Genomic DNA, 111,523 nt, shown 5'->3' on the forward strand with positions numbered 1-111,523 from the left:
CCATCGCCACCTTCGCCAATATCGACCCGGCCCTGCGCGATGAGACGGGATCTGGCATTCTCGATGCCGACAACCTGATCAACCGCGCCACCCGCGCCATCAAGGACGCGGTGCCGGAAATCGGCATGATCACCGACGTGGCGCTCGACCCGTTCACCAGTCATGGCCATGATGGCATTCTGCGCGACGGCATCATCGTCAATGACGAGACGGTGGCGCAGATCACCCGTGGCGCCGTGCTGCAGGCAGCGGCCGGTGCCGATATCATTGCGCCGTCCGACATGATGGATGGCCGTATCGGTGCCATCCGCGAAGCGCTGGACCAGAATGGTTTCCAGGATGTGGCGATCATGGCCTATGCCACCAAGTTCGCATCGGCCTTCTATGGCCCCTACCGCGAAGCCATCGGCACGTCGGGACGCCTTAAGGGCGACAAGAAGACCTATTACATCGATCCGGCCAACACGGACGAGGCGGTCCGCGAAGCGGAGCAGGATCTGGCGGAAGGCGCGGATTCACTGATGGTCAAGCCCGGCCTGCCCTATCTCGACATCATCCACCGGCTCAAGCAGACATTCTGCGTCCCGACATTCGCCTATCAGGTGTCCGGCGAATACACGATGATCAAGGCCGCTGGCGCCAATGGCTGGATCGACGAGGAACGGGTAATGATGGAAACGCTGCTGGCGTTCAAGCGTGCCGGTTGCGACGGCATCCTGACCTATTTCGCCCCGCTTGTCGCCGAGCGCCTGAAAGCCGGGCTTTAGACTGCATCAGCTCCGTGCGTGGTTCGACAAGCTCACCATGAGGGAAATGGATGGGCTGCACAGTCGATTGGGAACATTGAAGAATACAGTTCCCTGCAATCCTCACTCTCCCTCATGGTGAGCTTGTCGAACCACGCACAATGGCCATATGCAGCCCTATTGCGCAAAATCTCCTTGAATTTCCATTCTGGAGTTCCCACGTTCTGCAGCACGGCACTGTGTCCGTGTGTTTGAAACGGGAAACGAAATGAATACGAGCGCGCTTGACGGCGAAATAATCACCAACCGCCTGGATGACTGGCGGATGTATCAGGGCGTGCGGTCCAGCCGCATTTTCGCGTTCCTGATGGATTATGTCATCGTGTTTTTCCTGTGCATCCCGGTCGCGATCATCATCGCCATTCTGGGTGTTGCAACGCTTGGCCTTGGATGGATGCTGTACGGCATCATGTTCCCGGCCGTGGCGCTCGCCTATGTGGCGACAACACTCGGCGGACCGCGCCAGGCAACCAAGGGCATGCAGATGATGGGCCTCAGGCTCGAACGTCTTGACGGCCAGAAGGTTGATGGCCTGCTTGCCATCGTCCATACGGTCCTGTTCTGGGGATTGAATGTGGTGCTGACACCGCTTATCCTGCTCGCAACTTTCGTTGTCGACCGCAAACGCACGGTCCACGATCTTCTTCTTGGTACGGTCGTCGTACGCGCATATCATTAATCCAGAGGGCTCCCGTCGGGAGCCTTCTTCCTTTACCGGCCACATCCATGACACATCTCAGGCTTGCTGCTCTCGCCGCAATGGCATTTGCATTCTATGGTTCCGGACTTGGCGTCAGCATCGCTGCTTCGCCGGCCGGACGGTTTTGCGGCGAGGTGATTTCAAGCGGTGACTACCGGGATGTCGTCACGGCGCTCAATGTGGATCGTGATGGCCGCATATCGGGCACATACCAGATCGAAGCGCGCGATGGCCTCGTCATGGGAACCCTCGCGGAAAAAGATCCAGCCAAGGGTATCGAGCGCACGATGGTCTGGGTCGACAAATACGGCTCGGGTCTGCTGACCATTCGCTTTTCCAACGATTACCGTTCCTTCGCCGGCCGCTGGGGCCGTACGGTCGACGGCAAGGCGGACGCGCCGAGCCATTCATGGAACGGCCAGCCCTGCTACAATCTCAATGACGAGCACGGCTGACATTTTGCTTGGCACCTCGGTCCTGGCCGTAACGTTTGCAACGACGACCCGCGACATTCACATCTGAATGCAATATAATTGAATTGACGTTTTCGGGGGTCTTACGATTCTATAGGGGTTGCAGACTGTTCCAGGATAACGAATGACGCATCAACCGCAGCAATCACCGCAGTTCTTCCTGACAGCACCCTCGCCCTGTCCTTATCTGGAAGGGCAATTGGAGCGCAAGGTTTTTACACACCTCGTCGGCGGGCGCGCCGCCGAGCTGAATGATCTGCTGACCCAGGGCGGTTTCCGCCGCTCCCAGAACATTGCCTACCGTCCGGCCTGCGAGAATTGCCGGGCCTGCGTTTCCGTGCGGATTCTGGCCGGGGAGTTCAAGCAGGACAAGTCCATGCGCCGGGTCTGGAACCACAACCGGGACCTGATCGGCAATATCCACCAGGCGGAACCTTCGACCGAACAATACGCCCTCTTCCGGCGCTATCTCGATGCGCGGCACAACAAGGGCGGCATGTCGGAAATGACGGTGCTCGACTATGCGATGATGGTCGAAGACACCCATGTCCCCACCCAGATCATCGAATACCGCCGCCGCGGGCCGGATTCCTTCATCACCAAGAAGGGCGAAGGCGAACTGATCGCCGTGGCGCTGACCGATGTCATGGGCGACGGATTGTCGATGGTCTATTCCTTCTTCAATCCGGATTACGCCGACCGTTCGCTCGGCACCTTCATGATCCTCGATCATATCCAGCGCGCCGCTGCCGCCGGCCTTCCGCATGTCTATCTCGGCTACTGGGTCGAGGGCTCGCGCAAGATGCAGTACAAAATCCGCTACAAGCCCCAGGAACATCTGGGCCCGAAGGGCTGGGAACGCCGCGATTAATTCATGTGCACTTTGGTGGTGCGTGGTTCGACAAGCTCACCATGAGGGGGGGTGAGGATTGCAGGGGAGCACTGTTCTGCAACGTTTGTGACCAACCTTGCACCAAACCACATCCCTCATGGTGAGCTTGTCGAACCACGCACCACGAAACTGCCTTCTGCCATTTGAAACAGATTTATGTGCAGGCGACCTAGAATAAGCCAGCGCTTGCGGCTAATGCTCGGGCCTCAAAACAAGAAAAAGACTTGGAAAGTCAGAGGAAATGTCCCAACCGCATCTCGATCACCGCAAGGGCCTGCTCATCACGGGCATAGGCGGACTGATACTCTCCGTCGATATCCCGCTGCTGCGCCTCGGCCAGGGGGAAACCTGGTCGACGCTGCTGCTGCGCAGCGGCACGACCTTCGTCTGCGCCCTGATCATCTGGGCGGTGTGGAGCATGGTGACCGGCCGGGTCAAAACCATCCTGCCGGGACGGATCGGCTTTGCCGTGGCCGGGCTTTACGGCCTGGGCTCGATCTTCTTCATGATCGCCGTCTACAACACCTCGACGGCCAACCTTGTCTTCATCCTGGCGTTCAACACGGTGTTTGCCGCGCTGCTTTCCTGGATTTTCCTGAAGGAGCGCCCGAAAACCGCAACCTTCGTCGCCATGTTCTTCATGCTGATCGGCGTGGGGATTATCGTGCGCGAGGGCCTGTCATCGGGGCACCTGTTCGGCAATATCATCGCCCTGATGTCGACATTCTTCCTCGCCTCCGCCATCACGGTGACCCGCGCCTCGAAGAAGGATATGAGCTTTGCCGCCATTATCGGCACCGTCCTGCCGATGACCGTGGCGATTTTCATGGTTTCACAGCACGGCTTTTCCGTCGCGGCGCCCGGCTGGATCATCTTCAACGGCGCCGTGGTGACGACAATCGCCTTTGCCTGCCTGGCGACCGGCCCGCGCTTCCTGTCCGGGCCCGAAGTGGCGATGTTTTATCTCCTGGAGACGGTTCTGGCGCCGATCTGGGTCTGGCTGGTCTTTGCCGAACGTCCGAGCGACCCCACCCTGCTCGGCGGTATCATCATCATCACCACGCTGGTCAGCCATTCGATCTGGCAGATGCACAGCGCCCGCAAGCGCTCGCGGATGGCGGCGTTCCGCCACCCGATCTGAGAACCCCTATTCGGCTGCCTCGCTGGCATAGCCCGGTGCCGGATAGGCGGGCACGGTGCGCACGCCAGGGCGTGCGGCCGCTTCGGCTTCGTCCGGCTTGTTCGGACGGAAGCCCCAATGGAACGCACGCGCCATCCAGCGGCTGAGATCGTCCATGATCGTGTAGAAGGACGGCACGAACACCAGCGACAGGACAGTCGAGATCAGCAGCCCGCCGATCACCGCGATGGCCATGGGTGCCCGGAACTCGCCGCCATCGCCGAAGGCCAGCGCCGCCGGCACCATGCCCGCGGACATGGCAATCGTCGTCATGACAATGGGACGGATGCGCTTGCGGCCCGCATCGATGATGGCCTCATTGCGCGGAATGCCGTGCTTGACCTCTTCAATGGCAAAATCGACCAGCATGATGGCGTTCTTGGTGACGATGCCCATCAGCATGAGAATACCGATGACGACGGCCATGGATACGGAATTGTTGGTGAGCAGCAGGGCGGCGGCCACACCGGCAATCGACAACGGCAATGACATCAGGATGGTGAAGGCATGGAAGATACTGCCGAAGAGCAGGATCAGCACCACGAACACCAGCATCAGGCCCATGATCATCGCATTGCGGAAGCCGGCAAAAACTTCGCCCATGACTTCGGCGTCGCCGGTTTCCTGAATGCGCACGCCATCCGGCATGGATTTGACCTGCGGCAAACCCTTGACGATGGAAAGCCCCTCGCCGATCTCCTTGCCGCCGGCCATGTTGGCGCCGACGACGACGCGGCGTTCGCGGTTGAAGCGTTCGATGGACGACGGTCCCTGGCCGAAACTGACCTGCGCGATGGATGCCAGCGGCACCACGACGCCGGATGGGGCGGTCACGGTCAGCGTGTTCAAGACGGTCAGGTCGCGGCGGGCGTCCTCGGTCAGCTGAACCCGGATCGGAATCTGCCGGTCACCCACGGTGTATTTCGCCAGATTGGCATCGAGGTCGCCAAGCGTCGCCACGCGCAGCGCATCGGAAACGGCAGCCGTGGACAGGCCAAGCTCGGCCAGCTTGTCCATGCGCGGTGTCACGATGATTTCCGGACGGTCCAGCGCGGCGCTGGAGGACACCGCCTGGAAGCTGCCCGTTGCCGTCATGCCGCTCTGCATGGACCGGGCCTGCTCGCTCACCTTCTGGCCGTCCGTGCCGATGACGCCGACGGCAAATTCGCGCTCGCCGCGATCATTGACAAAGTTGGCGCGCAGATCCGGCACTTCGGAAAGCTTGGCGAAAATCTCGGCTTCGATCTGCTTCTGGCTCCGGTTGCGCTCGCTCTTGTGGCTGAGCTTGACGATCATGGTCGCGCGGCGCGTGTCCGTCTCGCCCTTGGGCGACGACCCGCCGACGACATAGGTCTGCTGCACTTCCGGGATTTCCCGGACCCGCAGCGCCGCTTCATCGGTGACGCGGCGGGTTTCATCGATGCGCGAACCCGGCGTCAGCTCAAGATTGACCGCCACCCGCGCCTCGTCCTGTGCCGGGACAAACCCGGACGGCAGGAACCCCATGGCCCAGATGGCCGTTGCGAACAGCAGGACGCCGCTGATCAGCGTGAGCCAGCGATAGCGCAGCGTCACGCCAAGGAAGCGTGTATAGGCGCCAACCCAGCCGGTGTCATTGTCCTCGTGGTGCAGGTTCTTGCCATCGCGCAGGAGATAGGCGGTCATCATCGGCGTGATCAGGCGTGCAACCAGCAGCGAGAAGAACACCGCCACGGCGACCGTCAGGCCAAACTGCTTGAAATATTGTCCGGCAATGCCGCTCATGAAACTGACCGGCGCAAACACCGCAATGATCGTCACGGAAATGGCGATAACCGCAAGCCCGATCTCGTCGGCCGCCTCCAGCGACGCGCGATAGGGCGATTTGCCCGACCGCATGTGCCGGACGATGTTCTCGATCTCCACGATGGCGTCGTCGACGAGAATACCCGTCACCAGCGTGATGCCGAGCAGGCTGATCAGGTTCAGCGAGAAGCCGAGCATATCGATGGCCCAGAATGTCGGGATGGCGGACAGAGGCAGGGCAATCGCCGCGATCAGCGTCGCGCGGATATTGCGCAGGAACAGGAAGACCACGACGATCGACAGCAGCGCGCCTTCGACCAGCGAGCTCATGGCGGCTTCATAATTGCCGTAGGTGTAGTTCACCGCATTGTCGATGATGCTGAACCGCACATCGGGGTATTTCTGCGTCAGCAGGTCCATGCGGTCCTGAACCCGCTTGAACACATCCGCATCGCTGGCACCCTTGGCGCGGAACACGCCGAGGGACACCACGGTCTGGTTGTTGACGCGGGCAAAGGATTTGGGTTCCTGGAACGAATCCGACACGGTGCCGATGGCATCCAGCCGGACAGAGCGCCCGCCGGCCAGCGGAATTTCGACGCTGCGCAGGTCGTCCAGCGTGCGGGATGCGCCAAGGGTGCGGATGGTCTGCTGGGTTGAACCCAGATCGCCGCGCCCGCCGGTCAGATCGGCATTCATCGATTTCAGCGCGCGGTTGACGTCAAATGCGGTCACGCCCAATGCCGTCAGACGGTCCGGGTCGAGCGAGACGCGGATTTCCCGCGTCACGCCGCCATAGCGTTCGACACGGCCGACACCCTTGACGCCCTGGATATCGCGCAGAATCTTGTCGTCGACGAACCAGGACAGTTCCTCGGATGTCATCGCCGGCGCGGAAATCGCATAGGTCAGGATCGACGAGCCCTCGACATCGACGGAGCTGACAATGGGTTCCTTGATCGTGGCAGGCAGATCGCTGCGGATACGGGTGACCGCATCCTTGACATCGTTGAGCGCCTTTTGCGTATCCACTTCGAGGCGGAACTCGACGAGCGTCGTCGAAATGCCTTCGGTCAGCGTGGTGGTGACGTTCTTCACGCCGGTGATGTTGGCAACCGAATCCTCCACTCGCTTGGCGATCTGGGTTTCCAGCTCGCTCGGCGCAACGCCGGGATCGGTGATCGCCACGGAAATCAGGGGAACATCGATATTAGGAAAGCGGGTGATCGGCAGCTTGGAAAAGCTCATCAGGCCGAGAACGACGAGCACGACAAACAGCAGGATCGACGGAACCGGATTGCGGATCGACCAGGCGGAAATGTTCCAGTTCATTTGACTGCCCCCGTCGTTTCCGCGGCAATGCGCATGGGCGTCACCCGGTCGCCATTGGCAACGAACGTACCGGCCCGCGCGACAACGTCTTCGCCGTCGGCAAGGCCGTCGAGCACTTCCACAGCGCGGTCATTGCGGATGCCGAGGGTGACCTTGCGCGTGTCGACCACGCCGTCCTTGACCACCTGCACAAGGGCCGTCGGGCCGCGATAGACAACGGCCGAAAGCGGGACGCTGACGCCATTGCGCCGGGTCAATTCGATGACCGCACGGGCAAAGTTGCCGGGCCGGATCGCGTCATTGTGCTCCAGTGAAATCTTCACCGCACCGAGGCGCGAGCTTGCGGTGATTTCCGGGGAGATGAGGCGCACCCGGCCGGAAACCGGCTGTTCCATGCCGGACACGCGCACGGCCACCGGCATGTCGGGCTTGAGGCGCGGCAAATCCACTTCCGGTATATTGGCCGAAAGTTCGAACTCGCCGTCGCGGGCGATGCGGAACAGCGGACCGGCATTCATCGACACAATGCCGCCGAGCAGCGCATTTCGGCTGAGGACGACGCCGGTCGTCGGTGCCTTGACGTCGGCCTTTTCGATGCGCAGCAGGACATCGCGCTTCTGCGCGGCCACCAATTGCAGCTGTGACTGGCTGGCAACCAGCGCCTGCCGGGATGTGTTGAGCCGGGCATTGGCGCTGTCATAGGCATTGGTGGCATTGTCGAAATCGGCTTTGGAGGTGATGCCCTTGGCCGACAGGGCGCGGGCGCGGTCGAGCGCTTCCTGGGCCTGCCGGACGGCGATCTGCGCATCGACGATCTGCGCCTCCGACTGGGCGATGGATGCTTCGGCCTGGGCGCGCTGCGCCTCGATCTGCGCCAGCTGGATTTCCAGGGACGATTTGTCGAGGCGGGCGATGATCTCGCCCTCCTTCACCCGGTCACCCTGATCGGCGCTGAGTTCGAGCACGATCAGCCCCGCCACATCGGTTCCCACGGCAACTTCCTGACGCGGAACGATGGTGCCGGTGACGGTGATGGACGCGACCATTTCGGCTTCGGCGGCCGGAATGACATTGATGACGGGCGGCTTGACCGCCTGTACGGCCGTTTTGTCTTCGGCCATGGCGGCCGGGACGAGCGCGGCGGTGAGGCCGAGGGCCAGAACGACGGATGCCAGAAGTTTAGTGCGACGGTTGCGCATCGGATTACCTGATCAAAAGAGGTATTTGCTGGATCGGTATGTCAGTATTTATGCTTGCACGGGGCGCAGGATGCCGACTGCAAGAGCGCGGAACATCGGCTCCAGCGCCTCGACAGGCACACCCTGTGCCGGAAAATTCCGCATGATGATCCCCTCGCCCATGGCGGCAAGGCTCGCCACGACAAGTTCAAGGTCACCGACGGGATCAATCTCGCCCCGGGCCTTGGCGGCGCCGACGGCCGACAGAAGCTTTTCGCGCATCTGCCCTTCATAAAGCTCGCACTGGGCGGCAACGGCCTCGTTGCGGATGGCTTCCGCCCGCACCTCGGCAAAAAGCCGCGCGCTGGCGTCGTCAACGCCGTTCGCCGACTTCTGGCGAACGTGATCGAGACCCACCATCACAAGCGCATCGATGATGTTGCCGTACCCGCTCATGCGGTCGAGAATTTCGGCGCTTGCCTTGCGATGGCCGGCGACGATGGCTTCGATCAGGGATTCTTTCGAGGGGAAGTAACGGTAAAGCGCACCGGGGCTCATACCGGCCTCGGAGCAGATGTCATTCATCGATGCGCCACGAAAGCCCGCACGGACAAAACAGTTGGTGGCGGCTTCAAGGATGCGCGCTTCCTGCACTTCGCGGTTCTGCGCCCGTTTGCCGAACAGCTTGGCGACAAAACAGCCGGATTCCATGTCCGATCCGTCATCGGTCAGGAGCTTCGATTGCTTTGGCAGAATACTGTCGGTCACAAGGCACCACAAAAAAGAGCGAATGTTCACTCTCATTTACAGCGAAACGCAAAACCGGTCAATACGAGAATGAACGCTCTCGTTTAATTTTTCAATCGGCCGTCACATCGATGTCAGGAAAACTTGCCCGAGCGCGGGAAACCCTTCGGCACCATGCGGCCGGCGGAAGCACGCGGCCCGATCCATTCGGCCAGTTCTTCCCGGCTGCGCGTGAACGTCCGGTCCGCCGCATCCTGCCATGTGAGGCCCCGCTCCATGGCAAAGACGCGGATGTCGGAGACGCCGCCATCCTTGTAGCGCTGCAGGCGTACGCCCTTGCCGCGCCCGAGTTCGGGGATTTCCGCCAGCGGGAACACCAGCATCTTGCGGTTCTCGCCGACGATCGCCACGCTGTCGCCGGTGACGGGAATGCAATGGCGCGCCTCATCCGGCGCCTTGACGTTCATCACCTGTCTGCCCTTGCGGGTATTGGCCATGACATCCGCCTCCGGCACGAGGAAGCCGTTGCCGTCATGGGATGACAGCAGCAGCTGGCGCCCGGGGTTGTGCACGAAGGCCGTGACGATGTCCTGATCGTTTTCCATATCCACGATGATGCGGATCGGCTCGCCATGGCCGCGCCCGCCGGGCAGGCTGTTGGCGCCGATGGTGTAGAACTTGCCGCCGGTGGTCAGGATCAGAATGCGGTCCGTGGTTTCCGCGTGGAATGCCAGCTTAAGCTTGTCGCCCTCCTTGAAGGTCAGCGACGAGAAATCGGGCAAGTGCCCCTTCATGGCGCGCAGCCAGCCCTTTTCCGAAACGACGACCGTCACCGGCTCCTTCTCGATCATGGCATGGTGAATATCGGCCTGGTCGTGCTGCGGCGCATCGGCAAAGGTGGTGCGTCGCTTGCCGAGCGGTGTGTCGGCCGCATATTTCTTCTGCATTTCGGCGATCTGCCAGGAAATGGTCTGCCACTGCTTGGCATCGGAACCCAGCAACTGCTCGATTTCGCCCTTTTCGGCGGTCAGCCCGTCGAATTCCTTGCGGATCTCGAATTCCTCGAGCTTGCGCAACGACCGCAGGCGCATGTTCAGGACCGCTTCCGCCTGAACATCGCTCAGCCCGAAACGGGTCATCATTTCCTGCTTGGGCTCATCCTCCTCGCGGATGATGCGGATCACCTCGTCCAGGTTGAGATAGGCAATCAGGAAACCGCCGAGAATTTCCAGGCGGCGCTCGATCTCGGCCAGCCGGTGGCGCGAACGGCGGATGAGGACGTCCTTGCGGTGTTCGAGCCATTGCTTGAGCACGTCGCGCAGCGACAGGACGTTGGGCACCTTGCCGTTCGAGAGAACATTCATATTCAGGGGAAAGCGTGTTTCCAGCTCGGACAGCTTGAACAGGGATTCCATCAGAATATCGGGATTGACGCTGCGGCTCTTCGGTTCGAGCACGATGCGCACATCCTCGGTGGATTCGTCGCGCACATCATCCAGCAAGGGAATTTTCTTGGCGATCAGGAGCTCGGCGATCTTTTCGATCAGCCGGGATTTCTGCACCTGATAGGGAATTTCGGTGATGACGACGATCCAGGTGCCGCGTCCCTGATCCTCCACATGCCAGCGGGCGCGCAGGCGGAAACCGCCGCGCCCGGTCTTGTAGGCATCGAGAATGGCATCGGCGCTTTCCACAAGCACGCCACCGGTCGGGAAATCCGGCCCGCGCACCTTGGTTCTGGTGTGATCCTCGGGATCATCCTCCAGCGACATCAGCTCTTCGACCGTCGCCTCGGGATGCTTGATCAGGTGCAGGGCGGCGGCGCAGAGTTCCGATACATTGTGCGGCGGGATCGATGTGGCCATGCCCACCGCAATGCCGGACGAGCCGTTGGCGAGCAGGTTCGGGAAGGCGCCGGGAAGAACGATCGGTTCTTCGTCTTCCTCGTTATAGGTCGGGCGGAAGTCGACGGCATCCTCGGTGATGCCTTCGAGAAGCAGCATGGCGACGTCGGTCATCCGCGCTTCGGTATAGCGCATGGCCGCCGGGTTATCGCCGTCGATATTGCCGAAATTGCCCTGCCCGTCGACAACCGGATAACGCACGGCGAAATCCTGCGACAGGCGCACCAGCGCATCATAGATCGACTGGTCGCCATGCGGGTGGAACTTGCCCATGACCTCGCCGACGATGCGGGCGCATTTGGCATAGGACTGGTCGGGCGAAAGCCGCAACAGCCGCATCGCATGCATGATTCTGCGGTGGACGGGTTTGAGCCCGTCGCGCACATCCGGCAGGGCACGGTTCATGATTGTCGAAAGCGCGTAGGCCAGATAGCGTTCTTCCAGCGCGGCTTTCAGATCAACCGGTTCAATATTATCGTCGCCATTGTCTGGCGGAATCAGGCTTTTTCCCATGTCAATGGGTTATCAACTCACCGATTCACGGGCAAGCAATGATTCGCTCAGATCACAGCCTGTTGCCTATCGTGATGGGCAAAAAATGGGCAGGGCTTGCGTCCATCCGTCAAATCTGACTTTCTACCGCCCAATTGGCCCGATTTCGCGGGGAAAGACTGTCATAGTTTTGCCGCGCGGCATGGGATAGATTTGTTTATTGAGCAAAACAAGGAACACACTATGCGTCCAACCTACTCTCTGAAATCCGGCTTGCACCTTATGGCTGCGACCACTGCACTTGTCGTTGTCTTTGCCGGTTCAGCCTATGCGGTGGACGGCAATGCGGTGGCTGCCCGTTTGAAGGCCGTTTACGGCGAACAGGGCGGCACCCTTGAATACGCCAATGTCGAAACCAACGGCTCGACCGTCATCCTCAAGGACACCAAGCTGTCCGCAGCGGGCGCCAAGGAAAGCTTCAATGCCGGCGACGTGACATTGAGCGATGTCAGCGACGTTTCTGGCGGCGGCTTCAAGATCGGATCGGCGACCGTACCGGATATCAAGTTCAGCCCCGCCGATGAACCGGACAGCAAGATCAGTGTCGAAGGCATCAAGCTTGAAGGCATCACGTTGCCGGCCGAAGGCGCAACCGAGCCGCTGGCGAAAATGCTCCAGTACCAGAAGGGCGGGCTGAAGCACTTCAACGTCAACAGCAAGGGCAAGGATGTCTTTTCGGCTGACAACCTGACCGTTTCCGTTTCGCCGTTCACCGCGTCGGCGCCGGTTGTCTTCACATCCAATGTCGCCAGCTTCAAGGCGGACCTGTCGGGCGTGGAAGACCCAAAGACAAAGGACACGATCAAGGCGCTTGGTTATGAAACGCTTTCGGGCAAGATCGACATGAACGGCTCGTGGAACATCCCCGATGGCCGTCTCAACGTCGACAAGTTCGCCTTTGCCGCCGACAATGCCGGCACGCTGGGCATGAAGTTCGACATTTCCGGTTACACGCTCGACTTCATCAAAGGCATTCAGGACGCTGTAAAGAGCGGCGACGGCAAGCCTGACGATGCCAAGGGCATGGCCATGCTCGGCCTGATGCAGCAGCTGAGCTTCACCGGCGCATCGATCCGCTTCGACGATGCTTCGCTCACCAACAAGGCTCTCGACTACGCTGCCAAGCAGCAGGGTGCCAAGCGCACCGACCTGGTCAACCAGGGCAAGGCCATCCTGCCGATGATGGCAGCGCAGCTCGGCAATGCCGAATTTGCCCAGGCCCTGGGAACAGCGGTCAGCGCCTATCTCGACAGCCCAAAGAACATCGAGATCAAGGCCGCCCCGGCCAAGCCCGTGCCGTTTGCCATCATTGCAGCCGGCGGCATGGCCGATCCGAAGTCGCTGATCAAGACGCTTGGCGTCACGGTCAACGCCAACCAGTAATCGATAGAGACGGCAAAGAAAAAGCCCGGCGAGATGCCGGGCTTTTTTGTTTGTCCAGAGTCGGTTGGAAAGGGTTTTTAATCCTCTTTCTTCATCGGCGCGAGGCGGATGTTGAGGTCGCGCAGCTGCGCTGGCGACACATCCGACGGCGCATTCATCAGGAGATCGTAGGCCTGCTGGTTCATCGGGAACATGGTGATCTCGCGCAGGTTCTTGGCACCCACGAGCAGCATCACGATGCGGTCGATACCGGCCGCCATGCCGCCATGCGGCGGTGCGCCATACTGGAACGCGCGGTAGAGGCCGCCAAAGCGTTCTTCCACGGTTTCCCGCGAATGGCCGACCGCCTCGAACGCCTTGACCATGGTTTCCGGCAGGTGGTTGCGGATGCCGCCCGAGGAGATCTCGAAGCCGTTGCAGACGAGATCGTACTGGAACGCCTTGATCGTCAGCGGGTCCTGGTGCTCCAGCGCGTCCATGCCGCCCTGCGGCATGGAGAACGGGTTGTGGGCGAAATCGATCTTCTTCTCGTCTTCCAGCCATTCGAAGAACGGGAAGTCGACAATCCAGGCAAGCTTGAACTGGTCGCGGTCGACGAGGTTGAGTTCTTCGCCCGCACGGGTGCGTGCGGCACCGGCAAAGGAGACGAACTTCTTGGGATCGCCCGCAACGAAGAACGCCGCATCGCCATCGTCCAGCCCCAGCTGCACGCGCAAGGCTTCGGTGCGTTCCGGTCCGATATTCTTGGCCAGCGGACCGGCGCCCTCAAGCGCCTCGCCTTCCTTGCGCCAGAAGATATAGCCGAGGCCCGGCTGGCCCTCGCCCTGCGCCCAGGAGTTCATGCGGTCGCAGAAGGCGCGCGAGCCGCCTGTCTTGGCCGGGATCGCCCAGATTTCCACCTTCGGATCGTTGGCGATCATGTTGGCGAAAACCTTGAAGCCGGAACCGGCGAAATGCTCGGTCACGGCCTGCATCTCGATCGGGTTGCGCAGGTCTGGCTTGTCCGAACCGTATTTGCGCATGGCATCGTCATAGGCGATGCGCGGGAACTGCTGCGTGACCGGCTTGCCCTCGGCAAATTCCTCGAACACACCGCGCAGGACCGGCTCCATCGTCGACAGCACGTCTTCCTGTTCGACAAAGCTCATTTCGATGTCGAGCTGGTAGAACTCGCCCGGCAGGCGGTCGGCACGCGGATCTTCGTCGCGGAAGCAGGGTGCGATCTGGAAGTAGCGGTCGAAACCGGACATCATGATCAGCTGCTTGTACTGCTGCGGCGCCTGCGGCAGCGCATAGAACTTGCCGGGATGAATGCGGCTGGGCACGAGGAAGTCGCGCGCGCCTTCCGGCGACGATGCCGTCAGGATCGGCGTCGAGAATTCGGTGAAGCCGATCTCGGTCATGCGGCGGCGCATGGTGGCGATGATCTTGGTGCGCGACATGATGTTCTTGTGCAGCGTGTCGCGGCGCAGATCGAGGAAGCGGTACTTCAGGCGGATGTCTTCCGGATAGTCCAGCTCGCCGAACACCGGCAGCGGCAGTTCCTTGGCGGCGGACAGGATTTCGATCTCGCGGGCGAACACCTCGATCTCGCCGGTCGGCATGTTGGCATTGACCGTATCGTCCGTGCGGGCCTTCACTTCACCATCCACGCGGATCACCCATTCGCCGCGCACGGTCTCGGCCAGCTTGAAGGCGGGCGAGTCGGGGCTGGCGACGATCTGGGTCAGACCGTAGTGATCGCGGATATCGATGAAGAGAATGCCGCCATGATCGCGGACGCGATGAACCCAGCCGGAAAGACGAACTGTCGAACCAACGTCGGATTTCCGCAGGGCGGCGCAGGTATGGCTGCGGTAACGATGCATGATATGTGCCTCTGAGATGCTTGATGCTTGCTGCCGGGAGGTGTGAAGAAAGCCCCGGCCATGATCTTGGAATTTGCGCGGACAAGCGCATTTTGACGGCGATTTGTCAAGATTGCGAATGACTGGAAGCCCGTTTTGTCGGCCTATCAACCATATAGACGCGACAAGCAGCGAAGAAACTCGGACAGGCGAGACAAATGCATTTCCATTCGCTATAGAAATTTCATGACCATGATTACAACCACAGATCAGCTTGACCAGGCTGTAGCCGCCCTTTCGCAATCCGATTTCGTAACAGTCGACACGGAGTTCATCCGGGAGACCACGTTCTGGCCGGAGCTTTGCGTTATCCAGCTCGCATCCCCTGATCATACTGCCATTGTCGATGCCCTCGCCCCGGGTCTCGATCTTGCGCCGTTTTTCCGGCTGATGGCGGATGAGACCATCGTCAAGGTGTTCCACGCGGCGCGGCAGGATATCGAGATCGTTTTCCATCTCGGCAATCTGATCCCCCATCCGGTCTTCGACACGCAGGTGGCGGCAATGGTCTGCGGCTTCGGCGATGCCATTGCCTATGACCAGCTGGTGCAGCGGGTGAATGGCGCGCAGATCGACAAGTCCTCGCGCTTCACCGACTGGCGCCGCCGCCCGCTCTCCGACAAGCAGCTCGACTATGCGCTGGCCGACGTCACCCATCTGCGCGACATCTATCTGCACCTCAAGGCAAAGCTCGAGGAAGAAGGCCGCACCGACTGGGTGCTCGACGAGATGAAGGTGCTGACGGCGCGCGAGACCTATGACATGCATCCCGACGATGCGTGGAAGCGCCTGAAGATGCGCCTGCGCAAACCGCAGGAGCTTGCCGTGCTGCGCAGCGTTGCCGCCTGGCGCGAACGCGAAGCGCGCGAGCGCAACGTGCCGCGCGGCCGCGTGCTCAAGGACGACGCCATCTACGAGATCGCCCAGCAGCAGCCGCGTGACGTGGAAGCGATGGGCCGGCTGCGCACCATCCCCAAGGGCTGGGAGCGCTCCAGCATCGCCACGGGGCTGCTCAATGCCGTCAACATCGCGCTGGACCTGCCAAAGGAAGACATGCCGCGCCTGCCGAAATCCGTGCAGTCGCCGGAAGGTGCAGGAGCAGCGGCCGAACTGCTGAAGGTTCTGCTGCGTCTCGTGACGGAAGAACACGGCGTTGCCGCCAAGGTTGTCGCAACGTCAGACGAGATCGACCGGATTGCCGCCGAAGGCGATGCGGACGATATTCCGGCCCTGCAGGGCTGGCGCCGCGAAGTTTTTGGTGAAAAGGCGCTGCAGCTGATCAATGGCGAGTTGTGCCTGAAGTTCGAGAACAAGCGGATCCGGGCCGTGCCCTGCACGGACTGATACTTCGGCTTAAACCGAAGTACCGGCCCGCCAAAACTGGCTAGCATCGGCCCGTTGAAACCATGCTGATGTGAGGCAATGATGTCTGCTACCCCCGTGCAAACCCCGTCTCTGGCCAGAGAACTGGCGCTTCTCGCCATTCTTGCCACGTTGTGGGGCGCCTCCTATACCTTCATCCGGGTCGGGGTCGAGACGATCCCGCCAGTCACCTTCATCGCCGCCCGCACGCTGATCGCCGGCGGACTGCTGCTGACCATCATCAAGCTGCGCGGCCTTGCCCTGCCGCGCGATCCGGCGATCTGGAAGCGCTTTCTCATCCAGGCCTGCATCAACAGCGTGATCCCCTTCACGCTGATCGCCTGGGCAGAATTGACCGTCAATGCCGGTCTTGCCACCATTCTCAATTCGACAACGCCGATCTTCGCCTTTCTGCTGACGGTCCTGATCACCCGCCACGAAGCCGTGACCACGCGAAAAGTCTTCGGCGTGGCGGCCGGTGTCATCGGCATTTCCCTGATCATCGGGCTCGAGGCATTCAACGGCATCGGCAAGGAACTGGTGGCGCAGCTTGCCATCGTTGCGGCAACGATTTCCTATGCGGCCGCCGCCATCTTCGGCAAGGGTTTCAAAAATCTCGATCCGATGATGCCCGCCGCTGGCTCGATGCTCTGCGGCGCTGTCATCCTCATTCCGGTCAGCCTCGTGGTCGACCGGCCATGGACGCTGGCGCCCTCCGCCCACTCGCTGCTCGCGCTGCTTGGACTTGCCGTGTTCTCCACCGCCCTCGCCTTCGTGATTTATTTCCGGCTGATCAACACGCTGGGCACGGTCGGCACGACATCGCAGGCCTATCTGCGCGTACCGATCGGCGTCGGCATCGGCGTATTGTTTCTCGGCGAAAGCCTGGCGTCGACCGCATGGATCGGCCTGATCTGCGTGATTGCCGGTGTCGCGGCGATGACCCTGCCAGGACGCAAGAAGGCGGCTATCGCCGCCTGAGCACCGGCACTTATTTGCCGATGGCCATTTTCAGCGGCTTGCCCGTCAGTTTCGCCAATTGCTGCAAGCGGCCTTCCGGCACATCGCCGATCAGATCGGCATTCCTGGCCGCCACTTCGAGATAGATGCCGTCAGACGCCTGTTTCCACGAGAGGTTGGGAACCACCCCCGCCATCGATGCGGAAAACGGATAAACAATCCGCATGATCGCCGCCAGTATCTTCGAATATTCCAGCAGCCGCGGCGTAGCAAGCGCCGCCAGTTCCGGGTCCGCCGCGTTGTTGGCAATGCCCTCGTGACGGAAGAAATTGGCGAGCGCGATATAGGCCCGGCCCGGATGATCAATGCCGACAAAAGCGGCGTTGGAGATCATGTTCAACGCCTGTGAACCGCGATAATCGGGGTGGGCACGCCAGCTGATATCGGCGATCAGGCAGGCCGCGCGGCGATAGCGCTTCTCGTCCTCCGTCTCGTCATAGCCGAGCGCGGCAAAGGCATCGCCGCTCCAGTCCGCCAGCTCGCGCGCATAGGCAGGCGAGCGGGCGCGCAGCACGGCCAGTTCATCGGCGGCGGCAATCAGCGGGTCTTCCAGCTGCTCGGATTCCGACAGCAGCGAGAACAGAAATCCTTCCCGCACACCAAGGGCCGAAAAGACAACCTTTGACGGACGCATCTTGCGGATGGTCTCAAGCAGGGCGATGGCGCCATAGGACAAGAGCGCACGGCGGTTCTTCGAGACATCCTCGATCCCGCGCATATTGTCGAGATTGCCGTCCGCGACGCGCTTGAGAAAGCGCTGTGCTTCCTCGAAGGGAATTTCATAGTGGTGCATGACGTGCAGCGGATAGTGCTCGGCACTCATGTGCAGCTTGGCGAGGTTTCGCCACGTGCCGCCCACGGCGTAGAACGCCCGGCCCTTGCCCTTGGCCAAAAGCTTGGCCGATTCCAGCGTCTTCTTGGCGATATCGGACGCGGCGGCAAGATCGCCGTTCGACATATCCTGCAGACGCAGGCCGCCCAGCGGCAGGGTGATGCCGTCGCCGATGGTGCGGCCCTTGACGTCGACCAGTTCGAGACTGCCGCCGCCCAGATCGCCTGCGATACCATCGGGATCGTGAAAGCCGGAGATGATCCCCAGCGCGGAATAATAGGCCTCTTCCCGGCCGGACAGAACCTTGATCGGTTCTCCCAGAACGATTTCGGCCTGGGCGATGAAATCGGGTCCGTTTTCGGCTTCGCGCGCTGCCGCCGTCGCCAGCACATCCAGCGAGCGGGCGCCCGCCTGATCAGCCAGGGCGCGGAACCGGCGCAGCGCCCGCAAGGCGCTTTGCACAGCCTTTTCATTCAGCTTGCCGGTTTTTACCAGGCCTTTGCCAAGGCCGCAGAGAATCTTTTCGTTGAAAAGGACGGTCGGCGAACGGGTAACCCCCTCATAGACGACCAGACGTACAGAGTTCGAGCCGATGTCGATGACACCGGCCGGATGGCGTCCTTGCACACGCCCCTGCGCTGCGGATATCATGCAGTCTTGTTTTTCGCTGCTTTGGATCGCTTGCGGTGAGCGATCAAGCGTGGTGCTGAAGACTTCAGCGACTTGCCGCGGCCGGACAGGCTGGGATTTGTCATGAAATATTCCTGCGCGTTAAAAGCATCTTCTCCATCCGCCGGAACAATCCGGCGCGACGTACCGTCTGCTAGTAACTCGTAACTCTGCTGATTGTCGAGAAGGTTTGCCAGCATAATCTGTGAAAGAAGCTGTTGATGCACAGTTGGATTGGTGATCGGAACCAGCGTTTCGACGCGGCGGTCGAGGTTGCGGGTCATCATATCGGCTGAACCGATATAGACGAGCGCCTTTTCCGACGGCAGTCCCGCACCGTTGCCGAAGCAGAAAATACGGCTGTGCTCGAGAAAGCGGCCGACGATGGATTTCGCCCGGATCGTGTCGGACAGGCCCGGAACCTGCGGGCGCAGGCAGCAGATGCCGCGCACGATGAGGTCGATGTCGACGCCATGCGTGCTGGCATTGTAGAGCGCATCGATGATCTGCGGATCGACCAGCGAATTCATCTTCATCCAGATTGCCGCCGGACGGCCAGCCTTGGCGTGCTCGATTTCCTCGGCGATGTGCTGGAGAATGCGTGGGCGCAGGGTGGTCGGCGACACGGCAATGCCCATCTCACCCGAAGGCTGCGTATAACCGGTGATGAAATTGAAGATCTGGGCAACGTCGCGACCGATGGATGGCTCGCACGTGAAGAACGACAGATCCGTATAGATCTTGGCGGTGATCGGGTGGTAATTGCCCGTGCCGAGATGCACGTAGCTGCGCAGCTTCTGTTCCTCGCGGCGCACGACCAGCGACATTTTTGCATGGGTTTTCAGCTCGATGAAGCCGAAGACGACCTGAACGCCGGCACGTTCCAGATCGCGCGCCCAGCGGATATTGGCTTCTTCGTCGAAGCGCGCCTTGAGCTCGACCAGCGCCGTCACCGACTTGCCGGCATCGGCCGCGTCGATCAGTGCGCGCACAATGGGGCTGTCATTGGATGTGCGGTAGAGCGTCTGCTTGATGGCAACCACTTCCGGGTCCGCCGCCGCCTGGCGCAGGAACTGCACGACGACGTCGAAGGATTCGTAGGGGTGGTGCACCACGATATCCTTTTCGCGGATCGCTGCAAAGCAATCGCCGCCATGCTCGCGCACCCGCTCGGGGAAGCGCGGGTTGTAGGGTACGAATTTCAGGTCGGCGCGCGGAATGCCGACGATTTCGGAGATGGTGTTGAGCGCCAGAAGACCTTCGAGCACGCTGATGCGGTTGTCGGGAACACCGAGTTCCGTCGCCACGAAGGCGCGCAGCGATTCCGGCATTTCATCATCGAACTCGATGCGGATCACCTGGCCGCGGCGGCGGCGCTTCAGCGCGCTTTCGAACAGGCGCACAAGATCCTCGGCCTCTTCCTCCACCTCGATATCGCTGTCGCGGATAATGCGGAATGTGCCGGCGCCCTTCACCTCATAGCCGGGGAACAGCCGCCCGGTGAACAGGCTGATGGCATCCTCAAGCGTCAGGAAGCGGAAACGGCCGGCATCGTCGGGAATCTGGATGAAACGTTTCAATGCCTGCGGCAGGCGCAGGAGCGCCGTCATCGGACGGTTGTCGATGCTGCGGCTCAGCAACATGGCGATGGTGAAACCGAGATTGGGAATGAACGGGAACGGATGTGCCGGATCGATGGAAAGCGGGGTCAGGACGGGATAGATGGTTTCGAGGAAGTGATCCTCGAGCCAGAGGCGCTCGCTTTTGGTCAGCTTGTCCGGGCGGACGATTTCAATATTTTCGGCCAGCATCTCGACGCGCAGTTCATTCAGGCGCAGCTGCTGGGCGGCCTGCAGTTTGCCGACCTCATCGAGCACGAATTCCAGCTGCTCCTGCGGCGTGCGCCCGTCCGGGCTGCGATTGGCTACTCCGGCACGCACCTGTCCGGCGAGACCGGCAATGCGCACCATGAAGAATTCGTCGAGATTGGCGGCGGAGATGGACAGGAAGCGCAGGCGCTCCAGCAGCGGCTGGTGCACATTGTGGGCTTCTTCCAGCACGCGGCGGTTGAACTGCAGCCAGGAGAACTCGCGATTGACGAAACGGTCGACACTGGTGTGCAGATCCGGCAGACCGACGGCTTCGACTGCATTCGTTATGGCGGGTGACTGATCGTTCATTGTCATTCTCCGATTGGAATAGTCCCGTCAAAAGCGGAATCACAGGCCACATTAGTCAAGTCTCTTGAAGGTTTTATAGCAATCGCGGCCCAATCCCTCCTCAGCCCGATAAAAATCGGCACGCGGCAGCTTACACCGGAACCAAAGCCTTTCGCGATGAATTTCTCATGCGGCGCCTGACGGAAAACCCGCCATAATGCCGGTTGCGGCGGAACCAGCCGCCACTTGTGTCAGATTGCCTCGCTTTAGCGCCGCAGAAGCGATTTTCTTCGCCGCGGAATTGCTCTATGAGAAAGACAACACCATTGCCTATCGACTGAAAGCCCAGGAGCGACACATGGCCGGACACAGCATTCCCCACTTCCAGAACAGCGCTGGTCACGCCGCCATCAGCATTGGCGTCAAGGAATTCATGTGCGTCGGCGCCAATCCGCCTTTCGATCACCCGCACGTCTTCCTCGACCTGGGCGATGACAATGAAAAGGTCTGCCCTTACTGCTCGACGCTGTACCGCTACGATGCGTCGCTCTCCGCCGGGGAAACGGTTCCTGCCGGCTGCACCTATGTGGACGACAAGGCTGCCTGATTGCAAACGCCCGTCATCGATCTGAAGACGGCTCGCAACAGGCGAACTCCCAATCCTGATCAAATCATTATTGCGGGTGCGGGTATCGCCGGCCTGACGCTGGCGCTGGCGCTGAGCGCCAAAGGCTTTGCCGTCCAGATCTTTGAGAAGAGCGCCATTCTGGCCGAAGCGGGCGCCGGATTGCAGCTTTCGCCCAATGCCACCCGCCTGCTCGGCCGCCTCGGCGTCCTGGACAGGCTGATGCCTCATGCTGTGCAGCCGGATGCGGTCTGCCTGCAGGATGGCGTGAGCGGGGAAAAGCTGCTGCACCTGCCCATCGGCAAGGCCGCGGCACAACGCTGGCACGCGCCCTACATCGTCTGCCACCGCGCCGACCTGCAGCAGGCACTCCTTGCCGAAGTGCGCCAGCGCGGCAACATCGCCATGCAGCTGGAATCGGCCGTTACCCATCACAACAGCGACGCTCAGGGCGTGCTGGTTCGCGTGCAATACAACGACCGCATCGAAGAGCATCGCGGCGCCCTGCTGGTGGGCTCCGACGGTGTCTGGTCGAACACCCGCAATGCGCTGTCAGACCTTGATCGCGCCCGCTATACCGGCTCCATCGCCTGGCGCGTGTCCGTGCCTGCCGATCGCCTCCCGGCCTCGTTCAGCGCCCTCCTGCCTGAAGGAACCAATGTCGTTGCCTGGACAGGCAGCAATGCGCACCTCATCGCCTACCCCATCCGTTCGGGCGAGCTGATGAATTTCGTGGCGGTGGCGCGCGACCGGAAAAACCCCGGGCGCTGGGACATCGAAGTCAATCCGCAGGCCCCGAACCAGAATTTTACCCGGGATTTCTACTGGTGGCATCCGGGCATCCGCGATCTGGTGCTGTCGGCCGGACAATGGACGCCCTGGCGCCTGTTCGAAATGAAGCGGTGCAGCTTCCTGCGGGATGAGCGGCTTGTGCTGATCGGCGACGCGGCCCATGCGATGACGCCCTATGCGGCCCAAGGCGCAGCCATGGCCATCGAGGACGCCTGTGCTCTTGCCGCCGCACTCGGCCATGGCAGCGAGGACTGGCCTGCAGCCCTGGCGGCCTATGCCAGGAACCGGACAAAGCGCATCGAGTCGGTGGTGCGGCGCGGCGCGCTCAATCAGCTGGCCTATCACGCCAAGGGGCCGGTGGCGCTTGCCCGCAACCTGCTGCTGCGCAACCGGCCTGCTGAAAAGTTCGTGGCGGGTTTCGACTGGCTTTATGGATTTGATGCGGAGTCATAGCGCTTATTGCGCGGGTAGCACCCGCTCGCGCAAGCGCTTTCTCGCCAATGCGATTTGCTTTCTGGAACGCTCGGTTTCTTTTTCAAGCTGACTAAACTCATACCGGGCAGCAAAAAATCCGCACACACCAATGAGATTGATCATGAAGATTGCATAAATGAGCATGTTTTCATCAATCGTCATTGCCAGCCATCTCTCAGTTTGTTTTTTCCATAAAGATGTAGACCGCAGGATATCATCAAAGCCTGCAACAATCCACAAACGATCAGTATCTTGCCCACGCGGTTGTAGTTGCTTAAGAGAGATGGATTCAAAACTGAGCCAAAAATCGGTCCAAGAAACCCAGTGATAAAGATGGCTGTCGAGAGACGGTCATATGCGGCAACGGTATATTTCAACACTTCATTGTTGCGGTTCTTACGCAGCAACTCTGCCGCGTCTATCTGCGCGCTTGTCAGCCCTTGAAAGTTCTCGGTCATAAAAAACTCCGACTAAAAAATGTTTTAAAATCCAGAAATAAAAAGAACATGTCCCGTTATAAATCATTGTAGCATCTCATCGGCCAGGCAAGGCTCTACACCGTCAATTCCAGTCCCATCTAACAAAACAGCGGCCACGAGGGCCGCTGCGATGGATGTGACGACGATGCGCAGAATTCTCAATGCAGGATCTGGCTGAGGAACAGCTTGGTGCGCTCGTGCTGCGGATTGTCGAAGAACGCCGCCGGTTCGTTCTGCTCGACGATCTGGCCCTGATCCATGAAGATCACACGGTTTGCCACCTGGCGGGCAAAGCCCATTTCGTGGGTGACGCACACCATGGTCATACCTTCTTCGGCCAGTTGAACCATGGTGTCGAGCACTTCCTTGATCATTTCCGGATCGAGCGCCGAGGTCGGCTCGTCGAACAGCATGATGCGCGGGTTCATGCACAGCGAACGGGCAATGGCCACGCGCTGCTGCTGGCCGCCGGACAGCTGGCCGGGATATTTGTTGGCCTGTTCCGGAATCTTGACGCGCTCGAGATAATGCATGGCAATCTCGTCCGCCTTCTTCTTCGGCATCTTGCGCACCCAGATCGGCGCGAGCGTGCAATTTTCCAGGATGGTCAGATGCGGGAAGAGGTTGAAGTGCTGGAACACCATGCCGACTTCGCGCCGGACTTCATCGATCTTCTTCAGGTCGTTGGTCAGTTCGATGCCGTCGACAAGGATCTTGCCGCTCTGGTGCTCTTCGAGGCGGTTGATGCAGCGGATCATCGTCGACTTGCCCGATCCCGAAGGTCCGGCAATGACGATGCGCTCGCCGCGCATCACCTTGAGGTTGATGTCCTTGAGGACGTGGAAATCGCCATACCACTTGTTCATGTTGGTAATCTCGACGGCTACATCGGTCTTGGAGACCTGCATGAGCGAGCGGTCGACATGAATTTCGGATGGATCGACAACGTTTTGAGTGGTCATGCAGATGCTCCTTAGCGTTTATGTCCTGTGTCCAGCCTGCGTTCCATGAAGATGGAATAACGCGACATGCCGAAACAGAAAATCCAGAATACGAAACCGGCGAAAATCAGGCCGGATATGGGGGTTTGCGGGGATGCCCAATTGGCATCGTTGAAGTGCTGACGCACGGTTCCGAGCAGATCGAACATGCTGATGATGGACACCAGCGATGTATCCTTGAACAGACCGATGAAGGTGTTGACGATCCCCGGGATTACCATCTTCAGCGCCTGCGGCAGGATGATGAGGCCGGTTTTCTGCCAGTAGCTCAATCCCAGCGAGTCAGCACCTTCGTACTGCCCTTTGGGAATTGCCTGCAGGCCGCCGCGCACCACTTCCGCCATATAGGCCGATGCGAACAGCGCCACGCCGATCAGGGCGCGGAGGAACTTGTCGAAGGTCACGCCCGGCGGCAGGAACAATGGCAGCATGTAACTGGCCATGAACAGCACGGTCACCAGAGGGATGCCCCGCACCATTTCGATGAAAACGACGCACAGCATCTTGATGACGGGCATTTTCGAACGCCGCCCCAACGCCAGGACGATGCCGAGCGGCAAGGATACGGAAATGCCGACGAAAGACAGGACCAGCGTGACAAGCAGACCGCCCCACGTCGCGGTTTCGATATAGGGAAGGCCAAACCAGCCGCCAACCAGCAGGAAGAATGCAACGATCGGGAAGACAAAGAAGAACACGATCGCATTGGCGGATTTGAAGGGAATCCTCGGGATCAGCAGCGGAACCAACAGGACGACGAACATGACGCCGACAATGTTGACACGCCAGTGCTGGTCCTGCGGATAGCGGCCATACATGAACTGGTTGAAATTGGCATTCACATAGGCCCAGCAGGCACCCGACCAGCCTTCCGGCTGGGTACCGCCCTGGGATACCGTCGCGCAGACCGCCCGATCCACCCCCGACCAGGAAGCCTGGACGAACAGCCAGTTGATCATCGGCGGCACGAACCAGGCGAGAAGGAAGAGCGCAAACACCGTCAGAGCGGCATCGACGGGCGTTGCCATCAGGTTGATGCGTATCCAGCGGACGATTCCCCGCTCGCCCAGCGGCGGCGTCTGGCCCTGCAGCATTTCGGTACGAACGAAACTCAGATTGTTATCGGCCATGATCAGCGCTCCACCAATGCCATTTTGGCGTTGAACCAGTTCATGAACAGCGATGTGAGCACGCTCAGGCTGAGGTAGATCACAATGAAAATCGCCACCACTTCGATGGAACGGCCGGTCTGGTTGAGGATGGTTCCGCCGACTGCAAACAGATCGGGATAGCCGACCGCGACCGCAAGCGACGAGTTCTTCGTCAGGTTGAGATACTGGCTGGTCAGTGGCGGAATGATGATGCGCAGGGCCTGCGGCACGACGACAAGCCGCGTCGTTGTTCCTGCGCGCAGCCCGAGCGCATGCGACGCCTCACTCTGGCCTTTTCCCACACCGCGAATACCGGCGCGGACGATCTCGGCGATGAAGGATGCGGTGTAGAAGGACAGCGCGAGATAGAGCGACATGAACTCTGGTCCGACCAGAGCGCCGCCCTTGATGTTGAAGCCGCCGAGTTCCGGATAATTCATGGTGACCGGAAAGCCCTTGAGCGCGAATGCCAGGAAAGGCAGGCCGATGATCAGCGCCAGCGATGTCCACAACACCGGAAAGCGCTGGCCGGTCGCCATCTGCCGTTTATAGGCCCAGCGACGGACCAGAAAGGCACCGATGACGGCAAGCACAAAGGCAACGCCAGCCAGCCAGGCACCCTGGCCGAAAACCGGCACGGCAAAAAAGAAACCGCGATTGTTCAGGAAACTGAACGGCAGCGCGATGCTCTGTCGTGCCTGGGGCAAAACCGCCAAAACGCCGGAATACCAGAAGAAAATAACCAGCAGCGGCGGAATATTGCGGAAAACCTCGACATAGACCGTGCACAGTTTGCGGATGAGCCAATTGTGCGAAAGCCGCCCGACGCCGATGATGAAACCGATGATGGTCGCGGTGATGATACCGACGACGGCAACCAGCATCGTGTTCAAAATACCGACATAAAGCGCCTTTATATAGGTCGAGTCGCTTGAGTATTCGGTGAACGGATGCGAGCTGATATCAAATCCGGAGCGGCCATCGAGAAAACCGAAACCCGTTGCCAGATTGGCGCGCTGCAGATTGGCGATAGTGTTGTTGACAAACCAGTAACCCACAGCGACCAGTACAACCAGAACGACGAGCTGATAGATATAGCCGCGAATTCTCGGATCGTTCAGAAGTGATACTTTGGCGCTGCCTGTACCGGCAGGCGTAATATCCTGCGATGCCATTGACCCCTCATTTCTTTTAACCGTTTATTTTTATTATTTTTATTTTTGTTATTTTTTTAATTGTTCCCCCGGAAAGGAGGACGAGCCCCCTTCCCGGATTTCAGATCGATGACTTCAAAAAATCAGCGGATCGGCATTGCGTATTGCAGGCCGCCCTTGCTCCACTGAGCATTGATGCCGCGCGCAATCTTCAGCTTGCTGCCGGAACCGATATTGGATTCGAACACTTCGCCGTAATTGCCCACGGCCTTGACGATGTTGACGACCCAATCATTGGTCAGGCCGAGATCGGTGCCAAGCTTGGTGTTGGCTTCCTGGCCGAGCACGCGCTTGATTTCCGGGCTGTCGCTCTTGATCAGATCCTGGACATTGGCCTTGGTGATGCCAAGCTCTTCGGCCGTCAGCATGGCGTAATGCACCCAGCGGATGACGTGCGCCCACTGGCTGTCGCCCTGACGGACAACGGGACCGAGCGGCTCCTTCGAAATGATTTCCGGCAGAACGACGTGATCGTCCGGTGCCGAGAGCGTCAGGCGAATGGCGTACAGGCCGGACTGGTCCGTGGTGTACACGTCGCAACGTCCGGCATCATAGGCGGCGTTGACCTCTTCAAGCTTCTCGAACACGACGGGATTGTATTCCATCTTGTTGGCCTTGAAATAGTCGGCCAGATTGAGCTCCGTCGTGGTGCCGGACTGAACGCAGACCGAAGCGCCCGAAAGCTGCAATGCGGAATTGATACCCGACAGCTTCTTCGCGTTGATCATGAAGCCCTGGCCGTCGTAATAATTGACGCCGGTGAAATCAAAGCCCTGCGAGTCACGGCTCAGCGTCCATGTGGTGTTGCGAATCAGAACGTCGATTTCACCGGACTGCAGCGCTGGCAGGCGGTCCTTGGCGGAAAGCGGCGTGAATTTCACCTTGGTTGCATCGCCAAAAATGGCGGCGGCGACCGCGCGGCAATAGTCGACGTCAAAACCGGACCATTCGCCCTTGTCGTTCGGCGAAGCAAACCCGGCCAGACCGGTGTTGACGCCGCATTGCAGAAAGCCCTTTTTCTTGACGTCATCCAGCGTGCCGGCGGAGGCCGCAGAAGCCAGCAAGAGCAGCGCCGATACCCCCAGAACGCTCTTCAAAACGAGATTTTTCATAACGACTAAACCCTTTTATTTGTTGCCCGTGGTTCCCAAGAGAGAAATTTTACATGCCGGTGGGTTCCCCCACACCCTTTTAAGGCTCCAGCATGTCTCCCATTCACCCCTGTATCGAAGGCCATTCTACGTGTTTGGTCAAGGGATAATCTTTGCTCAATATTTTTGCAGAAACGGCGGAATGGCTGCTTCGGAATGGAATTTTCGATTATTTCTTGGTCAAAAACCCCGATCAGCGCCAGAAGCGCTCGCGAAAACGCAAAACCGGGAAGAATCGAGTGCCATCGAACAGAAAGGCCGCCCGGCGCCCGGCGAGGAATCTGGCAAGCGCAAGGGTGAACAGGAAGCCCACGCTGTAGCCCGCGACCACATCCGTCGGATAATGCGCCCTGGCGATGATGCGCGTAAAGGCAATGAACATGGTCGCCAGGATGATCGGCACGCGCCAGCGCGGAAACCAAAGCGCCAGAACCGCGCCGACTGCCCCCATCGTGGTTGAGTGCCCCGAGGGGAAACTGGCGAAATCATACCCTGCGTGAAACGGCGAAAAGCCGTTGGCTCCAAGGGTGTCGATGAATTTCGGCCGGGCACGGCCGATGCAGAACTTGGCGATATTGGTGAGAATTCCCGACAGCGCCACGGACCAGAAGGCAAACGTCGCCTGGGCATAGATGAGGCCAAGACGCACGCGCTTGGCATGGGGCAGCTTGCGCCAATCGATGCCGATCAGGCAAACCGCAATGAAAAAGGCCGGGATCAGATACCATTGCGACAAACCGATATCCGTCAGCAGCCGCAGGGAACTCAGCGGCCCCTGATGCGAGGACAGGTTGCGCGACAGCGGATCGTCGAAGGGATGCAGCAGCAGAATGAAGAAAAAGATCAGGACCGCCGCCATCGACATGCCCCCGGTCCAGGCCGCCGGGCTGTTCGGATAGGCCGGTGCCCGCATGCGGCGCAGGAAATTGACGATCGAGCGGCGCGCGCGCTTCAGGCCGGACAGGGATTGCGGATTGCTGGCATCAGTCATTGTTTCTCCCATCGACCCAAGCGGCCTTATTCTTCCACGCCCGCTGTGCTCGCCTGTTGCAACAGGAACGCCGTGGCTTTATCGACTTCTCCCAGCAGTTACAATTGTTGGCATCGCAGTGCAGAGGATATTCCATGGGCAGAGAGTCGGACAAAATGGCAAAATTCGGGATCAACACACGCCTGGCCCATGGAGGCTACGATCCCCGGGATTATCACGGTTTCGTCAATCCGCCCATTGTCCATGCCTCGACGGTGCTGTTCCCCGATGCGGAAACCATGGCCAGCCACAAGCAGAAATACGGCTATGGCACGCACGGAACCCCCACGACCGACGCCCTGTGCCAGGCCATCGACGAACTGGAGGGCTCGTTCGGCACGCTGCTCGTGCCGTCCGGCCTTGCCGCGGTAACCATTCCCCTTCTGGCGTTCCTGTCGCCGGGCGATCACCTGCTGATGGTCGACAGCGTCTACGGCAACACGCGCTATTTCTGCGATACGACGCTCAAGCGGCTCGGCATCGAGGTCGAGTACTACGATCCGCTGGTCGGCGCCGGCATCGAAAAGCTCATCCGTCCCAACACGGCTGTTGTCTTTACCGAATCCCCCGGCTCCAACACGTTTGAAATTCAGGATATTCCGGCAATCGTCGAGAAGGCGCACGCGGCAGGCGCCATCGTCATGATGGACAACACCTGGGCAACGCCGCTCTACCTGAAGCCGCTGGATTTCGGCGTCGATATCTCCATTCACGCGGCAACGAAATATCCGTCCGGCCATTCCGATATTCTCATGGGCACGATTTCCGCCAATGAAAAATGCTTCAGGCAGCTGGACGATACCTATACGGCCATCGGTCTGTGCGTGGGCGGCGACGATGCCTATTATGTCCTGCGCGGCTTGCGCACGATGGCACTGCGCCTCGAGCGCCATGGCGAAAACGCGCTCGAAATAGCGCGATGGCTGGAAAAGCAGCCCGGCGTCATCGAGGTCCTGCATCCGGCGCTTGAGAGCCACGCGGGGCACGCCCTGTGGAAGCGGGATTTCACCGGCGCTGCCGGCGTGTTCTCGATTGTCATTGAAGGCGAGACAAAACAGGCCCGGGCTTTCCTCAATGCCCTTGATATTTTCGCGCTCGGGTACTCATGGGGCGGCTATGAGAGCCTCGCGCTTCAGGTCAACCTGTCCGACCGGGTGCTGACGGGCAAGCATTACAAGGGTCCGCTCATCCGCCTGCAGGTTGGCCTCGAGGATACCAAAGACCTCATCGCCGATCTGGAAAAGGCGCTCGCCGCGGCAAGGGGTGCGCAATAACGCAATAAACAGAAGGTGATTTCGCCTTCCCGATTGTTCCTGTTATGAAAACGCCATGAGCAGGCTTGCCATTCTTCTGACGTTCCTCACGGCGTTTTCCGTCGGCTGGGTGCCCGTGTTTGCGGCGCCCGTCCGGTTGGCCGGCGAAATGGCGGTACAATCGGCCGGTCAGATGGCCGGCCACGCCCATGCCTGTGCCGGCGACCAGAAGCATTGCACGGACACGGCCAAGCTGCCCCATCCCGCGCTATGCTCCGCCTGTATCGCCATTCCCGCCATCGGCATTGCCGCCGTGACCACGGTCTCGACCCGGATGCTGGTGCCGCACGGCATGGAACTGCCCCTCATTGCCCAGGCCAGCGCACCGCTGTCGCCACCGCCCAAACCGCTATTGATCGCTTCCTATCCTTCATAACGCACGGGTGAACAGGTCATAGCCTGTGCTTGTCTGTCTGACCTAAGGAAAGATCAATTCGATGAAAACCTCTTATTTTTCCGCCGCAGCCCTTGTCTGCGCCCTCGCCTTCACCGCACCAGCCCTGGCGCAGGAGCACAAGATGATGAAGCATGATGCCATGGCGATGCAGCCAACCGGCGATCAGGGCCCGTCATCCAAGGCATTTGCGCAGGCAAACACCAAGATGCACAAGGACATGTCCATCAAATTTTCCGGCGATGCCGACAAGGATTTTGTCCGCGGCATGGTTGCGCACCATCAGGGCGCAATCGACATGGCCAAGGTAGAGCTGAAATACGGCAAGGATGAAGAAATCCGCAAGCTTGCGACCGATATCATCGCCGCGCAGGAAGGCGAAATCAAACAGATGAAGGCCTGGCTGGCCAAACATGGCGGCTAAACCGCCGCGCCATCCATGAGGCATGCCAAAAAAATTACCCGCCGGGTCAAAGCGGCGGGTAATTCAACAAGCGTCCAATGTGTCTCAGGAGGCGTTGTGATGCTGCATTTCGTAGGAGGCCGCGCGTTTCTGCAGGCTCAATTCCCATAGACTATGGGCAGCATCGGCATAGGTTGACGTACCGGCCTTGAACTCCGCCGAACGCAATGGCAGCAAGTCTTCCACGACATCCAGCGTTCTCGATGGAAGAATATCGGTGCAGGTCCACAGACGCCGGAACACGGCGCTGATCAGAACCTGCCGGTCGTTGACCTCGATCTGAGGTTCATCGTGCCCGAGTTCCCAATCCTCCAAAGCATCAAGGGCGTCTTGAAAGGCACTATGCAATATGATGGGCGCGTGGCCGTCATGAAGTGGGTGCAGCAAACCAGGCATTCCTGTCTCCTCACTCTTGCGTTGCAATGCCGGGTGCTCCCGGAAACAGAATCATAAGGGCGAGCGGGCGTCATCAGCAAGCCAAAACTTCAATACAAGACCAATTGGCTAGAGATTTCTGATTAAATCGATATTTCACTACAGTTTTAAACATCGACGTTGATATATTCATTCTGAAAATCAGCACAACACATTGATGAATTTGAGTTTACAGGCAAATCATACGGCAGCGGCGTTGCCGCCATCCATCGCCTTCCCCTGGCCTGGAGCAATGCTGCGCTGCCGCAAGTGCCGGCGAACTGATTCACGCTGCCATCTTGCCAAAACGGCGGCATTGGCCCATTCATGTCCCGCTATTCGTGATCGAGGAAATTGGCACATGACGACGAAACACCTTCCGCTGATTATTGTGGCTGTGCTGCTGGCCGGCTGCGGCAATATACAGGGGCAGCTTGATCGCGAGAAAATTTCATCCCTGCACTACGATACGGTCGAGTGCCCCGCTTTGATTGCGCAAAAGAACAGCGCGATGGCCGAGATCAGCAGCCTGACCAATGGCGCGGGCTACCGGGAACCGAGCGTGATCACGGGCTTCGGTCCCATTCTGCCGGATTATCGCACCGCCAACCAGAAGAAGGCCGGTGCCCTGCAAGGACAGGTTGATTCCATGACCCGCTCCATCGCACGGCGGAAATGCACGGGCTGATTGCCCGGCAGCCACCCGCCGCGCCGGTCCCGGCAAAGAAATGGCCCCTTTCGGGGCCATTCTTGTCTCATGCGCCTGTTCTCATGAGCCGCGCAGCAGCTTGCACAGGGCAACCAGCGAGCTGTCATAGCTCGTCGCGTTGGATGAAATTTCCGCACAGCGGATTTTCAGCTTCATCCTGTCCTGGGCCGTAAGCTGTGCCAGTCTGGCGGCGACCGCCTTGTTGTTCACACCGGGATTGAGGCTGCCCGGCTTGGTGCCGCCGCCAAGGATACCACCACCCGTCGTGACCCCGCCGGTACTGACACCGCCGGGACTGGTACCGCCCGGGCTGGTACCGCCCGGGCTGGTGCCGCCCGAATTGCTGCCACCACCGATGCCAACACCGACCCCGGCGCCAATGCCACCGGTTCCACCGACATTGGCTCCAACTCCTGCGCCGATCCCGCCTGATCCGATATTTGCGCCAGCTCCCGCTGTCACACCGCCGGATCCGCCGACATTGGCGCCAAGTCCGGCGCTAACGCCATTGTTGACGCTGGCGCCCGCCCCCGCATTGATTCCGTTTGAACCGCCGATCGATGCGCCCACGCCCGCGGCAACACCCTTGGAGCCGCCAACCGATGCATCAGCACCCGCCTTTACGCCGCCGAGATTGGCGCTGGCACCAACGCCCAGACCGCCATTCTGCGAACCGCCGACTGAAACGCCGCCCACCGACAAACCTCCGGCAAGCGCCGACGTCGTAAGCACTGCAAGTATGAAAGAGCCAGCTACAATGCAGCTCGTCTTCCTTTCGAACTTATTCATTACAACCTCCCGATTATTACTATTTTGCCCAAGCATTAACAAACCAAGAACACCGATATATGCATCAATTATTGAAATAAATCAATACAACACTTATTACTCAATACATATTTTCTAAATAACATCGTTAAAAAACAAAAGTTTTACGCGCAACAATGATGTGCTGCGTATTTTTAATTCTATCTGTTCATGTATTTTCTTAAAATTCTAAACTTCCATCGATCTCCACCGCAAAAATCTCCAACCTCATCTGGAATGGATATATTGCGATACGTAAGAACATAGGATTTAGTTTCATTCCTCAATATTTTTTCTTTCTTATTATAAAGTGCATCATATTTGCTTTAGGTGAGCCATGATGAAATTGGAAAAACACATGATTACTTACATTTTTAATGAAAACTTATTTTGAAGGGTCCCCTCGAACGCCACCGGACGGTTGCATCTGCTTGTCCAAGCGTTGGCATTGCCGGGGATCGGGCGATAGCGCAGCGGTTTTGAGGGGCCAGCGTCGGGGTACGCCGCACGGCACGGCGCGAGAAATGCACGCCCTGCGGTCATGACTTTCATTTTACTTAAAATATTCAGGGCGATGTAAGCGATGATTAAGCAAGAAATCCGGTGATACTTTGCTAACCAGTTTTTTTAAGTCAGCCGAAATTGTTGAAAGCCTAAGTTCACGACGGTTCAACGAAACCGCGTCAAAAGCAACGCTTCAACAGGGATACAGAACATGACAACTCTTTTCACACGTTTTCTCAAGGATGAGTCCGGCGCAACAGCCATCGAATACGGCCTGATTGCTGCCCTCATCTCCGTCGGCATCATTGCCGGTGCAAGCTCCGTTGGTACAAACCTCGGCACGCTGTTCACCAACCTCGGCACAAAGTTCAAGAATACGACTGTTAACTAACATGTCGTTGGGGTTGCCTGGCCACAGGCAACCCCAATTTCATATCCAACGCCAATGCCGTTGACGTTGGATATGAAATTATCCGGACCGACCCCTGCCCGCCATTTCCATGGCTCCGGTCGGCCCATGGACCAAAGTCAGCCCGATCACCCATATGCATGCATATGCCTGCTGATTACTTCGGGCTTTGATCTATTCCCCTAATAATATTGACTATTTTACTCATATATCGTTTCACGATGCTATATATTTACAATTTCCCGTAAACGTTGTTTCGTCTTCCCAGTTTTGATTCAGAATGCGCTTGAACAAAATCATGGAGGGGACCGCATCATGATCTTTGGCATGACTTTCTATACTTTCGTTCACGTCCTGATCAGCCTGATCGGGATCATATCAGGGCTGATCGTTCTCGCCGGACTGCTTGCGTCCGACAGAAAGGACGGATGGACACTGATCTTTCTGGTGAGCACGGCAGCGACAAGCCTGACGGGCTTCGGCTTTCCCTACCAGGGTTTTACGCCTGCCATCGGCGTCGGCATCCTCTCGATCATCATTCTCATCATCGCGATCGCCGCCCGCTACCCCTTGCATCTCGCCGGGCCGTGGCGGTGGGTCTACGTGGTCGGCGCCGTGATCTCGCTATACTTCAATGTTTTCGTGCTGGTCGCCCAGTCATTCCAGAAAATACCCGCATTGAATGCCCTGGCGCCCACCGGCTCGGAGCCGCCTTTTGCGATCGCGCAGGGGATTGTGCTGCTCCTGTTCATTGCCGCCGGCTTTGCCTGCCTGCGGCGGTTTCATCCCATCATACGGTGAAAACCCGGACCGGATAGCCGGCAGCTCCAAGTCGCCGCACCGCGCCGGCCCATCAAAGGGCCGGGCCTCTCAATCGGATGTACTAGAATATTACACCTCCCGATGCCGCCGGGTCAGTGTTATGATCGTGTCTTGAAATTGTTCTCGAATTGCCATGCTGGTCGAACGTGACTTGCTCCTCACCGCAATTGCAGGTTCAAAGTCCGTTAACCTCTGCCTGGCCAAGCCCATGCAGGAGAAAGCAATGGAGGAGGAGGACGAAGAAAACAGGGAGAAGGATGACTATGCGCCCTATATGACATCCATATGGGGCTATCTCGTCGTCTTCCTGATCATCATTCCCCTTGTGCTGATTCTCGGCCGGAAATTCGGGCGATGACCCCACTCTATCGGTCTTTGCCCCGGCCCGCCCATGGCGAAATTGCGGTTCACCGGCAGGAACACCAGGCCACGCAATGTGGCTTATCCAACGGATTTCACGTGGTTTTGTCATATTCATCCCCGCGTGGAACCGTGCAACACGACACAACTGGAGAATGAAGACAAAAGTACCAAAGCTTGTCGCTGGCGGGCCTTTTGTGGCGCATATCGTCTTGTGCTTCACCCCGTCGTCCAATTTGCTGACACCCACCTGCATTGCGTTGGCAGGGGATGTTTGGAAAGGGTCATCTGAGTGCTTACTTTGTACTTTTTGGAAGACTACCGTAATCCGGGCCATTCAAATCGCGAGACCGAAATGGCAACACATCGCCCCGAGAACCCAAAGCCAGTCAAAAAGGCCGGGAAAGTCAAATCCGTCAAAGCCGCGGCGGTGACGAACTGGGATGAACTTATCGCCCGGAACGTGAAGCTCGAAGACAGGCTTATCAAGAAGCTGAGATCGCGCCATATTGTTCGCAAGCTCAAGGTGCGGTTTCTGACCAAATAGGACTTCGGTATCCGACACGGCACCGGTGCAATGGAGCGATGACCGGTGCCATCGATGCCCGGCATTCGACCGGATCTGTTCACGGCGCTTCAGCTCGAAGCGCTGGCGTCAGCGGCCGGACACAACATTTCACCTTCCATAGTTACAGATGTTCTCATTGCATATTCGCGCAATAGTTGTATTCATTTCGATAAAATTTTAACCGCTCTGGAATCTTCAATGTCTGATGACAACAAACAACCCGGCGTATTCGCAGGTTCCTGGCGGCTTGCGATTATCATGCTTGTCATTCTGGCCGCCGTCTGGATCCTCGGCCGCGCCTTCGCATAACAACCCTAGGTTTAGTAAACTGTGATTCAACCGGATATTACCGCTCCGGCGGGATGCATTCCGGCTGCGCTTGCAATCGCCAATCCCTGCCCGCATCCGGTGACGGCCCATGAGAATCCCCGGTTTTGATGCACTGCAACACGCTTCTGTGGGTCGATTCCGCAACACTTCTCTGCCCAACAGGTCATTTTCGGTGCATTTTCTGAATTATTTTCATGCACACGCTTTGACATTTAACTTTCATGTTGATGGAATAGGCACCTGCAGACGAATTAGGGGAACATTCGAATGTATGAAGATGATGAGGACGAACAGCACTTGCACTATACCACGCCCGCGTGGTGCCATTTGCTTGTGTTTGGCTTTGCGCTGGCAATCGCCGTGCTGATTAGTCAGATTTGTTCTTCCATGGCCTGACGGGCTCCCGTCAGTTCAACCATCGACCCATCGGGATACTGTCCCATAAGACCCTCACCTGACCCTAGATCGTATTCGCGGGTTTTCCCGGCTGATCGGTCGATGCGCCGAGCGTGGTCCCCAATTGCGATCCGGTGCGCTCGCTGACATCGATACCCGCTTCCAGCGATGCGGCGACAAAGGCCGCGCGTGCATCCTCGGCGGACAATTTTTCATCAAGTGCATTGCGGCACGCGTCACAGGCAATCCTGTGCTTTTCACCCCGGCGCCGCGACCAGTACTGCGTCAGCATGGTCAGCGCGTCGCGCACGTTGCGCACAACGATGACGCGGCCGGTACGCGGCGACTTGATGGTCACATGCGTGAATGAAAGCATTTCCATAAGCTTCAAATGCATGAGAAGGCAAGTGGTTCCATCACGCTTGATTGACGAACTGTCCGGCTTGCCCGACACTGGGTTTTTCCGAATGAAAGGGCTGCCCATGGAATATGACAAGGAGACAATCAAAGGCTCGACCAATGGCTACGGGCTTGGGGTAAAGTTCGAACTCACCAATGGCCAGGTATGGGAGCAGACCAGCAGCGACGACGAATATCTGCACCAGTTCATGCCGGAAGTTCTGCTCGATACGGCCGGAAACATCGGAAAACTCAAGATCAACGACATGAATGACTGGGTGGAGATCAAGAGGATTCTCTGACGCCCACAGCGCGGGTGTGACGGGATGCAAAAAAACGCCCCGCCATCCCCTGGGGGGCAGCGGGGCGGATAAAGCTTCAACCCGGCGTTAATTGACCGAAATCACTTCTCCGGTTCGACGATCAATGGAGACGCTGATGTCGTCGCCCTGATAGTCCGTTCCTTCCACGATGATGCGCGACCGCGTCCGCCGGATATCGTCGACCTCGCGCACGCCTTCGGACCGGGCGATCCGCACCGCCGTCCGATCAGTGATGCTGACACTGCGATAGGGACGATCCATTTGCGGATCGACGAGGCGAACGCCGCCGGGACCTATTTCGATTGATTGCGCGAATGACGGCGCTGAAGCCAATAGCGTCAGAGCCGTTACACCCGCCATTGCCAGAACTTTGAACATGACACTCTCTCCTTAACACGACCCACCAAAACCATACACCACATATGCCTTTGCCGACGCCCCCGAAGCAGGGTTAATGATTAGTTTAGGGCTATAGTGTGGCTGAATTTGCCGCGCCATTGCGTTCCGGATAACTTTCAGAATACGCGTGTTACGAAGCGATCGATTTTCGACCCCTCCCGATAAAAAACGGCAACCGCCAGGGCCGCCAGCAAGGCCGTCACACCGCCGCCGATCACGTCGGAAACATAGTGCGTGCCGACATAGATGCGCGACCAGCAGACGAGAAAGGCCATCAGCCCCAGCAGAATGGTGCGGCGCGCCAGACCGTGAAGCGCAAAGGCCGCGACGATGGCAAGCGATGCCGTCGCATGGTCCGACGGAAACGACCAGTCGGCGCTGGGAGGAACGAGAAGATGCGTGATATCAGCATCATAGGGCCGGATGCGCTGCACAAACAACAGAATGATCTGGTTCAAGCCCAGTCCGATGAGAAAGGTCAGCCCGGCCGAGACGCAGGTATGCCGCACGTGCAGCCTGTCCGCCTTGCTCCACCATTGGCCAATGACGGCCACGATCATCAGCGGTACGCCGAAGCTGGTGACGGTCAACATTATTCCGTCGAGAACCGGAGTATGGCCAGCGGGCGAATTGAGCCATTGCGTGATCGTTTGATCCATTCTCTTCTCTGCTTCCTTGGCCTCGAGCGGACTGCGAAAGCCCCGGAATGGCATGTCCTGTCCATCCGGTCTTTCGAATCGGTTTTTCCTGCAACCTCACTGACCGTGAATCGCAACGATTTCATGGCGGAGAACTGGTTCCGTCGACTGGCACGCCGCGGATTACCGGTCAATGCCGGCTTGGCATGCATTGTTGCCGCCGCTTCAATTTCCGCTGTTGTCTGCTATGCAGGATCGATCCGCTGTCAGGAAATCCGGGAGCCCCATGCAAACCTACCTCACAACCGCACTGATCTACAGCGCTGCCGCCCTGGCCGAGATCGCCGGATGTTTCGCATTCTGGGCATGGCTGCGCATGGAGCGATCGGTCCTTTGGCTGGCGCCGGGCACATTGTGCCTTGTCGCCTTTGCCTATTTGCTGACACTCGCACCGTCGGGTGAAGCCGGACGCGCCTATGCCGCCTATGGCGGTGTCTATATCTTTGCGTCGCTGATGTGGCTTTGGCTGGCGGAAGGGCAGCGGCCGGACCGCTGGGACATGACCGGTGGCATTCTTGCGCTTGTCGCGGCGGGGATCATACTCTTTGCACCGAGAGGAAGCGCCGCCTGACGCCTGTGGCATGAATCGGGTGGCTGGCCATCAAGGGCAAGCGATACACTGAATCCACGCCCCAGGGAGTGTGAGTTCAATGTTGTCTCTCTTGAATGCTTTGCATGCAATGGCCGCCCGACGCGGCGAGGGTCTGCACCCCGAATTGGCCGCGCGGCTGGAACAGCACGCCCGCAACAGCACGGAGCGACCGGGCGCGGCTCTGCACCCCGATCACACCGGCCAGCAAGAGGGCGGTCAGGTCGTTCAGGTCGATCTCGGTGTGATGCTGTTCAGGCACGGCCGCGGTCGTATCGACAAAACCTGAGACGACAAGCGCGCAGGCCCTTGTACCGATCACCTCGTTTGCGTGACACGCAAGCATGAAGGCTGGTCAACCCACGCCTCCCCTGCATCCGCGCAAACTGGGCAGGGCTCACATTGCCCAGCCAAAGTCATTCACCTGTTTGACAACGAACAAAGCGCCCTCAATAATTATCGTGGCGGCAGTCCGCCTGTTCAAGAAGTCCAGGAGCAACCTCGATGATCATTAATGAGATGACGAAGGCGGAGATCAATGCCTTGCTGAGCCGCGCGAGCATTGGCCGCCTGGCCTGCTCCAGGGATGATCACCCCTATATCGTTCCGCTCAGGTTCGCCTATCACTCCGTCTTTCTCTATTCTTTTACAACGGTCGGCCGAAAGGTCGAATGGATGCGCAACAATCCGCACGTCTGTGTCGCGTTCGATGAGATCGACGCAACCAATCGCTGGCAAAGCGTGATCGTCAACGGGCTGTACGAAGAACTGTCGAACGATCCGTCCCATGTCGACGCACGCGCAACCGCACACCATCTTCTGAGTGCATCCGCCGAATGGTGGCAGCCCGGGTACACGAAGACGGTCATTCGCGATGCAGAGCGTCCGCTTGAACCCGTGTTTTTCCGGATATCGATCCTCGAAACAAGCGGGCACAAAGCCGTCAAAACCGCGAGCTAGCGGTCCGGCGCAATCCGGCACAGGAATTGGCACCCGCTTTTTCAACAGCACCGTCCTGCGGGACTTGACGCGGCGAATGATCGGATCGCCAAAAAGTGCTGCGGAACCTCTCACGCCCGCCGCCGTTTACCCCATTCAATTGGAGGTCATACGATGCTTACAGCAGCAGTTTTATGGTGGCTGGGCGTTCCGCTCATTGTTGTCATCCTGATTTTCTTCATCTTTCTGCGGCGCCGCTGAATGGGACGCCTGTTCGGTGCGGCGGGGGGCTGCCCTTATGGTTTCAGGTAGGAAAACCCCGTCTGGATCTCATGCCTGATATCGGCGATCACCTTGTGAACGGACTCGATGCGTCCGTCGCTTGCCTGATCGAAGCAGATCCCAACTTTAAGTCCGCGTTGCCGCAATGCCGGCAGAAAATCTTTCAGCACCGCGTCAAGTTCCATCTCAACGATTTCGGTTTTGATGTGCAAGCCGGTACCGCGGTCCAGCGGCCCCAGCCACAGCTCCGCAAAGATGGCATCCGGCCAGAGCGGGCAACACATCGATGTCCCGGCCGGGTCATTGAGAATGAGATAATTCGAACCAAGGTTGATGGTGTATACTTTGTAGGTCTCAACCGCTTTCTTGATGAAATATCTGTAACGCATGGCGTGTGAGAGTTTGAGAACTCTTGTTGCCTCTTCAATACTCTGTTTTGTCTCCATGTGCCCACCCTCGTTGCTGAGGATAGACCAGAATATTAAAGATTGAAGGACAATTATTCCAAAGCGAGAGTTTATTCCGGCCGTGTAAACCGAAATTGATGATCAAGGGTCGGAGAAGCGCTTATTCCCGCGCCTGGGGACGATCGGTTTTATGTGGATGGGAGCGGTGCAACCATGTTGCGCACCCCCACTGGGTCCATTTAATTCACCCTCTGCAATGTGATTTTATCTTGCTGCTCGGCATTCAAACGATGAACGCCCGCTTCTGCTGCAGTTCTTGTTGCCGCATAATATCGGCCGAGGCCAAATGACAGTGCCGCCAGGAACAGGACAACGCCGATATACTTCCAAGCACTGGCTTGATAGGGCTGCGGATCAATCGAATACATTCTAAACTCCAGGGTGACGGCATTGAGCGGGGAAAGCTGGCGCTGTAAAAACCCCACCATCCCGAAAGACGGTGGGGTAAAGTGTGTCTGGAACAGGATTTTGCAGCACTTCCTTCCATCGATAAGTCAATTGACCCAACTCCCTGCACCCGATGGGAGCTTGGATTTCGTTCTTCTCAGGGAACGTGTTGTGGCAGTGTCGTTTCCGGCATATTTGAATTATTGACGGGCAACAGAACAACGTTGCCAGTCATGGACATATCATCAAAACCGGCGTGACGTGAGCGTGACGGAAATCCCGGATCAGACCGGTATTATTGAGCAAAAAGCACCCACGGCCGTCTTTACAGGAACTGCGAGCCAACCCCTTGTCAATCAACGCATAAATGCTAGACAGGAATTCCGGTAAACTCGAAGGAAAACGATATGCCGGACTTCTCAACACTCATGCTTTTTGCCGCCGCGTCCGTGGTTCTCACGGCCACGCCAGGCCCCGATATGCTTCTCATCGCCTCCCGCAGCATCAGCCAGGGACGGGGCGCGGGGTTTCTGACCTATGCCGGCATAGCGCTCGGCACCTATTGCCATGCGATGGCCGCAGCGCTTGGGCTTTCCCAGCTTTTTCTTGCCGTTCCCGTGGCTTATGAAATCATTCGCTGGGCGGGCTGCGCCTATCTGCTTTATCTCGCATGGAAAACCATACATTCGGAAGGGACGGCATTCTCCCCGACATCCCGTCTCAAACGTTTTTCGATGAAACGGATTTTCGGCGAAGGCCTCTTCACCAATCTGCTCAATCCCAAGATGGCACTGTTCGTGCTGGCGCTGTTTCCGCAGTTCGTCAAACCTGAAGCCGGTTCTTTGGCCGTGCAGATGCTTATTCTCGCCACCGTGCTCAATGGCATCGGCTTTGTCGTCAATGGCACGGTGATTCTCCTGAGCAGCCATATCCGCAGCCGGGTCGGCAGCGTCCCCCGCTTCCGCAAACTGCCGCAATATTTGCTGGCAACTGTCTTCACCGGCCTTGCCTGCCGCCTTGCGCTTGGCAGCCGGACCTAGGCAAGTCTGACACGGTGTGGCAGCCGGATTTCAGCTGCAGCCCAGGCGAGGCACGCGGCAAAGCAAGCCTTGGACACGCCGTTCATCTCGAATTGCACCGGGAGCCTACGCTGACATCTCGCGGAATTTGACGTGCGGCGGGGCTGTGACGGCATTGTCCTGCAACGTCCATGTCCCGCCGTCCAATGCAAACCCGCATTTCTGGTACAGGTCGCGGCATAGGCCGTTGGCTTCGGTCGGCGTGTAGACGCCCTTCAGGGCAAGGTGGCTTGCGGCAAGCCCGGCGATAACCGCCTGCTCGACGCCAAGGCCGACCACCCGACAACTCATCACGAACTGGATGATGATGTGATCTCTGACAATGGCGATTCCCACCAGACCATAGTCGGTGTATTTGTCGCCGACTTCGAAAGTCTCGAAGACGGCACCCGAGAGAAAGGCCTGCTGACATTCACCGATGGTCCAGCGCTTGCCCGTGGTGTTGAACTGGTTGGATTTGTTAAGCAGTTCCAGCGCGCGTGGAAAACGTTCGTCCTCTATGGTGTTGATCGGGCGGATGCCGACGGAAACGTCGAGGGAAGCCAGGAACTCTTCCCGGGTCATAACGGCCTTCGCGGTTTCCCGCTGCACCTGAGCCTGGATCATCTCGGTGCGTCTGCTTGACTCCGGCGTGACGTACGGAACCTGCGTTTCCGGGGCCCAAAGCAATGTGCTGCGGATCGAATACAACTCGTCGCCAAGTACCCGCATGGCCGGAAATGCCGCTTGCACGCTTTCCCGCTCAACGGGATTATCGTCAATGAAGAGAGCATTCTTCGGCAAGAGATTGGTTTCGCTGAGAATATCCTGGATGTTTTCCGCTTTTGGCCGCCAGTTTATTTTCCGGACCGCGAAGTCATCGATATTCAGTCTGTGCTTCAGGAACTGAGGCCACAAGTCGAGGATTGTCGCTTCGTCATTCTTGCTGACGATCGCCAGGACGATACCGCGCTGCTTGAGAAATTTCAGGGCTTCGATCAGGCCGAGCGGCCATCCTTCCAGGAGAACGCGATTGTGTATGCCTTCTTCCGCGACAACCCCGCGCCAGAGCGTATCGTCCAGATCAAGGATGACCAGCTTCACGCTGTCTTGCTGGGTGAGCGTCCGATACATGGCATGTATCTCGCTCCAAAACCCGAAGATGAAATCTTCTATGTTGATCGGGTAAAGGCTGGTGAGTTTGGTTGGCTGGACAATGCGGGTTGTGTCGTGGATGGAATCCCAGTCATTGGCATAGCTGGCATGCGACCAGTTCCAGACGAGATCCTCTTGAATGAACTTTCGGCCGAATGTCTGCGCGATGGCATCGGCCTGGACCATATGTGCCCCATGTTCCCGCGCCAGTTCATGCAGTTTGCGGTTCAACTGCTCGACGAAATAGGTGGGGTTGCGCAGGTCATAGCGCGGCAGAAGCCGCCCCATATGGTTCTGCTGCGGTATGAAACATTCGGAAACGAAGGTCATGAGCTTGGTGTTTTCTGTAAACGCCAGCGCGCCCGTAAACGTTTGGATCAAACGCTGCTCGCACTCCCGCAGTTTTTCCTTGAACGGTTCCTCGCTGGTGTGCGGTATATCCGACAGCATGGTTTCCGGCACAATCGTCCGCAACGGCAAATGTATAAGCTGGAAAGCATATTCTTCGATTGGATGCGGCGGTTCTGTCAGGTCACCGGGATAGTTGTACAGGACATGATCGACTTCCGCGCCCTTGAAAATGACATGGGCGTAGTGGAACAGACCCGCTGCCATGCACGATCCGACAACGAGGATCCGCTTAACAGCAACGGGTGTTGCCTCCAACGTGTCGGGTGTTCTGAATTTATAGGCAACCTTTTGATTTCGCACAGAAGCCGTGGTTTCAAGCATTCAGAGCATCTCCAATCAATCGCAGATCAAGCTAAGCGGTGCCATCCAATCACCGCAAGACAGATCGCGAAGGCAAAGGACGAAAAACGCAGCATTGAGAATTGGAGTAAACGCGCATCCCGATGGCCTTGCCGCGCAGCCGGCTTCTCCGGGGAATAGCGTGGACGACAGGCCCCGCAGGCGGCTGCGCGGTATCAGGACGTGTTCACTTCACCGGAAAGATCATGTTTTGCGCAATTTTGTGGTCATTTTAACAACAATTGCATTGACACGGCGGCCATAGCAATCTCGATTTCGTGCAACTTGTCACCTGTTTGGATTGCAACGAAAATGATGAAAATACTCGTTATCGCCATATCCGCCCTTACCCTATCAAGCGTTGTGCTTGTCAGCACAGCGGACGCAGCGCGATTCGGATTGAGTTTTGGCGGGCCTCGCAAAAGCATCGCAAAGGAAAGCGGAAAGGCAAAGAGCAGCAACCCGGGCAAGGGAAGCTCCCGTGGTGGTGGGGGTCACGGTGGCGGTGGTCACGGTGCCGGTGGTAACAGTGGCGGTGGTAACGGTGGCGGACACAGACGATAGGTGTCAATGTCACCGGCCGACATGGCTTCGGCGCTGGGCGCCACACGCAGACAGGGACATCGTTGTCACCTTGATTTCCCGATTTGGACCATGTTGTTCTGTCTCCCAAAAACATGGGAGAAGAAACGTGGGCGACAACAACAGATCCGATGAGATTGACTCTCTGCCCGCTGCTCTCGAACTTATCAACACTGTTGACGATCCGGAGCACAAGGTGGCGTTTCTCAAGGACGTTGTCAGCACGCTGGTGGAGGAAGTAATGGAGCTTCGCAAGAAAGTTGCCGAACTCGGCGGCTAAGACCTTTCCTGCTTCGACCGGCCTCCATGAAAGCTTGTTGGTTTGCATCAGACCAACGGCCGGATTGCCTCGCTATCCGGTAAACAGAACTGGTTCTCTTTGGTAAGTGGCGATCCCGGCTGGATTCGAACCAGCGACCGTCGGCTTAGAAGGCCGGTGCTCTATCCAGCTGAGCTACGGGACCAGTTTTACACCGGCGATCACAGTATCGCCGGGAAATCCGAACAAACTGCAAACAAGGCCAAACGTCGAAGAATCAGTGTGTCCAGGGCTGCTTGCGGTCAAAGCGGAAGTTTTCCGAATAGGAGACAACGCGCCGTCTTGTTTCCTTGGGTTCCTGCACCGAATAGGCAATGCCGTTCTTCTGTGCGTAGGCGATTGCCTCTTCCTTCGTTTCGAAGGACAGGCGGATCTGGCTCTTCATGTCGCGCGATGACGTATAGCCCATCAGCGGCTCAACCTTGCGCGGCTGTTCCGGCTCGAATTCCAGCATCCAGCTTTCGGTCTTGGCCTTGCCGGACTGCATTGCTGTTTTTGCGGGGCGGTAAATACGTGCTGCCATTAGAAGAAATCCCTTTGTCTGAAATCCCGATATAGTACAGGCTTCGGTTCAGTACCAGCAGCATCATCGGTTGAAATGGTCGGAGCGGAGAGATTCGAACTCCCGACCCTCTGGTCCCAAACCAGATGCGCTACCAGGCTGCGCTACGCTCCGTATCATGTTCAACGTTGGCTTCCCTAGAGTTTTTGATTCCGGAACGCAATAGCGAAATCAAAGAAAAGCCCGCAAACGGAACAAAAGCTTTGCCACGGCGGGGTACGGCACCGAAAGCCCGGGAAAAGCGCCGGGAATGTTCTGCTGATGTTCCTCCCTGCCCCACAGCCCCATTTGCGAGAGACGAGCTGAAGCATATGATTCGGTGACAAATGGCTTGATTGCACCGTCGCTGTGGACGGGTGCCGGCCTACACTCAACGTCCGAGCTTTTTCACCAAGGTTGCTGCTTTGCGAAGGGGCCGAGTGATTGACCACGACGTACTCGATTGGATGGAACTCAAGCTGTCTTCAAGGTCGGCAACGGTTGCAGCCAACCGGGATATCGTCGCGGATTGCGCTTCCAGCGCGTTGCGCTCTTTTTCGACCAAAGCGGTTTGAAGGTTGTCCAGTTCGCCTTGCAGCGTTTGTTGTGCCGAGTGCGCCTGCGCCAAATCCTGCCTGGCCGCCACTTCGAGGCGTCTCAGTCTTCTGATCTCTCGTCGCAGCGCAATATTATCCAATTGCTCCAGTGACGGATATTCATCGGCTGATTGCGCCGGAACTGATACCGGAAACTGGGACACCATTTCCGACCTGACACGAACTTTTTCCGGCTCAACAATCCTCTCGCTCACCAGCTTCACTTGGTCGAAATTTACTGATGCTGGCAAACACCCTCGAAGGACTGAAAAGAGATATTCTGGATCTCGGGTAAAGCGAGGAAAAGCCAAAAGATAAATTGGAACCCCAGCATTCGTCAGCTTGTCCAAAAGCTGATGGAATCCCACGGCGAGGAGCCGGGCTTGATCCAAAGGGTTCAGTGAAAAAACCGTACCTCCAGGTGCGCTCCCCCATGCGTCCCAGGTTTTACTCTCGTCGGCCATCCATTCTTGGGTACGGTGGAGGTTCTGCAGTTCCAGAATGGTCCTGCTGCTTGCCGCTTCCACAAGATTACGAATCGGAATTATGACGCCATCAAGTTTAATGCTTTTGTTTTCAAGCACCTCATCTGCAAATTGGTACAGCCAAGGAGACTTCACAACATAAGGCAGGTTCTCACCGCCGTGGAGAATAAGATCTTCCAAGCCCGCATTGGCATCTTCAAACAATACTGTTTGACCATCCGCTTTGGTGATATGAGTTTCCAGACCTAGCGCATCAAGATATCTGACGAGAAGGCTTGTCCCAGCACGCCCGGTGCCAGCTACAAGGAGATGATTTTTCATTGTTCCCTATGATACCGTTACAACAAATCATGGGGACAAAGAGGCCTAGCATGAACCGATCAATCTCCCACAAAACCAATCGTTTCCGACGTAAGTAAAACTTACGTCAGGGAAAGAATTATCTTCATTCATGGATTCCCCCGAATCCCCATCCAGTAAAACTGATATATTAACTGCAATACAAACTGCAATCACAATTTATTGATGATCAAAGCACAGCCGAAATTCCCGATGTTTTGCGCCCCGTTGAAGAATTCAGTATTCATTACTCCGCGCTGCTCGTGCTGATGCTGCAATACAGCAATCAACGTTGCCCGTCCCAACCCCCAATCTCATTTCGCAACTCCCGGAGTGCACCGCCGGTTTGGACAAACTCCATCTTGATCACAACGCAGCAAACCAGACAAAGGCCGCCTCTGCGGCCAGTGGCGACAAATGGCTTGATTGTAACGTCCGACTTTGGAACACTCCCTGCTGCTCGATCACACCAGCCTTTGACCGGCCGATGTGCCACGTTGAAGATACGTCCTTGATCCGGGTTCAATCTCCCGGGACTGGTTTTGCAGGGAACGCCCGTCGCCAGCCTTGATTTCCATGCCGGCGCCTATTTCAAACCGTTGGAGTTTCATCATGTCAGCACATATCGAGATCACAGATTCGGCAGCATTCGACCTGGCCCAGAGCATCGCCGATACCCAGAAGGCGAAACTGCGGGAGCAGCAGATGCACCAGATCAGCGATGACGACATGCAGGTCGGTGAAACCTGGTTTGTCTGGGGCATCTTCAGCGCCATCACCGATGATCGCCCGCGGCAGCAGAAACTGCTGGCCGATTATCTCGCCCGGAAAATCCAGCCGCGCGGCGACATTGCCAAAATCGTCAGGGATACGCTTGCGCTCGACAGCGAGGGCAACCAGCTGTTCAACGCGATCTCCACCGCCGGCCGGCAGGCCTATCACGAAGACGGCGACCACCATCTGAGCAAGATCGCCGCCATCTTTCTCAACGCCATCAAGAACCATTGACGCTTTTCGCGTCAAAGCAGTTCAGATCATGAACGGCAGGACGCTCTAAAGATCGAAGGTCGCCTGCCCCTCGTCGAGGGCCGTAACGACGCTGGCGGCCAGCGCGCGGGTGATTTTCGATTTCTTCTCCAGTGCCGCGCGGTCGAGACGCTCGACAACCCGGCTGGCGGTGGACAGCGACCGCTCGATATGGCTGACCAGAAAGCTGATCACATTGGGATCGACGGCGATCTGCCGGTCGGCAAAGAGCTTGTACATCACCCCGGACAGGAGCATGTCGTCCGGCTCGCCGATCTCCACCGTCGTTGCCGCCTTCAGGCGTGAGGCAAGGTCAGGCAGCTGCACCGGCCAGGTGCCCGGCCAGCGGCGCGACGTCATCAACAGGCTGGAGCCGCTCTGGCGCACGCTGTTGATCAGATGGAAAAGTCCGGCTTCATCGATCGGACCATCGCCGATGGCATCGATCAGGAACGGACCGGTCCTGCCCGTGGCATCGCCGATATGCGCGGCATCGATGACGGTTGCCTCCGATTCGGCCTTCCAGACCGCCGCCAGATGCGTCTTGCCCGACCCGGTCGGCCCGGCCAGAATGACGACGGGAGAAATCCAGCCCGGCCAGCGGTCGACAATGTCCACCGCCGCCATGTTGGAGGCGGTGACAATCAGGTCGTCGCGCGAATATCCCGGCTCATGGCCAAGATCGAGCGGCAGTTGTCGCGGTGCATCGGTCATGTCAGGTGAAATACAGTCAATGCCGCCCGGATGTCACCGGATTTCTTTGGACCGCCCGCTTTTGCTGTAATCGCCTGTGTAGAGCGGGGATTGCCGGTAACGGCCGATGACAAAGCGCACGAGAACACCCATGGCCGCAGCCGTCGGCACGGCGATCAGCATGCCGGTGAAGCCCATGAGCGAACCGAAGGCGAACAGCGCGAACATCAGCCAGACCGGATGCAGCCCGACGGAGGATCCCACCAGTTTCGGCTGGAGAATATTGCCCTCGAAGAACTGGCCGATGAAGAACACCACGGCCACGGCACCCACATAGAAATAGTCCGGCCAGAACTGCACCAGCGCCACGCCGATCGCCAGCACCAGCCCGACCAGCGAACCGACATAGGGGATGAAACTGATGAGGCCGGCAAACAGCCCGATCAGCAGCCCGAAATTCAGCCCGACGATGGTCAGCCCCACCGCATAGATCATGCCGAGCAGCAGGCACACCGTGCCCTGCCCGCGCACGAAGCCGGCGATGGCCTTGTTCATGTCGCGGGCGATTTCGCGCACCGTCTGCACATGGTCGCGCGGCGTCAGGTTGTCGATGCTCTGCACCATGCGGTCCCAGTCGAGCAGCATGTAGAAGGCCACGACGGGCGTGACGACGAACAGCGCCGCGACATCGATGAGCGTCTTGCCCGAGCTCCAGATCGACTGCAGCAGGGTGGACAGGAAACCGGCACCCTGCTGCAGCAGGGAATCGAGGCTGTTGCGGATGACGGACGCATCGACGCCGATGAAATCCTTCAGCCACTGGGAATCGCGGTTGGCGATCAGTTCCTGCAGCCTGGCGACATAGCTCGGCAGGCGGGCGATGAAATCGGTCATCTGCGATGCCAGGATCGGCACGAGGATCATCAGCAGCAGCGCAAAGGTCACCAGGAACAGGATCAGGATGACGATGGTTGCCAGAAGGCGCGACATGCCCAGGCGTTCCAGCCGGTCGGCGACGGGATCGAGGAAGTAGGCAAGCACGAGCCCGGCCACGAAGGGCAGCAGGATGGACGAGAAAATGTAGAGGAACAGCGCCAGGAACACCACGGCGCCGGTCCAGAAAAACGCCTGACGCCGCACGGCGGTTGCCAGCGTGTTCACCTGCACATCCACGTGGATGTCACGTTCGGCCGGTGGTGCCGTCTTTGTCTTGCTTACGGTTTTGCTCATAGCCAGCCATGTGTTGTGTCCATGCCACGAGATAGGCAGTGGAGGACGCTGCGGTCAAGAGTGCAACCATCCATACCAGAATCGTCCGCCCCGCGCCGAACGAAAATTGGAAGGTCATATCAGCCAGCGTAAACGCCACCAGCACGATCTGCAGCGCCGTGTTCGCCTTGGACACGAACAGCGGGCGCATTTCCACCGGATTGGCCATCACCGTCGACAGCAGCACTGCACTGATAATGAGGATGTCACGCGAAACAACGATGACAACCAGCCAGACCGGCAGCTCGTTGAGGAACCCGAGAACGACGAACAGGGTGACCAGCAGCAGCTTGTCGGCCATGGGATCGAGATAGGCGCCCAGTTCCGAACGCTGGTCGTAGCGCCGGGCGATATAGCCATCGACACCATCGGAAACGCCGGCGATGACGAAACCGACAAGCGCCGCACCGACGGAACCGGACAGCAGCGCCATGACGATGAACGGCACGAGGATGAAGCGGAAGATGGTGATGTAATTGGGAATTGTCACTCGGCTGGCTTCCTCGCATTTTCTATTGTTACGCTCTAGATGGACGCAGCAGCGGTATTGCTCAACCCCTTTCCGGCGGCCAAACTGTCGATATCTGGTGTTTTCACCCGGCTTGGGGCACTCAGAGCTTGCAGCGACGGCGGAGTCGTGCCATTTCGCCAGCAACAATCCGGAGCTGACAATGACGATCAAAAATGGCCTCACCTATGCGCAGGCAGGCGTCGATATCGATGCCGGCAATCTGCTTGTCGAAAAGATCAAGCCGATCGTGCGCTCGACGCGCCGTCCCGGTGCCGATGGCGAGATCGGCGGTTTTGGCGGCCTGTTCGACCTGAAAGCTGCCGGTTTTACCGATCCGGTCCTCGTTGCCGCCAATGACGGCGTCGGCACCAAGCTGAAGATCGCCATCGATGCGGGCGTGCATGACACGGTCGGCATCGATCTCGTCGCCATGTGCGTCAACGATCTGGTGGTTCAGGGTGCCGAACCGCTGTTCTTCCTCGACTATTTTGCCACCGGCAAGCTTGACCCGGATCAGGGCGCGGCCATTGTCAGCGGCATCGCCGAGGGCTGCCTGCAGGCCGGATGCGCGCTGATCGGCGGTGAAACCGCTGAAATGCCGGGCATGTACCGCGATGGCGATTACGATCTTGCCGGCTTTGCCGTTGGCGCCGCGGAACGCAACCAGCTGCTTCCCTCGGGCGATGTGGCCGAAGGCGATGTCATTCTCGGCCTTGCTTCATCGGGCGTTCATTCCAACGGCTTTTCGCTGGTCCGCCGTATTGTCGAGCTCTCCGGCCTTGGTTGGGATGCCGATGCACCCTTCAAGCCGGGCACATCGCTCGGACAGGCACTGCTGACGCCGACCCGCATCTATGTGAAGCCGCTTCTGGCAGCGATCCGCGAAACCAATGCCATCAAGGCCCTCGCCCACATCACCGGCGGCGGCTTCCCCGACAATATTCCCCGCGTTCTGCCAAAGGACTTGACCGCCAGCATCGATCTTTCTGCCATTTCGGTGCCGACGGTCTTCTCCTGGCTGGCCAAGGTCGGCGGCGTCGCGCGCGATGAAATGCTGCGTACGTTCAATTGCGGTATCGGCATGATCGCCGTTGTCGCCCCCGAAAATGCCGATGCTGTGCTCGCTGCGCTGAAGGCGCAGGGCGAGGATGCCGTGCGTCTTGGCACCATGGTTGCCCGCGCCGACAGCGGTGTTGTCTATCAGGGCAACCTGGCGCTGTGAGCAGCGCAGCCTACAAGAAGCGCGTCGCGGTCCTGATTTCGGGCCGCGGCTCCAATATGACCGCTCTGATTGAAGCGGCGAAGGCGGCTGACTATCCCGCCGAGATCGTCGCCGTGATTGCCAACAGGATTGATGCCGGCGGACTGGAAACGGCAAAGGCGCATGGCATTGCGGCCCATGCCATTGCGCACCGCGGCTATCCGACAAAGCAGGCGCATGAGGCCGCCGTCTCCGATGCGCTGCATGCAGCGGGAGCGGAAATCGTCTGTCTCGCCGGTTACATGCGGCTGATATCGGCGGAGTTCGTTCAGGCGTGGGAAGGCCGGATGATCAATATCCACCCGTCGCTCTTGCCGCTGTTCAAGGGGCTGCACACGCATGAACAGGCGCTCGAAGCCGGTGTCCGCGTGCATGGCTGCACCGTGCACTTCGTCACGGCGGGCATGGATGAGGGACCCATCATCGCCCAGACCGCCGTGCCGGTGCTCAATGGCGATACGGCAGACAGTCTTGCATTGCGGGTGCTGTCCGTGGAACACGACACCTATGCCCGCGCCCTGGCGCAGGTGGCGTCCGGCAAGGCCGTCATGCAGGACGGACGCACGGTTTTCAGCGATTGATCGCGTGACGCCGCTGCTTACGCAGCATCTTTCTTGTTCTTTGTCGCAGGCACAATTTTCAGTTGCAGTCCAAGCGCGTCGGCGACTTTCGTGATGGTTGCCAGTTCCGGATTACCCTCACCGCTCAAGGCTTTGTATATTGTCTGACGCGGGAGACCGGTTTTTTGGGAAAGATCGGTGATCCCGCGCGCGCGGGCGATGGTACCCAAGGCGCGCGCTATTTCCGCAGGCGTTCCATCTTCACACGTCGCCGCCAGATATTCTTTGATCATCTCTTCGGAATCCAGATGATGCGCGGTATCATAGGGACTTAACTTTATCATGATCTGGCTTTCCTCAAGGTAATGGCCATTGTCTGTGCTCTCTTGATATCGCGGTCCTGCGTACTCTTGTCACCGCCACACAACAGGATAATCAAGACGCTCTTTCGCTCAATGTAATAGACGCGGTACCCCGGACCATAATCAATACGAAGTTCACTGACGCCCTCGCCGACAGCTTTGACATCACCGGGATTGCCTTCAACCAATCGATCAAGCCGTTTGGCAATTCTCGCTCTGGCTCGCTGATCTCGCAGACCATCAAACCAGTCTAAAAACGTGTCGGTCTTTTCAATCAACCGCTTCATAAATGTAAACCATAGTTGTCAAAATGTACAGATATTCAAAATTGCAGATTCAAAAAAAAGTCAAAAATATCAATAGAATCAATTCATTGCCGGGCGAACCCAAACCTTGCTGTCGTGGAAGGCTGCGCCGCCATAGGGCGCCGACGCATCCGAGCCCGTCAGGACATTGATGCCCTCGCCGCGCTCGAATGCCGAATTGCGGAACAGGCCTTCCGAGATCACCACGCCGCGCTTGAGACCGGCGTTCAGGCGGGCATGCACCACCACCTCGCCGCGCTCATTGCCGATTTCGACACGCATGCCCTCCTCGATGCCGAGCGCCGATGCATCGTCGGGATGGATCAGCAGTTCCGGGCGGCCCTCTTTCAGCATCGAGGTCGGTGTTTCGGCAAAGGTCGAGTTGAGGAAATTATGCGCGGGTGATGTGCCCAGCCGGAACGGATGTTTTGCATCCGCGACTTCAATGGCTTCCCAATAATCCGGCCATTGCGGCAGAGTCGCGAACGGTCCCTGCGTACCCATGGACTGCGGTGGGCGGTTCGGCGACGGACTGCCGGTCCAATCCGGCTTGAAGCGGTATTTGCCGTCGGGCCAGTTGAAACCCTTCGCGTAATGCGCGGTTTCGTAATCCGGCTGCACATCGAGCCAGCGGATCTCCTTCAGCACGTCATAGCCCGGCAGATTGCTCGCCGCCATCATATGGTCGATCAGCGTCCGGGCATCGAGATCGAAGCCCGGCAGGTCGCCGACGCCGAGGCGTTTTGCCAGTTCGTTGATGACGTAGAGATTGGGCCGCGTTTCGCCCGGACCATCGATCAGCTTGGGGCCGAGCACGATGTGCTGCTGGCCGCCGCCGCGATAGATATCGTCATGCTCCATGAACATGGTGGCCGGCAGCACCACATCGGCCAGCTTTGCCGTGTCGGTCATGAACTGTTCGTGCACGACCATGAACAGGTCCTCGCGCAGCATGCCCTGCTTGATCAGGCGCTGCTGCGGCGCGACATTGGCCGGATTGGTGTTCTGGATCAGCATCGCCATGACGGGCGGCCCGCCATAAAGCGTCTCCTTGTCACCGTTCAGCGCCAGACCGATTTTGGACTGGTCGATATGGCGAACGGAGGAATCCTTGAAGGCCTGTCCTTCGATTTCCCGCTTGTCCATGCGGAAAATGCCGGAGTTGGAGTGAAATGCCCCGCCGCCCTCATGCTTCCAGGCGCCGGTGACGGCCGCGATGGACAGGGCCGCATGCATGTTGACCGCGCCGTTGCGCTGGCGGGTGAAACCGTAGCCAAGCCGGAAGAACGTCTTCTTTGTCGTGCCGACCAGCCGGGCGAATTCTTCGATCTCCGCGACCGTCAGGCCGGTCAGCGCAGCCGCCCACTCAGGCGTGCGGTCGGCAAGATGCGCTTCCAGCCCTTTCGGATCGTCCGTATAGGCATTGAGATAGTCCCAGTCGGCAAGACCGTCGCGGAACAGCACATGCATGACGGCGCAAGCCAGCGCCCCGTCGGTGCCCGGCTTCAGCACAAGGCCGAGATCCGCCTGCCGCACGGTGGCGTTTTCATAGATGTCGATGGCAACGATCTTCGCGCCGCGCTCCTTGCGGGCACGCACCGCATGGGTCATCACATTGACCTGCGTGGCCGCCGCATTGGTGCCCCAGATCACCACGCAATCGGACTTGGCCATTTCGCGCGGATCGACGCCGCCAAGCTTGCCGGTCCCGGCGAAAAACCCGGTCCAGGCCATGTTGGTGCAAAAACTGTCGAACTGGTTGGAATATTTCTTGGCGTGGCGCAGGCGGTGCATGGAATCGCGCTGCACCAGCCCCATCGTACCGGCATAGATGTAAGGCCAGATGCTCTGCGAGCCGTATTCCGCTTCGGCCTTGAGGAAGCGTTCAGCGACAAGATCAAGCGCCGCATCCCAGCTTGCCTCTTTCCACACGCCCTCACCCTTCGAGCCGCCACGAACAAGCGGCTTGAGCAGCCGGTCGGGATGGTGGATGCGCTCGGCATAGCGGGCAACCTTGGCGCAGATGACACCGGCCGTATAAGTGTTGTCCTTGGCGCCGCGCACGCGTCCGATCTGGCCGGAATCGAGCACCTCGACATCCAGCGCGCAGGTCGAAGGGCAATCGTGAGGACAGGCCGAATGGCCCGTGCGGAGAATGACAGCTTTGTTCATGGCCTATCCATAGCGCAGTTTTCGCGCCGCCGGAATGGGTTGGATAGCGGCTGCAGACGCAAAATGTCGCGACCGCGCTTGACGCTGGCGAGCGGACTTGATACTTAAGCAATCACTTTAGTATTGAATACTGATCAAACTTTGCATGGGAGGCCCGAAATGTCACTGAAACTGTATTTTCACCCGCTATCGTCGTTCTGCATGAAAGTGCTCACCGCGCTGTACGAGAACGACACGCCCTTCGAGCCCTGCATGGTCGATTTCATGAACGAAGAGGCAAGCGCCGAATTCCGCAAGATGTGGCCGATCCGGCAGTTTCCGGTCTTGCGCGACGAAGCCCGGGGCCAGACCGTTCCTGAATCCAGCATCATCATCGAATACCTCGCCGAGCATTTTCCCGGCAGGACGCCGCTTTTGCCCTCCGAGCAGGAGCCGGCACTGGAAACGCGCTTCTACGACCGCTTCTTCGATCTGCACGTGCATGTGCCGATGCAGAAGGTCGTCACCGACAGGCTGCGTCCCGCGGGCCAGAACGATGCGCTGGGCGTTGACCATGCCAGACAGAAGCTGCGAACCGCTTATGATGTGCTCGAGGATCGTCTCAAAGGCCGGACTTGGGCGGCAGGCAACGCCTATACGATGGCGGACTGCGCCGCTTCCCCCGCGCTGTTCTATGGCGACATGGCCGTGCCGATCGGCGAGGGATATCCCGTGCTGACCGCTTATCGCGATCGCCTGATGAACCGGCCATCCTTTGCCCGCGCCCTGGAAGAGGCAAAACCCTATTTCGACATGGTGCCGAAATAGGCGTCAGGCGAGACGCATCACGGCGGCGCCTGCGGCGATCAGCGCCACGGCGATCAGGCGCTTGGCGCCGACATTCTCCTTGAGAACCAGGGCGGAGATGGCGACCGCAAACAGGATCGACGTTTCGCGCAAGGCGGCAACGGCTGCGACCGGCGCCATGGTCATCGCCCACAGGGCAAGACCGTAGGAGCCGAGCGTGCCGACGCCACCGACCGTGGCCAGCCGCGTCCGCTTGAGGAAATGCGGCCAGAGCTCGCCCTTGCGGGTCACCACGGTCCAGAGAAACAGGGGAATGGCGTTGAGGGTGAAAACCCACATCGTATAGGCCGCCGGTGCGCCGGAATGCCGGACGCCGATGCCGTCGATCAGGGTATAGGTGGCGATGACCAAAGCATTGATCAAAGCAAAGACCGTCGTGGCGCGGTTGGCCCCTGCCCCCCGCCGCGCCTCCAGCGCCAGCACCAGCACGCCGCAGCAGATCAGGGCAATGCCCGACCATTTCTGCGCCGACAGGAACTCGCCGACCAGCGGACCGCTGGCAATGGCGACGAACAGCGGCGCCGTGCCGCGCATGATGGGATAGGCCTGGCTCATGTCGCCGCTGCGGTAGGCCGCCGCGACAAGCGCGAGATAGATGAGCTGGACCACGCCCGATGCCGCCAGAAACGGCCAGCTTTCGCGCGCCGGTACCGGCAGGAACGGCAGGCAGACCATGGCGATCACCCCCGCCGAAGTCACGACCACGACGGTGTTGAGGAATTTATCGCCCTCGGATTTGACGACAGCATTCCAGCTTGCATGCAGAAATGCGGCAAACAGGACAATGAGAACAACCGTTCCGGACATGATCAGACCCCGGCACGCCCGAAATGCGCGTGCTCTCCGCGCTCAATGACACATTTGGGTCATAAGGCAAATTCGATAATCTCATCTTTAAAGTGAGAAGTTCTAAACGGCATTGATGCCGTCGACAAAACTGGCAAGACCGGCGCGCAGCGGCGCACCGAATTCCGCGCTTTTGGCGATGCCGTCCGCGTCCAGCTTCTTGCCCTTGAGCGGCAGGGTGAGCGACGCACTCGTGACCACATGCGCCGACATCGTCATCAGGACTTCCATGAGAAGCGGCGTGATGCGCTCCGAGTGCGGCGAGGTATTGATCAGAAGCACCGGCTTTCCCGGGAATTCGATGCACGACACGAGCCAATCCAGCATGTTCTTGAAGCTGCCGGGAATGCCATGGGCATATTCCGGGCAGGAAATGATCAGACCATCCGCCGCACCGACCTGCTTGCGCAACGCCACAATCTTCTTGGGCGGATTGTCGCCGTCGAGATCGGGATTGAACGGCGGCAACCCCGCCAGCCCCGCATAAAGCGCCACGCTGACACCGGCGGGCACCAATTGACTGCAGGCCTCCAGCACCGACTTGTTCATGGAAACGGCGCGCAGGCTGCCGGACATGGCGAGAAGTTTTGTCATCGGAAGACCTTCGGGAATCAATTTGACAATCAGCATAGCGAGATGCTTGCGATAGCACCAACATCGTGAAACAAGCAGGGCCATGAACTACCGTCACGCCTATCACGCCGGCAATTTCGCCGATGTCGTCAAACACATTATCCTGACGCGGATTGTGCTCTATATGCAGCGCAAGGACCATGGCTTTCGCGTCATCGATACCCATGCGGGTATCGGCCGCTACGATCTCAAGGGAACGGAAGCGGGCAAGACAGGCGAATGGCAGAGCGGCATCGGCCGCCTGCTCGAGGCCAAGCTGGATACGGATGTCGCCGGTCTCATCCAGCCCTATCTGGACATTGTCCGCGCCGAAAATCCCGATGGTGCCATCCGCCACTATCCCGGTTCACCGCTGATCGTGCGGCACCTGCTGCGCAAGCAGGACCGGCTGTCGGCACTCGAACTGCATCCGGACGATGCCCGGCTCCTTGCCGAGCTGTTCGAAGGCGACGTGCAGGTACGCGTGACACAGCTGGACGGCTGGCTGGCGCTGGGCGCTCACCTGCCGCCCAAGGAAAAGCGCGGCCTCATCCTTGTCGACCCGCCGTTTGAAATCGGCGGCGAATTCGACCGTCTGGCGGAGGGGCTGGTCAAGGCGCACCGGCGTTTTGCCGGGGGCACCTATGCTTTCTGGTACCCGGTCAAGGACCGGCAGGAAGTGAAGCGTTTCGCCTCCCTCCTGCACGATACCGGCATTGCCAAAATCCTGCGCGCGGAGCTGATGATTCGAGCGCCCTCGCCGGAACCGCGGCTCGATGGCACCGGCATGATCATCGTCAATCCGCCTTTCACGCTGGAGGGCGAGCTGCGCAGCGTTTTCCCGGCGTTGTCAAAAGTCCTCAGTGACGGGCAGAATGCCGGTTTCACCGTCGATTGGATCCGCGGCGAGCAAGTTGGTGCTTGACCGCGCGCACCGGCTGTCCGACATTGGTCGCAAATCGATACCTCATGGAGAGTGACCCCTATGGCACGCGTTTCCACCCTTCTCGCCACGACCCTTGGCGCTGCACTGGCAATTTCGTCCGCCGTTCCGGCGTTTTCCGCCGATTACCTGCAACGCGCGCCCAGCCAGACCTATGACGATACCTGCGGCAAATCCGGCGTCCTCAATCGCATCGTCAACCGGTTCTCCTATCAGGTGCATCACGTGCCGGGCCTGCAGCAGGTGGCGATCCAGGATTTCAGCGACGTTCATCAGCAGCGCTATGAGCCGAGCCGCAATCCGGAAATGTCCGCCGTCCCGCGCTATTATTGCCAGGCGACCGCCCATCTCTCCGACGGCAGACAGCGTCCGGTCTGGTACGTGGTCGAGGAAGGCTTGGGTTACGCTTCCATCGGCAACAATGTCGAGTTCTGCGTGGCCGGGTTCGACCGCTGGAACGTTTACAATGGCAGCTGCCGCAGCCTGAAATGATCCGTGACCGCTGATGCAGATCGGCAGCCTGGCGCGCTATGCCCTGTTTGCAGCGCTTCTCGGCGTGTCGGTACTGACCTATCTGCGTGAGCAGCAGCCGCGGGAAAGTCTTGTTCCGCAACAGACCCCCGAGGTGATTGCCGCGGGCGAACGCCAGACAACCGGCGCGCCCGCCGCACCCGTACCGGCGGGCACCGGTTTTGATTTCTACGTTCTCGCATTGTCCTGGTCGCCCAGCTATTGCGCCGCCGAGGGCTCGAATGCCAACCGGCAGCAATGCTCGACCGGGCGCCCCTACGGCTTCGTCGTGCACGGGCTCTGGCCGCAATATGAACAGGGCTATCCGCAGGACTGCACCACCGACGAGCCGCGCGACGTGCCGTTCAGCCAGGCCAGGCAGCTCTCCGACATCATGCCGTCCGCCGGGCTCGTCACCTATGAATGGCGCAAGCACGGCACCTGCACCGGATTGACGCAGAAAGATTATTTTTCCGTGATGCGGCAGGCGGTATCGCGTGTTGCCATCCCGTCCGCCTACAGCCAGCCCACCCAGCGGGCGCCCGTCAATCCGCAGCTTGTCGAACAGGCCTTTGTCGCGGCCAATCCGGGAATGACGCGGGATGCGGTCTCCGTCACCTGCGACAGCACATACCTGCGTGAGGTGCGCGTCTGCCTGACCAAGGACCTGCAGTTCCGCAGCTGCCCGGAGGTTGACCGCTCCTCCTGCCGCCGGCGTTCCGTCGACATGCCGGGAACGCGGTAGAACATCCATTCCCGCACTGCATGATTATCGTGCGTGGTTCGACAAGCTCACCATGAGGGAGAGTGAGGATTGCAGGGAGCTTTATTCTGCAGCGTCTAAGATAAGCTTTGCAGCCCGCCCAGTCCCCTCATGGTGAGCTTGTCGAACCACGCACAATTTTGACCGCTTTGCGAAAACCCGCCGGGCGTTTACCGTTCGCCATCGAATCGTCAACCGAGGAGCGTCATCGTGACGAAAGTTCTGTATTCCCCCGCCTCGCCTTACAGCACCAAGGTGCGCATGGTCGCCCATTACGCCGGCATTCCGATTGAAAGTGTCCTCGTGGACACCAATACGGCCCCGGCCGAACTGATCAACGCCAATCCACTCGGCAAGATTCCGACACTCATTCTCGACGACGGCAAGGCGCTCTACGACAGCCGCGTCATCACCCAGTATTTCAACCGCGTGTCGGGCAACAAGATTTTCCCGCGCAATGCCGAAAAGCGGCTGGAGGCGGAACAGCTGGAATCCGTTGCGGACGGCCTGTGCGATGTCCTGCTTGCCCATGTCTATGAACGGCGTTTCCATCCGGAAGAGAAAATCCATCAGCCGTGGCTCGACTGGCAGTGGGCCAAAGCGATCCGCGTGCTCGACTATCTCAATGCGGCGCCGCCGCGCCTCGGCAAGAAGCTGCATGGCGGCCATATCGCGCTGGCCGCCGCCCTCGCCTATGCGACCCTGCGGTTCGAAGGCAAATGGGAAAAGGGCCGTTCGAAACTCAAGCGCTGGCAGAAGCGGTTCGAAGAACTGCATCCCGAGCTTGCGGCGCTTCTGCCGAAGTAAATCCGGGACAACAAAAAAGCCGGGCAGTTTCCTGCCCGGCTTTTTCTGGAGGTCAAGTCCAGATTAGAACTTGTAGCCAACACCAACGCGAACTTCGTTCGTGGTGATCTTGTTCGATACGCTGTCGATGCCGCCCAGATCATAGTCCTTCTTGCCAAAGTCGGTGTAGCGATATTCAACGCGACCAACGATGTTCTGGGTGATCTTGGCTTCTGCACCGGCACCGGCAGTCCAGCCGACGTGGGTCTTGCTTTCGCTGCCGAGAGGACCAGACAGCTTGCTGTCGGTAATGGCAACACCGCCTGTACCGTAGAGCAGGACCGGATCAAGAGCGATACCGGCACGGGCACGGATAGAACCTTCTACGCCCTGCTTGGCCTTGTAGCCGAAGTTGTTTTCCTTGGCACCGGAGTAGCCGATGTCGCCTTCAGCACCGTATACGAACTGGCCGTTCTGCAGGTTGTAGCCGCCGTAAGCGCCACCCTTCAGGCCGTCGGCATCGAGCTTGCCAACACTGGTCTTGTTCTTGTTCCAGCCATAACCGCCGTAAACACCGAGATATGCACCGGACCAATCGGCCTGGGGCGCCTGGTACGCAGCTTCAGGCGCAGGAGCCTGTTCGGTGATGACGTCAGCAGCGAGAACTGGGGCGGAGAGCGTCAGCACAGCCGCCGAAGCGAGGATCATTGTCTTAAGAGTGCGCATGGCAATCTCCTTTTTTTAAACTCTTCTACACGGAGCGGGCACTTGGTCGGGGGGATAAACCAAAACTTGCGTCCGCTGAACGAGAGGAACATTCGCTTCTCATTGTGGCGGCACTCGCGCCAGACTGTGAAAAGAAACTGTCGAGAAAATGGCAGAAATGCGATGTGTTCATTATGCAACATTTTGAATTAGCCAATGATTTCAACGATGTAAAAATAGTACGACAAAATAGATTTTACGAAATATTTGAGAAAATTTTATTGAAAAGTCCGCAATCCGCCGTTTTCAATATAGTATACTTAACCGATACTTAAACTCTGCCTTATGCTTGCATTTCTCGGCCAATTTTCGTGGCTATACGCACCTTCATCTGGCAAAAATGCCATGAAAGAAGCAAATGACTGGAATTTCTCATTTGTCAGTGCAGATGCCGCCAAACCCTCGCGCTTTGCCGATATCCTCCCTATATTCGAGCATGAATCGCAGGACTGGGAGAGCCATTTGCACAGAGATAAGACCGTTGCCCTTGTCACAGGCGGCGCAAGGCGCGTTGGTAAGGCGATTGTAGAGAATCTTGCCGCCAACGGTTTTGCTGTGGCTATTCATTGCAATCATTCGCTCGAAGAAGGCCAGGCCCTGCTGCGTGCAGTAGAGGCGGCCGGAGGCACCGCGGCGGTGGTCCAGGCGGATCTGACCGACGGCGATGCGGTTCGCGGCCTGATCGGCAGCGCCGAGGATGCGCTCGGTCCGGTGGAAATTCTTGTCAACAATGCATCGATCTTTCATGATGACGGGTTCGGCAATTTCGACGACCACGTCTGGGACAGGCATTTCGCCGTGCATGTGAAGGCCCCGGTCCTGCTGGCGGATGCGATGAAATCGGCGCTTCCCGACGGGGAGAACGGCCTCATTGTCAATATTATCGACCAGCGCGTGTGGCGGCTCACGCCGAAATTCACCTCCTACACCCTGTCGAAGGCCGCATTGTGGGCCGCGACCCAGACCATGGCGCAGGCGCTGGCCCCGCATATCCGGGTCAATGCCATCGGTCCGGGGCCGACCATGCAGGGCGAACGTCAGGAGAGAATCGATTTTGAACAACAAGTTGACGGCCTGCTGTTGAAACACGGGCCCGATCTGGCAGAATTCGGCAACACGATCCGCTATCTCTGGCAGACGCGCTCCATCACCGGGCAAATGATTGCCCTGGATGGCGGGCAGCATCTGGCGTGGGAGACGCCGGATGTCACGGGAATGGCAGAATGACCAACGCACGCAATCATCCGGCTATCGATCCGGCCCCGCCGCTTTCCCCCGACGGGAACGCGGAGGATACCGATGTGATGCTGGATGATGACGGTCCGCTCGCCGAGGAAAACAGCGAGCCGATCCGCGATGTCGCCGCACTGATCAATGCGATCGAATGGGATTCCAGCGTCGAAAGCGACGGAACCAGCGGTGCCGATGTTATTGGCGAACTGGTCAAGCGGCTGCCTAACAAGCCCGGCGTCTACCGCATGTTCAACGGCGACGGCGATGTGCTCTATGTGGGCAAGGCCCGCAACCTGAAGAAGCGCGTTTCCAACTATGCGCGCGGTCAGGGTCACAACAACCGTATCGCCCGCATGATCCGCGAAACCATGAAAATGGAATTCGTCGTCACCCGTACCGAGACCGAAGCGCTGCTGCTGGAAGCGAATCTCATCAAGCGCTTGCGCCCGCGCTTTAATGTTCTGATGCGGGACGACAAGTCGTTTCCCTATATCCTGCTGACGGCGCCCAAGCAGACCGACCGGCGGCTGGCACCGGGCATTTTCAAGCATCGCGGTGCCCGCTCCTCGAAGGGCGATTATTTCGGCCCCTTTGCCTCGGCGGGTGCTGTCGGGCGCACGATCAACGCGCTGCAACGCGCCTTCCTGCTGCGCACCTGCACCGATTCGTTCTACGAAAACCGCACGCGTCCGTGCCTGCTCTACCAGATCAAGCGCTGCTCCGGTCCCTGCACCGGTGAAATCAGCGAAGCGGATTATGACGAGCTGGTCACCGAGACCAAGGCGTTTCTGTCCGGCAAGAGCCAGGCGGTGAAAACCCATCTGTCCGATGCCATGCGCGAAGCCTCCGCCGAACTCGATTTCGAGCGCGCGGCGGTCTATCGCGACCGCCTGTCTGCTCTCTCCCACGTCCAGTCGCATTCCGGCATCAACCCGCAATCGGTTGAAGAGGCCGATGTCTTTGCCATCTACCAGGACGGCGGCACCACCTGCATTCAGGTGTTCTTCTTCCGCACGGGCCAGAACTGGGGCAACCGCGCCTATTATCCCAAGGCCGACTCGTCGCTGTCGAGCGCCGAGGTGCTCGGGGCCTTTCTGGCGCAGTTCTACGACGACAAGCCCTGCCCCTCGCTGATCATGCTGTCGGAAACGGTCGAGGATCAGGAGCTGCTCGGTGTCGCCCTGACGGCGAAATCCGACCGCAAGGTGACGATCACCGTGCCGCAGCGCGGCGAGAAGAAGGATCTTGTCGAACACGCGCTCAGCAATGCCCGCGAGGCGCTTGGCCGCCAGCTGGCCGAAACCTCGTCGCAGTCGCGCCTGCTCAAGGGTGTCGCGGAAACCTTCGGTCTGGAAAAACCACCGCGCCGCATCGAGGTCTACGACAACTCCCACATCATGGGTACCAATGCCATCGGCGGCATGATCGTCGCGGGCCCGGAGGGTTTTGTCAAAAACCAGTACCGCAAGTTCAACATCCGCTCGACCGAGATCACGCCGGGCGACGATTTCGGCATGATGCGCGAAGTGATCGAGCGCCGGTTCAGCCGCCTCGTCAAGGAACATGGCACGCCGGAAAACAAGGACATGCCGGATGCACCGGCGGATGAGGAGATCGACGAGTTCGACGAGGAGTCCGATGCCTTCCCTGCATGGCCTGATATCATCCTGATCGACGGCGGACAGGGCCAGATGAGTGCGGTGCGCGGCATTCTGCAGGAGATGGGGATTGCCGACAAGGTGACGGCCATCGGCGTTGCCAAGGGCGTGGACCGCGATGCCGGGCGCGAGCGGTTTTTCATGGAGGGCAAGCAGTCCTTCACCCTGCCGCCGCGCGATCCTGTCCTCTATTTCCTGCAGCGGCTGCGCGACGAGGCGCACCGTTTTGCCATCGGCACGCACCGCGCCAAGCGCAAGAAGGAAATGGTCAAGAATCCGCTGGATGAGATCGCCGGGATCGGCCCTTCACGCAAACGTGCACTGCTTCATCAGTTTGGCACGGCTAAAGCTGTATCGCAGGCCGCTGTCGAGGATCTGATGAAGGTGGACGGGATATCGGAAGCAATGGCCATCACCATTCGCGATCATTTTCGCACCTAGTTTGGTTTACTTATTGAAATCGGGACACAATTGCGCCCGACTCCGGAATGATGAGCTTGACGTTTGGCGGACAAGCCCGTTTGATCGGCACTGATTTGATTGGTTGGAAATATGCCCAAGAACAACGCCTACTCCTTGCCGAACCTGTTGACCTATGGGCGCATTCTCGCGGTGCCGCTGGTCGTGCTGTGCTTTTTCCTTGAAGGCAGCCTGCAATCCAGCGATGCGGCGCGCTGGGGCGCGCTGGCGATTTTCGCCATTGCCAGCATCACCGACTTCTTCGACGGCTATCTCGCGCGCATCTGGAAACAGACCTCGACGATCGGCCGCATGCTCGATCCGATAGCCGACAAACTGCTGGTATCGGCCTGCCTTTTGCTGCTGGCGGCGGACGGAACCATTGCCGGCTGGACGCTGTGGGCAGCGATCATCATCCTGTGCCGCGAAATTCTCGTTTCGGGCCTGCGCGAATATCTGGCGGAACTGAAGGTCAGCGTGCCGGTGAGCCAGCTGGCGAAATGGAAGACGACGATCCAGATGTTTGCCGTGGCCATCCTTCTGGCGGGACCCGCCGGTGACAAGATCGTGCCGCATACGACGCAGTTCGGCATCGCCCTGCTGTGGGTGGCGGCCCTCGTGACACTCTATACCGGCTGGGACTATTTCCGTGCCGGCCTCAAACATGTGGTAGATTAGAGCCATGGCAGTGAAGCTTGTATATTTCGCGTGGGTGCGCGAACGCATCGGCAAGGGCGAGGAGATCATCGATCTCGCGCCCTCCATCGTGACCGTCGGCGATCTCCTGAGCCATCTCAAAACCCGCGGCGAGGAATATGAGGCGGCGCTGGAATATCAGGACGTCATCCGCGTGGCCATCAACCAGGAACATGTCGACCACAAGACGCCGATTGGCGGCGCGCATGAGATTGCCCTGTTCCCGCCCATGACCGGCGGCTGAAGCCATGTCCGGCGCGATCAGACCGCGCGTCGCCATCCAGAGCGACGATTTCGATACGGCCGCTGAAATTGCCCGCCTGACATCGGGACGCCATGACATTGGCGCCGTCGTCACCTTCAGCGGGCTGTGCCGGGATAAAGCCGGGACGCTCCAGGCGCTGGAAATCGAGCATTACCCCGAAATGGCCGCCCGCGAGATCACCCGTATTGCCGGCGAAGCGCTCGGCCGCTGGCCGCTGACGGGGCTTACGGTCATCCACCGCTATGGCATGATCCGGCCGGGCGAGAACATCGTGCTGGTCGTGGCTGCCTCCGCCCATCGCCGCGCCGCCTTTGACGCTGCCGCCTTCCTGATGGATTATCTGAAGAATGCCGCACCCTTCTGGAAGAAGGAACACCTTGCCAGCGGTGCGGCGAGCGGCTGGGTCGAGGCCAAATCGACCGATGCGGCGGCGCTTACGCGCTGGCAGGAGATTGAGAAATGAGACGGCTTGCCATTCTGTCACTCTTCATCGGCTTCGCCGGCGTGATCGCGCTGTTCGGCCTGTCGTTCAAGGCACACAGCGAAAGCCGCGTGCCGGTCATTACCGATGTGTCCTGGCTGGCGGAAGACATCAATGGCGGCGGCGTCATCGACTTCGCCCAGACAACCCTCACGATCGGCCGTGACGGTGCGGTGAGCGGTTCCGGCGGCTGCAACCGCTTCATGAGCAAGGCTGTGGTCAAAGGCCGCAAGCTCACATTCAAGCCGGCGGCGGCAACGCGCAAGCTCTGCCCGCCTGCCCTGATGGATCAGGAACACAAGTTCTTTACGGCGCTGGAACGCACCCGTTCCTTTTCGGTCGTCGGCGGCAAACTCATCTTGCGCGATGTATCCCGCAAAACCATTGCGCAGCTGGCGCGGCAGGACTGAATTCACAGCCCTTTAAAACAAAAAAGCCGGGAAAATCCCGGCTTCTTGCTGTCTGATCTGAAACAATCAGCCGACGACTTCCGTACCGGAGAACCAGTAGGCGATTTCTTCTGCGGCTGTTTCAGGCGCATCGGAACCGTGAACGGAGTTTTCGCCGATCGACAGGGCGAATGTCTTGCGGATGGTGCCTTCGTCGGCATTGGCCGGGTTGGTGGCGCCCATGACTTCACGGTTGCGCGCAATGGCGTTTTCGCCTTCCAGAACCTGGACGATGGTCGGTGCGGAGGACATGAATTCAACGAGTTCGCCGAAGAAAGGACGTTCCTTGTGAACGGCGTAGAAGCCTTCGGCTTCGCGGCGGCTCATCCAGACGCGCTTGGAAGCAACAACACGAAGACCAGCCTCTTCCAGCTTCTGTGTGATGGCACCGGTCAGGTTGCGGCGCGTCGCGTCGGGCTTGATCATCGAGAAAGTGCGTTCAATCGCCATGGAATAAAACCTTGTCGTTAGGGGAATTGGATGGCGGCTCTATAGCGTCAGGCAGCCCCTTTGCCAAGGGGCTGTGCCGAGAAACAGGCAATGGCATGGTGCGTGGTTCGACAAGCTCACCATGAGGGCGGTGGTTTGACTGCAATGCCAATCTGATAGGTTGCAGAATATATCCCCTGCAATCCTCAATCTCCCTCATGGTGAGCCTGTCGAACCACGCACAACCCTGCTGCCCAAATTGCAGACCTATGCAGCAGCACTGATCTCGCGGGCAATGCCGCCATGCAGATCGAGGCAGCGCTCGAACCACGCGTGCACCGGATCCTTCTCGTCCAGCAGCTTGAACGGCGTCAGCACCCGCACCCACTGGAACGCCCCGAACACGATGTAATCGCTGAACAGCGGGCCCTCGCCGCCGATGAACGGCTGCGACAGCAGCATCTTGCGCAGGGGCTCAAGGCTCTTGGTGAAGGCGTCGTGCCTGGCGTCACGTTCGGCAGCCACCGCCTCCAGCGGACGGCCGAAGATTTTCTCGCGGCTTTCGCGGAAATAGGCCTGGTTCGGCGCATCGAGAATATCGTGCACCGGCATGAGGATGACGAGATTCAGATAGGGATGCAGCGTCATCTGCGACCAGCCCTCGACGAAGCGGGCCATGGCCCGGCCACCCTCGCCCTTGAACAGCGATGGCCGGTCGGGATAGGTGTCTTCCAGATACAGGGCGATCTCGAAGGAATCCGCCACCCGCGTATCGCCATCGCGGATGATGGGCACCTTTGGCGAGAACGCGCCTTCGAGCTCCGGAATACCCTTGAACGACACGCGATTGCGGTTGAACGGCAGGCCCTTGTGGGCCAGCGACATCACGGTTTTCCAGCAATGCGGGCTGAATGGCCTGTTCAGATCCGTACCGACGAGTTCGTGCAGAATGATTCCCATGGAAAGGCGCCTCTGTTTGGATATTATGGCAGCAAGACTGACGCATTTCGGCGGAAAGTCAATTTGCTGCAACAGCATTTTCGCATGCGCGCCGCCTATAATCCGCGATGAATTGCATAACCAGCGTGCGTGGTTCGACAAGCTCACCATGAGGGACTTGGGCAGATTGCAGGGAACCAGTTCTGCGACGTATCAGATTGGCCTTGCACCAAACCACCTCCCTCATGGTGAGCTTGTCGAACCACGCACCTCCTGACAAGCGTGCCCAATCGGACACAGATATCGCCTAACCCGACTTTCCCGCGCAATCGGGCGATATCTGCAGCATGCACGGCTTGCGAAAAGCGCATTTCCCGTGCAAAAGCGCGGCCATGCTTATTCTCAACGACATATCCGTGCGTATGGCCGGACGCCTGCTGATCGATCACGCCAACCTCAACCTGCCGTCGGGCACGAAGGCTGGACTGGTCGGGCGCAATGGCGCGGGCAAATCCACCCTGTTCAAGGTGATCACCGGCGAGATGCCGGCGGAAACCGGCGATTTCTTCCTGCCCAAGAACATCCGCATCGGCCAGGTGGCGCAGGAAGCGCCGGGAACGGAAGATTCCCTGCTTGAGATCGTGCTGGCCGCCGACCAGGAGCGCACCGCCCTTCTCGCGGAAGCCGAAACCGCCACGGACCCGCACCGCATCGCCGAGATCCACATCCGTCTGGTCGATATCGACGCGCATTCGGCCGAAGCGCGCGCCGGTGCGATCCTCTCCGGCCTCGGCTTCGATTCCGAAGCGCAGAAGCGCCCGGCCTCGTCCTTCTCCGGCGGCTGGCGCATGCGCGTGGCGCTGGCGGCCGTGCTCTTCGCCGAGCCGGACCTGCTGCTGCTGGACGAGCCGACCAACTATCTCGATCTGGAAGGCACGCTGTGGCTGGAGGATTATGTCCGCCGCTATCCGCACACGGTCATCCTGATCAGCCATGACCGCGACCTTCTCAACTCGGCCGTCAATTCGATCATCCATCTCGACCAGACCAAGCTGACGCTGTGGCAGGGCAATTACGACCAGTTCGAACGGCTGCGCAGCGAAGCGCTGGAGCTGCAGCAGAAGCAGCGCACCAAGCAGGAAGCGCACCGCAAGCACATGGAGGCCTTCGTCGAGCGTTTCCGCGCCAAGGCGTCCAAGGCCAAGCAGGCGCAGTCCCGCCTGAAGGCGCTGCAGAAGCTGAAGCCGATTTCGTCGGTGATCGAAGACCATGTGGCGCCGTTCCATTTTCCCGAACCGGAAAAGGTGGTGGCATCGCCGATCATCGCCGTTGAAAGCGGTGAAGTCGGCTACACGCCGGGCAAGCCGGTGCTCAAGCATCTCAACCTGCGTATCGATGCGGACGACCGTATTGCGCTGCTGGGTTCGAACGGTAACGGCAAGTCGACACTGGCCAAGCTGATCAGCGGACGTCTCGCACTGCAGAGCGGCCGGATGACGGTGGCGCCGAACCTGAAGATTTCCTTCTTTGCCCAGCACCAGCTCGACGATCTGGTGCCCGAGGACAATGCCATCGAGCATGTGCGCAAGCTGATGCCCGATGCGCCGGAATCCAAGGTGCGCGCCCGCGTCTCGCAGATGGGTCTGGCCACGGTGAAGATGAACACGGCGGCAAAGGACCTTTCCGGCGGTGAAAAGGCGCGTCTTTTGATGGGGCTTGCGACCTTCCAGGGTCCGAACCTGCTCATCCTGGACGAGCCGACCAACCATCTGGATATCGACAGCCGCGAAGCGCTGATGCATGCGCTCAATGATTTCGACGGTGCCGTGATCCTGATTGCGCACGACAGGCACTTGATCGAAGCCACGATGGACCGGCTCTGGCTGGTGCGTGACGGCGCGGTTGCGCCCTATGACGGCGATCTCGACGCCTACCGTTCGTTGGTTCTGGCCGATGCCAAGGCCGAGCGCTCCGGCAACAGCAAGATCAACGCCGATGACGGACAGAAGCTGACCAAGGCCGAGCAGCGCAAGCTGTCGGCGCAGAAGCGCGAAGCGCTGAAGCCGCTGCAGAAGAAGATCCAGGAAGCCGATGCCATGGTGCAGCGCTTCCAAAAGAAGATCGAGACCCTGCAGGACCAGCTGGCCGATCCGGTCATCTACAGCCGCGAGCCCGCAAAGGCGACGCAGATCGGCAAGGAAATCGGTTACGCCAAATCCTCGCTCGCCCGGGCGGAAGAGGAATGGCTGACGCTGTCGACCGAATATGAAGAGGCGATGGCTGATCTGTAGAAATCGCAAGAGAGGGGATTTGCAGGTCGAAATCCTCCCCTCTCCTGGATTTTCCGGATCGACCGGAACTGTCGCCCGCCCCTCGTCAGGGCGGGCTTTTTCGTGCCGCTACGGCAGATCGGCGGCGAACACCGTCTTCCTGCGCAGCGGCAGGGCGAAACCGGCGATCATGGCGGCAAGGCCGATCATCGTCGAGACGGCAAAGATGATCATCGTCGCGCCGCGCAAGGCTTCGGGGCTTGTTGCCTGGGGATAGCTGGCGGCATTGGCGACCAGACCGGCCACCGCAGCCCCGATGGCGTAACCGGCGGATTGCAGCGTCGGCAGGAGGGCGGAAGCCCGGTCGCGCTCGCCGTCACGCGCCGATTCCATCACGCTCTGGCTCAAAAAGCCCCAGCTGACCCCGAACCCCGCGCCGATGCTCATCTGGCCGATCAGAACGACAACGGGCAGATCGGCGGAGAAACCGAGCACGAGAACCGCAAGTCCCGTCACCAGCAGCACCGGTCCGAGCCGGATCATCCGCGACCGGCGGCGCGGGTCCTGCACATTGGCCACCAGAATGGCGATGGTGCTCCAGGCGACGGCAAAGCTGGCGCTGAACGCACCGGCCATGGTCGGGCCATAACCCCAGAGATTCTGCAGGGTCATGACGAGATAGACCGAGGTGGAGGCCTGGGCGACGGGCATCAGCAGCACGATCCACAGGCCAATGCCGACCGTCGACGTCAGGGCAAAGGCGTCGGACGGGAACAGCGGCGTGCGGCTGCGGCGGTCAACCGCAACGACGGCAATGAGAACGGCCGCAGCGCCGGCGACACACAGGACTTCCAGCGTCAGGGTCTGCATGATGCCGGCAAGCGCCACCAGCATGATGCCGCCGCCAATCGCCCCCAGCCGCAGGAAAGGCACGGACAGCGGTGCGGCTTCGGCCGCCGAACGCGGTACGATGCGGAACACCAGCGCGATGAAGATCAGCGCCATGGGTACATTGACGAGGAAAGCGGCGCGCCAGGATACGGTTTCCGTCAAAAGCCCGGCAACCAGCGGACCACCGAAGGCGGCGATGGCCCAGACGACGGCTTCGGCGCCAAACACTTTTGCCACCAGACGCGATGGGAACAGGTCGGGAATGAGCGCATAGCAGATGGCGGCGATCACGCCCTCGCCCAGCCCCTGCAGGGCGCGGCCGACTAGCACTTCCGTCATCGACGAGGCCAAGGCGGCAATCAGCGTGCCCGCGAGAAAGACGATGGCGGCCCCGACCAGTGCCCGGCGCGGGCCGAGCCTGCCCTTCAGCAGCGCGCCGCTGGCACCGCCGACAATGGACAGGACGAGATAGAGCGTGAAGGCCCAGGAAATCAGCTTCAGCCCGCCGATCTCGCGCACCGCCGTCGGCAGGGAGGTGGAAACGAGAAAGCCGTTGAAGGCAAACAGCGCCACGCCGAGGCAAAGCGTCGTGGTCGCGGCGGAAAACTGCGGGGTCAGCAGCTCGGACCAGCGGGCATCGCTGGCTGTATCGTCGGGGTCATGCATGGCGTCACCTCAATTAAATAAGTTTTATGTTTTTATATTCCGCTTAATAAAATAAGCAATCGCCTTTTAAAAAGAATTTTGTTACATTGCCGACATGCAGGATCGAACGACAAATCGCATGCTCTATTCCCTGAAAGTCGCCGGCGCGCAGACCGCCGCGTCCCTGGCGGATCGCCTCGGCATTACCTCCGTCGCGGTGCGGCAGATGCTTGGGCGGCTGCATGAGGATGGCCTCGTCGCCTTTGAAGACAGCCGCGAGACCGTCGGCCGCCCGAAACGCTTCTGGCACCTGACCGAGGAAGGCAACGGGCAGTTTCCCGACAACCATGCGGCGCTGACGGCCGATATACTGGCGTCCGTGTCAGCCGTGTTCGGCGATGCGGGGCTCGACAAGCTGATCGCGCACCGCGAAGCCGCCACGCTCGACCACTATCGCACGGAACTCGCCGACGCGGGCTCCCTCGAGCAACGGGTGCAGCGTCTGGCGGACATACGCTCCGCCGAAGGGTACATGGCGCAAACCACCCGCGATGCGGCGGGTGCGCTGGTTCTGGTGGAAAACCACTGCCCGATCTGCGTGGCCGCCAGGGCATGCCAGAAACTGTGCCGGTCGGAGCTCGATGTATTTCAGGCGGCGCTCGGTCCCGATGTCGAGATCAGGCGCTTCGAGCATATATTGAAGGGCGCCCGGCGCTGCGCCTACCGGATCACGGAAAGGCCGGGGGACAGCCCTCAGCTGGCAATGAAGCTGTAGAGCATCGGGCTCATATAGCCTTTCCCGACGCGCCAATAATCGCGCATCGGCCCGCCCTCGCATTGAAAGCCGAGCCGTTTGGCCAGCCGGATCGAAGCGGTGTTGTCGGGATGGATGATCGCCGTGATGCGATGCGCCTTCAGATGGGCCACGCAATAGTCCATCAGGGTCTTGACCGCCTCGCTCATCAGTCCCTGCCCGTGCCACTCGCGGCGCAGGATGTAGCCGATTTCAAGCCGGTGATTGCTGACCTCGCGGTGATGGTAGTTCACCATGCCGATGCACTCGTCCGTGGTCCTGTCGGCCACCGCCCAGGCCATCGAATCGTAGGGGGATGTGGTCTTTGCCAGGATGCGCAGGCAACGCCGCGTTTCCTCCATCGTCGTGCAGGCGGTAAAGCCCCAATACTGCGTCAGCGTTTCGTTCGCGAGGCAGGCGTGCAGTCCGGCTTCATCGCGGCTTTCGAACGGACGCAGGCGCAGGCGCGGCGTCAGCAGTGTCGGGCAGGCATTGCTCGGCGACACGATCATCGTCCCCATTTGGGCGCTGGCGGCGTGCTGTTGGGGTTGGCCTTGCGGCGTCCCAGGCGGATCAGGCCGAAAATGCTGACGGCGATCATGGTCAGGCCAGCCGGAACGAAGCGCTTGTCGATGCTCACCGCCCCTTTGCGCAGGACGATATCCACCTGCGCCACGTCGAGGCCATCGGCATCGCCGGGTCCGATCCTGAACGTATAATCGCCCGATACCACGGGATCGATATCGCCGATCCGGTCGCGATAGAAACGCGGCCCCTGCGGCGATCCCCGGTTGGCGGCCTGCGCATTGACATAGGAAAGCGTCTTGACCAGCACGTCCCGGCCGTCCCGCGATACGACCGAGGTCAGCGCGGTGCGCCCTTCGGCCGGAATGAAACTGCGCAGCGGCTGCATGTCGGCAAAGATCCGCACCGGGCCATCGCTGGCCTTCAACGAAACCGTCACGGGCTTGTACGGGCCGGGCCGGTCAAACACGCGCCACGACCCCAGCTCGCTGCCGGAAAAATTATAGGCGTACCAGGGATAGCCAATTCCAAGTGCCACACCGGCGAGCAGGAGCAACAGCAGCAGCTTGCGCATCTCTCAGGCCTTCTTTTCCCAGCGGCCCTCGGCATTCTGCTGCCAATAGGTCAGCGTGTGCCCCCCGGCCTTCAACTGCTTCCACTGCTCTCGCGCCTGTTCAAGCTGTATCTGGTCGTGCCCGTCGAACATCAGCACGAGCCGTTCATAGGCTTCCACATGCGCCGGAACCGCGCCATCCACCAGAAAGCGCACGGTGGCCCCGTTCGGATTGTCCTCGCCCGTGGTCAGTATCACCGGCTGCTCCTCCGGGTGCGGCTCCTGATCCGTGGCATGGGCCAGAAACGACGCATCCGACCAGGTCCACAGATGATTGTCGAGACTGTCGCGCCGCTCCTGCGATCCGGTCTGGATGACCACCTTCCACTGGCGGCTCAGCGAGCGCTCGACCAGACCCGGAAGCGCGTTTTCCAGTGTCGATTCAGTCAGGTGGTAGAAGAGGATTTCGGTCATTGTCTCTCTTGGCTCAAAAACGCGCCAGTGTCACTTCGTTCAAGCAGTCCTTGACCGATTCGTCAAAGATTGGGTGGTGCGTGGTTCGACAAGCTCACCATGAGGAATGTGATTTGGTTGCAATGCCAATCGCGAACGTCGCGGAATAAGGCTCCCTGCAATCCACTCCCTCCCTCATGGTGAGCTTGTCGAACCACGCACCACAGTCTCGTCAGCCTTCGAAATTGTCCTGGACCAGCCGGTCAAGCAGGCGGACGCCGAAACCGGACGCCCACGACTGGTTGTACTCGCTGGCCGGTGTGCCCATGGCGGTACCGGCGATATCCAGATGCGCCCAGGCCGTATCCCCGACAAACCGCTTCAAAAACTGCGCTGCGATGATGGCGCCGCCAAAGCGGGTGCCGATGTTCTTCATGTCAGCGTTCTTGGTATCGATCAGCTTGTCATATTCCGCGCCGAGCGGCATGCGCCACACTTTCTCGCCGGTCGACTGCCCCGCATCGAACAGCTGCGCCGCCAGCGTGTCGTCATTGGAGAACAGCCCCGCATGCGACTGGCCGAGCGCAACCATGATCGCACCGGTCAGCGTGGCGAGGTTGACCATGAATTTCGGCTGGAAACGCTCGTTGCAATAGTAAAGCGCATCCGCCAGCACCAGCCGGCCTTCCGCGTCGGTGTTGAGCACCTCGATGGTCTGGCCCGACATGGAGGTGACGATGTCGCCGGGACGCTGGGCGTTGCCGTCGACCATGTTTTCAACGAGACCGACGATGCCGACCACATTGACCTTGGCCTTGCGGCTTGCCAGCGTGTGCAGGAGGCCGGTGACGGCGGCCGCACCGCCCATGTCGCCCTTCATCTCGTCCATGCCGGCGGCCGGCTTGATCGAGACACCGCCGGAATCGAACACCACCCCCTTGCCGACGAAGGCGATGGGCGCTTCCTTGCCCTTGCCGCCCTGCCATTCCATGATCGCAAGCCGTGCCGGGCGCACCGACCCTTGGGCGACACCGAGCAGCGAGCCCATGCCCAGCTTCTTCATATCCTTGGGGTCGAGAATCTCGACCTTCACATCGAGCTTCTTCAACTCCTCGATACGTTCGGCAAATTCAACCGGTCCGAGAATATTGGCGGGTTCATTGACGAGGTCGCGCGCCAGGATAACGCCTTCCGCCACGGCTTCGGCATTGGCAAAGGCCTTCTTTGCCGCCTGCGGATCGGCCACGAGAAGGGTGATCTTGGCCGAGGACTTGTCGTCCCGGCTCTCGTCATCCCGGCCCTTCTTCGTCTTGTACTTGTCGAACGTATAGGCGCGCAGCAGGATGCCGAGCGCGAAATCCGCGGCATTTTCACCCGACACGTCCGTATCCGGCAACGCCAGAACCACGGAAACATGCTTGGCCTTGCCGATCTTCGAGAAGGCGGAACCGCCCAGTTTCAGCCAGTCATCGGCTTTCAGCTTGGCCGGATCGCCGGCGCCGACCAGGACCAGGCGGTCAAGCTCGGTGCCGCCAGGTGCAAGCGTGCTCAGGCTCGCTGCAAGTTTTCCCTTGAAATCCGAGACATCGATGATACGCGACAGCAACGCCTGCCCGACGACAGATTCGGCTTCCTGCGCGGCCTTGCCTTCGGCTGCCAGAAGCAAAATTGCGGTTCCGTTTTCGACGGCAGCAAACTTTGCAAAACTGATGGATGGTCGTTTGGACATGATATCTCCAGATTGAACAAATTGTGACTTCCTAATTCATCAAAGTTGATGAATGAAGTGGGTAACGATAGGTATCGGGCGCTAACACCTTGTTAACCAGCTTTCTTCGCCTATTTTTAGCCAAGCCTGACTAGATTGAACATATAACGGGTTCGTCCCATAGTGCGGCAAAATAATGCCATGGATTGCATGGCATACATGAAATGGTCGTTCATCCGTGAGCGGCAAGTCGACAAACAAGGTGGCGGAACTCTTTTGCGAAACATGACATGCGCCTGATTGAGTATTACATCTTGCGACGCATCGTCGTCATGTTTCTGGCAGTCCTCCTGTCAGCAGTCGGCATTACGTGGATCGTCCAGGTCCTCGGCCGCATCAACTTCCTGACCACCAGCGGCCAGAGCTTCTTCTACATCCTGAAGTTCAGCTCCAACCTGCTTCCCGCCGCTTTTCCCGTCGTCATGCCGTTCGCGCTGGTCATTGCCGTGACGCAGACGCTGTCGACGATGAACCAGGATTCGGAACTCGTCGTCATCAACGCCTCGGGCGCGCCGCGCTCCACGGTCATCCGGCCTGTCCTGCTCTTTGCCGTCGTCGTCGCCGGTCTTTCATTCGTCATCGCCAATTTCATCGCCCCGTATTCGCAGATGAGCATGCGGCAGATGCTGGCCGACGCCCGCTCCGACGTGATCAATCTCGTCGTGCAGCAGGGCTCGTTCCAGCGGCTGGACAAGGATCTCTATCTGCAGATTGAAAGCCGCGATGCCAACGGCGCCATCAAGGGCCTGTTCGTGTCCGATTCGCGCGATCCGGTGACCGACCTCCTCTACTATTCGAAGGACGGCCTCGTCGTCGACAAGGGCAACCAGAGCCTCTTGGTCATGAAGGACGGCGAAATCGACCGCCGCGACGTGAAGACCGGCGATGTGTCGATCATCAAGTTCAACACCTATGCTCTTGATCTTGCTGAATTTTTGCCATCGGACGACAAGGACGTCACCATCTTCCCGAAAGATCGTCCGCTGAACTATCTGATGAACCCGGATCCGAACGATACGGTCTACCAGCAGAAACCGCTGCGCTACACCTCGGAGCTGGCCAAACGGCTGACCGACTGGATGTATCCCATCGTTTTCGCCTTCATTTCGCTGGCCGCCGCCGCGGATTCGCGTTCGCACCGCGAGGCGCGCATTTCAGCCTCCTTCACGGCGATCACGTTGAGCCTGATCGTCTTCTGGATCAGCTATTCCAGCGGGCAGGCTTCGGAAAAGAATGAAAACGTCATTCCCTTCCTCTTTGTTTTCCCGATTCTTGTTACCCTGTCGGCCATCTATGCATTGGCGACGAATCGTCAGATCGGCATGCCGGCAAAGCTGGCCGACTTCTTCAAGAACGGGTTTTCGTCACCACAGGCGGCCCTTGCAGGTGTCAGGACAAAGCTGCTAAATCCCCGCTCCGGACGTGGAGCGCGTGACGAATGATAGGCTGGACACTCGGACGTTACTTCTTTCTCCGCTACGTGACGATCACCTGCTATTTCCTCATGGGAAGTTTTGCGCTCGCCCTCATCCTCGATTTCACCGAGCTGTCGAGCAAGCTGGCCGCCCTGCCGGAATATTCCTCCATTCAGGCATTCGGCCTGTCCGTGATGCGCATTCCCTACATCATGCAGCAGGTGTTTCCGTTCATTGCGCTGTTTTCGGCGATGACCACGCTGATCTCGCTGAACCGGAAGTACGAGCTTGTCGTGGCTCGCTCCGTCGGTGTCTCGGCCTGGCAGTTTCTCCTGCCCGCCTGCACCGGTGCGTTTTTGTTCGGCCTTCTCGCCGTCCTGATCGTCAATCCGCTCGCCGCCTATGGCTTTGAGAAAAGCGAGGCCGTGCAGGCGGCCTGGCGCAGCGGAAAAACCAACGATACAACCGATGCTCGCGTGCCGTGGCTGCGCCAGAAAACCGATGAAGGCGAGACCATCATCGGTGCCAAGGATGTCGTCAACCGCGGGTTGCGTTTGGTCGATGCTTCCTTCATCCGGCTGGATAAGAACAAGGACATTATCGAGCGTCTCGACGCAAAAACCGCTGACCTGGAAGACGGTTACTGGCAGTTGACGGACGTGACGAAATTCGTGCTGGGCGAGACACCTGTTTCACCGGGCGATGTCCGCATCGCAACGCATCTTCGGCCTGAATTCGTTGAAGAAAGTCTGGCCCGGCCCGAGACAATTCCTTTTTTTGAGCTGCGTAACAAAATTGCCGCAGCTCGCTCTTTTGGCTATCCAGCCAATGCTTTTGACATGCATTTCCAGTCTTTGCTGGCTTTGCCTGCCCTTTTAATGGCGATGACCCTAATCGCCGCGACGGTTTCGCTGAAATTTGTTCGCTTTGGCCAATCTGGAACGATGATTCTGGGTGGCGTCCTCGCGGGCTTCGTGCTTTATGTCGTCACAGTTGTGGTCAAGGCATTCGGAAATGCGGGATTCGTTCCGCCTTTCGTTGCCGCTTGGACTCCGGTCCTGATCGCAACTTTTTTTGGGGTCTCCTTTCTGCTGCACAAGGAGGATGGTTAGAGTGGGATTGAATGTAACGCGCTCGGTGTTGCCGACGTGGCTCGCACGGCTTATGTGCGGGACGGCCGTGCTATGCCTTGCAGGCGGGATTTCGTTCCCGGCCTTGGCCCAGACAAAAGATGCCCTCGCAGGTAATTTCAAGACGAATCCGAATGCGCAGATGCTGCTGGAATCGGATGAACTCGTCTATGATATCAATGCCAAGACGATTTCGGCCGTCGGCGGCGTGAAGATCGAATATGACGGCAACCGCCTCGTTGCCCGTCAGGTTACCTATGACCAGAAGACCGGCCGCCTGAAGGCCGTCGGCAAGGTCGAGATCGTCGAAAAGGACGGCAACCGCATCTATGCGGAAAATCTCGATGTCACCGATGACTTCAAGGAAGGTTTCGTCAACACGCTGCGCGTCGAGGCTGCTGATAACACGCGCTTCGCGGCGGAAAGCGCCGAGCGCATCGGCGGCGAAATCACCAAGTTCAACAACGGTATTTATACCGCCTGCGAACCCTGCCGCGACAAGCCAGGCAAGGCCCCGCTCTGGCAGGTGCGCGCCCAGAGGATCGTCTGGAACGGCAAGAACAAGACCATCCGGTTCGAGCGCGGACGCTTCGAGCTGTTCGGCATGCCCCTGGCCTTCCTGCCGGCGTTTGAAATCGCCGATCCGACCGTGAAGCGCAAAAGCGGCTTCCTGATGCCGAGCTACAAATACGAGACGAATCTCGGCTATGGCGTCAGTGTTCCCTACTTCTGGGCGCTCGCCCCCAATTATGACCTGACGCTGACCGGCACCGGCTATACGAAGCAGGGTTTCCTGGCGGACGCTGAATGGCGCCATCGCCTGGAAAACGGCGAGTACAGCATCCGTGTCGCCGGCATCAGCCAGCAGAAGCCCGGTGAATTCGCCACGACCGATGAGGTCGACCGGGACAATACCGGCCGCGGCATGATCGGTTCGAAGGGCTCGCTTCGCATCAACCCGCGCTGGACCCTCGGCTGGGATGCAATGGTGCAGTCGGATAAGGCCTTTGCCTATCGCTATGGCCTCGAAGGCTATGCGGACTACAACAAGACCGACCAGATCTACCTGACCGGCCTGCATGACCGGAACTATTTTGACGTGCGGCTCTACAAGTTTCACGTTCAGGAAGGGTGGACCAATTCCAATCCTGCTTCATCTGAACAGAAGCAGCCCTGGGTTCTGCCAAGTCTCGACTATGCCTATATCCCCACCCAGCCTCTTGCCGGCGGCGAGTTGAACTTCAACTTGAACGTGCAGGCGCTGTATCGCGACAAGGTAGATGCCAATGCGGGATACACAGGTCTGCCGCGCTCCGGCTATCTCGCCGGTATCAAGGGCAATGATGGCCGTATCACCGGCGAGGTCGAGTGGAAGCGTACATTCATTACCGATAGCGGCCTTGTCCTGACGCCCATTCTCGCCCTGCGCGGCGATGGCATGTATGTCGACTCGAGTTCTCCTGGCGTCACCCGCGACCAGGCTTTCCGCGGCATGGCAACCGCCGGGCTCGAAGCCAAATACCCGATCCTCTTCACGGCAGCCAATTCAACCCATGTGCTTGAACCGACGGCACAGCTCTTTGTCCGCAACAACGAGCCCTATGCCGGCCAGATGCCGAACGAAGATGCGCAAAGCTTTGTCTTCGATGCCTCAAGCCTGTTCGAACGGGACAAGTTCTCCGGTTACGACCGCGTCGAGGGCGGCACACGCGCCAATCTGGGTATTCGTTATTCCGGTACGTTCAACAACGGCCTGTCGCTCAACGGTATTGCCGGCCAATCGTTCCAGCTGGGCGGCGTGAATTCCTTTGCATCGCAGGATTTTGTCAATGCGGGCGCGGAATCGGGACTGGAAACAGCACGTTCCGACTATGTTGCGATGCTCGGCGCCAACTACGGCGCCTACACGCTGACGACGGGCGGCCGCTTCGACAAGGATACGTTCGAGGTTCATCGTGCCGAAGTCGCAGCGACGGGCGCCGGCAAGTACGGCTCGGTTTTCGGGAAATACGCATTCATCGGCGCTCAGCCCACCTATGGCTTCACCGAGGACAGGCAGGAAGTCACCCTTGGCGGCACAGCCAAGCTGACACCGAACTGGCGTCTTCTCGGCTCGGGCACCTACGATATCGTGCATGACACACTGGTGAAGCGCACGGCAGCCATTGCCTATGACGATGAGTGCTTCACCTACCAGATGTACTATACGCAGCAGCGGCCCATCACCGGCACTGGTACAGCCGGCGAAACGACAACAACATACGGGTTCCAGATCTCCTTCCGCACGCTGTGGGAATTCGGCAAGCCTGTCGATATTGGCGGCATTTGATTATTTCTTTTCAACTGGCCGCCCTTGCGGCCAGTCATGCTTTTGCCTTAGTAAAACGGCAATAAGAACGGAAATGAATCTCACAGGAATGGATTTTGCCGGTCATTTTTGTCAAAATGGTCAAAAGAGATCCATAATGATCGGATAATGTGGAACATGATGGTGAGGAAGCACATTCTTGCGGCGGCGATTGTTACCGCTTTGGGCTCGGGCCTGGCGGCGGGCATTTCGCTGCCTGCGCAAGCGAGCGACGTCAAGGTAATTGTCAATGGAATGCCGATTACCGATTATGACATTGCCCGGCGCGCGGCCTTTCTGAAGCTGCAGCACAAGAAGGGCAACCTGCCGCAGATGGCGCGGGAGGAACTCACCGACGACATGCTGAAACGCCAGGAAATGCGGCGGCTGAACATCGTCGTTTCCGATACCGAAGTGAATCAGGCTTTCGAGCGCTTTGCCACCAACAACAAGATGACCCTTGCCCAGCTCACCGGCGTCCTCGACAAGGCCGGCGTGACTGCCGACCATTTCAAGGAATATATCCGCCTGCAGATGGGCTGGGGCCGTGCCCTCAGCACCCGCAACCGGTCGCAGGGCGGCAGCCGCGTGTCCGAGCAGGATGCCGTGCAGCGCATGCTGAAGGATGGCGGCAAGAAGCCCGTCTCGACCGAATTCACATTGCAGCAGGTCATTTTCGTTGTTCCGGCCGCCGATCGCGCCAACATCGCCAAGCGCCGCAACGAGGCCAACGCGCTGCGCGCCAAGTTCAACGGCTGTGACTCAACGCGCGATATGGCCAAGGGCATACTGGACGTGACCGTCCGCGATCTCGGCCGTTTCGTCGAACAGGAACTGCCGCCGGAATGGTCGAAACAGGTCACCGCCACTTCGCCCGGACACGCGACCACCACACTCGACACCGACAAGGGCGTCGAATTCCTCGGTGTCTGCGCAACGCGCCAGCTTTCCGATGACCGCGTCGCCCGCCTTGTTTTCTCGCAGGAAGCGGCAGCGGCCAACCAGAAACCCGATGCCACGGCGGAAGCGGTCAACAAGCAATATCTCGATGATCTGCGGAAAAAGGCATCCATCGTCAATCGATGATGGTATTGCCTTCCTATGAGCAGCATCCTCGCCGTAAGCTCCGGTGATCCCTCCGGAATCGGACCTGACATAGCGCTTGCCGCATGGGCATTGCGCGCGTCGGCGCGTCTGCCGGCGTTTTTTCTGCTTGGCGACGAAAAGCTTATTGCCGCACGTGCGGCACGGCTCGGCATGGATTGCCCCATCGAAATCACCACGCCTGAAGATGCCGACAGGGTTTTCGGGCGGGCTTTGCCGATCGTTCCCCTGCAAAACCGGCAAATCAACCGCCCCGGCATTCCGCTCGCCGAAAATGCCGCCGGAACGATCGAGGCGATCGAGCGCGCCGTCGAATACACGCTTTCCGGCCGTGCCAGTGCCGTTGTCACCTGCCCCATCGCCAAGAAGCCGCTCTATGAGGCGGGGTTCCGCTTTCCCGGCCATACGGAATTCCTGGCGCATCTGGCCAGTGAGCAGTTCGGCGGCGAGGTCACACCCGTCATGATGCTGGCAGGGCCCCTGCTGCGCGCGGTTCCCGTGACCATCCACATTGCCCTTGCCCGTGTTCCCGAGGTGCTGGATACCGCCCGGATCGTCACCATTTCACGCATCACGGCGCAGGCGCTGAAAAGCCAGTTCGGCATCGCCAATCCGCGCCTTGCCATTGCCGGGCTCAATCCGCATGCGGGCGAAGGCGGCGCCATGGGCCTGGAAGACGAAGAGATCGTCCGCCCGGCGGTTGAGATCCTGCGCAAGGAAGGCATCGATGCACGCGGGCCGCTGCCGGCCGACACGATGTTCCATGCGGCGGCGCGTGCCAGCTATGACGCGGCGATCTGCATGTATCACGACCAGGCGCTCATCCCGGCCAAGACGCTGGGCTTTGACGACAGCGTGAACGTAACGCTCGGCCTGCCCTTCGTGCGCACCTCGCCCGACCACGGCACCGCATTCGATATCGCCGGATCGGGCAAGGCCAAGCCGGACAGCTTCATCGCCGCATTGCGCTTGGCGAGTGAACTCGCCTCCCATCGCTCCAGCCCGGAAAATAACGCCGTATGAGCATCGACAGCCTCCCCCCTCTGCGCGATGTGATCGACCGGCACGAGTTGATGGCCAAAAAATCCCTCGGCCAGAATTTCCTGCTCGATCTGAACCTGACCGCCAAGATCGCGCGGCAGGCCGGCGATCTGCAGGGACAGACCGTCATCGAGGTCGGCCCTGGCCCCGGCGGCCTGACCCGCGCCCTGCTGGCGCAGGGTGCCCATGTGATTGCCATTGAACGCGACGAGCGCTGCCTGGCGGCGCTGCAGGAAGTTTCCGATCATTATCCCGGCCGCCTGCAGGTCATATCAGGCGATGCGCTGGAGACGGATTTCAAGGCGCTGGCGGGGGACGGCACAGTCAAGATCGTCGCCAACCTGCCCTACAATGTCGGCACGCAGCTGTTGATCGACTGGCTCTTGAGCGAGCCGTGGCCGCCCTTCTATGCCTCGCTGACGCTGATGTTCCAGCGCGAAGTGGCCGAGCGCATCGTGGCAAAGCCTGCCTCCGATGCCTATGGCCGCCTCGGCGTGCTGGCGGGCTGGCGCACGGAAGCCAAAATTACGTTCGACGTGCCGCCGCAGGCCTTTACCCCGCCGCCGAAGGTGACGTCCTCGGTGGTTCACCTCATTCCGCGCGCAAGCCCGCTGGCCTGCGATGCGACCATGCTCGGCCGTGTCACGCAGGCGGCCTTCGGCCAGCGCCGCAAGATGCTGCGCCAGAGCATCAAGCCGCTCGGCGGTGAAGCGCTGCTGGCCAAAGTCGGGATTGATCCCACACGCCGCGCCGAAACACTGTCCATTGATGAGTTTGTAGCGCTGGCCAACGCGGTTTAGGTGTGGGTTAGGGAAACCATTGGTAAATCTTGCATAACCACTGTGCGTGGTTCGACAAGCTCACCATGAGGGAGATGGGTGGGCTGCAGGGCTAGCCGGAAACATTGCAGAATAAAGCTTCCTGCAATCCTCACTCTCCCTCATGGTGAGCTTGTCGAACCACGCACAATGTTCCTGCAGATATCAGATAACCTGCACTGTTAATCGATCTTCTCATCCAGAAGGCCGCTGACGAAATCGAACAGGCCGGGGCAACGGTCGCGGCGCAGGCGTTCGGCCGTCACGATGGACTGGACCTCGTGATAGGCACGTTCCAGATCCTTGTTGACGATGACGTAATCATAGGAACGCCAGCGTTCGATCTCGTTGCGCGCATTGCGCAGGCGCATGTCGATGACTTCTTCGGTGTCCTCGGCGCGGCGATGCAGCCGCAGCTTCAGGTCGGCCATGGACGGCGGCAGGATGAAAATGCTGACGACATCGCCCTTCATCTTGTCCTGCAATTGCAGCGCGCCCTGCCAGTCGATGTCGAACAGCATGTCCTGTCCGTCGGCCAGGGCGTTTTCCGCCGCCTCACGCGGCGTGCCATAGAAATTGCCATGCACCTCCGCCCATTCGATCAGTTCATCACTGTCGCGCAGGCGTTCGAATTCGCGCACCGAAATGAAATGATAGTGCACGCCGTCGATCTCGCTGGCGCGGCGCGGACGGGTGGTGACGCTGATCGACAGCGACAGTTCCAGCTTTTCCTTGTCGTTGAGCAGCAGACGGGCAATGGTCGACTTGCCGGCACCCGATGGCGACGACAGTACCAGCATGAGGCCGCGGCGCTTGATGCTGTTTGAGGCGTTGAGCATGTTTACTCCAGATTCTGTATTTGCTCGCGCAATTGATCCACAACCGCCTTGAGGTCAAGTCCAATCGACGTGATGGAGGCCGCATTGGACTTGGAGCAGAGTGTATTCGCCTCGCGGTTAAATTCCTGTGTCAGAAAATCCAGCTTGCGCCCGACACCATTGCCATCGCGCAGCAACGTGCGGGCGGCGGCCACATGCATTTCCAGACGGTCCAGCTCTTCCTGGATATCGGCCTTGGTGGCGAGAAACGCCGCCTCCATGTGCAGGCGCGCTTCATCGAGAGCCGGAGATGCATCGAGCAGCAGTGCAACCTGTGCCGCCAGTCTCGACCGGACGGCGTCGAGCGTCCGGCTCGGATCGCGCCGCGCCTCCCCGGTCAGCCGTTCCACCGCATCGATCTGGGTGCTCAGTATGTCGCCGAGCGCCTTGCCCTCGGTCTCACGGTTGCGCGCAAGCTGCACAAGCGTCTCGTCGAGGACCGCCAGCACGGCCGCTTCGATCTCGGCCTGGTCTTCATCCGTCAACACGTCCTGCGGCGCTTCCAGAACGCCGCGCAGCGCCATCAGGCCTTCCGGGGTGGACGGTGCCAGACCGAAGTCAGCACGCAGCTGGGCGGCGATCCCTGCCAGTTCCCTCAGCAGCGGTTCGTTGATGAGCGCCCTGGCATCGCCGGCGCTGCGGTCAACGGTCAGGGCCGCCTGGAAATTGCCGCGCTTGAAATGCTGGCTGAACAGCGCGCGCGCCTTCTGCTCCACGGCTTCGAACCCCGCAGGCAGCCGGAACCGCACATCGAGCCCCTTGCCGTTCACCGATTTGATTTCCCATGAAATCTGCGCCCCGGCGCTGTTCCGGAGGTGACGGGCAAAACCCGTCATGCTTTGCAATGACATTTTTCCCCCAAAGTCCGAAAGGACAAAGGCCTGATCGAAACCAGGCCTTCAGACATTATTCCTGTGTCGGCGCGCTGTCGTCCGCCGCAGACGGCTTGGCATTCTTGTCGCCGGTGGCCGCCTTGGCAGCCTCGTCGACACGGTTCTTCTCGACGGTGCGCCAGCGCTTCACATTGTCGTTGTGGTCATCCAGCGTTTCAGCAAAGACATGCCCGCCGGTTCCGTCAGCCACGAAGTAGAGGTCCTTGGTCTGCGAGGGATGCGCAACCGCTTCCAGCGCATCGCGACCCGGATTGGCAATCGGACCGGGCGGCAGGCCATTGATCGTATAGGTGTTGTAGGGCGTCGGCTTCTCCAGATCCGATTTCAGGATCGGGCGGTCGGCCGGCTTGCCCTTGCCGCCGAACAGGCCATAGATGATCGTCGGATCGGACTGCAGGCGCATCCGCTTGTTCAGGCGGTTGATGAACACGGCGGCGACGCGCGGACGCTCATCGGCCTTGCCGGTCTCCTTCTCGACGATGGACGCCAGCGTGACGAATTCCTCGATGGTCTTGAGCGGGATGCTCTGGTCGCGGCGCGCCCAGATATCCTCGACCAGTTTCTTCTGGTCGGCCTGCATCTTCTTGATGATTTCCTCGCGCGTCATGCCGCGGGAGAAGCGCTGCGTGTTGGCGAACAGCGTGCCTTCCGCCGGAACGACCGCCGGCAATGCTCCCACCAGCGCATCATCCTCGCTGACGCGCTGCAGAATCTGGTCGACGGTCAGGCCTTCGGGAACGGTCAGCGAATGCAGGACAGACTTGCCGCTGCGCAGCAGGTCCATGATGTCTCGCATCGAGGCGTGTGCCTTGATCTCGTACTCGCCGGCCTTCATGTCGCGCTGAAAGCCATAGGCCTGAACGCCATATTTGAACACGCGGCCATCGGTGATGATGCCGCGGCGTTCGAGGCCATCGGCGATTTCGACGATGCCGCTGCCGTTCTTGACGACATAATTGGTGGTGACTTCCGTCGGGCCGGGTTCGTTGAAGGCGACCTTGCCGAAATAGACCGCGGCAGCGGCGGCAATCACCAGAAGCACCACGAGCGACAGCATGAAATTGGCGAAGACAACGATCTGGCTGCGCGCACGGCGCGAGCGGCGCCGGGGTGCGGGCGGCGGCGTGCCCGGTTCGGGGCGCAGGGCCTCGGATGCCGACTGCGGGACAATCGGATTGCGCTCCGGCGCGCTGGCGGCGGCTGAACCGTTCGTCTCTTCAGACTGCTGATCTGAGCTCACACGGGCACCTCGAGCATGTTTTTCCGGTTGGAACCGGTATTATTCTGATTGTGAATATGGCGAAAGCGCGAAAACGCTTCCGCCATTGCTTCAATCACTGTTGATAACGCCGCAAAACCAGCGAAGCGTTGGTACCGCCAAAACCAAAGGAATTGGAAAGAGCCACATCGACGGTGCGATGCCGCGGCTTGTGCGGGACCAGATCGATCTTTGTCTCGACCGATGGCTTGTGCAGATTGAGCGTGGCCGGGGCGACATTGTCGCGAATGGCCAGCGCACAGAAGATGGCTTCGGTCGAACCGGCTGCACCCAGGAGATGACCGATGGAAGACTTTGTCGACGACATCGACACTTTCGGAGCGGCATCGCCCAGAACACGTTCAACGGCCGCCAGCTCGATCGTATCGGCCATCGTCGATGTGCCGTGCGAATTGATGTAGTCGACCTGATCCGGGGTAATGCCTGCGCGCTTCAGCGCCATTTCCATGGAGCGCTGCGCACCCTCGCCGCTCTCGGACGGAGCGGTGATGTGGTAGGCGTCGCCGGACAGGCCGTAGCCGATGACCTCGGCGTAAATCTTCGCCCCTCGGGCCAGCGCATGTTCCAGCTCTTCCAGCACGACGATACCGGCACCCTCGCCCATGACGAAACCATCGCGGTCATCGTCATAGGGACGCGAGGCCGCTGTCGGATCATCGTTGCGGGCTGTGGACAAGGCCTTGCAGGCGGCAAAACCGGCCAGCGAGATGCGGCTGACGGGCGATTCCGTTCCGCCGGCAACCATCACATCGGCATCACCGAAGGCGATGAGACGCGATGCATCGCCGATCGCATGCGCGCCGGTCGAGCAGGCGGTGACAACCGAATGGTTCGGGCCGCGCAGCTTGTGCTTGATGGAGACCTGGCCGGAAGCCAGATTGATCAGACGTCCGGGAATGAAGAACGGCGAAATGCGGCGCGGACCCTTGTCGCGCAGCGTATAGCCGGCTTCGACAATGCCCTCGAGACCGCCGATACCCGAACCGATGAGAACACCCGTGGCGATCTGATCCTCGTCGCTTTCCGGTGCCCATTTGGCATCGGCAAGCGCCTGGTCAGCGGCAGCCATGGCATAAATGATAAAGGGATCAACCTTGCGCTGTTCCTTCGGTTCCATCCAATCGTCCGGATTGAATGTGCCATCGGAGCCATCGCCGACTGGAATGCGGCAGGCAATCTTGCAAGGCAGATCTTCAACTTCAAACTCTGTGACCCGCCGGGCACCGCTCTGGCCAGCCAGGAGGCGGGACCATGTGTGCTCAACACCGGATGCAAGAGGAGAAACCAGCCCAAGGCCGGTTATGACAACGCGCCTCATGGCCGATCCTTCAATGTCATATTCAGCATGATATTTTCCAAGGGCCCTGCGCAGGTTCCGACAAAGGCAATCTGCCGCCTGTCAAAATTCCTGCGCTGCCGGGCCGAATGAAAATCAGGCTTGTGCTTTGTCGATGAACTTGACGGCATCGCCGACTGTCAGAATTGTCTCGGCAGCATCATCAGGAATTTCAACGCCGAATTCTTCTTCGAAAGCCATCACGAGCTCGACAGTATCAAGGCTGTCTGCGCCCAGATCGTCGATGAAGCTCGCACCATCGGTGACTTTCTCGGCATCAACGCCCAGATGTTCAATAACGATTTTCTTGACGCGTTCTGCAGTATCACTCATGTGGAAACCTCAACCTGTTTGTTTTTCTCCATGCCTTGGTTAGCGGCACGGATGACTCTAATCAAGCAATAAGATGGCAGGTCAGCCTTGTTTAACAGCTAAAACCCCTCATCCCAGCCACTTCTTCCTTGCGGAATGGAAAAGGCATCAAATCGATTTGACACCCTGACTTGGTGCGCGACTTATCACGCTTTATTCACGGTCTCAATCGCATAAATGTGATTGCGACGTAAACGCCCGGCGCAAAGGTGCAACCGGGCGGAATACGCGTGACCAAAGGAGCGAGCGAACAGCTTGATGCAATCAGTCGGTGTCGCAGTTCAAAGCTCCAGTTTGATCTGGCGTGATGAGGCACCCACCATAATCTTGCTGGGCGGCACCAGTTTCCATGTTTCCTTATCGGTATCCCAGATGCTCTGCATTCGAGGCAGAACTTTAACAGTCACTTTTTTCTTTTCACCAGGCTTCAGATCCACTTTCTCCCAACCGACAAGCCGTTTAGGTGGCTCCCCCGCAGATGAAGGAAACTGGATATAGACTTGCGGCACCTCTTTTCCGGAAACCGTACCGGTATTTTCAACGGAAAAGGATACTGTTCTCGTGCCGTCCGTTCCGTCCGTATCCATCCGTAAATCCGAATACGAAAAACTGGTGTAAGACAGGCCAAAGCCGAATTCAAACAATGGCGCTACGCTTTTTGCATCGTACCAGCGGTATCCGACCTCAAGTTTTTCGGAATAAACCGGATTTTCAGACCAGGCGCCACCACCTGTCGGGGTGTCAGTTTCCTTTTTCGGAAAGGTAATCGGCAGTTTTCCTGAAGGGTTGATCTTGCCGAACAAGATATTCGCAATGGCCGGTCCGCCGTTTTCACCAGGATACCAGGTTTCCAGAACAGCCGCCACATTATCGATCCAAGGCATCAGGATAGGATTTCCACTTTCGATAATGACGATCGTGTTTTTATTGACAGCGGCTACCTTCGCTACCAATTCGTCTTGATTGCTGGGTTTATCTTTGCCATCGCGAACAACGCTCAAACTGAGCGAGAGCGAGGTCACGTCCTCACCGGAGGGCTGATCGACAACGACAATTGCCACGTCTGATGTGCTCGCCAGCTTGACGGCATCATCTATTTCTTGTGCCGTGTAGGGACGAAACGGCTGTTTACGGTCGCTGTTTCCGCCATAACCGACTTCAGCATTCGGGGCGGCATCCTTGATTGCCCGAACGATCGACGTTCGTACCAGCGCCCACGGAACAGCCCACCAGCCGCAGCCATTTTGATGTAGTTTCACATCCCCGCACGTGTCGTAATTGCCCCAGACCGGGTGTCTGGTACTTCCAGAACCACCCCCCGACAAGACTGCGTCATCGGCATGGGCGCCAATAACCGCGATCTTTTTCAGTTTCACTGCGTTCAATGGCAGGAGGTGTGCATTGGGTGCGGCACTGAGCGGCGCTTGTGCTTCCCGATTTTTAAGCAGAACGATCGATTCTTCAGCCACTCTTTGCGCGACGGCTGCCCCGCTTTCGAAATCGGTTTGTGGTTTAAAGTCTGCGGTTTTGTTATCGACTGGCGGATTGTCCATGACACCGACCTTAATCATCGTTCGCAGCTTGCGCCGTACCATATCGTCCAGACGGGATATGGAGATGATTCCGTCATTCAGAAGCGGCTTCACTTTAGCGGGAAGAAACCACTCAGCCGCCTGCCAATCCTCTTCCTCATCGACACCGGCATTGATCGCGTCAGCGGTAGAATGTATGGCTTTCCAATCAGTCTGAACCTGCCCCTTGAACCCCCACTCATTCTTGAGAATTTCTGTCAACGTGTGATAGTGCTGGCAAGCAAATATATCAGCGGGATATTTATCAAGTGTAAGCTTGTTGTATGCGCACATGACGCTGCCCGGCTCGGCCTCCCGAACGGCAATCTCGAAGGGCAGCATGTAAATCTCTCGCAGCGTGCGTTCGTCGATGGCGCTGCTGCCTGTCGTGCGATGCGCCTCCTGTTCATTACCCACCATATGTTTGATCGTTGCAATTACCTGCTGGCTCTGGGTGCCTTTTGTACGCCATGCCAAAAGCTTGCCTGCAAGGACTGGATCCTCTCCCAGATATTCAAACATGCGACCCGAACGTGGATCACGAACCATGTTGGCGCCGCCCCCCAACCCCATGCCATAACCCTGCGCGCGCAGTTGTTTGGCGATTTCAACACCGTAATCATAAGAAAGTTTTTCATCCCAACTTGCCGCAACAGCAAGCGTTGCCGGGAAAGTCGTGCTGGCGAGCCTCAACGCGCCCGAGCCCGTCGATGAATCGGCGATCGTCAGCTCCGGAATATTGAGTCGTGGCAGCCCTGGAATGTGCCCAGCCCCGCCCCCGCCGGTATCACCCATAGTTTTGTGATCGGTGTGGATGAACTGAATTTTTTCATCCAATGACATCTGCGCCACAAACGCCCATGCCCGCGAATCCGGGTCCAGCAGCACTGGAATGTCAGCTTTCTTTGCTGGAACAGCACTGTTTCCGGTAACTTCAGCCGTCGCGCTGGCCGAATAGGTTCCCGTACCGTCGCTTGCTGATTTTTCGTCGTTGTTGCAGGCGGACGTGAAAATCGGAATGAGAGATAAAACGAAAGCATTCAACAGGGATTTTTTCAAAACAATTTCCTCCTCGAAATGTTCTTGGTATAATTGTTTTGATGGTCGAAATAATTCAGGCAAAAATCAATTCTACAATAGTCTAGAGTCAGGCCCTTCAGGGTCAGGACCTTGGTGCCGTGAAAAAACAAAACCCCGGACGTTTCCGCCCGGGGCTTTCAAATACTGGCTGACCTGACCTGGCTCAGATCATCGCCATGCCGCCGTTGACGTGGATCGTCTGGCCGGTGACGTAGGAAGCCTCATTGCTGGCGAGATAGACGACGGAGGATGCCACCTCTTCGCCCGTACCCATGCGGCGCATCGGGATGGCGGACATGATGCCTTCCTTCTGCTTGTCGTTCAGCTTGTCCGTCATGGCCGATTCGATGAAACCGGGCGCAACGCAATTGACCGTGACGTTGCGGCTGGCGATCTCAGCTGCGAGCGCCTTGGAAAAACCGATAAGGCCGGCCTTCGACGCGACATAGTTGGTCTGGCCCGGATTGCCGGTCACGCCGACAACGGAAGTAATGTTGATGATGCGGCCATAGCGGCGGCGCATCATCGGATGGGTCAGTTCGCGGGTCAGGCGGAATACGGCGGTCAGGTTGACCTCCAGCACATTGTCCCAATCGGCATCGCTCATGCGCACGAACAGGCCGTCCTTGGTGATGCCGGCATTGTTGACGAGGATTTCGACGCCTTCGAGATCCGCTTCGGCCTTTTCGCCCAGCGCCTTCACTTCATCGCGGTTCGACAGGTTGGCCGGGAAAATCTTGACCCGTTCGCCAAGCTCGTTTGCCAGCGCCTCGAGTTTTTCGACGCGCGTGCCATGCAGGCCGACAATGGCGCCCTGCGCATGCAGCGCCCGGGCAATGGATTCGCCGATACCGCCGCTGGCGCCGGTTATGAGAGCCTTGCGGCCTGTCAGGTCAAACATTGCTCAATCCCTTCCGTTCAAACGTTCAGCGCGGCAACGGCCGCGTCAATATCATCCGGCGTGCCGACGGCGACACCGGACATGTCCTTGCTGATGCGGCGTGCAAGGCCGGTCAAAACCTTGCCTGCGCCAATCTCGTAGAGTGTCGTTACGCCATTGGCGCCGAACCATTCGACCGTCTCGCGCCAGCGGACCTGACCCGTCACCTGCTCGACCAGCAACGCCGCGATTGCATCGGCCGACGTCACCGGAGCCGCGCGCACATTGGCGATCAGCGGCACCACCGGATCGTGCTTGGCCACATTGGCCAGCGCCTCGCGCATGGCATCGGCGGCCGGCGCCATCAGCGCGGAATGGAAAGGTGCGGAGACCGGCAGCATGATGGCGCGCTTGGCACCCCGTTCCGTCGCCAGCGCCGCGGCCGCCTCGACCGGCGCCTTCGAGCCGGAAATGACGATCTGGCCGCCGCCATTGTCATTGGCGATCTGCACCGGGCCTTCGAGCGCCGCATCGGCGCAGACAGCGGCGACGACCTCGTGCTCAAGCCCGATGATGGCGGCCATGGCGCCAGCCCCGGCGGGAACCGCCTGCTGCATGGCATTGCCGCGGATGCGCAGGAGCCGCGCCGTATCGGCGAGCGAGAATGTTCCGGCAGCGCACAGCGCCGAATATTCGCCGAGCGAATGACCGGCGACATAGGCGACCTTGTCCCTGATCGATATGCCGCGCGCTTCCAGCACGCGGATGACGGCGATGGACACCGCCATCAGGGCCGGCTGCGCATTGGCGGTCAGTGTCAGGGTTTCTTCCGGGCCGTCCCAGATGATGGCGGAGAGCTTTTCACCAAGCGCATCGTCGACCTCGTCGAACACCGCCCTGGCTTCGGCAAAATTGTCGGCCAATGCCTTGCCCATGCCGACGGCCTGACTGCCCTGACCGGGGAAGGTGAATGCTATGGACATGGGGCGTGCCTCCGGATTTCTGCTTTATCGTCGTCAATCTGCCGCGCGATGTGCCTATCGGCAAGCCCGAAGTCAAGCTTTCATGCGCCGTAGCGGCCGCACATGCACATTATAATAGGCGGAATAACGGGTTTTCAGCGCCACGCCCGCAATTGCGTCTGGCTGTTGAAAGGTGGGAAAGACGGGCGGTCCCTGGAACGCGGGTCTTGGGGTATGTGGTATGCAATGCTTGCGATCCTGGGGACCACCCGCCCCGGCGTTTTCGGGTTTTTGCCCAATGCGCAACCATTGAGCCAAACCTCCCCGGCCGCACAGGTTTTCCTCCCTGTAGGGCCGAAGCGCCGATCCTTTCCCGACTTGCGAAAGTTTCCGGAAGCATTCCCGCCGGAAAGGACACGAGAAGGATAAGCGAGGATGGGAGAACGTGGATAAGTTGGTGTGATTTTTTATGATGGCTGGCAAAACTGCAGTGCGTGGTTCGACAAGCTCACCATGAGGGAGGTGGTTTGATTGCAGCCCACAAACTTCCCTCATGGTGAGCTTGTCGAACCACGCACCACGGACTACAAATCCCCATAAATCGCCCGGCATGTCGCGTTGCAATATAAAACGTCCATGGCGGGTTGCGTCTTTTGCCATTTGCCCGTATAAGCCGCCCGTTCATTGCTCGGCGTCAGCTGGGGGCTGAACGGAGGGCCGGATTTCGATCCGTGGAAGCGTAAAAGCTTCAGCCTCCCGTGTCTCCGCTCTCGATCGTCTCCATCAGCGTCCTTTCTTCCCCGGTCACCCGGCAGAGAGATTCGCAGAGGTTTACCGTTGATTCCGGGCAATATTAACGAAGAAAGGCAAAGACAATGGCTCTTTATGAACATGTGTTCCTTGCTCGACAGGACATTTCGCAGCAGCAGGTCGATGCGCTTGTAGAACAGTACAAGGGTATCATCGAGGCCAATGGCGGCAAAGTCGGGCGTATTGAAAGCTGGGGCCTCCGCGCCCTGACCTATCGCATCAACAAGAACCGCAAGGCGTATTACTCGCTTCTCAACATCGATGCTCCGGCAGCCGCCGTTGCCGAAGTTGAGCGCCAGCAGCGCATCAATGAAGACGTTCTGCGCTTCATGACGATCCGCGTTGAAGAGCACGAAGAAGGCCAGTCGGCCATGCTTGCACGCCGTGACGATCGCCGCGAACGCGACGACAAGTTCGGTGGCCGTGATGACGATCGTCCGCGCCGTCCACGCCGCCCGCGTGACAACGAAGCCGGTGAAGGAGCAGAATAATGGTTGATATCAATCAGATCCCGACCCGCCGTCCGTTCCATCGCCGCCGCAAGACCTGCCCGTTCTCGGGTGCCAATGCGCCGAAGATCGACTACAAGGACATCAAGCTCCTGTCGCGCTACATTTCCGAGCGTGGCAAGATCGTTCCTTCCCGTATCACGGCTGTCAGCCAGAAGAAGCAGCGCGAACTCGCCCAGGCGATCAAGCGCGCCCGTTTCCTCGGCCTGCTGCCATACGTTGTGAAGTAAGACTATCGGAGGCGGCAGGATTTCGTCCCGCCGCCTTCTGCCCTCCGGGGCAACAAAGCCTTCCGCGATGGGCGTGGTCAGGCACACCAGAAAACCCAAGTTGAGGGATCGGTTGAAAAACCACCTCTAACTGCTTCAACAAGCAGGACAGCGAGCGACATGAAACTGACTGGAACAGATATCGGCATTGGTGTGCTGGCTGGCCTTGCGGCTGCGCTGCTGACGACCGGTGTTATCGTGAATTCCAGCCTTGCCATGATATTGCTGCTGCTTTCGCCGCTGCCGATCTTTGTTGCGGCGCTGGGCTGGGGCACGGCCTGCGGCTTCATCGCCGCGCTGACCGTGGCTGTTGCGGTGTCCGTCATCGCCGCCCCGACGGCCGCCGTCGTCGTCGTGCTCATCACCGCCCTGCCCGCCGCTGTCGGCGCCTATTTCACCGGCCTTGCCCGTCCGGCCGCCGAGATCGGCGGCCCCAAGGACGTCTATGTCTGGTATCCCCTCGCCGATACGTTGCTGCGGCTGGCGCTTGTTGTCGCCGCCGCCTTCATCGTCATCGGCGTCATGATCGGCTTCAGCGAAGATTTTGCCCGCCAGCTGGCGCAGGCGCTGACCCAGCAGCTGGCCGTGAGCAATCCGGAACTGGCGGCCAATGCCGACCTGACGCAGAGCATGGCGCAATTCGTCGTGCGCGTCCTGCCGGCCCTGCAGCCCGCCGCGTGGCTGTGCGTCATCATCGCCAATCTCTACATCGCCCTGCGCCTGACGGCTGCCTCGGGCAAGCTGCGCCGCCCGCGGGACGACTGGCCGCGTGCCCTGCGCATGCCGCGCCCGGCGCTTGTCGTGTTTGCCATCGCCTGTGCCGCTGCGTTCCTGCCGGGCGGTCCCGGCTACGCGGCAACGGCGGTTGCCGGTGCCCTCGGCGCCGGGTTCGTCATGGCCGGCTTCGGCATGCTGCATGCCCGCACGCGTGGCGCCACCTGGCGGCCGTTTGCGCTTTGGTTCGCCTATCTCGCCGTGTTTCTCTTTATTTTTGCACTTCTCGTCTTCCTTCTCGCCGGTCTGTTTGACACATCGCGCAACGCGCCGGTTTCGAAGGCTGTGAATACCGATACCCCACCCAATAACGACAATTGAACTTGAAAGGAAAACTCACATGGAAGTCATTCTTCTCGAACGCATCAGCCGCCTCGGCCAGATGGGTGAAACAGTCAAGGTAAAGGACGGCTTTGCCCGCAACTTCCTTCTGCCGCAGGGCAAGGCGCTTCGTGCCAACGAAGCCAACAAGAAGAAGTTCGAAGGCCAGCGCGCCCAGCTCGAAGCCCGCAACCTCGAGCGCAAGACCGAAGCCCAGGCAATCGCCGACAAGCTCGACGGCAAGACATTCGTTGCTGTCCGCTCCGCCGGTGAAACCGGTCAGCTCTACGGTTCAGTAACGACCCGCGACATTGCCGACCTGATCACTGCGGAAGGTTTCTCGATCAACCGCAACCAGGTTGAACTGAACACGCCAATCAAGACGATCGGCCTGCACAAGATCGTTCTGGTTCTGCATCCGGAAGTTGAAGCAACCGTTACGATCAACATTGCCCGTACGGCCGATGAAGCCGAGCGTCAGGTAAAGGGTGAAGACCTCACCTCCGCCGAAGCGATCTATGGCATTGAAGAAGCACCGCTTTCCGACGAATTCTTCGACGAAGACGAAGAAGGCGAAGAAAACGCCTGATTTCAAAGCAAAAACCGCTCGCAGGAGTGGTGTTTGCTTTACCATGAAACACCCGGCAGAGATGCCGGGTGTTTTTTTGCTTTGCAGAATCAAAAAAACGGGTAAATTTGTTTATCCTACCCACGCCCGACCTTGGCTCAATCCCGAGCCTCATAATGGCCGAGCTCTATCGTCAATGATGGAGATTGTTCATGAATGCCATTCTTAGGGCTGCGCTTTCGCGGCTCATCCACACTGGTACACTTTCGATTACTGACTCATCCGGCCAGAAGCGCACCTTTGGTGACGGGACCGGAGAACCCATCCACTTCCGCATCAACACGGCTGCGGCCGAACGGCGGATTGCCTTCGATCCCTCCCTGCATTTCGCCGAAGCCTATATGAACGGCGAACTCGATGTTCTCGACGGCGATATCTACGACGTCCTGAAGATCATCTTTGAAAACACCGGCGCCACCGCGGCACGCGAGCCATGGATGCTGGCGCTGGAGGGCATTCGCCGTGCCACCCGCCGCCTGCACCAGATGAACAATCTCACCCGTTCATCCAGCAATGTGCAGCGGCACTACGACCTGTCGGAAGAGCTCTACCGCCTGTTTCTCGACCCGGACATGCAGTATTCCTGCGCCTATTTCGAGCATCCAGATGCGACCCTCGAAGAGGCGCAGCTGGCGAAGAAACGGCATATCGCGGCCAAGCTTCTGGTCGAAAAGGGCCACAAGACCCTCGATATCGGCTGCGGCTGGGGTGGTCTCGGGCTTTACCTCGCCCGTCATCTCGATGCCAATGTGCTGGGCGTCACGCTCTCGCACGAACAGCATGGCATCGCCAACAAGCGGGCCATCGACGAGGGCCTGTCGACACAGGCTCGCTTCGACCTGCGCGACTACCGGACCATCGACGACAGTTTTGACCGGATTGTCTCCGTCGGCATGTTCGAGCATGTCGGCGTCGGGCATTTCGCCGAGTATTTCCAGCATACGGCGCGGCTGTTGAAGAAGGACGGGGTTTTCCTCCTGCATTCGATCGGCCGGTCGGACGGGCCGTCCTATACCAATGCCTTCATCCAGAAGTACATCTTTCCGGGCGGCTACATCCCCGCGCTCTCGGAAGTGCTTCCGCAGATCGAAAAGGCGGGGCTGGTCATCACCGACATCGAAATCCTGCGGTTGCACTATGCCGACACACTGCGCATCTGGCGCGAGCGGTTCATGGCGAACCGCGACAAGGCCAAGGCGATCTATGACGAGCGCTTCTGCCGGATGTGGGAATTCTATCTCGCCGCATCGGAATCGGCCTTCCGCTGGCAGAACCTGATGGTGTTCCAGATCCAGCTGGCGCACCGGCAGGAATCGGTGCCGCTGACGCGCAACTACATCGAGAAGGAAGAAAAGCGCCTGAAGCGGCTGGAAAGCGAGCGCAGCTGCGCCAATACCCAGGTCGACAACCGGGAATCGGCTGCCGGACGCTGACGCCCGTCGCAGCAAACCCATTGGCCCGCCGTGATTGTGCTGATCGCGGCGGGCCAAAGCATGAATCGCGCGCGGTTTTCGCATCGTGGCGGCATATTCTACCAAGTGCGCGGTGGACATTGGCAGGAGAACGCGCTTAAGCCTCCCCACGGGCTGCCGAATAGCCTAGAATCAGCAAATGCGAATCGCGCAAGAGACGTGGCCAATCTTTTTCCCCTCTGTGGATAGCGGGGTCTAAGGTTGTTACCTGCATTGCCTAGGATTCGCGGCGCAGGCCATAGTTAATTCGAACGGGAAAAAATACCATGGCTGAGGCAGCACGCAAATTCATCGAGGTACGGGAAAACGCGGACAAGCTCTACCGCGAGGCGCCGAACAACATCGAGGCCGAACAGGCGCTGCTCGGGGCCATTCTCATCAACAATGATGCGTTTTACCGCGTTTCCGACTTCCTCAAGCCGGTGCATTTCTACGAGCCGCTGCACCGCAAGATTTTCGACGTGTCGTCGGACATGATCCGCATGGGCAAGATGGCCAATCCCGTGACGCTGAAGACGTTCCTGCCCGTGGAGGAAAAAGTCGGCGAGATGACGGTGATGCAGTATCTGGCGCGCCTTGCCGCCGAAGCCGTGACCATCATCAATGCCGAGGACTATGGCCGCGCCATCTACGATCTTGCCACGCGCCGCGCGCTGATCACCATCGGCGAGGACATGGTCAATATCGCCTATGACGCGCCGGTGGACGTGGCGCCGCAAGGCCAGATCGAGGATGCCGAGCGCCGCCTGTTCGAACTGGCGGAAACCGGCCGCTACGATGGCGGCTTCCAGACCTTCACCGATGCGGTGAAAACCGCCGTCGACATGGCCAACGCCGCCTTCATGCGCGACGGGCACCTGTCCGGCGTTTCCACCGGCATCCATTCCCTCGACAACCGCATGGGCGGCCTGCAGCCGTCGGATCTGATCGTGCTTGCAGGACGACCCGGTATGGGCAAGACCTCGCTTGCCACCAACATCGCCTTCAATATCGCGGCGGCTTACGAGTCCGAGCAGCTGGCGGACGGGACGATCAAGGCCAAGAACGGCGGCGTCGTCGGCTTCTTCTCGCTCGAAATGTCGTCGGAACAGCTGGCGACGCGTATCATTTCCGAGCAGTCGGAGATCAGTTCATCGAAAATCCGCCGCGGTGAAATCAACGAGGCCGAATTCGAAAAGCTCGTCGCCTGCTCGCAGCACATGCAGAAGGTGCCGCTCTACATCGACCAGACCGGTGGTATTTCCATTGCCCAGCTGGCCGCCCGTGCCCGGCGTTTGAAGCGCCAGCGCGGCCTTGACGTTCTGGTCATCGATTATATCCAGCTGATGCAGGGTTCGTCCAAAAAGGCTTCGGAAAACCGCGTGCAGGAAATCACCGAAATCACCACGGGCCTGAAAGCGCTCGGCAAGGAACTCAACACGCCGATCATCGCGCTGTCACAGCTCTCCCGTCAGGTGGAAAGCCGCGAAGACAAGCGCCCGCAGCTCTCCGACCTGCGTGAATCCGGGTCGATCGAGCAGGACGCCGACGTGGTGATCTTCGTCTATCGCGACGAATACTACATCAAGAACAAGGAGCCGAAGGAAGGCACCGAGGAGCATTTCAAGTGGCAGGCCGACCTCAAGGAGGCCATGGGCAAGGCGGAAGTCATCATCGCCAAGCAGCGTCACGGCCCGACGGGCACGGTGAAGCTGGCCTTCCAGGCGGAATTCACCCGGTTCACCGACCTTGCGGAAGATTCACACCTGCCAGAACGCTTCGAGTAATCAATTGAACAGCACAAAACCTCACGTCACCACCGCAGGCGCCGATCCCCGTCTCGCGGGCGGGCGGCTTACCATCGATCTCGATGCGCTCGTGGCCAACTGGACGTTCCTTGCGGAAAAATCGAAACCGGCGCAGGCGAGCGCCGTCGTCAAGGCTGACGCCTACGGGCTCGGCATCGAGCATGTCGTGCCTGTCCTGCGCGACGCCGGCTGCCGGACCTTCTTCGTGGCGCTGGTCGAGGAAGGCCTGCGGGTCAAGGCCGCCGCGCCGGATGCACGCGTTTTCGTTCTGAACGGCCTGTTTGCCGACGCGCGCCCGGTATTCGAAGCATCGGGACTGATCCCCGTCCTCGGCTCGCTGCACGAAATCGGCCTGTGGAGCCGGGCCAATGCCGCGAGCGGATTGACGCTGCCCTATGCCCTGCACGTGGATACCGGCATGAACCGGCTGGGGCTGACCGTGGCCGAAGCACTCGACTTTGCTGCCGCTGGCCGCGAAATGCCGGTGCTGGTCATGACGCATCTGGCGACCGGCGATGAACCCGGCCATCGCCTCACCCGGCAGCAGATCGAGTCATTTCAAACGCTTCGCACCGCTTTTGCAGGCATTGAATCAAGCGCGTCCAACTCCTCCGGCATTTTTCACACGATCAGCAATGGCGGCGACCTGAGCCGTCCGGGCATTGCCATGTATGGCGGCGAGGCGCTGGCCGGCGTCGCCAATCCCATGCGCCCTGTGGTGACGCTGGAAGCGCGCATCGTGCAGATCCGCACCAGCCCCAAGGGCGAGACGGCGGGCTACGGCGCCACCGCGCTGTTGGAACGCGACACCCGGATTGCCGTCTGCTCGACCGGCTACGCCGACGGCTATCTGCGCTCGCTGTCGGGCAGCGGCACGCCCCTGCGCAGCGTCGTGCCCAAGGGCGGCGAAGGCTTTGTTGCCGGACGCAAGGTGCCGGTGATCGGCCGGGTGACCATGGACCTGACATCGTTCGACATCACCGATCTTCCCGAGGACGCCGTCAAAACAGGCGATCATGTCGAGCTGTTCGGCGGCAACATCGCCCTGGATGACGCGGCGCGTGCCGCGGGCTCCATCGGCTTCGAGCTGTTGACCAGCCTTGGAAACCGCTATCACCGCCGCTACCTCTATTCCGGAAAAGGCGCCTGATGGCCAAGGCAAGAATTCAATTCATCTGCCAGAACTGCGGCGCCGTGCATACGCGCTGGGCCGGCAAGTGCGATTCCTGCGGCGAATGGAACACGCTGGTCGAAGAAGGCACGGCGGGCGGTATCGGCAGCGGCCCCGGCAAGCTGTCCGGCCGCAAGGGCCGCGCCGTCGCCCTCACCTCGCTGTCCGGCGAGATCGAGGATGCGCCGCGCATCCACTCCGGCATCGGCGAGCTCGACCGGGTCACCGGCGGCGGTTTCGTGCGCGGTTCGGCCATTCTGGTGGGCGGCGATCCCGGCATCGGCAAATCCACCCTGCTGACCCAGGCGGCCGCCGCCCTGGCGCGGCAGGGCCACAAGGTCATCTATGTCTCGGGCGAAGAAGCGGTGGCGCAGATCCGCCTGCGGGCGCAGCGCCTGCATGCCGCCGACACCGATGTGCTTCTGGCCGCCGAAACCAATGTCGAGGACATCCTCGCCACCATTTCCGATTCCAAGCGGCCCGATCTCATCATCATCGATTCGATCCAGACCCTGTGGACGGATGCCGCCGATTCGGCCCCCGGCACGGTCACGCAGGTGCGCGCCGGCGCGCAGGCGATGATCCGCTTTGCCAAGCAGACCGGCGCAGCCGTGGTCCTCGTCGGCCATGTCACCAAGGACGGCCAGATCGCCGGGCCGCGCGTTGTCGAGCACATGGTGGATGCGGTGCTGTATTTCGAAGGCGAAGGCGGCCACCACTACCGCATCCTGCGCACGGTGAAGAACCGTTTCGGCCCGACCGACGAGATCGGCGTGTTTGAAATGTCCGACCGCGGATTGCGCGAAGTTGCCAATCCGTCTGAGCTTTTTCTCGGCGAACGCAATGACAAATCGCCGGGCGCTGCGGTTTTTGCCGGGATGGAAGGCACCCGGCCGGTGCTTGTGGAAATTCAGGCGCTGGTGGCGCCCTCCACGCTCGGCACGCCGCGCCGCGCCGTCGTCGGCTGGGACGGCGGCCGCCTTTCGATGATTCTGGCGGTGCTGGAAGCCCATTGCGGCGTGCGGTTCGGCCAGCACGATGTTTACCTGAATGTGGCGGGCGGATACCGGATTTCCGAGCCTGCAGCCGATCTTGCGGTTGCATCTGCACTGGTTTCCTCCATTGCCGGTATTGCCCTTCCGGCCGATTGCGTCTATTTCGGCGAAGTCAGCTTGTCTGGCGCCGTTCGCCCGGTGGCGCATGCGGTGCAGCGGCTGAAGGAAGCAGAGAAGCTTGGGTTCAAGCAGGCTGTTCTTCCCAAGGGAAGCAACGACGTGCCGAAGGGACGCAATGCGCATCTGACCGAGACCGCGTCGCTGCCGGACCTTGTGGCCCGGATTGCGGCGTCGGGACCCGGTAAAACGAAACGCGACGACTGACGCGGCACAGTCCTCCCGAGAGGGTGTGCAGGTCGGAATTGGATTGGGGATACATGTAAATGCCTATTACGTTGCTAGACGGAATTCTTTTGGGCATCACCCTCGTTTCGGCGGTCCTCGCCATGGTGCGCGGCTTTTCGCGCGAAGTGCTGTCCGTCGTGTCATGGGCAGCGGCGGCCGCGGCCGCCTATCTCTTCTACAAGCCGGTCGTCCCCTTCCTCGCGCCCTATATCAGCAATGAGACCATCGCCCAGATCGCGGCGGCCGGTATCGTCTTCATCGTTACGCTGATCATCGTTTCCGTCATCACCATGAAGATTGCCGATTTCATCATCGACAGCCGCATCGGCGCGCTCGACCGCACGCTCGGCTTCCTCTTCGGTGCGGCGCGCGGCGTTCTTCTCGTGGTTGTCGCGATGCTGTTCTTCAACTGGCTCGTCACGGACAACCAGCCCGCCTGGGTGGCGCAGGCCAAGTCCAAGCCGATGATCGACTCGCTCGGCGCAAAGCTGATCAGCCTTTTGCCGGAAGACCCGGAATCAACCATTCTGAAGCGTTTGAAGCCCGGCTCGAGCCATACTCCGGACGCAACGACGGCACCTGAACCCAAGGAAGACATCCCGCCGGAAGGCACGACACCGAAGCCCTGACGGGCTGCCGGGTGCGACAAACGGTTAACTTGGCGTTTGCGTGGTAATACCCCACATAGTGTGGCATAATGGAATGACAGATCTTACAGTTGAATCTGCGGCGAAAGGCTTGCGGTAATGACCGACATTTTTCGTGATGAGACCCCTCTCATGTCCCTTGACGACGACACACTGCATGAAGAGTGCGGTGTGTTTGGCATTTTGGGGCACCCCGATGCCGCCACGCTGACGGCGCTGGGTCTGCATGCCCTGCAGCATCGCGGGCAGGAAGCGGCGGGTATCGTCTCCTATGACGGCAAGCAGTTCTGCTCGGAGCGCCGCATGGGTCTCGTCGGCGACCATTACACCAACCCCGCCACGCTGGCGCAGCTGCCCGGCGACCGCGCCATCGGCCATGTGCGCTATTCCACGACAGGCGATCCGGCCCTGCGCAATGTGCAGCCGCTGTTTGCCGAACTGGAAATCGGCGGCATCGCCATTGCCCATAACGGCAATTTCACCAACGGCCTGACCATGCGCCGCAAGCTGATCGCCGACGGCGCGATCTGCCAGTCCAATTCCGATACGGAAGTGGTGCTGCATCTCATCGCCCGTTCGCGCAGCACATCGTCGAGCGACCGTTTCGTCGATGCGATCCGCCAGATGGAAGGCGGCTATGCCATGCTCGCCCTCACCCGCACCAAGCTGATCGCCGCGCGCGATCCGATCGGCATCCGGCCGCTCGTCATGGGCGATCTCGACGGCAAGCCGATCTTTGCCTCCGAAAGCTGCGCGCTCGACATCATCGGCGCGAAGTTCGTGCGTGACATCGAGAACGGTGAGGTCGTCGTCTGCGAAATCCAGAGCGACGGCACGATCAGCATCGAAGCCTTCAAGCCGCAGGCGCCAAAGCCGGAACGCATCTGCCTGTTCGAATATGTCTACTTTGCCCGCCCGGATTCCATTGTCGGCGGCCGCAACGTCTATACTGCCCGCAAGAACATGGGCATCAACCTGGCCAAGGAAGCACCGCTGGACGCCGACGTCGTCGTCCCGGTTCCCGACGGCGGCACGCCTGCGGCCATCGGCTTTGCCCAGGCGAGCGGCATTCCATTCGAGCTCGGCATCATCCGCAACCATTATGTCGGCCGTACCTTCATCGAGCCGACCCAGTCGATCCGCGCCTTCGGCGTCAAGCTGAAGCATTCGGCCAACCGGGCCGTGATCGAAGGCAAGCGCGTGGTGCTGGTCGACGATTCCATCGTGCGCGGCACGACATCGGTCAAGATCGTGCAGATGATCCGCGATGCCGGGGCGCGGGAAGTGCATATCCGCGTCGCCAGCCCGATGATCTATCATCCGGATTTCTACGGCATCGACACGCCGGATGCGGACAAGCTCCTGGCCAACCAGCACGCGACCCTTGCCTCCATGTGCAAATATATCGGCGCGGATTCGCTGGAATTCCTGTCCATCGACGGGCTGTACAGGGCGGTCAGCGGCGCTCCGCGCGACGCACAGGCGCCGCTGTTCACCGACCACTACTTCACTGGCGATTATCCGACCCGGCTGGTTGACCGGGACGGCATCAGCAATGTGCGCCAGTTCTCGCTTCTCGCAAACAACGGCTAACGGTTGAGTTCCCATTCATGATTTCTGACGGCAGTTTCCGGCTGGACGGCAAGCTTGCGCTTGTCACCGGCGCATCCCGCGGCATCGGTTATTTCCTTGCCAAAGACCTGGCAGCGCGCGGTGCGCATGTGATTGCCGTCGCCCGCACCGTAGGCGGGCTGGAAGAGCTGGACGACGAAATCAAGGCTGCGGGCGGCACGGCAACGCTGGTGCCGCTCGACCTGACCGACATGCCTGCCATCGACCGGCTCGGCGGTTCCATCCATGAGCGCTGGGGCAGGCTCGACATTCTCGTCGCCAATGCCGGTATCCTTGGCACGATTTCGCCGATCGGCCATGTGGAAGCAAAAGTCTTCGACAAGCTGATGAACATCAATGTCACCAGCGTCTGGCGGCTGATCCGCAGCACCGACCCGTTGCTGAAGCTTTCCGAGGCGGGCCGTGCGGTGCTGCTGTCGTCAGGCGTTGCCCACTCCGCCCGCGCCTATTGGGGGCCCTATGCGGCATCCAAGGCCGCTGTCGAGGTGATGGGCCGCAGCTGGGCCGAGGAAGCGCGCCAGACAAAACTGCGCATCAATTCGGTCAATCCCGGCGCGACACGCACCGCGATGCGGGCGCAGGCCGTACCGGGCGAAGATCCGGACACACTGCCGACTGCGGCGGAGGTGGCCGCCAAGATCGCGCTCATCCTCGATCCGAGGATCGACGCCACGGGCAAGCTCTACGACGTGCGCGCCGGAAAACTGCTGGGTTACAACGACCCGAGCTGAGGGCTGATCATCCGGCGAGGCGGATAATAGCCGCGCCGGATTTGTCGGCGGCAAGCGCATTGGCGCGCCAGGCCTTCGGACTCAAGCCGGTGACACGCAGGAACTCGCGGTTGAAGTTGGACTTGGTCTGAAACCCGGCATCGAACATGATGCCGGTGACCGCACGATCCGTATCCGCCAGCAGGCGGCAGGCCTCCCTCACCCGGTAATCATTGACATAGTGCGAGACACTCATCGCCTTGACCCGGTTGACGGCTATCGACACCTGCCGGGCCGGCAGGCCCATCTTGCGCGCCAGGCGGTTGAGGTTGAGATCGACATCCCGGTAGAGTTCCCGCGCCTGCATCAGCCGATCGAGCGCGGCGGCGATGTCCGTATCTTCGGCGCTGGGCAGCACCGGAGACGCGCCCTCTTCCGCGACGGTTTCGTCCCGCGCCTCCGGGCGGCTGGTTCCCGCGACCGTGGCCGCGCTCCCGAGGACGAGCAGGGCGAGGACATTGCCGATGGCAACGATGCGGGCGGAATGGCTGCCGCCCGACTGGGCAAAATCCCAGCTGATGACGATGTCGATGACCGCGGAACTGGAAACGGCAAAGGCCGTCACCTGCAATGCCCGGTAGGCGCTGATGACACCGTCGAGCCGGGATGAGCCCAATGCATCCGGACCGGCAAAGGCGAGGCGGCAGAGGGCAACGCCATAGCCTGCGAACATCAGGATGATAGCCAGCGAGACCGGCGCAGGCCAGAAGGCGATGAGGCCGATCACCACAAGCGTCGGCAGCACGTGCAGCAGCAACCATGGACGTTCGGCTAGCGGCCGCTCGCCGCGCAGGCCGTCAAAACTCAGCCATGCCAGCGTGGCGATGATGACGGCGAGCACGGCCTGGACCGGCAAGACCTCCAGCACATCGTACCCCCAGCGCACCCCGATCACCACCGATTGCAGGGCATAGACCGACACCAGGGCGAGGAAGAACGGATTCCTGTCATTGCCGTCGCTTCGCCGGATCATCTGGACGAGAAGGACGACAAGCAGGACGGCGACGACAAACGGCAATGGAACAAACAGCATGAAACCTGCGACCGGAACGAGTGGATGAGGCCCACTATGTGCTGAAACGCGATCGCGGACGACCTGAATTGTGATCAAGGTCGAATTTCAGCGGATAGCGCCCTCCTCTGGTTGCCATGCCAACCCACAGGAGCCCATCATGCTGAGCCTTATCACCGCCATTCTGCTTCTCTTCGGAACCGTAACCCCCAGCGCCGCCGACCAGGTCAAGCCGCCGCTCGATATCGGTGCGATCAACAGCGTCGCCATTACGGGGGAAGCCAGCCGCATCGTGTTCACCGCAGGCGATGGCGCGCCCTATCAGGCCCGCATCACCGCCACACGGTCCGGCTGGTTCTCCGGCTGGTATTCGAGCTGGTTCGCCGATCAATGCGCCACCCGCACCACCATGGAGGTCAGGGAACGGACGCTGCGCATCCACGTGGTCAACGCACCGCTGCTCAGCCTTTCCGACTGCGAGGTGCTGATCCGCGCCAGCCTGCCAGCCGACAGCGATGTCAGCATCGAACAGGCGGCACTGCAGGCCCGGTTGACCGGTGACTACGGCGTCGTGCGCATCAAAGGCCATGCGGCGGATTTTGCGCTGGATGGTCACGCCGCGAGCCTTGATATTTCGGGTGACGCCGTGCGCAGCGACCTGCGCTTTGCCCGCGTCAGCAACAGCGAGATCATCCGGCTCGATTCCCGCGCGCTCGACGCCTCGTTCAGCTTCGGCAAGGACGTTCCCATCAGCTACGCCGTGGATGCCAAGGCATCCCTCGTCGACAGCAAGCGCGACAGCACACCCGGTGCCAAACCCGCGATCAGCATCAAAAGCGACTATGCCCGCGTGACGATCCGCTGATCTCCACCTCTCGAAACAAGGAACATTATCATGAGATTTTTCAGTGCCGCAGTTCTGGTCGTTCTGGGTGTGTTTTGGCCTCTTCAACAGGCGCTTGCCGATCAAATTGCTGGCGTTCGGCAAATCGCCGTTCCCTCCAAAGAGCGCGCAACCGATCTCGATGTGACGGTCTGGTATCCGGCACGGACCGGCGGCGAAGAAGTCCTGCTGGGCGATACCCCGCTTTTCAAGGGGACCGCCAGCATGCGCGATGCACCGCCCGTTGAGGGGAAATTTCCGCTCATCCTGCTTTCCCACGGCACCGGCATTGCCGGCAATGCGCAAGCCACGGGCTGGATTGCCGCCCCCTTGGCTCGGCAGGGATATATTGTCGCCGCGCCAAATCACCCCGGAAATCAGAGCGGAAACAAATCGGCAAGCGAGACGATGAAGCTTTGGCTGCGGCCAGCGGATTTCACCGCGACCCTGGATGGATTGAAAACCGGAACGGTTTTCCGCGACCGGATCGACTGGACAAACGTCGGCGCGCTCGGCCTTTCCATGGGCGGCTACACCGCCCTTGCGGTGGCAGGCGCCCGTATGGACCAGCAACGCCTCGCGGCCTATTGCGATACCGATCTGCGCAACCACTCCCTGTGCGAATGGCTCGCACAGAGCGGCGTTGATCTGCACAGGATGGATGTGCAGCGGGCGGGCCTGGACTATAGGGACAACCGTATTGGCTCGGCAGTTGCAATCGACCCGGCCATGTCGGACACGCTCACAGCGGAAAGTGTTGCAGGCATCGCAATCCCCGTCGACCTCGTGAACCTCGGTCGAAAAGGTGACATTCCCCACACGCTGCAGGCGTCGTGGATGGCTGACATCATTCCGGGCGCGCGCTATGCAAGCATCGAGGATGCCAACCATTTCAGCATGTTCGCCGCGTGCAAGGCCGGTGCATCGGACAAACTGAAGGCTGAGGGCGTAACGGAACCGCTGTGCGACGATGGCGGCGGGCGATCCCGCAGCGCCATTCACGCGCAGCTGATCGATATGATCACAGACGCGTTCAACCGAACGCTCAAAGCGCAATAGATGTGCTGCTGCAGAGCCTTTGTGCGTGGTTCGACAAGCTCACCATGAGGGAGGAGGAGGATGGCAGGGAGCTTTATTCTGTAACGCTTGTGATTGCAGTGCAGCCCACTCCATCCCTCATGGTGAGCTTGTCGAACCACGCATGATGGCCCCTGCAATCCCTTCAGGACGCGGGTGTCTCTGAACCGGCGGCAGGTTCGGCAGCGGCGGCGGCATCCGCCGCCTCGTGCCGCTTCCACGCGCGGGCGCTGAACGGCAGGCTCAGGAAGAAGCCGACGGTCGTCAGCGTCAGCGTCTGCCACGTGTAGCTCATCAGGAATGCCACATAGACCACGATGAACAGGAAGCTCGGCATCACCCAGTCGGAGCGGAGCTTTGTTCCGGCTGCCTTGCCGCTGAACACCGGCAGGCGGCTGATCATCAGGATCGCCACGCAGACGGTATAGGCGGCGCCGGCAAAGGCCAGCGGCCGCGTCGGCGCGAGGCCGAGAAAGCCGAGATAGACCGGCAGCATCACCAGCATGGCCCCCGCCGGAGCGGGAACGCCGGTGAAAAAATTGCCCTGCCACGCCGGTTTGCCGATCACATCAAGCATCACGTTGAAGCGGGCCAGGCGCAGACAGCAGGCAATGCAATAAAGCAGCGCGGCGATCCAGCCGAAGGAGCGGGCCTGATCCAGCATGTAGGCATAGAGCACCAGCGCGGGCGCCACGCCGAAATTGACGATATCGGCAAGCGAATCCATCTGCGCGCCGAACTTTGTCGAACCCTTCATCATGCGGGCGATGCGCCCGTCAATGCCGTCGAGGAACGCGGCGAGAAGAACCATCGATACCGCCAGCTCGAAGCGGTTCTCGAAGGCCAGCCGGATGCCGGTCAAACCGGCGCAGATGGCCAGAACCGTAATGACATTGGGCACGAGGTAGCGCATGGGGATGCGCGAACCCGTGGGTTCCTGCACCTGCGGCTTTTCATCGAACAGCGGATCGGTCTCGGGTTCGTTCATGCCGCGCGCCTCAGCTGATACGGACCAGCGGGGCGCTGGGCTCGCCGCCGAATTCCGCCAGCACGCTCTCGCCGCCAACGGCCGTCTGGCCGACGGCAACGCGCGGTGCAAAACCTTCCGGCAGGTAGACGTCCACGCGCGAGCCGAAACGGATCAGGCCAAAGCGTTCGCCGATGGAAATGGAATTGTTTTCATCGACCCAGCAGACAATGCGGCGTGCCACGAGACCGGCAATCTGCACCACGGCAACCCGGCCATTGGGGCTGTCGATCACCAGGCCGTTGCGCTCGTTCTCGGCGCTTGCCTTGTCGAGTTCCGCATTGAGGAACTTGCCCGGCTTGTGGACAATGGTGGTGATGCGGCCGCGCACCGGGGCGCGGTTGATATGGCAGGAAAACACGTTCATGAACACGGAAATGCGGGTCATTTCGCGGTCGCCGAGGTTGAGCTCGCGCGGCGGCACGGCAGGCCCGACGGCCGATACGATGCCATCGGCCGGGCTGATCACCAGCCGGTCGTCGGTCGGTGTGACGCGCTGCGGATCGCGATAGAAATAGATGCACCAGGCGGTGAGGATGAGACCGATCCAGAACAGCGGTTCCCAGAAATAACCGAGAACCACGGTCACGCCGGCAAACCCGGCGATGAACGGATAACCTTCCCGATGGATGGGGACCAGAGTGTTGCGGATGGAATCGACAAGGCTCATTGCTTTGTTCCTGACAGCGCCGGGTGTTCGCCGGGCAGCATACACGCCGCGCCGGAATTTCGCGTTACTTATCGGAGATTGGCAGCGGGGGCAAACCTTTCAACCCGGCTTGCACCGGTCATCAGCAGAATTCTTCAGTGGCGGACTTTTGCTGGCTGCGACTTTTCACGGCTCGACGGCGACGTCGAGCGCAGGCTTGCCGCGAACGACGACACCCAGATCGTCCTCCTCGCGCACCTTGCGCAGGCGTTCTTCGGCCTCGGTTGCCTCGCGCTGGCGGTTCCACATGGAGGCATAGAGGCCGTTTTCGGCCAGAAGCGCCGCATGGCGGCCGCGTTCGGCAATCACGCCGTCCTTGAGCACGATGATCTCGTCGGCACCGATGATCGTCGACAGGCGGTGGGCGATCACCAGCGTGGTGCGGTCGCGGCTGACCAGATCGAGCGAAGCCTGGATTTCATGTTCCGTCGCGCTGTCGAGCGCCGAGGTGGCTTCGTCGAGGATCAGGATCGGCGGCGCCTTCAAAATGGTGCGGGCAATGGCAACGCGCTGCTTTTCACCGCCGGAGAGTTTCAGGCCGCGCTCGCCGACCATGGCGTTGTAGCCTTCCGGCAGGCTCTGGATGAAACTGCCGATCTGGGCAAGCTCGGCCGCGTTGCGCACTTCCTCTTCCGTCGCCGTGATGCGGCCATAGCGGACGTTGTAGGCGATGGTATCGTTGAACAGCACCGTATCCTGCGGCACCATGCCGATCACCGCGCGCAGGCTTTCCTGCGTCACGTCGCGGATATCCTGGCCGTCAATGCTGATCGAACCGCCCTGGATATCGTAGAAGCGGTAAAGCAGGCGCGACAGGGTGGATTTGCCGGCGCCTGACGGGCCGACAATGGCGACGGTCTTGCCGGCGGGAACCTCGAAGCTCACCCCCTTGAGGATCGGACGCTTGGGATCGTAGGCGAACTTCACATTGTCAAAGCGCACGGCGCCGCGCTCGATCACCAGCGGCTTGGCACCGGGCTTGTCGGTCACCTCCTGCTCGACATCGAGAAGGTCGAACATCTGTTCGATATCGGTCAGGCCCTGCCGCACTTCGCGGTAGATGAAGCCGATGAAATTGAGCGGAATGGAAAGCTGCATGAGCATGGCATTGATGAAGACGAAATCGCCGAGGGTCTGCGTGCCGGCCAGCACCTCCCTGCCCGACATGATCATCATGACCGCCATGCCGATGCCGAAAATCACCGACTGGCCAAAGTTCAGCCAGCCGAGCGATGTCCAGATGCGGGTCGCGGAAATCTCGTAGCGCGCCATGGCCGCATCGAAGCGGCTGGCCTCCATCTGTTCGTTGCCGAAATATTTGACGGTCTCGAAGTTCAGGAGCGAGTCGATGGCCTTGGTGTTGGCGTCCGTGTCGGAATCGTTCATGTCGCGGCGGATGCTGATCCGCCAGTCGCTGGCACGGATGGTGAACCAGGTGTAGAGCCAGACCGTCGCCACGACCACGGCGAGATAGGACAGGCCATAGGCAAACGCGAAGATCACGGCGGTCAGCAGGAATTCGATGATCGTCGGCGCGGTGTTGAGGATGGTGAAGCGGACGATGGTTTCAATGCCCTTGGTGCCGCGCTCGATGATGCGCGACAGGCCGCCGGTGCGCCGCTCGACGTGGAAGCGCAGGGACAGGTTGTGCATGTGCACGAATGTCCGGTAGGCAAGCTTGCGCACGGCATATTGCCCGACACTGGCAAACAGCGCATCGCGCAGCTGGTTCAGTCCCGCCTGAATGATGCGCGCGGCATTGTAGGCGGCCACCAGCATCAGCGGGCCGACGAGAATGAGCGGCAAGAGATCGGACGGCACGAACTTGCCGTTCAAGGCATTGGTCGCCCATTTGAAGAAATAGGGCACCAGAATGAGGATGACCTTGGAAATCAGCAGGTAGAACGAGGCCCAGACGACCCGCATCTTCAGGTCGGGACGTTCATCCGGCCACATATAGGTCCAAAGATTGCGGATGGTCTGCAGCGTTTTGCCAGACTCGGCGGAGACAGTTTTTTCAGCCACGGCTATTCCTTGATGGCCGCAGCGGCTACCCGCGCTGCCGGCACAATGGTATCGGGCGGACAGCACAGATTGGCCATATCGCCGACAAGGGCGGCGACATCGGCAAAGGCGTCCGGATTGATGCTGTAATGGGAACTCTGGCCGGACTGGCGGTAATTCACC

115 protein-coding genes and 2 tRNA genes (2 of these 117 running past the window's edge) are annotated in these 111,523 nt (G+C 59.6%); 60 read left to right on the plus strand and 57 right to left on the minus strand.

Features of this window, described 5'->3' with window-relative positions; all coding sequences use genetic code 11:
* The 5 genes from hemB to ACZ25R_RS14535 all read left to right on the plus strand — a co-directional run.
* A protein-coding gene (gene hemB, locus ACZ25R_RS14515; RefSeq protein WP_464659933.1) for a porphobilinogen synthase crosses the window boundary here: on the plus strand, positions 1-767 show its 3' portion. It extends 271 nt beyond the left edge of the window; only the last 767 of its 1,038 coding nucleotides appear in the window; its start codon lies off the left edge, out of view; its stop codon occupies positions 765-767.
* Positions 768-1,071: 304 nt separating this feature from the next.
* Positions 1,072-1,485, plus strand: a complete 414-nt coding sequence (locus ACZ25R_RS14520; RefSeq protein WP_472462494.1) for an RDD family protein — start codon at positions 1,072-1,074, stop codon at positions 1,483-1,485.
* 47 nt (positions 1,486-1,532) lie between these two features.
* Positions 1,533-1,961: a hypothetical protein gene (locus ACZ25R_RS14525; RefSeq protein WP_472461349.1), complete on the plus strand. Its 429-nt coding sequence runs from the start codon at positions 1,533-1,535 to the stop codon at positions 1,959-1,961.
* 142 nt (positions 1,962-2,103) lie between these two features.
* The gene (locus ACZ25R_RS14530; RefSeq protein ID WP_223615712.1) at positions 2,104-2,850 is read left to right on the plus strand and encodes an arginyltransferase; all 747 of its coding nucleotides are present in this window, start codon (positions 2,104-2,106) and stop codon (positions 2,848-2,850) included.
* Positions 2,851-3,112: 262 nt separating this feature from the next.
* On the plus strand, positions 3,113-4,012 hold the full coding sequence (locus ACZ25R_RS14535; RefSeq protein WP_472461350.1) for a DMT family transporter: 900 nt from the start codon (positions 3,113-3,115) through the stop codon (positions 4,010-4,012).
* Between the two features lie 6 nt (positions 4,013-4,018).
* Here the strand turns inward: ACZ25R_RS14535 and ACZ25R_RS14540 are convergent, their stop codons facing one another.
* The 4 genes from ACZ25R_RS14540 to parC all read right to left on the minus strand — a co-directional run bounded on the left by ACZ25R_RS14540 (position 4,019) and on the right by parC (position 11,510).
* Positions 4,019-7,168, minus strand: a complete 3,150-nt coding sequence (locus ACZ25R_RS14540) for an efflux RND transporter permease subunit (RefSeq protein WP_472461351.1) — start codon at positions 7,166-7,168, stop codon at positions 4,019-4,021.
* Positions 7,165-8,367 (minus strand): efflux RND transporter periplasmic adaptor subunit, encoded by a 1,203-nt coding sequence (locus tag ACZ25R_RS14545; protein ID WP_464659926.1) that lies wholly within the window; start codon positions 8,365-8,367, stop codon positions 7,165-7,167. The genes ACZ25R_RS14540 and ACZ25R_RS14545 overlap by 4 nt, the downstream gene beginning before the upstream one ends.
* Positions 8,368-8,415: 48 nt before the next feature.
* Entirely contained in the window at positions 8,416-9,114 is a 699-nt protein-coding gene (locus ACZ25R_RS14550; protein ID WP_472461352.1) for a TetR/AcrR family transcriptional regulator, read from the minus strand.
* Between the two features lie 113 nt (positions 9,115-9,227).
* On the minus strand, positions 9,228-11,510 hold the full coding sequence (gene parC / locus ACZ25R_RS14555; RefSeq protein ID WP_472461353.1) for a DNA topoisomerase IV subunit A: 2,283 nt from the start codon (positions 11,508-11,510) through the stop codon (positions 9,228-9,230).
* A 261-nt stretch (positions 11,511-11,771) separates the two neighbouring features.
* Between parC and ACZ25R_RS14560 the strand changes: the two genes are divergently transcribed.
* A complete protein-coding gene (locus ACZ25R_RS14560; protein ID WP_472461354.1) occupies positions 11,772-12,932 on the plus strand; it encodes a hypothetical protein in 1,161 nt (386 codons plus the stop codon).
* A 77-nt stretch (positions 12,933-13,009) separates the two neighbouring features.
* Here ACZ25R_RS14560 and aspS read toward each other — a convergent pair whose 3' ends face one another.
* Positions 13,010-14,800 (minus strand): aspartate--tRNA ligase, encoded by a 1,791-nt coding sequence (aspS, locus tag ACZ25R_RS14565; protein WP_472461355.1) that lies wholly within the window; start codon positions 14,798-14,800, stop codon positions 13,010-13,012.
* A gap of 225 nt (positions 14,801-15,025) precedes the next feature.
* On the opposite strand from aspS, the gene rnd reads away from it, so the two are divergent.
* Positions 15,026-16,183 (plus strand): ribonuclease D, encoded by a 1,158-nt coding sequence (gene rnd, locus ACZ25R_RS14570; RefSeq protein ID WP_223615704.1) that lies wholly within the window; start codon positions 15,026-15,028, stop codon positions 16,181-16,183.
* Between the two features lie 96 nt (positions 16,184-16,279).
* A complete protein-coding gene (locus tag ACZ25R_RS14575) occupies positions 16,280-17,182 on the plus strand; it encodes a DMT family transporter (protein WP_472462495.1) in 903 nt (300 codons plus the stop codon).
* A gap of 10 nt (positions 17,183-17,192) precedes the next feature.
* Here ACZ25R_RS14575 and ppx read toward each other — a convergent pair whose 3' ends face one another.
* Positions 17,193-18,704: an exopolyphosphatase gene (ppx, locus tag ACZ25R_RS14580; RefSeq protein ID WP_472461356.1), complete on the minus strand. Its 1,512-nt coding sequence runs from the start codon at positions 18,702-18,704 to the stop codon at positions 17,193-17,195.
* The gene (locus tag ACZ25R_RS14585; RefSeq protein ID WP_472461357.1) at positions 18,701-20,902 is read right to left on the minus strand and encodes an RNA degradosome polyphosphate kinase; all 2,202 of its coding nucleotides are present in this window, start codon (positions 20,900-20,902) and stop codon (positions 18,701-18,703) included. Before ACZ25R_RS14585 ends, ppx begins: the two co-directional genes overlap by 4 nt.
* Before the next feature lie 337 nt (positions 20,903-21,239).
* Between ACZ25R_RS14585 and ACZ25R_RS14590 the strand changes: the two genes are divergently transcribed.
* Both ACZ25R_RS14590 and ACZ25R_RS14595 read left to right on the plus strand, forming a co-directional pair.
* Positions 21,240-21,488: a zinc-finger domain-containing protein gene (locus ACZ25R_RS14590; protein WP_105735649.1), complete on the plus strand. Its 249-nt coding sequence runs from the start codon at positions 21,240-21,242 to the stop codon at positions 21,486-21,488.
* Entirely contained in the window at positions 21,489-22,751 is a 1,263-nt protein-coding gene (locus ACZ25R_RS14595) for an FAD-dependent monooxygenase (protein WP_472461358.1), read from the plus strand.
* A gap of 3 nt (positions 22,752-22,754) precedes the next feature.
* Here the strand turns inward: ACZ25R_RS14595 and ACZ25R_RS14600 are convergent, their stop codons facing one another.
* From ACZ25R_RS14600 to ACZ25R_RS14630, 7 genes are all read right to left on the minus strand, one after another.
* On the minus strand, positions 22,755-22,934 hold the full coding sequence (locus tag ACZ25R_RS14600) for a hypothetical protein (RefSeq protein WP_472461359.1): 180 nt from the start codon (positions 22,932-22,934) through the stop codon (positions 22,755-22,757).
* A complete protein-coding gene (locus tag ACZ25R_RS14605) occupies positions 22,931-23,230 on the minus strand; it encodes a hypothetical protein (RefSeq protein ID WP_472461360.1) in 300 nt (99 codons plus the stop codon). Before ACZ25R_RS14605 ends, ACZ25R_RS14600 begins: the two co-directional genes overlap by 4 nt.
* Positions 23,231-23,409: 179 nt before the next feature.
* The gene (locus ACZ25R_RS14610; RefSeq protein ID WP_288194976.1) at positions 23,410-24,213 is read right to left on the minus strand and encodes an amino acid ABC transporter ATP-binding protein; all 804 of its coding nucleotides are present in this window, start codon (positions 24,211-24,213) and stop codon (positions 23,410-23,412) included.
* A gap of 11 nt (positions 24,214-24,224) precedes the next feature.
* Positions 24,225-25,382: an amino acid ABC transporter permease gene (locus ACZ25R_RS14615; RefSeq protein WP_464659912.1), complete on the minus strand. Its 1,158-nt coding sequence runs from the start codon at positions 25,380-25,382 to the stop codon at positions 24,225-24,227.
* 2 nt (positions 25,383-25,384) lie between these two features.
* Positions 25,385-26,578, minus strand: a complete 1,194-nt coding sequence (locus ACZ25R_RS14620; protein WP_403172745.1) for an amino acid ABC transporter permease — start codon at positions 26,576-26,578, stop codon at positions 25,385-25,387.
* A gap of 122 nt (positions 26,579-26,700) precedes the next feature.
* Positions 26,701-27,729, minus strand: a complete 1,029-nt coding sequence (locus tag ACZ25R_RS14625) for an amino acid ABC transporter substrate-binding protein (protein ID WP_223615697.1) — start codon at positions 27,727-27,729, stop codon at positions 26,701-26,703.
* Between the two features lie 232 nt (positions 27,730-27,961).
* Complete coding sequence (locus ACZ25R_RS14630) at positions 27,962-28,759, minus strand: phosphatase PAP2 family protein (protein ID WP_472461361.1); 798 nt, start codon at positions 28,757-28,759, stop codon at positions 27,962-27,964.
* A gap of 134 nt (positions 28,760-28,893) precedes the next feature.
* Between ACZ25R_RS14630 and ACZ25R_RS14635 the strand changes: the two genes are divergently transcribed.
* From ACZ25R_RS14635 to copM, 3 genes are all read left to right on the plus strand, one after another.
* Positions 28,894-30,072 carry a cystathionine beta-lyase gene (locus ACZ25R_RS14635; RefSeq protein WP_472461362.1) on the plus strand — a complete coding sequence of 393 codons (1,179 nt, stop codon included), beginning with the start codon at positions 28,894-28,896 and terminating at the stop codon, positions 30,070-30,072.
* Positions 30,073-30,127: 55 nt separating this feature from the next.
* Positions 30,128-30,487 carry a hypothetical protein gene (locus ACZ25R_RS14640; protein WP_472461363.1) on the plus strand — a complete coding sequence of 120 codons (360 nt, stop codon included), beginning with the start codon at positions 30,128-30,130 and terminating at the stop codon, positions 30,485-30,487.
* A gap of 61 nt (positions 30,488-30,548) precedes the next feature.
* Positions 30,549-30,929 carry a CopM family metallochaperone gene (gene copM / locus ACZ25R_RS14645; RefSeq protein WP_463011372.1) on the plus strand — a complete coding sequence of 127 codons (381 nt, stop codon included), beginning with the start codon at positions 30,549-30,551 and terminating at the stop codon, positions 30,927-30,929.
* A gap of 84 nt (positions 30,930-31,013) precedes the next feature.
* Here copM and ACZ25R_RS14650 read toward each other — a convergent pair whose 3' ends face one another.
* Positions 31,014-31,364 (minus strand): BRA0787 family protein, encoded by a 351-nt coding sequence (locus ACZ25R_RS14650; RefSeq protein ID WP_223615692.1) that lies wholly within the window; start codon positions 31,362-31,364, stop codon positions 31,014-31,016.
* Positions 31,365-31,743: 379 nt separating this feature from the next.
* Between ACZ25R_RS14650 and ACZ25R_RS14655 the strand changes: the two genes are divergently transcribed.
* Positions 31,744-32,070 (plus strand): hypothetical protein, encoded by a 327-nt coding sequence (locus ACZ25R_RS14655; RefSeq protein WP_223615691.1) that lies wholly within the window; start codon positions 31,744-31,746, stop codon positions 32,068-32,070.
* An 81-nt stretch (positions 32,071-32,151) separates the two neighbouring features.
* Here the strand turns inward: ACZ25R_RS14655 and ACZ25R_RS14660 are convergent, their stop codons facing one another.
* Positions 32,152-32,787 (minus strand): hypothetical protein, encoded by a 636-nt coding sequence (locus ACZ25R_RS14660; protein ID WP_472461364.1) that lies wholly within the window; start codon positions 32,785-32,787, stop codon positions 32,152-32,154.
* Positions 32,788-33,613: 826 nt separating this feature from the next.
* Between ACZ25R_RS14660 and ACZ25R_RS14665 the strand changes: the two genes are divergently transcribed.
* From ACZ25R_RS14665 to ACZ25R_RS14690, 6 genes are all read left to right on the plus strand, one after another.
* A complete protein-coding gene (locus tag ACZ25R_RS14665) occupies positions 33,614-33,793 on the plus strand; it encodes a Flp family type IVb pilin (RefSeq protein WP_472461365.1) in 180 nt (59 codons plus the stop codon).
* A 345-nt stretch (positions 33,794-34,138) separates the two neighbouring features.
* Entirely contained in the window at positions 34,139-34,612 is a 474-nt protein-coding gene (locus ACZ25R_RS14670) for a hypothetical protein (RefSeq protein WP_472461366.1), read from the plus strand.
* A 154-nt stretch (positions 34,613-34,766) separates the two neighbouring features.
* Positions 34,767-34,991 carry a hypothetical protein gene (locus ACZ25R_RS14675; protein ID WP_472461367.1) on the plus strand — a complete coding sequence of 75 codons (225 nt, stop codon included), beginning with the start codon at positions 34,767-34,769 and terminating at the stop codon, positions 34,989-34,991.
* Positions 34,992-35,348: 357 nt separating this feature from the next.
* On the plus strand, positions 35,349-35,540 hold the full coding sequence (locus ACZ25R_RS14680) for a hypothetical protein (protein WP_472461368.1): 192 nt from the start codon (positions 35,349-35,351) through the stop codon (positions 35,538-35,540).
* A gap of 54 nt (positions 35,541-35,594) precedes the next feature.
* Positions 35,595-35,870 carry a hypothetical protein gene (locus tag ACZ25R_RS14685; protein ID WP_464659895.1) on the plus strand — a complete coding sequence of 92 codons (276 nt, stop codon included), beginning with the start codon at positions 35,595-35,597 and terminating at the stop codon, positions 35,868-35,870.
* Between the two features lie 288 nt (positions 35,871-36,158).
* Positions 36,159-36,287, plus strand: coding sequence for a hypothetical protein (locus tag ACZ25R_RS14690; protein ID WP_264319180.1), 129 nt, complete (start codon positions 36,159-36,161; stop codon positions 36,285-36,287).
* 64 nt (positions 36,288-36,351) lie between these two features.
* On the opposite strand, the gene ACZ25R_RS14695 is transcribed toward ACZ25R_RS14690, so the two are convergent.
* Positions 36,352-36,663 (minus strand): DUF982 domain-containing protein, encoded by a 312-nt coding sequence (locus tag ACZ25R_RS14695; RefSeq protein ID WP_346305513.1) that lies wholly within the window; start codon positions 36,661-36,663, stop codon positions 36,352-36,354.
* Positions 36,664-36,754: 91 nt separating this feature from the next.
* Here ACZ25R_RS14695 and ACZ25R_RS14700 point away from each other — a divergent pair, with 91 nt between their 5' ends.
* Positions 36,755-36,988, plus strand: a complete 234-nt coding sequence (locus tag ACZ25R_RS14700; RefSeq protein ID WP_346305514.1) for a hypothetical protein — start codon at positions 36,755-36,757, stop codon at positions 36,986-36,988.
* Between the two features lie 87 nt (positions 36,989-37,075).
* On the opposite strand, the gene ACZ25R_RS14705 is transcribed toward ACZ25R_RS14700, so the two are convergent.
* Complete coding sequence (locus ACZ25R_RS14705; protein WP_223615683.1) at positions 37,076-37,387, minus strand: PepSY domain-containing protein; 312 nt, start codon at positions 37,385-37,387, stop codon at positions 37,076-37,078.
* A 137-nt stretch (positions 37,388-37,524) separates the two neighbouring features.
* Complete coding sequence (locus ACZ25R_RS14710; RefSeq protein ID WP_403172662.1) at positions 37,525-38,067, minus strand: phosphatase PAP2 family protein; 543 nt, start codon at positions 38,065-38,067, stop codon at positions 37,525-37,527.
* 265 nt (positions 38,068-38,332) lie between these two features.
* Between ACZ25R_RS14710 and ACZ25R_RS14715 the strand changes: the two genes are divergently transcribed.
* Entirely contained in the window at positions 38,333-38,677 is a 345-nt protein-coding gene (locus ACZ25R_RS14715; protein WP_472461369.1) for a YnfA family protein, read from the plus strand.
* 76 nt (positions 38,678-38,753) lie between these two features.
* Here ACZ25R_RS14715 and ACZ25R_RS14720 read toward each other — a convergent pair whose 3' ends face one another.
* Positions 38,754-39,017, minus strand: a complete 264-nt coding sequence (locus tag ACZ25R_RS14720) for a hypothetical protein (protein WP_472461370.1) — start codon at positions 39,015-39,017, stop codon at positions 38,754-38,756.
* Between the two features lie 182 nt (positions 39,018-39,199).
* Here ACZ25R_RS14720 and ACZ25R_RS14725 point away from each other — a divergent pair, with 182 nt between their 5' ends.
* Entirely contained in the window at positions 39,200-39,655 is a 456-nt protein-coding gene (locus tag ACZ25R_RS14725; RefSeq protein ID WP_223615679.1) for a pyridoxamine 5'-phosphate oxidase family protein, read from the plus strand.
* 275 nt (positions 39,656-39,930) lie between these two features.
* Here the strand turns inward: ACZ25R_RS14725 and ACZ25R_RS14730 are convergent, their stop codons facing one another.
* The gene (locus tag ACZ25R_RS14730; protein WP_464659885.1) at positions 39,931-40,362 is read right to left on the minus strand and encodes a DUF2750 domain-containing protein; all 432 of its coding nucleotides are present in this window, start codon (positions 40,360-40,362) and stop codon (positions 39,931-39,933) included.
* A 200-nt stretch (positions 40,363-40,562) separates the two neighbouring features.
* A complete protein-coding gene (locus ACZ25R_RS14735) occupies positions 40,563-40,751 on the minus strand; it encodes a hypothetical protein (protein WP_464659883.1) in 189 nt (62 codons plus the stop codon).
* A 426-nt stretch (positions 40,752-41,177) separates the two neighbouring features.
* Here ACZ25R_RS14735 and ACZ25R_RS14740 point away from each other — a divergent pair, with 426 nt between their 5' ends.
* The gene (locus ACZ25R_RS14740) at positions 41,178-41,810 is read left to right on the plus strand and encodes a LysE family translocator (protein WP_472461371.1); all 633 of its coding nucleotides are present in this window, start codon (positions 41,178-41,180) and stop codon (positions 41,808-41,810) included.
* Between the two features lie 105 nt (positions 41,811-41,915).
* Here the strand turns inward: ACZ25R_RS14740 and ACZ25R_RS14745 are convergent, their stop codons facing one another.
* Entirely contained in the window at positions 41,916-43,598 is a 1,683-nt protein-coding gene (locus tag ACZ25R_RS14745; protein ID WP_472461372.1) for an HAD-IIIC family phosphatase, read from the minus strand.
* 362 nt (positions 43,599-43,960) lie between these two features.
* Positions 43,961-44,203: a hypothetical protein gene (locus ACZ25R_RS14750; protein WP_472461373.1), complete on the minus strand. Its 243-nt coding sequence runs from the start codon at positions 44,201-44,203 to the stop codon at positions 43,961-43,963.
* Positions 44,204-44,424: 221 nt separating this feature from the next.
* On the opposite strand from ACZ25R_RS14750, the gene ACZ25R_RS14755 reads away from it, so the two are divergent.
* The gene (locus ACZ25R_RS14755) at positions 44,425-44,595 is read left to right on the plus strand and encodes a hypothetical protein (RefSeq protein ID WP_472461374.1); all 171 of its coding nucleotides are present in this window, start codon (positions 44,425-44,427) and stop codon (positions 44,593-44,595) included.
* 107 nt (positions 44,596-44,702) lie between these two features.
* Here the strand turns inward: ACZ25R_RS14755 and ACZ25R_RS14760 are convergent.
* The 4 genes from ACZ25R_RS14760 to ACZ25R_RS14775 all read right to left on the minus strand — a co-directional run bounded on the left by ACZ25R_RS14760 (position 44,703) and on the right by ACZ25R_RS14775 (position 46,577).
* A tRNA-Arg gene (locus ACZ25R_RS14760) sits at positions 44,703-44,779 on the minus strand.
* Positions 44,780-44,851: 72 nt separating this feature from the next.
* Positions 44,852-45,157: an ETC complex I subunit gene (locus tag ACZ25R_RS14765; RefSeq protein ID WP_105735719.1), complete on the minus strand. Its 306-nt coding sequence runs from the start codon at positions 45,155-45,157 to the stop codon at positions 44,852-44,854.
* A gap of 76 nt (positions 45,158-45,233) precedes the next feature.
* Positions 45,234-45,310 (minus strand) — tRNA-Pro (locus ACZ25R_RS14770).
* 256 nt (positions 45,311-45,566) lie between these two features.
* Positions 45,567-46,577 (minus strand): hypothetical protein, encoded by a 1,011-nt coding sequence (locus ACZ25R_RS14775; protein WP_472461375.1) that lies wholly within the window; start codon positions 46,575-46,577, stop codon positions 45,567-45,569.
* A gap of 630 nt (positions 46,578-47,207) precedes the next feature.
* Here ACZ25R_RS14775 and ACZ25R_RS14780 point away from each other — a divergent pair.
* Complete coding sequence (locus ACZ25R_RS14780) at positions 47,208-47,603, plus strand: hypothetical protein (RefSeq protein WP_223611209.1); 396 nt, start codon at positions 47,208-47,210, stop codon at positions 47,601-47,603.
* Between the two features lie 45 nt (positions 47,604-47,648).
* On the opposite strand, the gene hdaA is transcribed toward ACZ25R_RS14780, so the two are convergent.
* From hdaA to ACZ25R_RS14795, 3 genes are read right to left on the minus strand one after another with little or no spacing between them, the layout of a single operon-like run.
* Positions 47,649-48,335, minus strand: a complete 687-nt coding sequence (gene hdaA, locus ACZ25R_RS14785; protein WP_472461376.1) for a DnaA regulatory inactivator HdaA — start codon at positions 48,333-48,335, stop codon at positions 47,649-47,651.
* Between the two features lie 33 nt (positions 48,336-48,368).
* A complete protein-coding gene (locus ACZ25R_RS14790; protein WP_472461377.1) occupies positions 48,369-49,544 on the minus strand; it encodes an AI-2E family transporter in 1,176 nt (391 codons plus the stop codon).
* Positions 49,495-50,073: a CDP-alcohol phosphatidyltransferase family protein gene (locus ACZ25R_RS14795; RefSeq protein ID WP_472461378.1), complete on the minus strand. Its 579-nt coding sequence runs from the start codon at positions 50,071-50,073 to the stop codon at positions 49,495-49,497. Before ACZ25R_RS14795 ends, ACZ25R_RS14790 begins: the two co-directional genes overlap by 50 nt.
* A 181-nt stretch (positions 50,074-50,254) precedes the next feature.
* On the opposite strand from ACZ25R_RS14795, the gene purM reads away from it, so the two are divergent.
* Positions 50,255-51,316 carry a phosphoribosylformylglycinamidine cyclo-ligase gene (gene purM / locus ACZ25R_RS14800; RefSeq protein ID WP_472461379.1) on the plus strand — a complete coding sequence of 354 codons (1,062 nt, stop codon included), beginning with the start codon at positions 50,255-50,257 and terminating at the stop codon, positions 51,314-51,316.
* Entirely contained in the window at positions 51,313-51,936 is a 624-nt protein-coding gene (gene purN, locus ACZ25R_RS14805) for a phosphoribosylglycinamide formyltransferase (protein WP_472461380.1), read from the plus strand. Before purM ends, purN begins: the two co-directional genes overlap by 4 nt.
* Before the next feature lie 17 nt (positions 51,937-51,953).
* On the opposite strand, the gene ACZ25R_RS14810 is transcribed toward purN, so the two are convergent.
* The 3 genes from ACZ25R_RS14810 to ACZ25R_RS14820 all read right to left on the minus strand — a co-directional run bounded on the left by ACZ25R_RS14810 (position 51,954) and on the right by ACZ25R_RS14820 (position 54,754).
* The gene (locus tag ACZ25R_RS14810) at positions 51,954-52,259 is read right to left on the minus strand and encodes an addiction module antidote protein (protein ID WP_472461381.1); all 306 of its coding nucleotides are present in this window, start codon (positions 52,257-52,259) and stop codon (positions 51,954-51,956) included.
* A complete protein-coding gene (locus tag ACZ25R_RS14815; RefSeq protein WP_472461382.1) occupies positions 52,256-52,564 on the minus strand; it encodes a type II toxin-antitoxin system RelE/ParE family toxin in 309 nt (102 codons plus the stop codon). Before ACZ25R_RS14815 ends, ACZ25R_RS14810 begins: the two co-directional genes overlap by 4 nt.
* 78 nt (positions 52,565-52,642) lie before the next feature.
* Positions 52,643-54,754, minus strand: a complete 2,112-nt coding sequence (locus tag ACZ25R_RS14820; RefSeq protein WP_472461383.1) for a molybdopterin oxidoreductase family protein — start codon at positions 54,752-54,754, stop codon at positions 52,643-52,645.
* Between the two features lie 159 nt (positions 54,755-54,913).
* Here ACZ25R_RS14820 and ACZ25R_RS14825 point away from each other — a divergent pair, with 159 nt between their 5' ends.
* Positions 54,914-55,561, plus strand: a complete 648-nt coding sequence (locus tag ACZ25R_RS14825) for a glutathione S-transferase family protein (protein WP_472461384.1) — start codon at positions 54,914-54,916, stop codon at positions 55,559-55,561.
* A gap of 3 nt (positions 55,562-55,564) precedes the next feature.
* Here the strand turns inward: ACZ25R_RS14825 and ACZ25R_RS14830 are convergent, their stop codons facing one another.
* Both ACZ25R_RS14830 and ACZ25R_RS14835 read right to left on the minus strand, forming a co-directional pair.
* On the minus strand, positions 55,565-56,407 hold the full coding sequence (locus ACZ25R_RS14830) for an EamA family transporter (RefSeq protein ID WP_472461385.1): 843 nt from the start codon (positions 56,405-56,407) through the stop codon (positions 55,565-55,567).
* A 102-nt stretch (positions 56,408-56,509) separates the two neighbouring features.
* Positions 56,510-57,040 carry an NADPH-dependent FMN reductase gene (locus ACZ25R_RS14835; protein WP_346305704.1) on the minus strand — a complete coding sequence of 177 codons (531 nt, stop codon included), beginning with the start codon at positions 57,038-57,040 and terminating at the stop codon, positions 56,510-56,512.
* An 82-nt stretch (positions 57,041-57,122) separates the two neighbouring features.
* Here ACZ25R_RS14835 and ACZ25R_RS14840 point away from each other — a divergent pair, with 82 nt between their 5' ends.
* The 4 genes from ACZ25R_RS14840 (at position 57,123) to ACZ25R_RS14855 (ending at position 60,081) form a co-directional block, all read left to right on the plus strand.
* Positions 57,123-57,983 (plus strand): 23S rRNA (adenine(2030)-N(6))-methyltransferase RlmJ, encoded by an 861-nt coding sequence (locus ACZ25R_RS14840; protein WP_472461386.1) that lies wholly within the window; start codon positions 57,123-57,125, stop codon positions 57,981-57,983.
* A gap of 60 nt (positions 57,984-58,043) precedes the next feature.
* Complete coding sequence (locus ACZ25R_RS14845) at positions 58,044-58,493, plus strand: hypothetical protein (protein ID WP_223611220.1); 450 nt, start codon at positions 58,044-58,046, stop codon at positions 58,491-58,493.
* A gap of 13 nt (positions 58,494-58,506) precedes the next feature.
* On the plus strand, positions 58,507-59,256 hold the full coding sequence (locus ACZ25R_RS14850; protein ID WP_472461387.1) for a ribonuclease T2 family protein: 750 nt from the start codon (positions 58,507-58,509) through the stop codon (positions 59,254-59,256).
* A 228-nt stretch (positions 59,257-59,484) separates the two neighbouring features.
* Positions 59,485-60,081: a glutathione S-transferase N-terminal domain-containing protein gene (locus ACZ25R_RS14855; protein ID WP_403172498.1), complete on the plus strand. Its 597-nt coding sequence runs from the start codon at positions 59,485-59,487 to the stop codon at positions 60,079-60,081.
* 63 nt (positions 60,082-60,144) lie between these two features.
* Here ACZ25R_RS14855 and ACZ25R_RS14860 read toward each other — a convergent pair whose 3' ends face one another.
* A complete protein-coding gene (locus tag ACZ25R_RS14860; protein WP_223611223.1) occupies positions 60,145-60,786 on the minus strand; it encodes an outer membrane protein in 642 nt (213 codons plus the stop codon).
* A gap of 501 nt (positions 60,787-61,287) precedes the next feature.
* Between ACZ25R_RS14860 and ACZ25R_RS14865 the strand changes: the two genes are divergently transcribed.
* The 6 genes from ACZ25R_RS14865 to ACZ25R_RS14890 all read left to right on the plus strand — a co-directional run bounded on the left by ACZ25R_RS14865 (position 61,288) and on the right by ACZ25R_RS14890 (position 66,027).
* The gene (locus ACZ25R_RS14865; protein WP_223611224.1) at positions 61,288-62,052 is read left to right on the plus strand and encodes an SDR family oxidoreductase; all 765 of its coding nucleotides are present in this window, start codon (positions 61,288-61,290) and stop codon (positions 62,050-62,052) included.
* Entirely contained in the window at positions 62,049-64,157 is a 2,109-nt protein-coding gene (gene uvrC / locus ACZ25R_RS14870; protein WP_472461388.1) for an excinuclease ABC subunit UvrC, read from the plus strand. Before ACZ25R_RS14865 ends, uvrC begins: the two co-directional genes overlap by 4 nt.
* 111 nt (positions 64,158-64,268) lie before the next feature.
* Positions 64,269-64,853 (plus strand): CDP-diacylglycerol--glycerol-3-phosphate 3-phosphatidyltransferase, encoded by a 585-nt coding sequence (gene pgsA, locus ACZ25R_RS14875; RefSeq protein ID WP_223611225.1) that lies wholly within the window; start codon positions 64,269-64,271, stop codon positions 64,851-64,853.
* A gap of 4 nt (positions 64,854-64,857) precedes the next feature.
* A complete protein-coding gene (gene moaD / locus ACZ25R_RS14880) occupies positions 64,858-65,115 on the plus strand; it encodes a molybdopterin converting factor subunit 1 (protein ID WP_346306802.1) in 258 nt (85 codons plus the stop codon).
* A gap of 4 nt (positions 65,116-65,119) precedes the next feature.
* The gene (locus ACZ25R_RS14885; RefSeq protein WP_472461389.1) at positions 65,120-65,599 is read left to right on the plus strand and encodes a molybdenum cofactor biosynthesis protein MoaE; all 480 of its coding nucleotides are present in this window, start codon (positions 65,120-65,122) and stop codon (positions 65,597-65,599) included.
* Positions 65,596-66,027 carry an META domain-containing protein gene (locus ACZ25R_RS14890; protein WP_472461390.1) on the plus strand — a complete coding sequence of 144 codons (432 nt, stop codon included), beginning with the start codon at positions 65,596-65,598 and terminating at the stop codon, positions 66,025-66,027. The genes ACZ25R_RS14885 and ACZ25R_RS14890 overlap by 4 nt, the downstream gene beginning before the upstream one ends.
* Positions 66,028-66,093: 66 nt before the next feature.
* Here the strand turns inward: ACZ25R_RS14890 and ndk are convergent, their stop codons facing one another.
* Together ndk and ACZ25R_RS14900 are read right to left on the minus strand one after the other, a co-directional pair.
* Positions 66,094-66,516: a nucleoside-diphosphate kinase gene (gene ndk, locus ACZ25R_RS14895; protein ID WP_077114036.1), complete on the minus strand. Its 423-nt coding sequence runs from the start codon at positions 66,514-66,516 to the stop codon at positions 66,094-66,096.
* Positions 66,517-66,762: 246 nt separating this feature from the next.
* A complete protein-coding gene (locus ACZ25R_RS14900) occupies positions 66,763-67,455 on the minus strand; it encodes a glutathione S-transferase family protein (protein ID WP_472461391.1) in 693 nt (230 codons plus the stop codon).
* A 371-nt stretch (positions 67,456-67,826) separates the two neighbouring features.
* Here ACZ25R_RS14900 and ACZ25R_RS14905 point away from each other — a divergent pair, with 371 nt between their 5' ends.
* Positions 67,827-69,725, plus strand: a complete 1,899-nt coding sequence (locus ACZ25R_RS14905) for an ABC-F family ATP-binding cassette domain-containing protein (protein ID WP_346307791.1) — start codon at positions 67,827-67,829, stop codon at positions 69,723-69,725.
* A 108-nt stretch (positions 69,726-69,833) separates the two neighbouring features.
* On the opposite strand, the gene ACZ25R_RS14910 is transcribed toward ACZ25R_RS14905, so the two are convergent.
* Positions 69,834-71,261, minus strand: a complete 1,428-nt coding sequence (locus ACZ25R_RS14910; RefSeq protein WP_472461392.1) for an MFS transporter — start codon at positions 71,259-71,261, stop codon at positions 69,834-69,836.
* A 118-nt stretch (positions 71,262-71,379) separates the two neighbouring features.
* Between ACZ25R_RS14910 and ACZ25R_RS14915 the strand changes: the two genes are divergently transcribed.
* Positions 71,380-72,015: a helix-turn-helix transcriptional regulator gene (locus ACZ25R_RS14915; RefSeq protein WP_472461393.1), complete on the plus strand. Its 636-nt coding sequence runs from the start codon at positions 71,380-71,382 to the stop codon at positions 72,013-72,015.
* On the opposite strand, the gene ACZ25R_RS14920 is transcribed toward ACZ25R_RS14915, so the two are convergent.
* The 4 genes from ACZ25R_RS14920 to ACZ25R_RS14935 all read right to left on the minus strand — a co-directional run bounded on the left by ACZ25R_RS14920 (position 71,994) and on the right by ACZ25R_RS14935 (position 75,293).
* The gene (locus ACZ25R_RS14920; protein ID WP_223611232.1) at positions 71,994-72,539 is read right to left on the minus strand and encodes a GNAT family N-acetyltransferase; all 546 of its coding nucleotides are present in this window, start codon (positions 72,537-72,539) and stop codon (positions 71,994-71,996) included. The genes ACZ25R_RS14915 and ACZ25R_RS14920 overlap by 22 nt on opposite strands.
* Before the next feature lie 2 nt (positions 72,540-72,541).
* Positions 72,542-73,132, minus strand: coding sequence for a hypothetical protein (locus ACZ25R_RS14925; protein WP_472461394.1), 591 nt, complete (start codon positions 73,130-73,132; stop codon positions 72,542-72,544).
* A 3-nt stretch (positions 73,133-73,135) separates the two neighbouring features.
* A complete protein-coding gene (locus ACZ25R_RS14930; RefSeq protein WP_472461395.1) occupies positions 73,136-73,585 on the minus strand; it encodes a DNA polymerase III subunit chi in 450 nt (149 codons plus the stop codon).
* A gap of 211 nt (positions 73,586-73,796) precedes the next feature.
* On the minus strand, positions 73,797-75,293 hold the full coding sequence (locus ACZ25R_RS14935) for a leucyl aminopeptidase (RefSeq protein WP_472461396.1): 1,497 nt from the start codon (positions 75,291-75,293) through the stop codon (positions 73,797-73,799).
* A gap of 269 nt (positions 75,294-75,562) precedes the next feature.
* Here ACZ25R_RS14935 and ACZ25R_RS14940 point away from each other — a divergent pair, with 269 nt between their 5' ends.
* The 6 genes from ACZ25R_RS14940 (at position 75,563) to rsmA (ending at position 83,169) form a co-directional block, all read left to right on the plus strand.
* Complete coding sequence (locus tag ACZ25R_RS14940) at positions 75,563-76,774, plus strand: LptF/LptG family permease (protein ID WP_472461397.1); 1,212 nt, start codon at positions 75,563-75,565, stop codon at positions 76,772-76,774.
* Positions 76,771-77,859 carry an LPS export ABC transporter permease LptG gene (gene lptG, locus ACZ25R_RS14945; RefSeq protein ID WP_464659817.1) on the plus strand — a complete coding sequence of 363 codons (1,089 nt, stop codon included), beginning with the start codon at positions 76,771-76,773 and terminating at the stop codon, positions 77,857-77,859. The genes ACZ25R_RS14940 and lptG overlap by 4 nt, the downstream gene beginning before the upstream one ends.
* Position 77,860: 1 nt before the next feature.
* A complete protein-coding gene (locus ACZ25R_RS14950) occupies positions 77,861-80,206 on the plus strand; it encodes an LPS-assembly protein LptD (RefSeq protein WP_472461398.1) in 2,346 nt (781 codons plus the stop codon).
* 156 nt (positions 80,207-80,362) lie between these two features.
* Positions 80,363-81,310, plus strand: a complete 948-nt coding sequence (locus tag ACZ25R_RS14955; RefSeq protein ID WP_472461399.1) for a SurA N-terminal domain-containing protein — start codon at positions 80,363-80,365, stop codon at positions 81,308-81,310.
* A 15-nt stretch (positions 81,311-81,325) separates the two neighbouring features.
* Positions 81,326-82,351, plus strand: a complete 1,026-nt coding sequence (pdxA, locus tag ACZ25R_RS14960; protein ID WP_472461400.1) for a 4-hydroxythreonine-4-phosphate dehydrogenase PdxA — start codon at positions 81,326-81,328, stop codon at positions 82,349-82,351.
* Positions 82,348-83,169, plus strand: coding sequence for a 16S rRNA (adenine(1518)-N(6)/adenine(1519)-N(6))-dimethyltransferase RsmA (rsmA, locus tag ACZ25R_RS14965; protein ID WP_472461401.1), 822 nt, complete (start codon positions 82,348-82,350; stop codon positions 83,167-83,169). The genes pdxA and rsmA overlap by 4 nt, the downstream gene beginning before the upstream one ends.
* A gap of 200 nt (positions 83,170-83,369) precedes the next feature.
* On the opposite strand, the gene gmk is transcribed toward rsmA, so the two are convergent.
* From gmk to fabD, 8 genes are all read right to left on the minus strand, one after another.
* Positions 83,370-84,026 (minus strand): guanylate kinase, encoded by a 657-nt coding sequence (gmk, locus tag ACZ25R_RS14970; RefSeq protein WP_105735787.1) that lies wholly within the window; start codon positions 84,024-84,026, stop codon positions 83,370-83,372.
* Positions 84,027-84,028: 2 nt separating this feature from the next.
* On the minus strand, positions 84,029-84,916 hold the full coding sequence (locus tag ACZ25R_RS14975) for a YicC/YloC family endoribonuclease (protein ID WP_288194099.1): 888 nt from the start codon (positions 84,914-84,916) through the stop codon (positions 84,029-84,031).
* Positions 84,917-84,971: 55 nt separating this feature from the next.
* Complete coding sequence (gene mltG, locus ACZ25R_RS14980) at positions 84,972-86,198, minus strand: endolytic transglycosylase MltG (RefSeq protein WP_223611242.1); 1,227 nt, start codon at positions 86,196-86,198, stop codon at positions 84,972-84,974.
* A gap of 94 nt (positions 86,199-86,292) precedes the next feature.
* Complete coding sequence (gene fabF / locus ACZ25R_RS14985) at positions 86,293-87,555, minus strand: beta-ketoacyl-ACP synthase II (protein ID WP_223611243.1); 1,263 nt, start codon at positions 87,553-87,555, stop codon at positions 86,293-86,295.
* A 114-nt stretch (positions 87,556-87,669) separates the two neighbouring features.
* Positions 87,670-87,906, minus strand: a complete 237-nt coding sequence (locus ACZ25R_RS14990) for an acyl carrier protein (RefSeq protein ID WP_008128530.1) — start codon at positions 87,904-87,906, stop codon at positions 87,670-87,672.
* A 320-nt stretch (positions 87,907-88,226) separates the two neighbouring features.
* Entirely contained in the window at positions 88,227-90,638 is a 2,412-nt protein-coding gene (locus ACZ25R_RS14995) for a beta-glucosidase (protein WP_472461402.1), read from the minus strand.
* Positions 90,639-90,759: 121 nt separating this feature from the next.
* Positions 90,760-91,497: a 3-oxoacyl-[acyl-carrier-protein] reductase gene (fabG, locus tag ACZ25R_RS15000; RefSeq protein WP_182547320.1), complete on the minus strand. Its 738-nt coding sequence runs from the start codon at positions 91,495-91,497 to the stop codon at positions 90,760-90,762.
* Between the two features lie 17 nt (positions 91,498-91,514).
* A complete protein-coding gene (fabD, locus tag ACZ25R_RS15005) occupies positions 91,515-92,459 on the minus strand; it encodes an ACP S-malonyltransferase (RefSeq protein ID WP_472461403.1) in 945 nt (314 codons plus the stop codon).
* A gap of 854 nt (positions 92,460-93,313) precedes the next feature.
* Here fabD and rpsF point away from each other — a divergent pair.
* The 11 genes from rpsF to ACZ25R_RS15060 all read left to right on the plus strand — a co-directional run bounded on the left by rpsF (position 93,314) and on the right by ACZ25R_RS15060 (position 104,589).
* Positions 93,314-93,739, plus strand: coding sequence for a 30S ribosomal protein S6 (rpsF, locus tag ACZ25R_RS15010; RefSeq protein ID WP_105735802.1), 426 nt, complete (start codon positions 93,314-93,316; stop codon positions 93,737-93,739).
* A complete protein-coding gene (rpsR, locus tag ACZ25R_RS15015) occupies positions 93,739-93,987 on the plus strand; it encodes a 30S ribosomal protein S18 (protein WP_027229803.1) in 249 nt (82 codons plus the stop codon). Before rpsF ends, rpsR begins: the two co-directional genes overlap by 1 nt.
* A gap of 159 nt (positions 93,988-94,146) precedes the next feature.
* Positions 94,147-95,121 carry a DUF2232 domain-containing protein gene (locus ACZ25R_RS15020; protein ID WP_472461404.1) on the plus strand — a complete coding sequence of 325 codons (975 nt, stop codon included), beginning with the start codon at positions 94,147-94,149 and terminating at the stop codon, positions 95,119-95,121.
* A gap of 19 nt (positions 95,122-95,140) precedes the next feature.
* Positions 95,141-95,710, plus strand: coding sequence for a 50S ribosomal protein L9 (rplI, locus tag ACZ25R_RS15025; protein ID WP_288194111.1), 570 nt, complete (start codon positions 95,141-95,143; stop codon positions 95,708-95,710).
* 191 nt (positions 95,711-95,901) lie between these two features.
* Positions 95,902-97,182 carry a class I SAM-dependent methyltransferase gene (locus tag ACZ25R_RS15030; protein ID WP_464659797.1) on the plus strand — a complete coding sequence of 427 codons (1,281 nt, stop codon included), beginning with the start codon at positions 95,902-95,904 and terminating at the stop codon, positions 97,180-97,182.
* A 305-nt stretch (positions 97,183-97,487) separates the two neighbouring features.
* Complete coding sequence (locus ACZ25R_RS15035; protein WP_464659795.1) at positions 97,488-98,987, plus strand: replicative DNA helicase; 1,500 nt, start codon at positions 97,488-97,490, stop codon at positions 98,985-98,987.
* A gap of 4 nt (positions 98,988-98,991) precedes the next feature.
* Positions 98,992-100,158 carry an alanine racemase gene (gene alr / locus ACZ25R_RS15040; RefSeq protein ID WP_472461405.1) on the plus strand — a complete coding sequence of 389 codons (1,167 nt, stop codon included), beginning with the start codon at positions 98,992-98,994 and terminating at the stop codon, positions 100,156-100,158.
* A complete protein-coding gene (gene radA, locus ACZ25R_RS15045; RefSeq protein WP_346304874.1) occupies positions 100,158-101,558 on the plus strand; it encodes a DNA repair protein RadA in 1,401 nt (466 codons plus the stop codon). The genes alr and radA overlap by 1 nt, the downstream gene beginning before the upstream one ends.
* Before the next feature lie 59 nt (positions 101,559-101,617).
* Positions 101,618-102,208 (plus strand): CvpA family protein, encoded by a 591-nt coding sequence (locus ACZ25R_RS15050; protein WP_105735815.1) that lies wholly within the window; start codon positions 101,618-101,620, stop codon positions 102,206-102,208.
* A 117-nt stretch (positions 102,209-102,325) separates the two neighbouring features.
* Positions 102,326-103,819 (plus strand): amidophosphoribosyltransferase, encoded by a 1,494-nt coding sequence (gene purF, locus ACZ25R_RS15055; RefSeq protein WP_464659791.1) that lies wholly within the window; start codon positions 102,326-102,328, stop codon positions 103,817-103,819.
* 17 nt (positions 103,820-103,836) lie between these two features.
* Positions 103,837-104,589 carry an SDR family NAD(P)-dependent oxidoreductase gene (locus ACZ25R_RS15060; protein WP_223611252.1) on the plus strand — a complete coding sequence of 251 codons (753 nt, stop codon included), beginning with the start codon at positions 103,837-103,839 and terminating at the stop codon, positions 104,587-104,589.
* A 7-nt stretch (positions 104,590-104,596) separates the two neighbouring features.
* Here ACZ25R_RS15060 and ACZ25R_RS15065 read toward each other — a convergent pair whose 3' ends face one another.
* A complete protein-coding gene (locus ACZ25R_RS15065) occupies positions 104,597-105,661 on the minus strand; it encodes a helix-turn-helix domain-containing protein (protein WP_472461406.1) in 1,065 nt (354 codons plus the stop codon).
* A gap of 139 nt (positions 105,662-105,800) precedes the next feature.
* Between ACZ25R_RS15065 and ACZ25R_RS15070 the strand changes: the two genes are divergently transcribed.
* Both ACZ25R_RS15070 and ACZ25R_RS15075 read left to right on the plus strand, forming a co-directional pair.
* Positions 105,801-106,505: a hypothetical protein gene (locus ACZ25R_RS15070; RefSeq protein WP_472461407.1), complete on the plus strand. Its 705-nt coding sequence runs from the start codon at positions 105,801-105,803 to the stop codon at positions 106,503-106,505.
* 30 nt (positions 106,506-106,535) lie between these two features.
* Positions 106,536-107,582, plus strand: coding sequence for an alpha/beta hydrolase family protein (locus tag ACZ25R_RS15075; protein WP_472461408.1), 1,047 nt, complete (start codon positions 106,536-106,538; stop codon positions 107,580-107,582).
* A gap of 163 nt (positions 107,583-107,745) precedes the next feature.
* Here the strand turns inward: ACZ25R_RS15075 and pssA are convergent, their stop codons facing one another.
* From pssA to ACZ25R_RS15095, 4 genes are all read right to left on the minus strand, one after another.
* Complete coding sequence (gene pssA / locus ACZ25R_RS15080; RefSeq protein ID WP_464663232.1) at positions 107,746-108,513, minus strand: CDP-diacylglycerol--serine O-phosphatidyltransferase; 768 nt, start codon at positions 108,511-108,513, stop codon at positions 107,746-107,748.
* An 85-nt stretch (positions 108,514-108,598) separates the two neighbouring features.
* On the minus strand, positions 108,599-109,297 hold the full coding sequence (locus tag ACZ25R_RS15085; RefSeq protein WP_226904550.1) for a phosphatidylserine decarboxylase: 699 nt from the start codon (positions 109,295-109,297) through the stop codon (positions 108,599-108,601).
* Between the two features lie 165 nt (positions 109,298-109,462).
* Positions 109,463-111,361 (minus strand): ABCB family ABC transporter ATP-binding protein/permease, encoded by a 1,899-nt coding sequence (locus ACZ25R_RS15090; RefSeq protein ID WP_472461409.1) that lies wholly within the window; start codon positions 111,359-111,361, stop codon positions 109,463-109,465.
* A 2-nt stretch (positions 111,362-111,363) separates the two neighbouring features.
* Positions 111,364-111,523 carry the 3' end of an ArsR/SmtB family transcription factor gene (locus tag ACZ25R_RS15095; protein ID WP_223611257.1) on the minus strand. Its footprint extends 176 nt past the window's final position, so 160 of the gene's 336 nt are visible here — the last part of the coding sequence; the start codon falls outside the window, past its right edge — the gene reads right to left on this strand; it ends in the stop codon at positions 111,364-111,366.

The sequence above is a fragment of the Phyllobacterium sp. RCAM01083 genome, assembly GCF_055685835.1.

What these genes read in the sequence shown, in the direction of transcription:
- ACZ25R_RS14520 (WP_472462494.1), top strand. Translation starts at nt 1,072, where the DNA reads ATGTATCAGGGCGTGCGGTCCAGCCGCATTTTCGCGTTCCTGATGGAT.
- ACZ25R_RS14525 (WP_472461349.1), top strand. Translation starts at nt 1,533, where the DNA reads ATGACACATCTCAGGCTTGCTGCTCTCGCCGCAATGGCATTTGCATTC.
- ACZ25R_RS14530 (WP_223615712.1), top strand. Translation starts at nt 2,104, where the DNA reads ATGACGCATCAACCGCAGCAATCACCGCAGTTCTTCCTGACAGCACCC.
- ACZ25R_RS14535 (WP_472461350.1), top strand. Translation starts at nt 3,113, where the DNA reads ATGTCCCAACCGCATCTCGATCACCGCAAGGGCCTGCTCATCACGGGC.
- ACZ25R_RS14540 (WP_472461351.1), bottom strand. Translation starts at nt 7,168, where the DNA reads ATGAACTGGAACATTTCCGCCTGGTCGATCCGCAATCCGGTTCCGTCG.
- ACZ25R_RS14545 (WP_464659926.1), bottom strand. Translation starts at nt 8,367, where the DNA reads ATGCGCAACCGTCGCACTAAACTTCTGGCATCCGTCGTTCTGGCCCTC.
- parC (WP_472461353.1), bottom strand. Translation starts at nt 11,510, where the DNA reads ATGGGAAAAAGCCTGATTCCGCCAGACAATGGCGACGATAATATTGAA.
- ACZ25R_RS14560 (WP_472461354.1), top strand. Translation starts at nt 11,772, where the DNA reads ATGGCTGCGACCACTGCACTTGTCGTTGTCTTTGCCGGTTCAGCCTAT.
- aspS (WP_472461355.1), bottom strand. Translation starts at nt 14,800, where the DNA reads ATGCATCGTTACCGCAGCCATACCTGCGCCGCCCTGCGGAAATCCGAC.
- rnd (WP_223615704.1), top strand. Translation starts at nt 15,026, where the DNA reads ATGACCATGATTACAACCACAGATCAGCTTGACCAGGCTGTAGCCGCC.
- ppx (WP_472461356.1), bottom strand. Translation starts at nt 18,704, where the DNA reads ATGATATCCGCAGCGCAGGGGCGTGTGCAAGGACGCCATCCGGCCGGT.
- ACZ25R_RS14585 (WP_472461357.1), bottom strand. Translation starts at nt 20,902, where the DNA reads ATGAACGATCAGTCACCCGCCATAACGAATGCAGTCGAAGCCGTCGGT.
- ACZ25R_RS14590 (WP_105735649.1), top strand. Translation starts at nt 21,240, where the DNA reads ATGGCCGGACACAGCATTCCCCACTTCCAGAACAGCGCTGGTCACGCC.
- ACZ25R_RS14600 (WP_472461359.1), bottom strand. Translation starts at nt 22,934, where the DNA reads ATGACGATTGATGAAAACATGCTCATTTATGCAATCTTCATGATCAAT.
- ACZ25R_RS14605 (WP_472461360.1), bottom strand. Translation starts at nt 23,230, where the DNA reads ATGACCGAGAACTTTCAAGGGCTGACAAGCGCGCAGATAGACGCGGCA.
- ACZ25R_RS14610 (WP_288194976.1), bottom strand. Translation starts at nt 24,213, where the DNA reads ATGACCACTCAAAACGTTGTCGATCCATCCGAAATTCATGTCGACCGC.
- ACZ25R_RS14615 (WP_464659912.1), bottom strand. Translation starts at nt 25,382, where the DNA reads ATGGCCGATAACAATCTGAGTTTCGTTCGTACCGAAATGCTGCAGGGC.
- ACZ25R_RS14620 (WP_403172745.1), bottom strand. Translation starts at nt 26,578, where the DNA reads ATGGCATCGCAGGATATTACGCCTGCCGGTACAGGCAGCGCCAAAGTA.
- ACZ25R_RS14625 (WP_223615697.1), bottom strand. Translation starts at nt 27,729, where the DNA reads ATGAAAAATCTCGTTTTGAAGAGCGTTCTGGGGGTATCGGCGCTGCTC.
- ACZ25R_RS14630 (WP_472461361.1), bottom strand. Translation starts at nt 28,759, where the DNA reads ATGACTGATGCCAGCAATCCGCAATCCCTGTCCGGCCTGAAGCGCGCG.
- ACZ25R_RS14635 (WP_472461362.1), top strand. Translation starts at nt 28,894, where the DNA reads ATGGGCAGAGAGTCGGACAAAATGGCAAAATTCGGGATCAACACACGC.
- ACZ25R_RS14640 (WP_472461363.1), top strand. Translation starts at nt 30,128, where the DNA reads ATGAGCAGGCTTGCCATTCTTCTGACGTTCCTCACGGCGTTTTCCGTC.
- copM (WP_463011372.1), top strand. Translation starts at nt 30,549, where the DNA reads ATGAAAACCTCTTATTTTTCCGCCGCAGCCCTTGTCTGCGCCCTCGCC.
- ACZ25R_RS14650 (WP_223615692.1), bottom strand. Translation starts at nt 31,364, where the DNA reads ATGCCTGGTTTGCTGCACCCACTTCATGACGGCCACGCGCCCATCATA.
- ACZ25R_RS14655 (WP_223615691.1), top strand. Translation starts at nt 31,744, where the DNA reads ATGACGACGAAACACCTTCCGCTGATTATTGTGGCTGTGCTGCTGGCC.
- ACZ25R_RS14665 (WP_472461365.1), top strand. Translation starts at nt 33,614, where the DNA reads ATGACAACTCTTTTCACACGTTTTCTCAAGGATGAGTCCGGCGCAACA.
- ACZ25R_RS14670 (WP_472461366.1), top strand. Translation starts at nt 34,139, where the DNA reads ATGACTTTCTATACTTTCGTTCACGTCCTGATCAGCCTGATCGGGATC.
- ACZ25R_RS14675 (WP_472461367.1), top strand. Translation starts at nt 34,767, where the DNA reads ATGCTGGTCGAACGTGACTTGCTCCTCACCGCAATTGCAGGTTCAAAG.
- ACZ25R_RS14680 (WP_472461368.1), top strand. Translation starts at nt 35,349, where the DNA reads ATGGCAACACATCGCCCCGAGAACCCAAAGCCAGTCAAAAAGGCCGGG.
- ACZ25R_RS14685 (WP_464659895.1), top strand. Translation starts at nt 35,595, where the DNA reads ATGCCCGGCATTCGACCGGATCTGTTCACGGCGCTTCAGCTCGAAGCG.
- ACZ25R_RS14690 (WP_264319180.1), top strand. Translation starts at nt 36,159, where the DNA reads ATGTATGAAGATGATGAGGACGAACAGCACTTGCACTATACCACGCCC.
- ACZ25R_RS14695 (WP_346305513.1), bottom strand. Translation starts at nt 36,663, where the DNA reads ATGCTTTCATTCACGCATGTGACCATCAAGTCGCCGCGTACCGGCCGC.
- ACZ25R_RS14700 (WP_346305514.1), top strand. Translation starts at nt 36,755, where the DNA reads ATGAAAGGGCTGCCCATGGAATATGACAAGGAGACAATCAAAGGCTCG.
- ACZ25R_RS14705 (WP_223615683.1), bottom strand. Translation starts at nt 37,387, where the DNA reads ATGTTCAAAGTTCTGGCAATGGCGGGTGTAACGGCTCTGACGCTATTG.
- ACZ25R_RS14710 (WP_403172662.1), bottom strand. Translation starts at nt 38,067, where the DNA reads ATGGATCAAACGATCACGCAATGGCTCAATTCGCCCGCTGGCCATACT.
- ACZ25R_RS14715 (WP_472461369.1), top strand. Translation starts at nt 38,333, where the DNA reads ATGCAAACCTACCTCACAACCGCACTGATCTACAGCGCTGCCGCCCTG.
- ACZ25R_RS14725 (WP_223615679.1), top strand. Translation starts at nt 39,200, where the DNA reads ATGATCATTAATGAGATGACGAAGGCGGAGATCAATGCCTTGCTGAGC.
- ACZ25R_RS14730 (WP_464659885.1), bottom strand. Translation starts at nt 40,362, where the DNA reads ATGGAGACAAAACAGAGTATTGAAGAGGCAACAAGAGTTCTCAAACTC.
- ACZ25R_RS14735 (WP_464659883.1), bottom strand. Translation starts at nt 40,751, where the DNA reads ATGTATTCGATTGATCCGCAGCCCTATCAAGCCAGTGCTTGGAAGTAT.
- ACZ25R_RS14740 (WP_472461371.1), top strand. Translation starts at nt 41,178, where the DNA reads ATGCCGGACTTCTCAACACTCATGCTTTTTGCCGCCGCGTCCGTGGTT.
- ACZ25R_RS14745 (WP_472461372.1), bottom strand. Translation starts at nt 43,598, where the DNA reads ATGGCAGCGGGTCTGTTCCACTACGCCCATGTCATTTTCAAGGGCGCG.
- ACZ25R_RS14765 (WP_105735719.1), bottom strand. Translation starts at nt 45,157, where the DNA reads ATGGCAGCACGTATTTACCGCCCCGCAAAAACAGCAATGCAGTCCGGC.
- ACZ25R_RS14775 (WP_472461375.1), bottom strand. Translation starts at nt 46,577, where the DNA reads ATGAAAAATCATCTCCTTGTAGCTGGCACCGGGCGTGCTGGGACAAGC.
- ACZ25R_RS14780 (WP_223611209.1), top strand. Translation starts at nt 47,208, where the DNA reads ATGTCAGCACATATCGAGATCACAGATTCGGCAGCATTCGACCTGGCC.
- hdaA (WP_472461376.1), bottom strand. Translation starts at nt 48,335, where the DNA reads ATGACCGATGCACCGCGACAACTGCCGCTCGATCTTGGCCATGAGCCG.
- ACZ25R_RS14790 (WP_472461377.1), bottom strand. Translation starts at nt 49,544, where the DNA reads ATGAGCAAAACCGTAAGCAAGACAAAGACGGCACCACCGGCCGAACGT.
- purM (WP_472461379.1), top strand. Translation starts at nt 50,255, where the DNA reads ATGACGATCAAAAATGGCCTCACCTATGCGCAGGCAGGCGTCGATATC.
- ACZ25R_RS14810 (WP_472461381.1), bottom strand. Translation starts at nt 52,259, where the DNA reads ATGATAAAGTTAAGTCCCTATGATACCGCGCATCATCTGGATTCCGAA.
- ACZ25R_RS14815 (WP_472461382.1), bottom strand. Translation starts at nt 52,564, where the DNA reads ATGAAGCGGTTGATTGAAAAGACCGACACGTTTTTAGACTGGTTTGAT.
- ACZ25R_RS14820 (WP_472461383.1), bottom strand. Translation starts at nt 54,754, where the DNA reads ATGAACAAAGCTGTCATTCTCCGCACGGGCCATTCGGCCTGTCCTCAC.
- ACZ25R_RS14825 (WP_472461384.1), top strand. Translation starts at nt 54,914, where the DNA reads ATGTCACTGAAACTGTATTTTCACCCGCTATCGTCGTTCTGCATGAAA.
- ACZ25R_RS14830 (WP_472461385.1), bottom strand. Translation starts at nt 56,407, where the DNA reads ATGTCCGGAACGGTTGTTCTCATTGTCCTGTTTGCCGCATTTCTGCAT.
- ACZ25R_RS14835 (WP_346305704.1), bottom strand. Translation starts at nt 57,040, where the DNA reads ATGACAAAACTTCTCGCCATGTCCGGCAGCCTGCGCGCCGTTTCCATG.
- ACZ25R_RS14840 (WP_472461386.1), top strand. Translation starts at nt 57,123, where the DNA reads ATGAACTACCGTCACGCCTATCACGCCGGCAATTTCGCCGATGTCGTC.
- ACZ25R_RS14845 (WP_223611220.1), top strand. Translation starts at nt 58,044, where the DNA reads ATGGCACGCGTTTCCACCCTTCTCGCCACGACCCTTGGCGCTGCACTG.
- ACZ25R_RS14850 (WP_472461387.1), top strand. Translation starts at nt 58,507, where the DNA reads ATGCAGATCGGCAGCCTGGCGCGCTATGCCCTGTTTGCAGCGCTTCTC.
- ACZ25R_RS14860 (WP_223611223.1), bottom strand. Translation starts at nt 60,786, where the DNA reads ATGCGCACTCTTAAGACAATGATCCTCGCTTCGGCGGCTGTGCTGACG.
- uvrC (WP_472461388.1), top strand. Translation starts at nt 62,049, where the DNA reads ATGACCAACGCACGCAATCATCCGGCTATCGATCCGGCCCCGCCGCTT.
- pgsA (WP_223611225.1), top strand. Translation starts at nt 64,269, where the DNA reads ATGCCCAAGAACAACGCCTACTCCTTGCCGAACCTGTTGACCTATGGG.
- moaD (WP_346306802.1), top strand. Translation starts at nt 64,858, where the DNA reads ATGGCAGTGAAGCTTGTATATTTCGCGTGGGTGCGCGAACGCATCGGC.
- ACZ25R_RS14885 (WP_472461389.1), top strand. Translation starts at nt 65,120, where the DNA reads ATGTCCGGCGCGATCAGACCGCGCGTCGCCATCCAGAGCGACGATTTC.
- ACZ25R_RS14890 (WP_472461390.1), top strand. Translation starts at nt 65,596, where the DNA reads ATGAGACGGCTTGCCATTCTGTCACTCTTCATCGGCTTCGCCGGCGTG.
- ndk (WP_077114036.1), bottom strand. Translation starts at nt 66,516, where the DNA reads ATGGCGATTGAACGCACTTTCTCGATGATCAAGCCCGACGCGACGCGC.
- ACZ25R_RS14900 (WP_472461391.1), bottom strand. Translation starts at nt 67,455, where the DNA reads ATGGGAATCATTCTGCACGAACTCGTCGGTACGGATCTGAACAGGCCA.
- ACZ25R_RS14905 (WP_346307791.1), top strand. Translation starts at nt 67,827, where the DNA reads ATGCTTATTCTCAACGACATATCCGTGCGTATGGCCGGACGCCTGCTG.
- ACZ25R_RS14910 (WP_472461392.1), bottom strand. Translation starts at nt 71,261, where the DNA reads ATGCATGACCCCGACGATACAGCCAGCGATGCCCGCTGGTCCGAGCTG.
- ACZ25R_RS14915 (WP_472461393.1), top strand. Translation starts at nt 71,380, where the DNA reads ATGCTCTATTCCCTGAAAGTCGCCGGCGCGCAGACCGCCGCGTCCCTG.
- ACZ25R_RS14925 (WP_472461394.1), bottom strand. Translation starts at nt 73,132, where the DNA reads ATGCGCAAGCTGCTGCTGTTGCTCCTGCTCGCCGGTGTGGCACTTGGA.
- ACZ25R_RS14930 (WP_472461395.1), bottom strand. Translation starts at nt 73,585, where the DNA reads ATGACCGAAATCCTCTTCTACCACCTGACTGAATCGACACTGGAAAAC.
- ACZ25R_RS14935 (WP_472461396.1), bottom strand. Translation starts at nt 75,293, where the DNA reads ATGTCCAAACGACCATCCATCAGTTTTGCAAAGTTTGCTGCCGTCGAA.
- ACZ25R_RS14940 (WP_472461397.1), top strand. Translation starts at nt 75,563, where the DNA reads ATGCGCCTGATTGAGTATTACATCTTGCGACGCATCGTCGTCATGTTT.
- lptG (WP_464659817.1), top strand. Translation starts at nt 76,771, where the DNA reads ATGATAGGCTGGACACTCGGACGTTACTTCTTTCTCCGCTACGTGACG.
- ACZ25R_RS14955 (WP_472461399.1), top strand. Translation starts at nt 80,363, where the DNA reads ATGATGGTGAGGAAGCACATTCTTGCGGCGGCGATTGTTACCGCTTTG.
- pdxA (WP_472461400.1), top strand. Translation starts at nt 81,326, where the DNA reads ATGAGCAGCATCCTCGCCGTAAGCTCCGGTGATCCCTCCGGAATCGGA.
- rsmA (WP_472461401.1), top strand. Translation starts at nt 82,348, where the DNA reads ATGAGCATCGACAGCCTCCCCCCTCTGCGCGATGTGATCGACCGGCAC.
- gmk (WP_105735787.1), bottom strand. Translation starts at nt 84,026, where the DNA reads ATGCTCAACGCCTCAAACAGCATCAAGCGCCGCGGCCTCATGCTGGTA.
- ACZ25R_RS14975 (WP_288194099.1), bottom strand. Translation starts at nt 84,916, where the DNA reads ATGTCATTGCAAAGCATGACGGGTTTTGCCCGTCACCTCCGGAACAGC.
- fabF (WP_223611243.1), bottom strand. Translation starts at nt 87,555, where the DNA reads ATGAGGCGCGTTGTCATAACCGGCCTTGGGCTGGTTTCTCCTCTTGCA.
- ACZ25R_RS14990 (WP_008128530.1), bottom strand. Translation starts at nt 87,906, where the DNA reads ATGAGTGATACTGCAGAACGCGTCAAGAAAATCGTTATTGAACATCTG.
- fabG (WP_182547320.1), bottom strand. Translation starts at nt 91,497, where the DNA reads ATGTTTGACCTGACAGGCCGCAAGGCTCTCATAACCGGCGCCAGCGGC.
- fabD (WP_472461403.1), bottom strand. Translation starts at nt 92,459, where the DNA reads ATGTCCATAGCATTCACCTTCCCCGGTCAGGGCAGTCAGGCCGTCGGC.
- rpsF (WP_105735802.1), top strand. Translation starts at nt 93,314, where the DNA reads ATGGCTCTTTATGAACATGTGTTCCTTGCTCGACAGGACATTTCGCAG.
- rpsR (WP_027229803.1), top strand. Translation starts at nt 93,739, where the DNA reads ATGGTTGATATCAATCAGATCCCGACCCGCCGTCCGTTCCATCGCCGC.
- ACZ25R_RS15020 (WP_472461404.1), top strand. Translation starts at nt 94,147, where the DNA reads ATGAAACTGACTGGAACAGATATCGGCATTGGTGTGCTGGCTGGCCTT.
- rplI (WP_288194111.1), top strand. Translation starts at nt 95,141, where the DNA reads ATGGAAGTCATTCTTCTCGAACGCATCAGCCGCCTCGGCCAGATGGGT.
- ACZ25R_RS15030 (WP_464659797.1), top strand. Translation starts at nt 95,902, where the DNA reads ATGAATGCCATTCTTAGGGCTGCGCTTTCGCGGCTCATCCACACTGGT.
- ACZ25R_RS15035 (WP_464659795.1), top strand. Translation starts at nt 97,488, where the DNA reads ATGGCTGAGGCAGCACGCAAATTCATCGAGGTACGGGAAAACGCGGAC.
- radA (WP_346304874.1), top strand. Translation starts at nt 100,158, where the DNA reads ATGGCCAAGGCAAGAATTCAATTCATCTGCCAGAACTGCGGCGCCGTG.
- ACZ25R_RS15050 (WP_105735815.1), top strand. Translation starts at nt 101,618, where the DNA reads ATGCCTATTACGTTGCTAGACGGAATTCTTTTGGGCATCACCCTCGTT.
- purF (WP_464659791.1), top strand. Translation starts at nt 102,326, where the DNA reads ATGACCGACATTTTTCGTGATGAGACCCCTCTCATGTCCCTTGACGAC.
- ACZ25R_RS15060 (WP_223611252.1), top strand. Translation starts at nt 103,837, where the DNA reads ATGATTTCTGACGGCAGTTTCCGGCTGGACGGCAAGCTTGCGCTTGTC.
- ACZ25R_RS15065 (WP_472461406.1), bottom strand. Translation starts at nt 105,661, where the DNA reads ATGCTGTTTGTTCCATTGCCGTTTGTCGTCGCCGTCCTGCTTGTCGTC.
- ACZ25R_RS15070 (WP_472461407.1), top strand. Translation starts at nt 105,801, where the DNA reads ATGCTGAGCCTTATCACCGCCATTCTGCTTCTCTTCGGAACCGTAACC.
- ACZ25R_RS15075 (WP_472461408.1), top strand. Translation starts at nt 106,536, where the DNA reads ATGAGATTTTTCAGTGCCGCAGTTCTGGTCGTTCTGGGTGTGTTTTGG.
- pssA (WP_464663232.1), bottom strand. Translation starts at nt 108,513, where the DNA reads ATGCGCTACCTCGTGCCCAATGTCATTACGGTTCTGGCCATCTGCGCC.
- ACZ25R_RS15085 (WP_226904550.1), bottom strand. Translation starts at nt 109,297, where the DNA reads ATGAGCCTTGTCGATTCCATCCGCAACACTCTGGTCCCCATCCATCGG.